Genomic DNA, 115,343 nt, shown 5'->3' with positions numbered 1-115,343 from the left:
GACATTTGCATAGATATGATAAAATTGCGAAAATTATTTTTGCTTGATTAGAGTCAACGCTTTATAGCGTTAAGGTAAACCTACTTTGAACCCACCAAATATGCCAAACCAAATAGACTTCCAAAAAGTTGCATTAGAAACTTTGCGTATAGAAGAACAAGCGCTAGAAATATTAGCGACGCAAATTGATGAACGTTTTAGCCATGCATGTGAAATCATTCTGCAGTGTCGAGGGCGATTAGTCATTACCGGAATGGGCAAGTCAGGTCATATTGGTCGTAAAATGGCGGCAACCTTTGCTTCTACCGGCACACCATCTTTCTTTATGCATCCGGGTGAAGCGGGACATGGCGATTTAGGTATGCTGGTACCGGGTGATGTCCTGATTGCGATTTCAAACTCGGGCAAGAGTGATGAAATTATGATGCTGATGCCCTTGATCAAGCGCTTGGAAATTCCGTTAATCACCATTAGTAGTGATGATAAAGGACCCATGCCACAAAATGCAGACGTGGCTTTAACCTTGGGTAATATTCAGGAAGCTTGTCCTCTAGGTTTAGCACCGACTTCCAGTACTACGGCAACTTTGGTTTTAGGTGATGCTTTAGCAGTTGCTTTGCTTGATGCACGTGGTTTTACTGCGGATGATTTTGCCATGTCACATCCAGCGGGTGCTTTGGGTAAACGTCTATTACTGCATGTCAAACACTTGATGCATACAGGTACAGAATTACCAAAAGTATCTCCAGATACACCAATGAATCAGGTTTTATACGAAATTTCAAACAAACGCCTAGGTTTAACCACAATTGTGGATCAAAATGATGTTCTGCTCGGTATTTTTACCGATGGTGATTTACGTCGTTTAATTGATAAGCAACAAGGTTTTGATGTGAACTTGGTGGTATCGGAAGTGATGACCAAGAATCCTTTAACCATTTCACAAGAAGTGCGTGCAGTTGAAGCTTTAGAACGCATGAACGAAAATAAAATCAATCAATTTGTTGTGGTAAACGATCTAAATAAAGTCATTGGTGTTATTAGCATGCATGACTTGACTCAAGCTGGGGTAAATTAATAAATGGCATCTTATATTTTATTGGAACAGGCACGTCATATTGAAGCTCTGGTTCTGGATGTCGACGGTATTTTAAGTGATGGTTTTGTGACATTGACCAATACAGGCGATGAAATTAAATCATTTGATATTCGTGATGGTTTAGGCATGAAACTTGTACAGCAAGCGGGTGTCAAAGTCATTATCATTACTGGACGTAAAAGCAATATTGTTGAAAAGCGTATGTCTGCTCTGGGGGTAGACCTGGTTTTTCAAGGTCGTGAAGATAAGGGCACCGCATTACGCGAAGCCTGTGCGCAATTGAATGTTGCACCAGAAGACTGTTTATATATGGGCGACGATTGGCCAGATCTTTCTGCATTTGCCATTGCCGGTATGAAAGTCACTGTGCCGAATGGTCATGTGGAAGTGCGACGTCGTGCAGACCTTGTAACTCAGGCAATGGGTGGTCGTGGTGCGGTACGTGAAATCTGCGATATGATTTTGATGGCCAAAGGGGCTTACGAAACGCTTCTTGAAAAATATACGGCTGTCCCACATTAATAGTTAAATAATTCATTGAATTTGAGTTAAGTACCACACTTATGGATACAAAAGTTTTATACGTAACTGCTATAGCAATTGCAGCTATAAGTGGTGGTTACTACTATTACAGCGGTAAGGGCAATAAACTTGAGGTTGATTCAGCAAGGAGTATGACCTATTCCGCTGAAAAAATTAATCTCACCCAAACCGATGATGACGGTAATTTGTATGTCCGTGCTCAAGTCGATCGTCTTGAACAGGACATGCAAAAACAAACCTCAAAACTAACCAATCTCAATGCTTCCATGTATAAAAATGGCGCAGTCGATGCCACTTTCTATGCCAAAGTCGCAAATAGTTATGATGATAATGAGCGCATTGTTTTGTCTGGAGACGTATTGGCGACCAAGTTAATGCAACAGGGCAAAATGCAGTTTCGAACCCAAGAGTTAACGGGATATCCTAAAACTCGTGAAATTGAAACCAATAAACAAGTCATTGTGCAATCTCCGCAAGCTGAATTTGTAAGCCAAGGTTTGAAAGCCAATTTAAATGACGGTCAATACGAATTTTTTAATATTCGAGGAAAATATGAACCAAAATCTTAAGCTTACATTGTCTAAAACCTTGCTTAAGCAAGCAGCTTTAGTCGGTTTGGTTGTATTCTCATCGGCAACGGCATTTGCAATTCCTTCTGACAGAACTCAGCCCATCTCCCTAGTGGCTGACCGTGCAACCTATAATGAAAAAACAGGGGTGACGACCTATACGGGTAATGTCATCATCGAGCAAGGCACCCTGAAATTGCAAGCCAATTCGATTGTGGCCAATTTGAATAGTCAAAAAGAAATCAGCACGATTACCGCGACAGGCGGCCCTGCGCGTTTTCAGCAAAAAGTTGATGTCAATAAAGGTTTAGCGAAAGGACAGGCACAGAAGATTCTTTATAATGCGCAAACCGGCATTGTCACTTTGTCTGGCAGCGCACTGTTAGAGCAAGATGGTGCAAGTATTCGTGGTAATACTTTGAAATATAGTATGAATAAGGGTGATATTGAGGCTACTGGTACGCCAAATAGCACGGGTTCATCTTCAGGTCGTGTTCAAATTGTTATTCCACCTTCTAGCTCAAAATCATTCCCAGGAGCACGTGATTAATGGATCAATCGCTAAATCAACCACAAACGCTTTGTATTAAACATCTTGCAAAAAACTATAGTAAACGATGGGTGGTTAAGGACGTTTCTTTCCAGATGCAAAGTGGACAGATTGTCGGGTTGCTTGGACCAAATGGTGCAGGTAAAACCACAAGTTTCTACATGGTGGTTGGTTTAGTTCGAATGGATAAGGGCGAGATTCATTTAGATGATCTTGATTTATCTGATTTGGCTATGCATGAACGTGCCCGCAAAGGGATTGGTTATTTACCTCAAGAAGCGTCTATTTTTAGAAAATTAACCATTTCTGAAAATATTATGGCGATTCTTGAAACACGTAAAGATTTAAACAAACAGCAACGCCAACAGCGTTTAAATGAATTGCTGGCTGATTTTAAAATCACCCATATTAAAGATTCTTTAGGCATGAGTGTTTCGGGTGGTGAACGTCGCCGTGCGGAAATTGCCCGTGCTTTGGCTGCTGATCCTAAGTTTATGTTACTTGATGAGCCTTTTGCCGGGGTCGATCCTATTTCTGTAGGTGATATTAAAGATATTATTCGGAACTTAAAAGATCGTGGCATTGGGGTGTTAATTACCGATCATAATGTACGAGAAACACTCGCGATTTGTGAGCGAGCATATATTGTCAGTGAAGGTGCAGTAATTGCAGAAGGAACACCACAGGAAGTTCTGGAAAATGAAACGGTGCGTGAAGTTTATTTAGGTGAAGATTTTACGGTTTAAAAATAAGCAAAATAAAAGATGATTTTGTTATAAATAAATGACAAGATCATCTTTGTATGTAATAAGTATTGAAATTAATAATTACATTACAAAAATAGATGTATTCTTTAGGAAATACGTTAAATATTCATAAAATAAAAATTATCATTCGAATGATGCTAAACAATCAAAACAACAAGATAGGTTTGTGTCAAAAGTTATTGCTGAGAAGCATACAGTGTTTGATATGTACTGTACCTTTACACATGAACTATGCCCATGCAGACAGTTCAAAAGAGTTCATGCAGTCGCTCAAGTCTGAGATGAGTCAAATTTTTGTTCCTAAATCAGATGAAAACTACAATAAGGCAGATATTGACGCCCTAAGTAATTATAAACTGGATATCTCCAAAGTTCAGGAATTACCTCTCATACAAGGTTCGGATCGCACGCGCCCTTTTTCTAAAAATCAGCCGGTGTATGAACCTGTTAGCCAATTAAGCTTCAATGAAACCATTCTTCGGGCATTACAACGCAGTCCAGATGTTTCAGCGTAATAGCATTGATTACGCGTCAGGTCGGTATGAGTTGGCGTAAATCTGCATTCAGTACAGATTTAATCAATCCGTGGCGCCTACCTGTTGTGGTGGAATTTCATGATGGTCAGGTCGGTGTTGTTGAAAAGGTCGATGCTGAAGGGAATGCCAATATTCAGCTAAGTGGCGATCAGAGGGCTTGCACAGACATTAACGCTAAATGTGCTGCAGTCCAATATTCGGCATTTTTATATTCTGCGACCAGAAAAATCCGTACCAGATGCACGGGTAGATGAATATATCAAACCTTATGAAAGCAGCTGGTTCTGGTCGATTGTATTACGTGACTGGAAACGTTATATCGATGTGATGTTTGGCTCCATGATTGCCAATATTCTGGCCCTGGCGACTGTGGTTTTTTCCATGAACGTTTATGACCGGGTCATTCCGGCACAATCAATACCAACTTTATGGGCGCTTGCTGGTGGTGTACTGATTGCTGCCATTTTTGAATTTAGTCTACGTGTCGCGCGAATTTATCTGTCTGATATTATTGGTAAGCGTGCGGATCTAAGAATTTCTGACCGGGTTTTTGGCCATGCTTTAAGAATTAAAAACAGTGAACGATCGAAATCTACAGGCACGTTTATTTCCCAGATTCGTGAGCTTGAAGGTGTGCGTGAACTGGTGACATCCACCACCATTTCAGCGATTGCCGATTTACCTTTCTTCTTGCTGTTTTTGGGAATTTTCTGGCTGATTGGCGACAACCTGTTCTGGGTGATGCTGTTGGTTGTGCCTTTAATGATTCTGCCGGGAATTCTGGCACAAAAACCTTTGGCAAAACTCGCCAGTGAAGGCATGCGTGAAGGTGCAATTCGTAATGCCATGCTGGTTGAAGCAGTACAAGGCATTGAAGATATCAAGCTATTGCGTGCTGAAGCAAGATTTCAGAATCAGTGGAACCACATGAATGAATCATCGGCAGATGTTTCAATGCGTCAACGTAAAATCGTCGGTGTCATGAATGCCTGGACCCAAAAAATTCAGGGTTTGACCTTTGCAATTGTGGTGCTGGTGGGTTGCTTTGCGGTGATGAAAGGTGACATGACCACTGGTGCTTTGGTGGCTTGTTCGATGTTGTCTTCACGCATGCTCGGTCCAATTGCGCAAATTACCGGTGTACTTGGTCGCTGGCAGCAAGCCAAAGTGGCTAAAAATGGACTTGATGAATTAATGAAAAAACCGGTGGATCAACCGGATCATGCCCATTTGATTCATCGTCCGACACTAAATGGTCATTATGAATTAACTGGCGTGACCTTTAAGTATGGCGAAGATGATCCAAAACCAAGTTTGATGATTCCAAAACTTGAAATCAGACCGGGTGAAAAGATTGCGATTCTTGGACGCAACGGTGCAGGTAAATCGACATTGCTTCAATTATTGTCAGGCATGCAAACTCCTGTTCAGGGCAAAATTAAACTTGATGGTGTTGAACTGGGTTTAATCGATCCTTCGGACGTGCGCCGTGATATGGGGTTGCTGAATCAGAATGCACATTTGTTCTTTGGTTCTGTGCGTGAAAACTTGACGCTTGGCGCTCCTTTAGCCAGTGATGAAGAAATATTGAATGCCTTGAAAATTACCGGTGCAATTCACTTTGTGCAGGAGAAAAAAGAAGGCCTGGATCACCTGATTCTTGAAGGTGGTGTTGGTTTTTCTGGAGGGCAGAAACAGGCGCTTTTACTGGCACGTTTACTCATTCGTCAGCCGAATATTCTGTTGCTGGATGAACCGACAGCATCGATTGATGATGTATCAGAAAAACAGCTGATTGATCATCTGAAATTATGGCTTGGTCAACGCACCATGATTGTTGCGACGCATCGTCGTGCAGTACTGGAACTGGTGGACAGAATTATTGTGGTGAATGATGGCAAAATCGTGATGGATGGACCTCGTGATCAGATTCTCAATCAAAATCAGCCACAGCAACGTCAGGTTGCAGGAGCTAATTCATGAGCGCTAAATCACAGACTGTAAAAAGTACCATCAAAGTCACTGAACTTGAACCGCCTTTACCCAAAGCCAGTGTGTTTATCTGGATGATCTGTTTGGGGTTACTCACCTTATTGCTATGGGCATGGTTTTTTAAACTTGAAGAAGTTTCTACAGGAACCGGTAAAGTGGTACCTTCCTCAAAAGAGCAGATTATACAGTCTCTTGAAGGCGGTATTTTAACCAAGTTGAATGTTCGTGAAGGTGAAATTGTCAAGCAGGGTCAGATCCTGGCTCAGCTTGATCCGACTCGACTGGAATCTAATGTCGGCGAATCCGCTTCATTGCTGATGTCTTCACGTGCAACTTCAGCGCGTTTAAGAGCTGAAGTGAATGGAACACCAATTTCCTTTTCTCAGGAAGTTTTAAAAGACAGTAAACTGGTGAAGGAAGAAACCGCGCTTTATCATTCACGCCGTGCCAATCTGGATGAATCTATGTCGGGTCTACGTCAGGCTTTAAGTTTGATCGAGCAGGAACTGAGCATGACCGAACCTCTTGTGGCTAAAGGGGCTGCAAGTGAAGTGGAAGTTTTACGTCTAAAACGTGAAGCCAATAATTTGCGTAATCAAATGAATGATATTCGCAATCAGTATGATGTGAAGTCGCGTGAAGAATTATCCAAAGCCAATACGGATGTAGAAACCCAGCAACAAGTGGTGAGAGGAAAGTCAGATACGTTAAGCCGTACGGTTTTCAAAGCGCCCATGCGCGGGATCGTCAAGGAAATTGATGTCATGACCATTGGTGGTGTGATTCCACAAAATGGCAAGCTGATGACCATTGTTCCTTTGGATGAACAGTTATTGATTGAAGCTCGAATTTTACCGCGTGATATTGCATTCATTCATCCTGGTCAGGAAGCGCTGGTTAAAGTCACGGCTTATGACTATTCCATTTATGGTGGTTTGAAAGCTAAGGTTACAGTGATTTCACCGGATACAATTCGCGATGAAGTCAAGCAGGATCAATTCTATTACCGCGTTTATATTCAAACTAATACCGATAAATTAACCAATAAAGCCGGTAAGCAATTCAGTATTACTCCTGGTATGGTGGCAACGGTTGATATTAAAACCGGACAAAAATCAGTACTGGATTACCTGATTAAACCGTTTAATAAAGCGCAAGAAGCCTTGCGTGAACGCTAATTAAAAAATTGAGAAACTCCATTTAAAAGCCTCCTTTGTATAGGAGGTTTTTTATTGTCTGCAGATGCTTTAAAACACGTTATAATTTTACAGTGATTTTTTTATTGTTAGATTTATGCCATTTACGATTGCCTCGCCTGTTACTTTCGAAGAAGACATTAAAAAAAGTCGCTTTCAAGCTATTGCTGTGCCTGTTGAAAATGAACAAGCAGTAAAAGATTTTTTGGAGACCCATAAAGATATCACCACAACACATCAATGTTGGGCATGGAAAATTGGATACAATGTCCGTTTTAATGATGATGGTGAACCATCGGGAACTGCGGGAAGACCTATTCTAGCCACCATTGAAGGCAATGAATTAACCAATATTCTGGTTTTGGTAAATCGCTGGTATGGTGGAATCAAACTCGGAACGGGTGGCTTGGTTCGTGCCTATGGTGGCTGTGCCGGACAATGTTTGTTACTGGCTGAAAAAATTGAACTGATTGAAAAGAAAAAAGTCAGTTTTGCCTGTCAGTTTAATGAATGGTCGATCTTTCAATATGAACTCAATCAACAGCAAATCGAATTTAAAGAAGACTATACCGCGACGGGGGTACAGGTCGAAGCCTTAGTACAAATTCACCAAATTGAACCCTTGTCATTGAAAATTCAGGATGTGACGCGCGGGCGTGAACAACTCAAAATTGTAGAAGAACCACAGAATGACTGAACAAGATCAGCTGTTAAAATATCGTGAACAGCATAAGCATCGCTTGAACTATATGCCGTGGTTATATTGGTCATTAAAACCGAAAAATCGTGGCTGGGCTGAAGCATGGCAAAAAGAATATCAAGCTTATTTAATGCAAATGGAAACGGTTGAGATTGGTGAAAACTGTTTTATTTCACCGCTGGCGCATATTTTTGCCGAGCCGGGCCGAAAAATTGTGATTGGCGATAATACCTTTATTGCGGCAGATTGTACTTTGCATGGACCATTAGAAATTGGCAATGAAGTTGCGATTAATCATCATTGCCTTCTTGATGGTGGACGGATGGGCATCAAGCTACATGATCAGGTCCGTATCGCTGCATATTGTCATTTGTATGCCTTTGACCATGGCATGGAACTCGAACAGCCGATTTACCAGCAACCTGTCCGTTCGAAAGGAATCGAGATTGGTCAGGATGTCTGGCTAGGTGCACATGTAGGTGTAAAGGATGGTATAAACATTGGATCGCATGCCGTGGTTGGCATGAATAGTATGGTCACAAAAGATGTAGAAAAAGCGGCTATCGTTGCAGGTAATCCTGCGAAATTTATTCGTTATCGCGATTAAAAAATCTAATAAAATTAATATGAATTGCCGAGTAAGTTTAATTACATAAAAGCATGCACAGTCTGTAATAGATATGCTAAGTTAAAAATAACAAATAGACTTAAAGCCTTCCAAGGCGAAAAGCGAGGCGAAAATGAAACGTGTAATCGCTTGTATTGATTCTTCTCCATGTGTGAATGCAGTTGCTGAAGCTGCCGCATGGGTTGCAAAGCAGACCCAACGTGAATTGGTGTTATTACAGGTTTTAGATTATTACCCGGCCAGTTATCACTTGGGGGAAATAAGTGGTGTGATTGGTTTTGAAAGTAATGCAATGTTACTGAAAGAACTGGCTGAACTTGAACAAAAACAAAGCGAATTGGCACTAAATTATAGTAATAATTTACTTAATCATATTAGCGAAATGATTCAGCAGAAGTACGGTTTAACTGCCTCGCATCTCCAGGAAAAAGGCGATTTTTTAGAGCAAAGTTTTAATGTGCTTAGAGATGACGACATTGCCATTATTGGTCGAGTCGGGGAACGCTCTGCAGAGCGGAATAAACCGATCGGCAGTAATGTTGAAAACTTTATTCGTGGGGTCAATTGTACCGTAATGACAGTTGGTGAAAAATTCCAGCCACCAACACGATTTATTTTTGCCTATGAATATTCGCCTACCTGCGTCAATTTGATGAAACGAATTGCACAAAGTGATTTGTTAAGACTGCTACAGTGTCATGTGCTCTATGTCGGCGATCATCCAGAAATATTGAATGAACCATCACAATACTTAAAGAATGCCGGCTTAGATGTAATCATGGAATATCGTTATGGCGATGTTGCTGAAAATATACTTGAATATCAGAGTGAACATGAGATACAACTGATTGTACTCGGTGCATTTAGTCACAGTAAAATTCACCAGTTCTTTTTGGGCAGTGTGGCAACCACTATTTTCCGAAATTCAACTGTACCGTTGTTGGTGGTAAAATAAGCAATACTTTTGCTTATAAGCAGTGATTAAATATTAGTCATAGTTATCCGCATAACTTGTGGATAACTATATGGATAGTCTGTGTAAATTGCTAATAAATAAATAAAAAAACAATGCGATTGTTTTTTGATCTTTGTGTCAAATTATTTCACTATGGCTAAAGCAAAGCCATCATGGCCCTTACTGCCTACAGTTTGTAATGCTGTACAGGACAAGATTCGAGGATGGTTTTGTAAAGCGACAAACATCTCTCGGATACCTTCAATACTGGGTTTGTGATTTTCAGGATTGATGATATCACCCGCACGGATGACATTATCGAGCACAATAATGGTTCCTGAATGAGACAAGTCCAAGCTTAATTCTAGATATTCCGGGTAACTCTGTTTATCGGCATCAATAAAGATAAAATCGAAAGGTTCGAAGTCAGCAGGCAAGGCTTTTAATACATCCGCTGCACGTCCAACTTTCAGCTCAATCGTTTGCGGAAGTTTGGCATTGTCGATATTTTCCTGAGCCAATGCTGCGTGTGTATCTCGACCTTCGATCGTTAAAATATAACCATCTTCAGGGAGCGCACGCGCCAGCCACATTGTACTGTAAGCTGCAAAAGTACCCAGTTCCAGTACACGTTTACACTTATTCATCTGAATGAGCATTTGCAGTAGCATGCCTTGATTGGGCGCTACTGCAAGGTGATCTGGAAAGCCTCTTTCTTCAGTATTTTTTAAAGTCTGTAGAAGAATAGGGTCTTCTGGAATTAAATGTGAATCGATGTAAGCATCAATCTCTGTCCACATTTGTTGCATAGTTTAGTCACCTTTGTTGCGATGCAAGCATTTTAAACTTTTCCAATCAGAGTGCAATTTATCGTTTAAATTTATTGAAAATAGGGCAATAAAAAAGAGATCAGCAAGATCTCTTTTTATCTGAATTCGCTTTTAGTAATTACACATCGATGAATGACGGGATAAGTCAGGTCCCCAGGTGCGATAGCCTTGGGTATCAATATGGATTTGGCCTGAAGCATACAGTCCAAGTCCCATATTCAGGCTTTGACCATGTTGCGCCCAGAATTCGCATAATTTAAATTTGGTGTTTTCGATAAAGGCATAGTCTTCAGCATGAGGATATGCAGGTCCAACACGGAAATCGATAGCAGAGTTAAATAAATGACGTGATGAATTTGCACCACCAGCACACTGGTTCAATGGTAAATCACGATAAACTGAAGTGACTTCAAAGTCGGTGAGCACTTTGGCTGCAACCAGATATTTAAATACACGCAAAGTCGAAATTTGATTGTTCCACAACTCACGGTTTGGAATCATGTATTGTGAACGGGAACATTTTTGCCAATCCCGTGCTGTACGCATCAATTCAAAACTTGGAATGATATTGCCGACACCATTTTGTTCAAGGAACACTTCATATTCACGCACGCGTCGTAAGTTATCGCTTGTAGCAACCCAAGCATTGTAAGCGTAGGGAACCGTTTTAGGCGGAACAGGGCGTTCAATGATGATGCGTTCTTGAGGAATGAAGATTCGTTTTCCGTCGGGAGTCGTGGTTGTACGTCCTTGTTTCTGAGGAGATGTAGTACATCCAATCATAACAAGTGGGATTAAACCGAACCCGATTAATCCCTTGAGAAAATGCTTCATTATAGAAATCAAATATTTATAAATACATTCGCTATTTTAATATAATTTAAAGGATAAAATTTGGAAATATTGCAATCAAATGTTTTTTTAAGTATAAAAAAAGATCAGCAGTTGCTGATCTTTTTTGAGGTGAAAACGGGATTATTTTTCCAAGTATTGTAACTTGTCAGCTTTACCATTCCATTCTTCACGATCGGCAGGTTGATCACCAATCTGGGTGATGTTTGGCCACTTTTGTGAAAGTTCAGTATTCAGTTCAATAAAGACTTCTTGACCTTCCGGTAACTCATCTTCAGAGAAAATAGCATTCGCAGGGCATTCAGGTTCGCATAGTGCGCAGTCAATACATTCATCAGGATTGATGACGAGGAAATTTGGACCTTCGTAGAAACAATCCACTGGACAAACTTCTACGCAGTCTTGGTATTTACATTTAATACAATTTTCAGTGACAACAAAGGTCATGGCGACAGCTACCTAAAAAATATGGTTCTAATTACTCTTGCTGTATTTTAGGCAAAAATGCATGTAACTAACAATTGCTTTTATTGATATTTGTTATATATAAGGCTGTTAATTTTGCTAAAAAATGAATATAGCGTTAAATATGGCATCTAAATGAAAAAGACTCCTATTTAGGAGTCTTTGACTTATTCATGATGGTTTCAAATTAAGCTTCTAGGGCATCTTTCAAAGCATAAATTTGTTGTAGTGCTTCACGTGGTGAAAGACTATCGACATCTAAAGCTCTTAATAGATTCAGCGCAGGCACATCTTTTTCCACTTCAACAATACGTTCAATCACTTCAATGGACGCTTCATCTGCCACACTAAATAAGTCATTTTGTACTGCTTTATTGAGTTGCTGATGTTGCTGTTTTTCCAAAATCTTTAAACGATTTTGTGCTTCTTTAATCACGCTGGCAGGAATTCCGGCTAATTTTGCCACTTGCAGACCATGACTTTGGCTTGCTGGACCCTGCTGAACTTTGTGTAACAGAATTAAATTGCCATTTAATTCCTTGGCGGTGACATGGTAATTATCAATACCAGATTCTTTGCCGAGTTCGGTGAGTTCAAAATAGTGGGTCGCAAATAAGCACAGACATTTAATGCGCTTGCTGAGGTCAATCACACATGCCCAAGCCAACGATAAGCCATCATAGGTACTGGTACCGCGACCGACTTCGTCCATCAGTACCAAAGACTGGTTGGTGGCATGATGCAGAATCTGTGAAGTTTCCGTCATTTCCACCATAAAGGTTGATTTGCCAGTCGATAAATCATCTGCTGAACCAATACGGGTAAAGACCCGATCGATTGGACCCAACACTGCAGATTTGGCAGGGACATAGCAGCCACAATAAGCCAATAAACTAATCAGTGCGGTTTGACGCATAAAAGTGGATTTACCACCCATATTTGGCCCCGTCACAATGGCCATACGATGATTGAAATCTAAAGTCGTATCATTTGGGGTAAAGGCAGTTTTACTTAATGCTTCAACCACAGGGTGGCGACCGGCGATAATTTTCACCCCAATTTCAGGGCTAAACTCTGGACGCGACCAGTTGCGTAAGCGTGCTTGATGGGCAAAGTTGGCAAGCAAGTCAATTTGTGCAATCGCGCTGCTCATCATTTGTAAATTACCGATATCTTGGCGTAATTCATCCAGCAGCATTTCAAACAACATTTTTTCACGCGCTAGCGCACGAGATTCACTGGATAACACTTTATCTTCAAAAGACTTGAGTTCTGGCGTGATATAGCGCTCTGCATTCTTTAAAGTCTGGCGACGAATGTAATGATCCGGTGCCTGATCTGCTTGTGCGCGGGTCAGTTCAATGTAGTAGCCACTGACACGATTGTAACCAATTTTAAGGGTTGAAACCCCAGTGTTTTCACGCTCCTGGATTTCCAAATCTATCAGGAACTGACCGGCATGATCGCGAATTTTACGCAGTTCATCCAGTTCACTGTCAAAACCTTCTGCAATGACATTACCATCACGAAGTAATACCGGTGGGTGCTCAACAATGGCTGACAGCAGGCGTTGGTATAGCCCCTTGAAATCACCCAACTCATTATCTAATTGTTGAATTAAGCTTGATTGCTTGGCTTGAGTAATCGGCTGAATGGCATGACGTAATAAAGGGATTTGTGCACAGGCTTGACGCAGTTGAACTAGATCACGTGGACGTGCACTGCCTAAAGCAATACGACTCAGCACACGTTCAATATCACTAATGTCTTTCAGCACCAAGCGAATCGGTGATTCATGATAACCATTCAGCATCGATGCCGTTGCATCAAGGCGGGCATCAAGTAATTTGGTATCACGCAGCGGCTGCATTAAGGTGCGACTAAGTAAACGTCCACCCATCGCCGTTTGACAATCATTGATGAGTTGAAACAGCGACGTGCCATGATCAAACAATGGTTCAACTAATTCTAAATTGCGACGCGTGACTGGATCTAAGGCAATAAAGTCACTGCTTTGTTCCAGTTGAATGGAACGGATATGCGGTAAAGCTGTTTTTTGAGTTTCTTTGGCATAGTGAATCAGTGCGGCTGCAGAGGCTTTTGCCAGCGGCAAATGATCAATACCGAAACCTGACAGTGTCGATACTGCCAACTGATCACATAAAGTTTTTTGAGCATTATTTACATTGAAATCGACATTCGGACGCTTGGTGACAGGGCATTCGAGTTGCTTTTTGATTTGCTCAATAATATTGGGATCAACAATATCTTCATCAACCAGAATTTCGCTTGGCATTAAGCGGGAAAGTTCAATCGCGAGTTGCTCGTGTTGGAAGTCTTGTTGTTGAACCTTGAAAATACCTGCACTTAAATCTAACAATGCAATACCAATTTGATTTTGTTGAATGCAAAGCGCGACCAAATTGGAAGATTGATGACTATTCAGCAGCGCATCATCAGTCAGTGTACCAGGCGTAATAATTCGCACCACGCCGCGTTCCATAGGTGCCTTACCGCGAGTGCCTGCGCTCTCGCCTTCACCCAGCTGTTCACAAATGACAACGGTTTCGCCTTTTTTAACCAGACGTGCCAAATAGCCTTCGGCTGCATGGTAGGGTACGCCCGCCATAGGGATCGGTTCACCATTGGCTTTGCCACGATGGGTTAAAGTAATCCCCAGTAATTTTGCTGCTTTATGCGCATCATCAAAAAATAACTCATAAAAGTCACCCATACGGTAAAACATGAGTGAGTGAGGATGCTGCATTTTTACAGTTAAATATTGCTGCATCATTGGCGTTAAAGTGGAAAAATCAGCCATGATTTCCGGGTAACTCATTGAGGTAAAATCCTTAAATATTTGAATAAATCTAGATCGCTAAAAACTTGGCTGTCTCACCAATTTCAATTTTTTGCATGAAGATAAGTTTATTTACCAGTAAGACATTCAGGTCTTATATTTTTTAATTTTCTGGCAAGTCGTGCCTATCAAAAAACTTAACTTCATTCGAGTGGCTTATCTTATCAAATTTGCATGAGCAGAGAAAAATGCTTTGCAATAAATACGTAAAAATTAGGAAACAGTTTTTTATTTTTCTATGAGGATATTAAGGTGTGGGAATATAGCTGTAATAAAGATCAATAAGCTAAAGTTGAAATATTTTAATCATTTTTGGAAATAATAGCCTAAGAGAATATCTTCACACTAAGTTGAACAGCAGATCAGCCGATCATGTAGATGAAGCATGATCGGCTGAAATTGATAAACCTTAACCCTTAAGGTTTATGTAAACCTAATTGGGTCAAATGGAGACGTAAGATTCGACGTAATTCTAAAACGGCTTCGGGGGTTTCCTGGATGGAATGTCCACCTTTGATGATCTTTTCAGAAACCGCCCCATTTAAGTGGGCGCTCTTATACGGGACGACATCATCGGTAATGATATTCAGATCATCACTGTTGGTGATATTGCCCATAATGGAATGGAAGGCGAGACCTTTACGGGGGTTAATGTCTTTAGTTAGTTCCATAAACTTGGACTGATAACTTAAATCACTCGGACCATTTTGAATAAGACCATTATCAATCTGCTTTAATAGATCTTTAACGTCCAGATCCTGGTTTTGTATGCTGTCACCGATCGCAGAAAGGAATGCACCGGGTATGCGAATAATTTTACGTGCTGCCTTGGTAAACCAGCGATCTGCATAATCGGTTCCTTTATGCGGTGATGCGAGAAAAATTGCACGACTAAAATTAGGAATATCCTTCATGACCAAGCGTTGTGAAACGATTGGTAATTTTTGATATTTATTTAATTTGCGATTGTTCATCATGGCTAAGGCTTTTTTAGTCACATCTGCATCACTGACCAAAAGGCGGGCAATGATGCCTCCCATACTATGTCCAACCAGTACCGCATCTTTTTTGGCTGGTGCTTTGGCATCAACCTGTGCAAAAGCCTGATTGAGCAGGGCATAGATTTGAAAGCGACTTTCAATAATTGGCATATTGGTTGAATAGAACACTTGCCAGACCTGAAAATTCTCACGCAGCACCGTGTCACCCATAATGTCATTGGTCAGTCGGATCCACGCTTCAGGACTACTGGCTAGACCATGCACCAAAACAATGACTTTTTTATTTGGGTTATAGGGTTCGAGCATATATAAATGCGGCATGGTGAGATGATCGTCACGATCAATCAGAGTCAAATAGGCAGCTTTACCCAGATTATTTTGTGCCAGCCATAAACCATAGGGTGTAGAGAAGTTAGCGGCAAGCGGATAGCTTTTGCCTGCCAGATCAACTTTTTCATATTTATAGGGATCAAACGCTTTTAACTCAAACTCTGCCTTATTTAAAATGTCCTCAATATTGGTCGCAGATTTCGGCTGCGCGGTAAGGGTGGCTGCCAAATAACGGGCTTGATGAATATTCGGATTGACGCCATTTTGGTAGCTAAAATTTATCGGGTCGATAATGTATTTATTTTTACCTTCACCAATATCATCCTTAACTTGCGGTAAAACAACAACAAATTCTGAACCAAAACCATCACGGCGGTTAATGGAACGTAACCCTGAAAAATTCAGGTTATAACTTGAGAGCAGCTGCTCAATTTTCTGTTCTTTGAGTTGCGGGTAATGATCAAAGTTAATGCTGTATATACTGTTGCCAACTTTAATCCGGTGTTCGACTTCCGTGGGTTTGTAACGTAGGCCATAAGCGGAAACCAGTTTAGCCAAGGCTAAGTTATAGAAGTCACGAATCTGAACCTGTCTGTTATCAAAAATACGGTCTTGTGGTCCGCGTTTTGTTTTAAACATATAGGCATAACTGTATCGAATACTTTTATCCAGCATATACAGTTGTTGCTCTAAACATTTATCATAAGTTACTTGCTGGAGCTGTTGTTTTTCTTGTGACCTGGTGCTGGTTAAAATACTGGTTTTACAATCACTTGAGTTTTCAAAGGTTAAGGCTTTAGCTAAGTAGACTTCACTTGCTGTAGATAATAATTGTTCATCTTGAATTTGGGGAATTTGTTGCAGTTCCTGCACACATTGTTCAGGTTCATCAGAGCAGATTTTTGCTTCACGACCTGTCATTGAGAGCACGTTTAAACTGGCTTCACTCAATTTGTTGCGGGTGAGTATACTTTCTCGTTCATTGGCGATGGTGACATTGATGGCTTGATTTTTAACACTTACAATTTGACATCCTGTCAGCAGATAACTACTGAATAGCGCGGCAAATAAAACTGTGTATATCTGTTTTGGCATAATAATAGTCTGCAATAAGTATTTGTTCGAATTTTATTCATCATACGATAGTTCTTCTAAATTTCCATTCATGCAAATAAAAATAGACCGTACTTGACGGCCTATTTTTACTTTAGTTTAGCTTTAAATATTAAGGTGCTGGTGTTGCTGGTGTTGCTGGTGTTGCTGGTGTTGCTTGAGCAGGAGCAATGATTTGCCAAACATTCCAGCGACCTTGCTTTTCAATTTCAGCAATTAAACGGTCAGCCACTTCAGCTTCTTGCGGATATTTTACTTTGTAATTTTTCAAAGTTTGAATCGCATTTTTCTTTTGTTCCATGGCAATGTAATTATTTGCCGCAGATAGATACGCTTCCTGAACACCCGCTTGCATCGCTTTATCTAAATAAGGGATCGCTTCACGCTGACCACCACCTTCAGATAAACCAAAACCAAACCAGAAGTTTGCTTCAGCATCTTCTTTGTTGATTTTTAAAATGCGTTGCGCATAAGTTAAAGATTTGGTGGTGTAGACTGAACCCAAGTCCAGGTTACGCGCCATTACACTGGCTTTAAATGCACGAATCAGAACATCAAAAGACGCATTATCTCGAGATGCTAAAGTATCCAGCTGTTGCGTCAATTCTTTTAACTTCGCTTCAAAACCCTTACGTTCTTGACGTTCAGTAAAACGAGGTGGGTAATGGCGTGCTTTACCTTCAACCAATTGTAAAAAGTCATCAATTTCAGTGACATCAATTTCATTTTCGCCCGCAAGTACGGCAAATTTCAAATTACGTGTATTACTGTTCACTGTTGGAATAATGAGCTTATTCACATCTAGCGTCACTTTCTTGGAAGGATCGCTTTGCAGATTCACTTCCATTTTAGTGACAGGCTGTGCTGCAGCTTGTTTTAATGCAATTTCAAATGGAGGTGGAGCATCATAGTTAAATGGATTCAGCGCATAGAACGGTGGAGTCAAATCGGGTTCAGTGAAAATAATTGGAGTAGTCGGCTTTTTGTCTTCTTTCGGTGCCGTACTACATGCAGAAAGTAAAGAAACCGCTATTAATGTGCATGCCAAAGGCTTAAGGGTCATATGGATCATCCATTCATTTAATTTTAAAATTAATTAAGGGCTGTTAATATTTCATAAATGGCTTGCGCTGTAGGCTAAAATTGGGCAGATCAGTCATGAAACGAAGACAATAGCGAGACTATTTTCAAGTTTCATTACGAAATCTGAGATAATTTTAGCCACAATCTTTCAGCATGAGCATATTTTTTTTGCTGTTATATTGTTGCGAAGCAATCATTTAGAATGACTAAATTTCCTGCTTCGCACCTCATATCAACTAAAAAATATGAGTCGTCGCAAACATAGATGAAGTGTCAACAGGCCCAATTTGCATGTTCGTCAGTCTAAAAAAACTGGCACGAACACACAAGTTAGCAATTGTGAAGAATCACATAAGCACTTTAGGCTTTGGATTGAGTGCTTTGTGCTTCGCATTCACGGCGCACATCTTCAATGATTTTAAGCTCTTCAACACTAAATGGCTGTTCGTCTTGCTGCTTTTTAAATGAAGGATCGAGCAACGATAAACGCTGACATAAGGTATTCATGCGTTTTTCATTGAGTTGAATTCGATCCAGCAAAACACGCATCCCATCTAAAATAGGATCTGACTGATCTTGCGTTGCCGCATAGGGTTGGAAACCAATACTCTCCGCATAATCACGGCGACGTGCTTCTTCAGCATCTTTAGGTTTGTCTTTGGTGATAAAGCGGGCTGGATTGCCAACAGCCGTGGTATCAGGCGGAACTTCTTTGGTTACGACAGCATTGGAACCGACTTTAGAGTTTTTACCCACGGTAAAAGGTCCAAGAATTTTTGCACCGGCACCCACCACTACACCATCTTCCAGGGTTGGATGACGTTTGCCTTTATTCCAGGTTGTCCCGCCCAGCGTTACGCCGTGATAAAGCGTGACATCATCACCAATTTCAGCAGTTTCACCAATCACCACACCCATGCCATGATCGATAAAGAAACGACGACCAATTTTTGCACCCGGGTGAATTTCAATACCTGTGGCAAAACGGCTAAAAGAAGACAGCAGGCGAGCAGAGCCTTTACACTCTTTTTGCCAAAGTTCATGGGCAATACGATGCATAATCAGTGCATGAATGCCGGGATAAGTCGTTAGAACTTCTAAGGTGTTTCGAGCTGCAGGATCGCGCGCGAATACAGCCTGTATGTCTTCTCTGAGCTGTTTAAGCATTAGGTTGATCCTCTGAAGAATCTGTTGTCTTGTCTGTAGATTTTTTCCATTTACCACTATTCATCGCTTGTACACGTGTGAATATGCCACGAAGTAAATGATATTCCATACGGTCTAATTGTATACGTCCAAATAGACGACGCAAGCGTAAAGGCAGTAAACGTGGATTTTTTGGATCCATAAATTCAATTTCTGCCAACATTTTTTCAATATGCGGGTAGAACTGTTCCATTTGTTCATGCGTGACCAAAGGTTCATCCCAATGCATCGACTCGGTATCCGTCACTTGCATGGTTGCTTCGGGATCATCTTTCTGTTCGGTCAATGCCATTGCCGCCATACGCATTTCATAGCAAATCACTTGAATGGCTTGGGCAACATTGAGTACACCGTAATCGTCATTGACTGGAATGGTGACGTGATAATTGGCCATCGCCAATTCTTCATTGGTCAAGCCGCGGTCTTCACGTCCAAATACAATCGCAATTTCTTGTTGATCTTTTACTACTGCATTGAGCGATTTTTCCGCAGCAGGACGAGCATCCAGCAAAGGCCACGGAATGGTACGGCTACGTGCACTGGTGCCAAAAACCAGATGACAGTCTTTAATCGCATCTTCTAGTGTAAGTACAATTTCAATCTGTTCGATTAAATCTACAGCACCAGCAGCCAAAGCATTAATGTCTGGATGCGGATAGGTTTTAGGTGCAACCAGTACCAGCTTGGATAAGCCCATGGTTTTCATTGCACGTAAAGCACTACCAATATTCGCAGGTAAGGTGGTATTGACCATGACAATACGCACATGGGAGAGATGTGCTGAAACAACAGCATTGTCAACTTGACTCATAATGTGTCCGATTTTAATTTAAATATTTAAAAACTAAGAATATTGGTTGGCTTCAGCTTGATACATATCCATCGCATCATCCATGCTGACATTGGCAGGTGGCGGTGCAATGTATGCGGGCTTGCCATGATGCGCGGCCTTGGCAGCTTTGGACTTCACTTGATATTCAATGTGAATGACATCCTTGCCAAAATAATCGCGTAATTTCGCCAGCAGTTCATCCTGTGGCGCAACTTTCCAATTTAACCCCAAGTGAACTTCCGCAGAAGCGTAGGGATAATCAATTTTTAATTGCACTGGAATATGATTGCACATATCGACATTACAAAACGGAATCAGAATCTTTTGTAAATCCTGACTCAATGTTTTGGTCAGATGTTCATTATTCAGTTTGATCTGGATGCTATTGGCTCGTTTCTGACGAATATCATTCAGACTGAACGCCTTGGTTAAACGTCCCATTGGCCGGTCATAACCTTCACGTTCATAGATTTCGCCTTCAATCACCACCACACGGTCGGCCTGAATGACATCTTTAAAGCGCTGGAAGCGTTCATGATTGGCAGAAACTTCAATACGTGCCGTACCATCATCCAGAGTCACCATCATACGGTTCGGGAAGTTGGCAACATCCACCACCAAGCCGGCAAATACCGTGGTTACACCGCGACGTGTAGGTGTTAATTCATTAATCCGTACAGGAATAAAGGACTTTAACTCTGGACGATAAACATCAATCGGATGTCCAGTCAAATACAAGCCGAGGGTGTCTTTTTCGCCTTTAAGACGGACTTCATCTGACCACGGTTTTACAGGTTTAGCCGGTTTACGTTGAACTTCCTCAACTTCACCAAATAAATCCATAATGCCCGTTTCACGATTAGAGCGTGCTTGGTCAGCCGCTTGAACCGCTTCTGGCAATTGCGCCATGATGCTGGCACGATCTATGCCTAAACAGTCTAAAGCACCAGAACGAATCAGTGCTTCCAAAGTTCGTTTATTGATTTTTTTCAGATCAATACGATGGCAGAAATCAAATAAATCTTTGTAAGGACCGTCCTGCAAACGTGAGTCAATCACCGATTGCATGGCTGCTTCACCCACGCCTTTAATTGCACCTAGGCCATAAACAATGGTTTTTTCATCACTGGCATGGAACTGGTAAAAAGACATGTTAATGGAAGGAGGAAATACTTCTAAGCCATTAATTCGGCAGTCATCAATCAAAAATACAATACTGTCGGTATTCTGCATTTCCGAAGTGAGTACCGCTGCCATAAATTCAGACGGATAATAGGCTTTTAACCATGCAGTTTGATAAGCAACCAGGGCATAAGCGGCGGCATGCGATTTGTTAAAACCGTAGCCTGCAAACTTTTCCATATAGTCAAAGATATGGTTGGCAGTGGCTTCATCAATATCTTTTTTTGCAGCACCTTCAATAAAGATTTGACGCTGCTTGATCATTTCTTCAGGTTTCTTTTTACCCATGGCACGACGCAGCATGTCCGCGCCACCGAGGGTATAGCCGGCGCAATACTGCGCGGCTTGCATGACCTGTTCCTGGTAAACCATGATCCCGTAAGTTGGCTCAAGTACGCCTTCCAGTAACGGATGCAGATATTCAAACTCGCCCCCATGCATACGGTGGATAAAGTCAGGAATAAGATCCATTGGACCCGGACGATACAAGGATACGAAAGCAATAATTTCTTCGAACTTGCTTGGACGCGCCTCTTTCAGCATTTTTTTCATGCCGACGGATTCAAACTGGAATATCGCAGTGGTGTTGGCATTTGCGAATATCGAATAAGCTTTGGCGTCGTCTAGCGGGATATGCGCAATATCAACCGTTTTTTCAGGTCCAACGCGTTTATTAATATTTTGAATTGCATCTTCAATTACGGTCAGGTTACGTAGACCCAAGAAGTCGAACTTCACCAGACCGGCTGATTCAACATCATCTTTATCGAATTGAGCGACGCGGTTGGTACCATCCGCATCGCACATGACTGCCGAATAGTCGGTAATTTTACCCGGTGCAATCACCACACCACCGGCATGTTTACCGGTATTACGGGTAATGCCTTCAAGTTTGAGGGCCATTTCCCAGATTTCAGCCGCATCATCATTGTCTGGGTTGGATGGATTGGTGACGATATCTTTAAGCTGTGGTTCCATGTCGATGGCAGCACGAAGATCTACACCTAAGGGTTTGGTTGGGATCAACTTCGAGATACGGTCAGCAAGTCCGTAAGATTTACCCAGTACACGCGCTACATCCCGGATGGCACCTTTTGCGGCCATGGTTCCGAAAGTGGCAATCTGTGATACTGCATCACGGCCATAATGACGGGCGACATAATCAATCACCCTGTCACGACCTGCGATACAGAAGTCGATGTCAAAGTCGGGCATTGAGACACGTTCAGGGTTCAAGAAACGTTCGAACAGCAGGTCATAACGCAGTGGGTCAAGATCGGTAATTTTCAGGCTATAGGCCACCAGTGAACCTGCACCTGAACCACGTCCCGGGCCTACCGGTACGCCATTATTTTTAGACCATTGAATGAAGTCCATCACGATCAGGAAGTAGCCCGGAAATCCCATGTTTAGGATCGTACCAATTTCGTAAGCTAGACGTTCATCGTATTTTTTACGAAATTCGGGCCAGTCTTCATCACGTTTTTCAACAGGATAAAGAAAGTTTAAGCGTTCTTCCAAGCCTTCTTTAGAAATATGCTCAAAGAAGGTATCAATGGTATGACCTTCTGGAATGGGAAAGTCGGGAAGGTCATTGAAGCCTAAACGCAAGCTGACATTACAGCGTTTGGCAATGTGGTAAGTGTTTTCAATCGCTGTTGGAATGTCTGAAAATAGTTCAGTCATTTGCTCGGCAGTTTTGAAATATTGTTCAGGCGTGTAAGAACGTGGGCGACGATTATCGCCGAGGACATAACCATCGGCAATGCACACGCGCGCTTCATGCGCTTCGAAATCAGTGGGTGCAATAAAATGCACATCATTATGTGCCACGACACCAATATTGTATTTTTGAGCCAGTTTTACCGCTCCGGCAATGAAACTTTCTTCATCCGGTCGGTCGGTACGGGTCAGGGCTAAATACACCCGATTGCCAAACTTTTCAATCCATTCTTCTAACAGGGCTTCAGCTTTTTGCGGATTGGATGAATTGAGCATTTTGCCGACATCACTATGCATGCCTAAAAGCACGATGATGTCTTGATTCTGTTCAAGCACCCATTCTTTTTTTACGCAAGGAATATCAAGCTGCTGACCTTCAATAAAGCCACGCGAAACAATTTCAGTGAGACTGCGCCAGCCTTTATTGGTCATGGAAAGCAGGGTGGCTTTATGTTCTGCATCATTCAGGCGAATGACACTGCCCAGAATCGGTTTAATGCCATTATCCAGGCACTTTTTATAAAATTTAACTGCGGCATGCAAGTTAGACAGATCTGTTAATGCCAAAGCTGGCATTTCATCATTCACTGCAGCTTTCATAAGATCAGGTATACGTACGATCGATTCCGTGATTGAAAATTCTGTATGTATACCAAGATGAACAAAGTGCATAAATGAGTCCCTGCAAAAACTGACGGCTATTTTAGCATGCTCTGAATGTAGGAATGGCTTAATATTTACCAAATTCGATGCGGATTTTTGATCATATTATTGCTTATAGCTGATGTTTTTATTGATAAAGTTGGAAATCGGATTATTTTTAACCAGAACATTCTTGCCAAATAAAAACCCTCAAGATGAGGGTTTTAAAGATTTGACCTGATCAATATTGATCTTAATTTATCTTAATTTGGCGAGCCATTCACCCGCGGTCTGAACAATTTGCACCAAGAGTAAAAGCACAATCACGGTTAAAATGACCACACTGGTATCAAAACGTTGATAGCCATATGAAATCGCCAAATCACCAATACCACCGGCACCGACTGCACCCGCCATTGCGGTTGCACCAATTAAACTAATCGTCGCGGTGGTTAAATTAAGAATCAGTGAACTGCGCGATTCAGGCAAAATAAACTTGAAAATAATCTGTAATGGAGTAGCACCCATCGCCTGAGCAGATTCCACGATCCCTTCATTCACTTCTAATAATGAAGTTTCAATCAGACGTCCCATATACGGACCAATGTAGATGGTCAGTGGAACAATCGCAGCCCAAGTGCCAATGGAAGTACCGACTAAAAATTTAGTTAAGGGAATTACTGCAATGAGCAGGATGATGAAAGGTAGGGAACGGAGGGCATTCACAATCGGGTTTAAAATATGATAAACCGCACGATTCGGAAGGATCCCTTCAGGTCGAGTGATCAATAACACAATACCCTGAATAAAGCCCCAGATTCCGCCAAACAACATGGCAAAGAACACCATGTGAAAGGTTTCTTGTAAGGCAGTGACAAACTGGTCAATCGACAGGGAACTCTGCCAAAATGGTGCAGTGAGTTCAGTGAGCCATTGTACGATTAAATCTCTCATACCTGATCTCCTGAATGTTCAACTTTCACGCCATTTTGTTCTAGAAATTCAATTGCTTGCTGGATAATTAATGGATCACCCAACAATTGGATAAACATTTGTCCAATCACAGTGCCATTAATTTCAGTCATATTGGCAAACAAGATATTCAAACTGATATCAAATTTCTTAATCACCGCTTGTACTACAGTTTCTTGAGCAGATTTGCCTAAAAATTGTAGGCAATAAATACTGTTATGATTCTGATTTTCCAGGTTCTTTAAAATATTGACTGGTAACTGTTGTTGAAGCACGGTTTGAATAAAGTTTTTAGTGGTTGGATGTTGTGGCTGACTGAAAATTTCAAGGGTAGAGCCGGTTTCAATCACTTTGCCTTGTTCCATCACCGCGACATAATCACACACCGTTTCAATCACATCCATTTCATGGGTCACCATGACAATCGTGATGTTCTGTTCCTTATTGATTTTTTTGAGTAAGGCTAAAACAGATTTGGTGGTTTGCGGATCCAGCGCAGAGGTGGCTTCATCACAGAGTAAAATTTTAGGATGATTGGCAAGCGCGCGGGCAATACCGACACGTTGTTTCTGCCCGCCCGAAAGCTCATCGGGGAAAGCGTCTTTTTTATGTTTGAGGTCAATAAACTCAAGTAATTCATTTAAGCGTTTTTCACGTTCAGCCTTACTTACACCCAAAAGCTTGAGGGGCATTTCAATATTTGCCGCCACAGTTTTGGTTTGTAACAAGTTGAAGTGCTGAAAGATCATACCGATATTTGCACGTTCTTGACGTAATGAGCGTGCATCCAAAGCGGTAAAGTCTTTTTGATTAATAATCACCTGACCTTCATTTGGTCGTTCTAGTAAATTAATCAAACGAATTAATGTACTTTTACCTGCGCCACTATAGCCAATAATGCCAAAAATACTGCCTTCTGGAATCTCCAAATTAATTTGGTCCAGAGCGCGTATGGTTTGACCTTTGAGCTGATAGTGCTTTGAAATGTTTTTAAATTCAATCATATCGTCAAACACTAAGCAGAAAATAAAAAAACAGGCAAAATGACTTTGCCTGTTTGGTTTGGATGATTATATTACTATTTTGTTTCAGTTAAATAACTAATTGGTTTATTTACATCAACCTTAGTACCACCAAAGTGTTCTTGCACATATTTGTTCACAGCTTCGGTGTGATACAACGCGCCGACTTTTTGTAGTAACGGATCATCTTTACGTGATTCAGCAGTTGCTAAAATGTTTACATTTAACTTGGTGCTTTGGTCCACAGGCTCATAGTAAATAGAGTCTTTAAGTACGTTCAAACCACCTTCAAGCGCCAGTGTATTACCTAAAACAATCGCATCCACTTCGTCTTTAACACGAACAGCGGTCGCCATTTGAATTGGTTTGATCACAATTTTTTTAGCATTTTCAGTAATGTCGTTTGGTGTGCCCGTTGCAGGGTTAAAGTCAGCTTTAAGTTTTAACAAGCCTGCAGATTGAAGTAGTAAAAGGGCACGCGCTTCATTGGCTGCATCGTTTGGAATAGCAATGGTTGCACCGTTGGCAAATTCTTCAACTTTTTTTACTTTGCTTGAGTAAATACCCATTGGCTCAAGATAAGTAGTCGAAACCGGTGCAATCTTGTCTTTATTCGATGCATTGAAAGCGACTAAATAAGCATAAGACTGGAATGCATTGATATCGACTTCTTTGTTGGCTACTGCAGTATTCATGGCAACGTAGTCAGTGAAGTTTTTCACTTCAAGTTTGATACCTGCTTTCTTGGTTTCAGGCAATGTCGCGATATAACGCCAGATGTCTGCATCGGAGCCAGTTGATGCCATTACAACGGTTTGTTCTTTTGCTGTATCAGTTTTTGCCGCGTCAGTTGCAGGTGCTTCTGGTTTAGAGCAGCCAGTTAAGCCAACGGTTAAACCTAAAACAAGTCCAAGGAGCTTTTTCATGTATTCATCCCAAGTAAATTTAATTTTGGCTTTAAATTTACGAATCATTTATTAGAGAGAGTAAGTCAAAATCGAAATCAGTATAGAACGAAGGAGTGATTACAGTCATCATGTCCAAACGTTTCTCTGATAGATGTGCAGCACTATAAAATTTACAAATTACGCTATGCAATCAGCAATCTGTCGAATAGTAAATTAAAGCAATGATAAAAAGTTTTAAATCATTGTATTCATTAACGAGATTGAGTTTCTGATCAATCAAAATTTGCCTCATCATAACAATAAATCTATATTCAATATAGTGAATAAAAACTCGACAATTATCTTATTAAGTGCATAGTGATAATGGGATTTTTGAAATTTTAATAGTAAAAACAATATATTGTTTTAAATTATATTAACAATCTGTAAAGTATCGTTTTATATAACGCTTTATAATTTTTTTTAAAGTCTAAAGCTGAAAAATAGATATAAGATTAACAATTATTGGAAGTAATATTTTATGGATATACTCAAAAATAAATTAGTTTTTCAAAAGTTCATAAAGTTATTATTTTAGCTGCAAAATTTTTTATAGTAGGTATTGGGGCTATGCAAATTAAAATTATGTTCCAATTACTAGTTGCATACTTATGTTTACTAGTTTTAATGTCTGTGATTACGTACTATCTAATTTATCCGCTCGCTGTAGATAAAGGAACAGCTATAGCAACGATGTTCGGATGGTCGGCAGGATTATTTGCACCGTTTTCAGCCTTAATTTTGCTAAACTCTTGGAAAGAACAGCACAATATTAATCTAAAAAAAGATTTTATTGTTAAGTCTTTAGGTCATTTGGATGAGGCTATTAGAGCAATAGGGCAAATTTATTGGCTAATATATATTAATGATACAAAAGACTATTTCTATCCTTATAATCAAAAAAGAATTTCACAACAACTTGATGAATTTATAATGTCAGAGCATTCTAAATTTGTCTTAAATTTAGGAAATTTTCACAAGACTGCTAGAAGAATTGTAGGGGAGAATGCGGAATTTAAAAAAATTTATAACCAATTAAATAAATTTCATGCAGAAATTATCAAAATTTTAGATATAAAAAGAAAATGTTTGGAAGTTGATGCTAAAGAATATAATAAACAATTCCCATATTTATATGATTATTATCATGAACTTATTTCACAAAAAGAAAAATTTGAAAAAATTGCGCAAAAATATTTGATTGTTGAATAATTAAAAACCCGCACTTGGCGGGTTTTTAAAACTTAATAAAAATTAAGCTTGTTCGCGAGCAATCGCACGGTAGCCAATATCTTTACGGTATTGAACGCCGTCAAAGGTCACTTTTTCACAAAGCTCTAATGCTTTTGCTTGAGCTTCGCCAATCGTGTTACCGAGTGCAGTTACACATAGAACACGACCGCCAGCAGTCACAACTTCGCCATTGGCATTGGTTGCAGTACCCGCATGGAATACTTTCGCATCTGTCATTTCAGTGTCTAAACCAGAAATTACATCGCCATTGCTAGATGTTTCAGGGTAGCCTTTCGATGCAAGTACAATACCTACAGTTTTGCGCTCATCCCATTCAGCTTCGGCAGGTAAGTTACTTTCAAGGCCTGCTTGAACTAAATCAACTAAAGATGATTTTAAACGCATCATGATGGGTTGAGTTTCAGGGTCACCAAAACGGCAGTTGAATTCGATCACTTTAGGTTGACCTTGTTCGTCAATCATCAAGCCTGCATATAAGAAACCTGTGTATACATGACCATCTGCTTTCATACCATCAACAGTTGGACGCATCACTTCGTTCATTGCTTTTTCAAAGACTTCAGCAGTCACAACCGGAGCAGGAGAGTACGCACCCATGCCGCCAGTGTTCGGACCTTGGTCGCCTTCAAAGATACGTTTGTGATCTTGTGAAGTTGCCATTGGTAAGATGTTGTCGCCATCAATCATGCAAATGAAAGATGCTTCTTCACCGGCAAGGAATTCTTCGATCACAACACGAGAACCTGCATCACCAAATTTGTTGCCTGCAAGCATGTCATCAATTGCATCGAATGCTTCTTGATTGGTCATGGCAACGATTACGCCTTTCCCCGCGGCAAGACCATCTGCCTTGATTACGATTGGCGCACCATTTTTTTCAACAAATGCTTTTGCAGCATCCACTTCTGTGAATACATCATAAAACGCTGTTGGAATATTGTGACGTTTCAAGAAATGTTTCGCAAATGCTTTAGAGCCTTCAAGCTGAGCAGCAAATTGAGTTGGACCCCAAACTTTTACATCGGCTGCACGACAAGCATCCACTACACCATTTACAAGCGGTGCTTCTGGACCAACAATGACTAAATCGACTGCATTTTCTTTTGCAAAAGCAATGATTGCCGCATTGTCTAAAATGTTGAGTGCAACATTTTCGCATTTGTTTTCTGTTGCTGTGCCGGCATTTCCCGGAGCAACAAAGACTTTCGCTACTTTATCGTCTTGCGCGATTTTCCATGCAAGTGCGTGTTCACGACCACCATTACCCAAAACTAAAATATTCATCGGTTCATACTCCATGAATCGAAATAACATAAAGTCCTCAACCCAAAGGGGAAGAGGACTCCATGAAAGATTTAAGAATCTATTTTATGTAGCACGTATGACTGTAAATAAGTCATGATCAATTCGCCAACTTAGTGACGGAAATGACGCATGCCAGTGAAGACCATTGCAATACCAGCTTCATCAGCTGCTGCAATCGTTTCTTCATCACGCATAGAACCACCCGGTTGGATAATGCATTTAATGCCTGCTTGAGCAGCGTTATCAATACCATCACGGAATGGGAAGAATGCGTCAGATGCCATTACAGCACCTTCAACAACTAAACCAGCATGTTCAGCTTTGATTGCAGCAATACGAGCAGAGTTGATGCGGCTCATTTGACCTGCGCCTACACCAATGGTTTGACGACCTTTCGCATAAACAATCGCATTCGATTTAACGTATTTCGCAACTTTCCAGGCAAAAATCATGTCGTCGATTTCAGCTTCAGTTGGTGCGCGTTTAGTCACAACTTTAAGATCATCTTTAGTGATCATGCCCAAGTCTTGGTCTTGAACCAATAAACCGCCATTCACACGCTTGTAATCAAGTTGCGATTGACGTGCATCAATAGCTGGAAGTTCGCCACATACAAGTACGCGTACATTTTTCTTCGCGCCAGTCACTTCAAGCACGCCATCAGCAATACTTGGTGCAATGATCACTTCAACGAATTGACGATCAACAATGGCTTGCGCAGTTGCAACATCTAACTCACGGTTGAATGCAATGATGCCGCCAAAAGCAGATTCAGGATCTGTTGCATAAGCAAGATCGTAAGCCGCTTTAATGCCATCTAACGATACTGCAACGCCACATGGGTTCGCGTGTTTAACAATCACACAAGCAGGTTTCGCGAATGATTTAACACATTCAAGCGCTGCATCTGTATCGGCAATGTTGTTATAAGAAAGTTCTTTACCTTGAAGCTGTTTTGCAGTTGAAACAGAAGCTTCAGTCGCAGTACTTTCAACATAGAACGCAGCAGATTGATGCGGGTTTTCACCGTAACGTAAATCCTGTGCCTTGTTCAATTGAGTGTTGAAAGTACGTGCAAATTTGTCTGCTTGACCTTCTTCCTTACCTACGCGAGCGCCAAGGTAAGAAGCGATCATACCATCGTATTGTGCAGTATGTTCAAATGCTTTAACTGCCAAGTCGAAACGAGTTTCAAGAGATAACGCACCGTTAGCTTTCATTTCAGTAATCACAGTGTCGTAGTCAGAAGCATTAACCACAATACCGACAGATGCATGGTTCTTTGCAGCAGCACGAACCATTGTCGGACCACCGATGTCGATGTTTTCAATCGCATCAGCCAATGAACAGTTTGGTTTAGCAACGGTTGCAGCAAACGGATAAAGGTTAACAACCACTAGATCGATTGCATCGATGTTGTGTTCTTGCATTACCGCTTCGTCTAGACCACGGCGAGCTAAGATACCCCCATGAATTTTTGGATGCAGTGTTTTAACACGACCATCCATCATTTCCGGGAACCCAGTGTGCTCTGAAACTTCTACTACAGCGATATTGTTGTCTTTAAGCAACTTATATGTACCGCCAGTAGATAAAATTTCTACCCCAAGAGCTACAAGGTTTTTAGCAAATTCAACGATCCCTGATTTATCAGATACAGAGATTAAAGCGCGTTTAATAGTCATGATTTTCGTCAACAATATTAAAGGTCTAGATTAAAACAGCAGGCAAAATATAAGATAAAAAAAATGCCCACGGTAACCGTGAGCATTTTATCATTTATTCACTCATTAAACCGTGAGCTTTCAACTTTTTGCGTAAAGTACCACGGTTCAATCCGAGAATCTCAGCAGCGCGTGTCTGGTTACCACGCGTATATTCTAGAACTACAGATAGAAGAGGTTTCTCCATTTCTGCCAGCACCATGTCATATACCTGAGAAGGTTGCTCGCCTTGCAATTGTGCAAAATAATGGCGAACTGCGCGATCTACGTGAATACGAAGAGCGACATCAGATTGTGCAGTAAAAATAGGAGATTTGCTATTCATGCGAATTAATCCGAAAAATCAAATATCACTTGGGTAAAGGGATATATAAAAGTGGTTTAAAATTTAAATTCCGTTTTAGGTCCTAAAACGGAAGTTCTAAAACTTGTACATTTAGCTTGCCACAACTCGACGTTTTTGATCAAAAATTAAGCGTAACAATAGTTTAATATTTGTTACCGATCAAAATCAAAACAAAAAAATCTACTCAATACGCATTATCAGGATAAAGCGCATATAAGCTAAACTATAATTGTTGTGAAAATAGTGAGGAGTTTGCAGCACAAAGCTTTCGTGGCGCGTATGATAGCATTGTCTAAGAAAAAGTGAGCAAGAAAACTGCATTTTTTTTACATTTTTTTGCATTTTTTAATAGTTTTTTTCAATATTAAGGTCGAATTATTTCCAAACTATAGGTATCAAAGCTTTTACGTTCCACACGAAGGCTAAACTTAAATTTAAAAGGACTATTTTGTGGAATTCGTTGTATTCCTGTAAGACTGTCAATCAAATATTCAGAAGGCTGGAAAGAATAAGAGGAAATAATTTCTCCATTATCTTTTAAATTCACCTTGATAATCGGCAGGGCTAAACTTTTAGAATGGTAGTTGATGAGCTCACCGGTAAATTGAGTCTCTTTCTTGGAAATTTGTTTTATTTTAACTTTATTGGTTGAGATGAGGCGATAATTTTGTTCCATAACCGAACAATTAAATGCCTGACATGCCGTATTAAATAAAGCACTAAAGACAGGGCTATTATTTAGAATTTTCGGGTTAAACCAAAAAAACTGAAAAATAAGTAAACTAATCAAACATAAATTTACAACACCCCATAAAACATAGTTCCAGGAGCTTTTTTTATTCTCTTGTTCTGATTTTTCAGACCAATTAAGAGCAGGGTAAGTGCCAATCGGGTCTGTGCTGAAATAATTTAAATTGTTGAGATAGGTTTTTAAATCAATATTGGAGTTTTCTACTTTTTGATCGAAAATATCTAATAAATGTTGTTTTGGGGGTTGACCTACCATTAAGGTCTCAGCGCTCGTCTCGTTGGATTGAGGGTTTTTATCGTCAAAAATTGAAGAGGAAGTCGATGTAGTAGAAGAAGATTGATCTTTTTCTACTACAAGATGCGTTAACGCATTAAAATTTGTCGAACATTTTGCACAACAAACCATGCCTCGAGCAACTGTCAGTTGAGCCACGGAGACTTTATACTTGGTAAAACAGTTAGGGCAGTAGGTTTGTTTTTCGCTCATGGTCTATTCAAAATTTTAATGGGTAGTTTGTCGTTTTCCCGAAATTCGGCACCAATGTTCTTCACGTTTTTCGACTTCGAGTATATCAAAAAACTCAGAATAAACACTAGAAACATCAGCAACTTGCTCTTCTAATATGCCGGCAAGTGCGAACTCTCCCTCAGATTTAATTAAAGTTGCGAATTCAGGCGCAAGTGCCATCAGCGGGCCGGCAAGAATGTTTGCGACAAACACATCTGCTTTTTGATCTTTAAACTCTGCATTGAACTCTTCAGGAAGTCCAACATAAAGATTATCGAGTACACCATTCAATTCCGCATTTTGTTGGGTAGCAAGCACTGCTTGAGGATCAATATCCGTGGCATATACTTTTTTGGCACCTAATAATAGTGCAGCCACACCTAAAATGCCTGAACCACAACCATAATCGATCACGATCTTATCTTTAACATCCGTTTTACCAAGCCATTGTAAGCACAAGAAAGTACTTGCATGGTTACCGGTACCAAATGCCAAACCTGGATCTAGTTTAAGATTCACAGCCTCTGGATCAGGTGATTCCATCCATTCAGGTACGATCCAGAATTTATCCGCGATTTGAATCGGCTCGTACGCATCCATCCAGGTACGTTCCCATTCTTGGTCTTCAATAAATTCATGACGTAATGGCGCTTCAGGCATTTGTGCTGTAATAAATGTCATTAAAGCATCAACATCAATTTCTTCGCCTTCTTCTTGTGCGTAGATGCCAGTCACAATGACTTTATTCCAAAGTGGAGTTTCACCTGGAAGTGGTTCAAGTAAGTCCTGATTTTCAGCATCATCTAAAGTTACGCTAACAGCGCCTAATGAACTGAGTAGGGTTTCAGTAAAATCGACTTGAGCTTGATCAACGGTAATATGAATTTGTAACCACTTCACGGAGATAACCTAAATTTGTGTTTTTAAAAATAGCATTGTAACGGAACTCAGGCTTAAACAACTATATATTGATAAAAACTATCCTGAAAATAAAAGGACGTATAGAACATCCCTATATTTTTGGAAGATCAATCAACTCAATACCGTCGCTGGATGTGGCGCGAATTTATTGAGTAACATGCCAAATACAGCGGCAAAAACATACATAAAAATCGAATACACCGCAGCAGGCATGGCAATGGTAGAACTTGCCATGATGGTAAGAGCAATCGTCATGGCAAGTGTGCTGTTATGAATACCTATTTCAAAAGCACAAGCACGTGCTTGTGCACTATTAATACCCAGCAAGCGCGGTACAAAATAACCAATAATCAAACTACATAGACAGAATAAAACCGTCGCCAAGCCGATTTGTGCTAAATATTCTAAAATTTGATGACGTTCTTTTACTACTGCGCCAACAATAATCAGTACCAGAAAACTCACCGCAAAAATACGCAGTGGTTTATTCAGTTTTGCCGTGAAGTTTGGCGCATAGTGTCGAATCAGCATGCCAATACATACAGGTATGATGATAATGGCAAACACTTGTAATATTTTGCTGAGCTGCATGCTAATTTGCTGCCCGTCATTCATAAAATATTGAATTGAAAAATTGACAATAAAAGGCAGAGTGAAAGCGGCCATGACTGAATTAATCGCGGTTAAAGTAATGTTTAGTGCAATATCACCTTTAAACAGGTAGCTAAACAGGTTGGCTGTGCTTCCTCCGGGTGAGGCTGCAAGTAACATTAAGCCCACAGCAAGAAGAGGTGGAAGGGCTAGAACTTTACAGATGATAAATGCAATGCTGACTAAAACAACCAATTGGCAAAACAGTGCAATGAAAATCACCTTAGGTTGCTGTGTTACGCGGGCAAAATCTTTGAGTGTAAGCTCCAGTCCTAAACCAATCATGATGATGGCAAGTGCTAAAGGTAATAAAATGGTAATGATTCCTGAATCCATTCGAAATCTCCTTTTCTTGGTTAGTTGTTTTTTTGATTTAGGTGAAGTTTCTTGTACTAATTTTTACTAAATTGAATACTGCTAAGTGTATAGCGGATAAGTAAAGAATATGGAATAGCGAGAATTGACCGTTGATCAGTACAACTATAATTGCATCGATTTACTTTAACCTTCCTGAGTGGAATGAAAGCAATTGAACGGTAGAATCATTAATTTACTTAGATCTGATTTATCTTACAAACATGCCATTTAAGATTACCTATTGCAGCTATGAATCAGATGTTTTTTACTCATTGAGTGCTTTTGAATTTTCTTCTTTAAGCAGAACTGGACGTCTTGTTAAAATATAGCCAAATATAAAAGCAAAAACATACATAAAAATAGAATAGATGCCTGCAGGTAGCGCGATGGTGGTACTAGATAATACGGACAGTGCAATCGTCATTGCAACTGAAGTGTTATGAATGCCTATTTCAAAGGTACATGCACGTGCCTGTCTATCAGAAACCCCAGCCAGATGCGGTATTAGATAACCAACAAATAAACTGATAAAACAAAAAAGAGCAGTTGCAAGTCCAATATCGACAAAATATTCAACGATGTTAAACCGTTCTCTATATAATGCATAAAAGAAAATTAAGAATAAAAATAGCACGGAAAAAAATCGCATGGGTCTATTCAGTCTTAATGCAATGTTGGGTGCAATTGAACGAATAAACATTCCCAAACAAACTGGGATGAAAACAATTAAAAATACTTGGGTGATTTTTTCAGTCGGCATCCCAATTTTTGGATGTTCACCTAGAAAATAATGAATCGACAGATTCACGATAAAAGGTAGCGTAAAAGTACAAATGAGAGAGTTGATTGCGGTGAGAGTGAGATTGAGTGCCACATCCCCTTTAAAAAGATAGCTGATTAAATTTGCAGTCGGTCCGCCTGGTGAAGCTGCAAGTAGCATCAAGCCCACGGCTAAAAGCGGCGGAAGTTTTAACAAGATACAGATTAAAAAGGCGATCAAAACCAGAATAATCAATTGTGTAAATAGAGCTAAAAAAATAACTTTAGGATGGCGTTGTACACGAAGAAAATCTTTAACCGTAAGTTCTAGCCCTAATCCAGTCATCATGATGGCAAGCGCCATGGGTAAAAAAAAAGTAAATAGCCCCGAATCCATGGAATATCCTTTTTATATTTTTATCCTTAATATGCTTTGAGTTTAAACCAGTTTTTTAAATTAGCAATATACAAAACGGGTAAAAGTAATCCTTTTACCCGTTAATAATTTGAATAAAATTAGTGTTTTATACTCATTATTGAGACGGAAGTTAAGGTTGGGGCTGCATTTGTGGCTGAGTAGGCATTTGATGTTGCATTCCAGGTGGATGCTGCATTCCGGGTTGGGAGTGCATCGATGGTTGGGATTGCATTGGAGGTTGAGACTGCATTGGAGGTTGAGAAGTAGGTCGAGGTGCCATAAATCCTAAAGCACATTTACCTTTTATTGCCATGCCTTCAATGTTGATAGATGTGGCGTTTGCATCGCTTTGGCAAATTGAATTTAATTCTGCTTCATCTCCAGTTATGGAAGCATTTTTGGAGGAAGGGAAGAATTGCGGTTCACAGGTACCATTCCAGATAATACCGCGATATGCAAAACTGACTGGCGCGCCCTGACTTTTACCTTTACAAACCTGTTGGTATTTTTGCGCATTATAAACCTTTTCGACTTTATCATTTGCGGAAGCTGCAAATGGTGCGAGACATAAACCACAGAGAATGGATGAGAGCAGGAAATTCTTATTCATCTTTTATACCTTTGTTTGTAATGTACCCAGCATCAAGCTTAAAAAATAACCAAAATAAAACAATGCTAATCAGGTAAATTTTTGCCGATTAAGTGTTTTGTTTCTATAGTAACTCTGCAAAGCATGATTACATTTCAAATTTTTATAAATTGATAGCCAGTCATATCTTCATTGATAAAATCGACTCATTTTGTCAACTTATCTTTCTAAGTTTTGATATAATACTCCGTCATTCTTTTTTATCTCTCAAACCATTATGCATTATCCTAAAGTTTACGATGTCATTGTTATCGGTGGCGGTCACGCAGGTACCGAAGCAGCACTTGCTGCAGCGCGTATGGGTCGCCAGACTTTGCTCTTAACTCATAACATTGAGACTTTAGGGCAGATGAGCTGTAATCCTGCCATCGGTGGTATTGGTAAATCACATTTAGTTCGTGAAATTGATGCTTTAGGCGGTGCAATGGCACTTGCTGCCGATAAAGGCGGCATTCAATTCCGTATTTTAAATTCACGTAAAGGTGCAGCAGTACGTGCAACACGTGCACAAGCTGACCGTATTCGCTATAAAGCTGCGATTCGTGAAACATTAGAAAATCAAGCAAACTTAGATATTTTCCAGCAAGCGGCTGATGACCTTATTGTTGAAGGCGATACCGTTAAAGGTGTTGTGACTCAAATGGGTGTTCGCTTTGATGCGAAAACGGTTGTATTGACGACTGGTACATTCTTGGGTGGTGTAATCCATGTCGGACTTGAAAAATCTAGCGGTGGTCGTGCAGGTGATCCACCTTCAATTTCATTGGCTGCGCGTTTACGTGAATTAAACTTACCAGTAGGTCGTTTAAAAACAGGTACACCGCCACGTATTGATGCACGTTCAGTTGATTTCTCGGTAATGACGCCACAGCCAGGTGATTTCCCGTCTCCGACCATGTCATTCATGGGCGATGCATCTATGCATCCGGAACAAGTAAACTGCTATATCACCCATACCAATGAACGCACGCACGAAATCATTCGTGGCGGTCTCGACCGTTCACCGATGTATACAGGTAAAATTGAAGGTGTAGGTCCACGTTACTGCCCATCAATTGAAGATAAAATTCATAAATTTGCCGATAAAAATTCTCACCAGGTATTCCTGGAACCAGAAGGTCTGGATACACACGAACTTTATCCAAATGGTATTTCGACTTCTTTACCATTTGACGTGCAGTTTGAATTGGTTCGTTCAATTCGTGGTATGGAGAATGCACATATCCTTCGTCCGGGTTATGCGATTGAATATGACTATTTCAATCCACAAGCATTGAAATTCTCGCTTGAAACCAAAGCCATTGCTAACTTGTATTTTGCCGGCCAAATTAACGGCACGACTGGTTATGAAGAAGCTGGTGCGCAAGGTCTGCTTGCAGGCTTGAACGCAGCACGCCGTGCTTGGGATCAAGAACAATGGACACCAAAACGTGATGAAGCGTATATGGGTGTTCTTGTAGATGACTTGATTACACTCGGTACAAAAGAACCGTACCGTATGTTTACCTCACGTGCCGAATATCGTCTGATGCTTCGTGAAGACAATGCGGATCAACGTTTAACTGCAATCGGTCGTGAAATGGGCTTGGTTGATGATACGCGTTGGGCAGCTTACTGCGAAAAAATGGAAGCAGTTGAAAAAGAAACAGGTCGTTTACAGCACTTATGGGCTGCGCCAAACAATCCAATGGGTAAAAAATTCGTTGAGATGACAGGTGCGGATTTAAGTAAAGAATGTAGTGCGATTGATTTACTTAAACGTCCAAATATCAGTTTTGCTCAAATTTCAGAATTAACCAATTCTGAAGTGACTCCATTTGTGGGTGAGCAAATTGAAATTGCAGTGAAATATGCGGGTTATATCAGCCGTCAGCATGAAGATGTTGCGCAAATGAAGCGTCTGGAAGAAACACGTATTCCTGCTGAATTCGATTATGATATCGTTTCTGGTCTGTCTCGTGAAATTACCTTGAAACTGAAAGATGTGCGTCCTGAAACTTTGGCACAAGCTAGCCGTATTCCAGGTGTTACACCTGCTGCGGTACAGCTGGTCATGATTACCATTCGTAAGAATGCAGCACAAGCTAAAAAATCAGCATAATTTGCCGATTTGAAAAAACCCGCATTATGCGGGTTTTTTTATCGCCTAATTTTCATGAATAAATTTTGACTATAGTTTAATCATAAATAACTACCGTAAATATAAGTCTTTGAAAACATGTGTTAATAAATAAAACTAAGATTTAAAAAGTCTATTTGTTTAATCTTTTAGGTCTAATTTGATTGGCTTTTATCATTTTTATGCCATCAAATCCGACTATTGTCGTGGTATTTCAATCAATCGATTGGGCAGAGAATAGTGAGATGAATCGTCATTGTAAAAACGATTTGTATACTATTGATGGAGATCAATCATGGCACAAACACACACAGGGAAACTACAAAAAATCTTAACGATATTTTTGTGTTTTTGGGTCGCATTTTTTGAAGGTTTCGATCTTCAAGCACCGGGTATAGCAGCGAAGGGAATTGCAGCAACATTCGGTTTGGATCAGGTTCAGATGGGGTATGTCTTTAGTTTAGGCGTATTTGGAATGCTGTTTGGAGCATTCTTTGGTGGGCGTATTGCTGACTATTTGGGACAAAAGAAAGTCCTGATGTTATCTATTGGTATTTTTGGTGTTTTCATGTCGCTGACTGCAATTGCGCCAAGCGTCGAAGTTTTGTATGCAGCGCGCTTCTTTACGGGACTGGGCTTGGGTGCAGCAATGCCGACCATGATTTCAGTGGTGGGTGATGAAGCGACTGAAGCCAATCGTGGTAAGTTAAACAGTCTGATGTATTGTGGTTTGCCAGTCGGGGCAATTTTCGTTGCCGGTCTTGCAATTTTATTGCCTGAGATTCAATGGCAAACATTGTTCCTGATTGGTGGTTTAACGCCGTTAGTGCTTATTCCATTTATGGCAATGATTCTTAAAGATAAGCCAAAACCTGTAGCTGTAGTGCAAGTGTCTACAGAAGCTGTGCCAGGCATGGCACAAGTATTGTTTAAAAACCAACAATATAAAAATACCTTGCCACTTTGGGTAGGTTTCTTCTTCACGTTGATGATCAATTATATTTTGATTAGCTGGTTGCCAAATTTGCTCATGGAACAGGGTCTGCAAAAACAGCAAGCCTTTATGGTGATGTTGGTATTCCAGGTGGGTGCGGTGATTGGGACTTTAGCTTTGGGTTATTTGCTTGATCGCTTAAAACTTTGGCAGATGGCAGTCATTATCTATAGTGGTTTATTTATTGCCCTGAGTCTGTTATTCACGACAACTTCTATTCCAATGCTGGTTCTGGCAGGCGTGATGGGTGGAATCTTCTCAACCGGCGGTCAATCAATTCTGTATGGTATTTCGCCAATCTTCTATTCGGGTACGGGTAAAGTGACCGGTGTGGGCAGTGCGATTTCTCTAGGGCGTTTGGGTGCAATGACGGGGCCGTTACTTACAGGAAAAATTTTGGCATTAGGATTGGGAACAACAGGTATTTTAATGGCGAGTTTACCGGCAGTTGTAATCTCTGCTGTGGCAGTAACTGCGCTATCGCGTTATAAATCCGCGCATAAGTAAAATCCTGATCTTAGAAAATAGAATTTTTAAAAACATGATTTAAAAAAGGGAATCGGAAGATTCCCTTTTTTATTGCAAATCTTGATTGAAAAAATAATGTCATCTAAATAATTTGCTAAAATGAGCGTATAGCAAACAGACTTATTTTTATATGGCTTATCAACTTATTCCATTATCCATTCAAGCAACGGACAACATTCAGTGTCCACATTGTCAACAAGAAGTCATTAATTGGGCTGAAGAGCAATATGTACAGCCCTGTGAACATACTTTATTTATTGCCATGGATATCGGTTTTGAATATATGACCGATGAATTTGAGCAAACCATGCCACGTTCGGTTGATGATCTGCATGCAAACGATGATCAGGTGAATATGTTTGCAGAAATCACGCAATCAACTTATCCCAATTATTTGATTTTTCAATCTGATTTAGGCATACAAGGATATTCTCGTTATGTGGGTTTTACTGCCTAAAATGAACTGAATAAAAAAAGCTCCCGAAGGAGCTTTTTAGATGAGTAGAAAAAGTTTAGTTTTCGATGACTTCTTCTTCAACATCATCATCTGCCGTGTCCATACCTAGTTCTTTGAGCTTGCGAGTCAGCGTATTACGTCCCCAACCGAGTAATTCAGCGGCATGACGTTTACGACCACGAGTCTGCTGTAAAGCGGCAGTAATTAAGGTACGCTCGAACATTGGTGTGGCAATGTCGAGAATCTTCATTTCGCCGTTTTTAAGCTTTTGGATCGCCCATTGAGCCAATAATTCATCCCAATGATGCAGCGAAACACGATCAAAAGTACCGTGAGGTTGGACTTCATCACCTGAGCGTTGAATTGGAATTTGTTTCAATTCAGACGGTAAATCTTCCGGATAAACCTCACGACCAGTAATCATTACTGTTAGCCAACGACAGGTATTTTCTAACTGACGGACGTTGCCTTGCCAAGGCAGTTGTTGCATATATTCTTGGGTTTCTGGACGCAAGATTTTAGGATTCACTCCTAATTCTTTACCTGCACGTGCCAAGAAGTGCTGTGCCAGCATCGGAATGTCTTCACTACGATGGGCCAGTTTTGGAATGTGAATACGGATCACGTTCAGGCGATGATATAAATCTTCACGGAAGCGACCATCATGAACCAGTTTTTCCAGGTCTTGGTGGGTTGCTGCAACAATACGCACATCCACCTTGACTGGGATATGTCCACCGACACGATAGAATTCACCATCTGCCAAAACACGCAGTAAACGTGTTTGGGTTTCAAATGGCATATCACCAATTTCATCTAAAAACAGGGTGCCGCCATTGGCTTGTTCAAAACGACCTTGACGTTGAGAATTGGCACCAGTAAATGCACCTTTTTCATGACCGAAAAGTTCAGTTTCAATCAGGTCTTTTGGAATAGCAGCCATATTTAAGGCAATAAAAGGCTTGCTGCTACGGGGTGAATGGCGATGCAGGGCATGCGCAACCAGTTCTTTACCTGTTCCAGATTCACCATTAATCAGTACAGTGATATGCGACTGTGACAAACGGCCAATCGCGCGGAAAACTTCCTGCATTGCAGGTGATTCACCAATGATTTCGGTCGTTTGAATAGGCGGTGCTGTTTTTGCAGATTCTTGTTGTTGTAACTTGGCAATATGCAAAATTGCACGATTCACCAATGCCAATGCTTCATCAATATCAAAAGGTTTTGGTAAATATTCAAAAGCACCGGTTTGATAACTTGATACCGCAGATTCCAAGTCCGAATGTGCTGTCATAATAATGACAGGTAGGTCGGGGTGACTGGTTTTGACTTTGCCTAAAAAGGTTAAACCATCAATTCCAGGCATGCGGATATCTGTCAAAATCACATCAGGCGCATCTATGCTGAGTTGATCAAGCGCAGATTGTGCTTCTTCAAAACTGGTAACGTCAAAACCTTCTTCTTTGAATGTTTTTTCCAATACCCAGCGCATGGCGCGATCATCATCAATTACCCATATTTTATTTCGCGACATGGTTAAACTCCCAAGGTAAATATAAGCTAAAGACTGTTTTTCCTGGAACTGATTGGCATTCAATCATTCCGCTATGTTGATGCATAATATTTTGTGCGATGCTCAAACCGAGCCCTGTGCCTTTAGCACGTCCCGTGACCAGTGGATAAAACACCGATTCTAAAATTTCTTCCGGTACGCCCGGGCCATTGTCTTCAATATCAATACGAACAGCAGAACGCTTTAACACACCATTAATGGTGACAAGGCGCTGAATGCGTGTTCGCAAAATAAGTTCAGGTTGGTGGTCAATAAAGAATTCTTTATTTTCCATCATGGCTTGTACGGCATTTACACTAATGTTGAGCATGACCTGAATCAGTTGATCGCGGTCTGCCATGACATCGGGTAAAGACAAATCATAGTCACGGGTGATTTTGATTTTCTTTTTGGTTTGATTGGTAATCAGTGAGCGGACACGTTCGAGTGGCTCATGTACATTGACTAATTCATAACTTGGCAATTGGCGCGACCCGAGCATGGTGTCCGCCAGATTACGCAGACGATCGACTTCACTAATGATAATGTCGGTGAATTCTGAATATTGAGGATCATTTAAACTACGTGCCAATAATTGGGTTGCACCACGAATGCCGCCTAAAGGATTTTTAATTTCGTGTGCCACACCACGAATCAGTTGTCGTGCAACCTGGTGTTGTTGAATCAGGTTTTCTTCTTTAGAGATTTTCAACATCCGATCAATCGGATTTAATTCTATCAGTAGAAGCGGGTGATACGGCTTTTGAGAGTTAATTTGTGAAACCGTATAATCCACATGCATATCTTTAAAGTTGACACTAATGGTTGCTTCGCGACGGGTATAAGGTTGTCCTGTGACAAAGGTATTCAATAACGCTTCTTGGGTATTGAATTCATCATCGGGCATATGCAGTAAATTTAAAACAGGTTGACCTGAAGCACGCAGCAAACTGATGTCAAACAAAGATTCACAAGAAGAATTTAAATAAAAAATATTCAGCTGGCTATCGACCAGTAAAATGGCGGTGGTTAAGTTATCCACTAAAAGGCGATAGTCGATCCCGACGGGTTGATCCATTAGCGAAAGCATCCTGTATTAAAATAGCGCAATGGCATCTGCACTTCTTGTCATTTCTCCCTGTTATGGGACATTCAACGAGTTAAACGTTGTCGAAATAAAGCAAAATGCACGCCAACTTTAAGCACATGTGTAAATAAAAATTCTGACGCTATAAAAGTGTGCTTTTTGTTGTTTGATTACAGAATTTACCTAGCATAGTAAAGGAAATAAAAATATTAGTGAACCAAAATGGTGCATTTAAAATATTTGGTAAAAATATAGGCATATTTTGGTGCGTGATGCAAAGAGTCGGCTTTCTACCTATTTTTATGATCGGAAAAGACATACAATACGCGCATTATACTGGAGCGCAGATTCATGAAGTCCCCCAAAGTCGGTTTCGTTTCTTTAGGTTGTCCTAAGGCATTGGTAGATTCTGAACGAATTTTAACTCAGTTGAAGACTGAAGGTTATGATGTAGCATCTGATTATGAAGGTGCTGATTTAGTTGTTGTTAATACGTGTGGTTTTATTGAATCTGCCGTACAAGAATCGTTAGATGCCATTGGTGAAGCCATGAGCTCAAATGGTCGTGTCATTGTGACAGGCTGCTTGGGTAAAGATGAAGACAAAATTCGTAAAATGCACCCGAATGTCCTTAAAGTGACAGGTGCCGCGGCATATCAAGAAGTGATGGAGGCCGTACACGAGTACGTACCTGAACCACCAAAGCATAACCCATTTATTGACCTTGTTCCTGAACAAGGGATTCGTTTGACCCCTAAACATTATGCCTATTTAAAAATATCGGAAGGCTGCAACCATCGTTGTACCTTCTGTATTATCCCAAGCATGCGTGGCGATCTGGTTTCACGTCCTGTGGGTTCGGTTTTAAGCGAAGCACAAGCGTTGAAGAACGCAGGTGTAAAAGAAGTCTTAGTGATTTCTCAAGATACATCTGCTTATGGTTTAGACACCAAGTACAAACTCGATTTCTGGAACGGTCAGCCGGTTAAAACCAAATTCTTCGACATGTGCGAAGCATTAGGCCAACTCGGTATTTGGGTGCGTTTACATTACGTTTATCCATATCCACATGTGGATGCTGTAATTGACTTAATGGCACAAGGTAAAATCCTGCCATATCTAGACATTCCTTTTCAGCATGCCAGTCCGCGCATCTTAAAATTGATGAAGCGACCAGCGCATAGTGAAAATACACTTGAACGCCTTAAACTTTGGCGTGAAAAATGTCCTGAATTGGTCATCCGTTCAACATTCGTGGTTGGTTTTCCAGGCGAAACTGAAGAAGATTTCCAGATTCTGCTTGAGTGGCTTAAAGAAGCACAGCTTGATCGCGTAGGTTGTTTTACTTATTCACCTGTTGAAGGTGCGACAGCAAATGATCTCCCGGATCATGTGCCTGAAGAAATCAAGCAAGACCGTTATGAGCGCTTCATGCAAGTACAGCAAGCGATTTCGTCTGCGAAATTACAAAAACGCATTGGTCAAACCATGACTGTGTTGGTTGATGACTTGGATGAAGAATTCCCAGTTGCGATCGCACGTTCTTATGCGGATGCACCTGAAATTGACGGTAATGTCTTTGTTGAAGATATTGATAAGAGTCAAATTAAAGCAGGCGATTTGCTTGAAGTCGAAATTACCGATGCGGATGAATATGATTTATATGCGAAGTTAATTCGAGTTAAGTCTGCTTGATCTGTCATAAAAGTATACGAATAAAATTTTAGATATTGGAAGATTCGGAGATTTCCTGATGTTGGATTCAAAAAAGCCGCGTTATGCACGTATTTTGCTCAAACTTTCTGGTGAGGCGCTTGCTGGAAATAAAGACATGGGGATTGATGCACAAGTGCTTGATCAAATGTCTTTAGCCATTGCTCACTTGGTTGGTTTGGGCGTGCAAGTCGGTATCGTGGTTGGCGGTGGTAACCTGTATCGCGGTAGCCAATTACAAAAAGATGGTTTGGTTGGCCGTGTAACAGGTGACCAGATGGGCATGTTGGCAACTGTTATGAATGGTTTGGCATTACGTGATGCTTTGGTGCGTCGCAATATTAAAACCCGTTTAATGTCTGCTTTGCCAATTGGTGCAGTGGTTGAAGCCTATTCAAGCCGTGATGCAATCCGTCATTTAACTCAAGGCGAAGTATGTGTATTCGTTGCGGGTACAGGTAATCCATTCTTTACTACAGATACAGCTGCTTGCTTGCGTGGTATTGAAATTGAAGCCAACTTGATCTTAAAAGCCACTAAAGTTGATGGCGTTTATAATAAAGATCCAAGCAAATATGACGATGCAGTAAAATATGAAACACTTACATTTGACCAAGTGTTAGATGAAAAGTTAGGCATCATGGATTTAACTGCGATCTGCTTGTGCCGTGATCATAATGTGCCACTACAAGTATTCGATATGAATAAGTCGGGTTCATTGCTTTCAGTGGTTATGGGTGAAAAAGAAGGGACTCACGTTACCAATTAATGACGTGAGCCTGAAAGCTCTTTATACTACACGCTATTTAGCAATTACATCTCTTAGAATTAAGTAAGGAAGATCATATGATTAACGATCTTAAAAAAGACAGCGAAGACCGCATGAACAAGACTCTAGAGTCTTTGGAACATGGTTTTGCTAAAGTTCGTACTGGCCGCGCACATCCATCTATCTTGAATGGTGTGATGGTTCCTTACTATGGCTCTGATGTGCCTTTAAACCAAGTGGCAAACGTTGGTCTTGAAGACTCTCGTACCCTTGTTGTGCAGCCATTTGAACGTACAATGGTTTCAGCAATTGATAAGGCGATTCGTGAAGCAGGTTTGGGTTTAAATCCGATTACTGCTGATGCGATTCGCGTGCCGATGCCTGCACTGACTGAAGAAACACGTCGTGATATGCAGAAAGTTGCACGTACTGAAGCTGAAAATGCCAAAGTTGCGATCCGTAACATTCGTCGTGATGTATTGGGCGATATCAAAGCATTGTTGAAAGAAAAAGAAATTTCTGAAGATGATGATCGTCGTGCATCTGATGATATTCAGAAAATCACCGACAAATTTGTTGCTGAAGTGGACAAACGCCTTGCTGCGAAAGAAGCTGAATTGATGAAGGTCTAAGATTTAATGACCGTTTCAGAAGACAGTTTACCTCTTCCAAAACATGTTGCCATCATTATGGATGGCAACAATCGTTTTGCAAAAAAAATGCAAATGCAAAAGGGTGCGGGACACCGTGAAGGGAAAAATGTCCTGGACCCTATTGTTGAGCACTGTAGAAAAAAACAAATTCAGGCGTTAACCGTTTTTGCATTTTCTAGCGAAAACTGGAACCGTCCCCAATTTGAAGTTGATTTACTCATGGCATTGTTGGAAGAAACAATCCAGGAGCAACTGCCTCGAATGGAAAAATTCAATATTGCCTTACGTTTTATTGGTGATCGTTCTCGTTTATCTGCGCATTTACGTGAGTTAATGTTGCATGCTGAACAAAGGACTGCTAAGTTCGACAGCATGACTTTGACCATCGCGGTTAGTTACGGTGGGATGTGGGATATGGCGCAGGCTGCAAAACAAATTGCAGCGGATGTTCTGGCAAAAAAAGTCGCAGTTGAAGATATAAATGTTGAGTTGTTTGGGCAACATGTCAGTATGGCGGATTTACCCGCGGTAGATTTACTGATTCGCACTGGTGGTGATTATCGTTTGTCGAATTTTTTACTTTGGCAAGCCGCTTATGCTGAGTTGTATTTTACCCAAACCTTATGGCCTGAATTTACCGTTGAAGAATTCGATGATGCGTTAGCAGTCTTTGCTGGACGTGAACGTCGTTTTGGTAAAACTTCAGAGCAAATCCAACAAGAGAAAATCGAGAATTAATAAATGTTAGAGCGGATTATAACCGCATTGGTATTGGTAGCAGTCGTACTCAGTTGTATGTTTGCTACACAGTCTCAGTATCCAATGTTTGTGCTGATGATTGTTGCAGCAGGGGTCGCAGGGTATGAGTGGTTTAAACTTATGCCAGGAAAAAATAAAAATCTGGTGAAACCCTTGGCTTGGGGTTATGGATTAGCGACAGCAGCATTAGCAACTTTGGCATTATATTTTAATGATATCGCTCTATTACTTTGGGCAGCTTCCATTTTCTCTTGGATTTTAAGCATCTTTTGGGTTAAATCGTATCCAGGTTATGATGGTTGGTATAATTCAAGCTTAAATGTGATCGGGTTTATTTTAATTTCTGCTGCGGTTACCGCAATTTTTTCAGTCTGGAATAGCTCACCATGGTGGCTCATGTACCTGTTTTTACTGGTATGGGGGGCAGATAGTGGGGCCTATTTTGTCGGGCGTAAATTGGGTAAGAGAAAACTTGCACCAGATGTTAGTCCAAATAAATCGGTTGAGGGTTTATATGGTGGTATCTTTACTGCAATGATTATTGTGGTAGTGGTTGAAGTTGTTTATTTAGATTTAACTTTGGCTCAGCATATTCTGTTTTTAATTTTATCTGTAGTGACTGTATTTAGTTCTGTATTGGGCGATTTGTTCGAGTCGATGATCAAACGTCGTGCAGGAATTAAAGATTCGGGTCGTATTCTGCCAGGACATGGTGGTGTGCTTGACCGTATTGATTCATTGCTTGCTGCTGCTCCGATTTTTGCTGCAGGCATGTATGTTTTAAAACTTATTGGTGTAGATTTATAGATGTCACAATCTGTTTGTATATTAGGTGTAACGGGTTCCATTGGTCAAAGTACCTTAAAAATTCTGCAGCAGCATCCTGAAAAGTATTCTGTATTTGCAGTCACGGCGCATAGTCGAATTTTGGAACTTGTTGAAATATGCAAACAGTATCGACCAAAAATCGCGGTTGTTCCATCAAGTAAAGTTGATGAACTCAACCTACATTTTCAAAATCAAAATCTTAACGATATTGAAATTCTAAGCGATGAAGCCGGTTTGATTGCTGTTGCTGAACATGCAGATGTCGATGTGGTGATGGCGGCAATTGTCGGTGCGGCAGGTTTGTTGCCGACATTGGCTGCGGTTAAAGCAGGTAAACGGGTTCTGCTTGCCAACAAAGAAGCACTGGTAATGTCGGGTGACCTGATGATGCAAGCTGCACATGATTATCAGGCAGAGTTGCTTCCAGTTGATTCTGAACATAATGCAATCTTTCAATGCTTGCCCGCTGGTTATTTCCAGACAGAGCGTAATGGGCAACCGAAACAGGGTGTATCCCGTATTTTGCTTACCGCGTCTGGCGGTCCCTTTCTAAACCATAGCCTTGCACAATTACAAAATGTGACGCCTGCACAAGCGTGCAAGCATCCGAATTGGTCGATGGGGCAAAAAATCTCTGTTGATTCTGCGACTTTAATGAATAAAGGCTTGGAACTCATTGAAGCCTGTCATCTCTTTGCAATTTCAGAACAGTTTGTAACAGTGGTTGTACATCCACAGAGTATTATTCATTCTATGGTTCAATACGTGGATGGTTCGACTTTGGCGCAAATGGGTAATCCGGATATGTGTACCCCAATTGCCCATGCACTTGCGTGGCCAGTGCGTATTCAAACCCATGTGCCTGCACTTGATTTGTTTATGAATCAACAGTTAGATTTTCAAGAACCTGATACAACACGTTTCCCCGCCTTGAAACTAGCTCGACAGGCGATGCAAAGTGGTGGTTTGGCACCCGCAATTTTAAATGCTGCGAATGAGATTGCTGTTGCCGCATTCTTGAAAAATAGCATAGGCTTTACTGAAATTCCTCAAGTGGTTGAGCAAACCTTGAATCAAGTTCAAAGTGGTGCTGCGGAATCGATTGAACTTATTTTACAAGTTGACCGAGTTGCTCGTTCTGTTGCACAGCAAATTGTCATCAATAAAGGAAACTAAATCATGAGTGCCTTGTTTATTGTTGTGGCAGCCATTCTTTTACTTGGACCGCTTATCGCGATTCATGAGTTTGGACATTATATTGTTGCACGTAAACTCGGTGTGAAAGTTTTAGTCTATTCAATTGGTTTTGGACCAACATTACTAAAATGGACATCTAAGAAGTCTGGCATTCAATATCAACTTTCTGCATTGCCCTTAGGTGGCTATGTAAAAATGTTGGACGAACGCGAAGGTAGTGTTGCGGAAGAAGATTTACCCAAAGCCTTTAATCGTCAGCATCCATGGAAGCGAATTGCGATTGTGGCTGCAGGTCCATTGATTAATTTAGCTTTTGCTGTAGTTTTATTCTGGATTTTATTTATCCCATCCCAAGAACAACTGAATACTCGTGTTGGTAAAGTGTTACCGAATACACCTGCTGCAACTGTTCAAATGCAGGTAGGTGACAAAATTACCACAGTGGATGGTGCTGAAACCAAGACATGGGAAAAATTGAATTTTGCTTTGGTCGATCGTGTTGGTGAAACAGGTTCAATTGAAATTCAGGCAGAACGTGATGGGCAAGTTAAAACCTTTCAGTTACCCATTCAAAATTTCTTAAAAAATCAAAATCAATCTGCATTAGACAGTTTAGGCTTTATGCCATATCGCCCACACATTCCTGCCATTGCCACCAAACTCAGTGAAGATGGTGCAGCGATTCGTCAAGGGATGAAAGAAGGCGACAAAATTATCGCGATTGATGGCGTAAAAATGAATGACTGGTTTGATGTGGTTCAAGTGGTTCAGGCTTCACCAGAAAAATTGTTAAAAATAGATATCTTACGTCAAAATCAATTGCTACATTTACAAGTGATGCCACAAGCTAAACGTGACAACATGGGGAATGTTTCAGGTGTGCTTGGTGTGCAGAGTATCCCCGGGAAAATAAACATTCCTGCAGATTATAAACAAATGATTCAATATAGTCCGACTGAAGCATTTGTGATGGCAGTTGATAAAACGGGTCAAATTTCAGGTATGATTTTGAACTCGATCGTCAAAATGTTTCGTGGTTTAATTGGCCTGGATAATTTATCCGGTCCAATCACCATTGCGAAAGTGGCAGGACAAAGCGCGGAAATGGGTTGGCAGACCTTTATCTCTTTTATGGCTTTAATGAGTGTGAGTTTGGGTATTTTAAATTTATTACCGATTCCCATGCTTGATGGTGGACATTTAGTTTACTATTTTATTGAGCTGATTCGTGGTAAACCTGTTTCTGAACAAATACAATTGGTTGGTTTGAAAATTGGTATGGTACTGCTCGGCAGCATGATGCTCCTTGCATTATTCAATGACTTCATGCGTTTATAACAACGTAAATACGAAATAAATTAACATCGGAAAAGACTGGCATGCAGCACACACATTTATTTATGCCTTTGGCGCTCATTAGTGCAATGGCAGCAGTACAACAAGTATATGCAGCAGATGAATTCATTGTCCGCGATATTAAAATTGACGGGCTTGTTCGTTTAACGCCAACAAATGTCTATGGGATGTTGCCTGTCAATGCTGGCGATCGTGTCGATGATACGACTATTGCAAATTCAATTCGTGCTTTGTATGCCACGGGCTTGTTTGATGATATCAAAGCATCAAGAGAAGCGGATACGCTTGTTTTTACCGTAGTTGAACGCCCCCTGATTTCAAAGGTTGAGTTTAAAGGAAATAAGATCATTCCTAAAGAAGCACTTGAAGAAGGGCTTAAAAAAATGGGCATTGCAGAAGGCGAGGTTTTGAAAAAATCTGCACTGCAAACCATTGAAACCGAACTTGAACAACAATATATGCAGCAAGGTCGTTATGACGCTGATGTAAGCGTTAAAACGGTCGCTAAACCAAACAATCGTGTTGATTTAACCATTGAGTTTGTGGAAGGTAAAGCAGCTAAAGTTGTTGATATTAATATTATTGGCAATACTGTTTTTAAAGAAAGTGATATCAAGCAAGCTTTTGCGGTTAAAGAGAGTAGCTGGAGTTCGATTGTTACGCGTAACGATCGTTATGCGCGTGAAAAGATGGCGGCTAGCCTGGAAGCTTTACGTGCATTGTATTTAAACAAAGGTTATATCAACTTTAATATTACTAACTCAAGTTTGAACTTGAGTGAAGATAAAAAGAATATCTTTGTTGAAGTCACTGTGGAAGAAGGTGAGCAATTTAAATTTGGTGAGACCAAGTTCCTGGGTGATGCACTTTATAAACCAGAAGAATTGAAAGCACTACAAATTTATAAAGATGGCGAAATTTACTCTCAAGAAAAAGTAAATGCGGTTAAACAACTTTTACTTCGTAAGTATGGTAATGCAGGTTATTACTATGCCGAAGTGAACATGGTTCCTGAAATTAATGAAGAAACCAAACTGGTAAATTTGAATTATTATATTAATCCAGGTCAACAGGTGACGGTACGTCGTATTAACTTCACTGGTAATACCAAAACTGCGGATGAAGTATTACGTCGTGAAATGCGTCAAATGGAAGGTGCATTAGCAAGCAATGAAAAAATTGACTTGTCTAAAGTTCGTCTGGAACGTACCGGTTTCTTTAAAACAGTAGATATTAAACCAGTGCGTATTCCAAATGTGCCGGATCAGGTTGATTTGAATATCAATGTTGAAGAACAGCATTCTGGTACAAGTACACTTGCCGTTGGTTTCTCGCAAAGTGGTGGTGTGACTTTCCAGGCAGGTTTAAGTCAAACCAACTTCTTGGGTACAGGTAATAGTGTTTCGATTGATTTATCCCGTTCAGAAACGCAAGATTATTATAATTTAAGTGTGACTGACCCGTACTTCACCATTGATGGTGTGCGTCGCGGTTATAACATGTACTACCGTAAAACCAAGCTGGATGACGACTATAACGTCAATAACTATGTGACTGACAGTTTTGGTGGTGGTATTACATTTGGTTACCCAATTGATGAGAACCAAAGCATCAGTGCTGGTCTGAATATTGACCAAACTGAAGTAACCACAGGTCCATATGTTTCAACTTATGTTCGAGATTACTTGTTAGCGAATGGTGGTAAGGCTACAGGCCGAGCTGAAGGTGTGTGTACCGGTACTCAGACAATTATCTATAATGATCCTGCAGATCCAGCAAAAGGTATAAAAGAAGTTGTTTGTGATGTTCCATTAGTAGATTTTGATAATAAATTTAATGGGGATTTTTTAACTTATAATCTTAATTTAGGTTGGTCATACAATACTTTAAACCGTCCTGTATTCCCTACTAATGGTATGTCACATCGTGTGAATGCTGAGATTGCATTACCTGGTAGTGATGTTGAATACCAAAAAATGACTTATGATGCTCAAGCATTCTTGCCACTACCATATGACTTTGTACTTCGTGGCTATGGTAAGTTAGGTTATGGTAATGATCTGCCATTCTATAAAAACTTCTATGCCGGTGGTTTTGGTTCGGTTCGTGGTTATGACAACAGTACTTTGGGTCCGAAATATCCGGGTGTAACGTATAATGAATCGAGAGTTAAAGATAATGACCCCGAGGAAGTGGGTGGTAATGCCTTAGTACAGTTTGGTGCAGAACTCGCATTACCTTTGCCATTTAAAGGGGATTGGACTCGTCAAGTACGTCCTGTGGTATTTGCTGAGGGTGCGCAAGTGTTTGATACACAATGTGATATACCGAAAGGAACATTGTATGTCGATGCAAATAATCCATCTGTAGATGCGAAGCAATATTGTAAAGATAACTTCGGTTTTGATGGAAATAACATGCGTTATAGCATCGGTGCCGGCTTTACCTGGATTACCATGATTGGCCCTCTTTCACTCAGTTATGCTTATCCATTGAACGATAAAGCGGGTGATGACACTAAAAATATCCAGTTTGAAATCGGTCGTACTTTCTAAGATTGCGTAAGAATAATTCAGATTGTGTTAATACATTATCGGGTGTATTGACACAACTGATCTTAAAGAGAAGATGATGAAAAAAATGATGATGGCGATGAGTATCGCCTTGACAAGCGCGACTTCTTTGACGCAGGCTGCCGGTTATGGGGTGATTGATTTAGAGCGTCTTGTGGAAAATAGTAGCTATTTAAAACAGCAAAACACAGCTGTGCAGCAAAAAATTAAGCCACAAACCACTAAAATTGAGCAATTGTCTAAAGAGCTTGAAGCATTACAGCAACGGGCACAATCCAATACCAAATTTACAGATGCAGAAAAGCAAAAGCTTTCGGCACAGTATCAAGCCAAGCTTCAAGAATTGAATCAATTACAGCAATCTGTACAGGACAGCGTACAAGATTCGATTCAACAAATTCGTAATGTTTTTGATGCACGTGTGAAGCAAACTGCGGAACAATTGCGTAAAGAAAATAACTTAGATATTGTTTTAAATAAAAATTCAGCGCTTGCCTATGACCCTAAATATGATTTAACTGATAAAATGATCCAAAAGGTCAATGTTATTAAGTAATCAATGAATCCTAGACAATTTCGCTTAGAAGATCTTGCTCGCCTTGTACAAGGCGAGTATGTCGGTCAATCTGATTTAATGTTACAAGGATTGGCAAGCTTAGATGTCGCTCAAGCCAAACATATTGCATTTGTAAATGCTGAAAAATACTTAGATCATGCACGTGCTTCAGAAGCAGGTGCATTGATTGTCACTGCAGCTTTAAAATCACAGTTAGATACGCATAATAATTTTATTGTGGTTGATAATCCTTATCTTGCTTTCGCAATTCTGACGCATGTTTTTGAGAAAAAACATACGCAACAGGGTATCGAAAGTACAGCTCAAATTCATTCCTCTGCCATTGTTGCTGATAGTGCCTATATTGGACATTATGTGGTGATCGGTGAAAATTGTGTGGTGGGTGATGAAACAGTCGTTCAATCGCACGTTAAAATTGATGATGATGTGGAAATTGGCAAACAATGTTTTATTGATTCACACGTCACTTTAACGGGTGAAACCAAAGTAGGTAATCGAGTCCGTATTCATGCCAACAGTGTGATTGGTGGAGAAGGTTTTGGCTTTGCACCTTATCAAGGTAAATGGCATCGTATTGCACAATTAGGTTCAGTTAAAATTGGGAATGACGTACGAATTGGATCAAATTGTAGTATCGATCGTGGTGCGCTAGACGACACAATTCTAGAAGATGGCGTGATTATTGATAACCTTGTGCAAATTGCCCATAACGTCAAGATTGGTGCCAATACAGCGCTTGCAGCAAAATGTGGTATTGCCGGTAGTACCACAATTGGCAAAAACTGTGTATTTGCGGGTGCGGTCGGGGTGGTAGGTCACATTAATATTGCGGATAATGTCACAATTACCGGCATGTCAATGGTCACAAAAAATATTTCTGAGGCAGGGAGTTATTCTTCTGGCACGCCAATGCTGGAAAGTTTACACTGGAAACGCGCTGCGGTACGCTTTAAACAATTAGCAGATGTGCCATTGACCCAATTAGTGAAACGGCTTGATCATATACAGGCTCAAATAGAGTCCCTTGAATCAACTTTTAAGCGTAAATAGAATATGATGACTGAGTCGAATACTCCTGCATTTACGAAACCTGAATTGCCAATGCACATTCAACAAATTCGTGAATATTTACCTCACCGCTATCCATTTTTATTGGTCGATCGAGTTGTTGACGTGACTGATAATGGTATCGTTGGTTATAAAAATGTTTCGATCAACGAAGAGTTTTTACAGGGACATTTCCCCGGCTATCCAATTATGCCTGGGGTGCTGATTGTTGAGGCATTAGCTCAAGTCTCTGGTATACTTGGTTTTATCATGAATAATGAAAAACCAGGCCCCGGTTCATTGTTTCTTTTTGCGGGCGCTGAAAAGGTTCGTTTTAAAAAACAAGTCGTTGCTGGTGATCAACTCGTATTAAAATCAGAGTTGGTTATGCACAAACGTGGCATTTACAAATATAATTGTATAGCCACTGTTGATGGCATTGTAGCAACTACCGCGGAAATTATAGTTTCGCATCAGAAAATAGAGCAGGCATGAGTAATAACGATTTAATTCACCCAACAGCCATTATTGACTCATCTGCAGTGATTGCTTCAGATGTACAAATTGGTCCTTATTGTATTATTGGACCACAGGTCAGCATTGGTGAAGGCACTAAGCTACATTCACATGTAGTTATAGGTGGCTATACTCGCATTGGGAAAAACAACGAAATATTCCAGTTTGCGAGTGTGGGTGAAGTATGTCAGGATTTAAAATATGCTGGCGAAGAAACCTGGCTTGAAATTGGCGATCACAACTCAATTCGTGAACATTGCAGTTTGCATCGTGGTACGACCCAAGATCAGGGCCTTACAAAAATTGGCAGCCATAATTTATTGATGGTGAACACCCATATTGCACATGACTGTGTGGTGGGCAATCATAATATCTTTGCCAATAATGTCGGTGTTGCTGGGCATGTTCATGTCGGTGACTATGTGGTGGTTGGTGGAAACTCCGGGATCCATCAATTCTGCAAAATCGATTCTTTCAGTATGATTGGCGGTGCTTCGTTAATTCTGAAAGATGTACCTGCTTATGTGATGGTTTCGGGTAATCCAGCACATGCTTTCGCGATGAATGTAGAAGGTATGCGTCGTAAAGGTTGGTCTAAGGATGTCATTCAGGCATTGCGCCAAGCTTTTAAATTGATTTACAAAGAAGGTTTAACCACTGAACAGGCGATTCAACAGATTCGTGCGGAAATTCTTCCTGAAGTTCCTGAAGTTCAGTTACTGGTTGATTCTTTAGAGCAATCCAAGCGTGGTATTGTTCGCTAATTGAATATACTGTTGCATAAAAAAGACACCTTCTGTGGTGTCTTTTTTTTTGTATTTTTATTTCTTGAAATAACCAGCTTCTTCAGACTTTGGATAGTCTTTAACGAGTTTGCTTTTAAGTTGGTTGGCGAGCGTTGTATTGTGATCTACATCTTTGGCGATATTGTGGAGCTGATAAAGCGCTCGAGCTGCTTTAGCTGAATTTGGATATTGATTGATTACAATGTTGTAATTCTTTTTCGCTTCAGTGTAATTGGTCGGTTCAATGGCTAAATTGAATTCTGCTAACCAGAAATAAGCATTACTAATATAAACACTGTTGGGGTTATTTTTAATAAAGTTTTTCATCGGTGCAATGGCTTTCTTGGCACCGCCTTGTTTATAGGCATCTAAAGCGACCGTATAAGCAGCTTTGTCCAGATCAGCCGGAGAGGGTTGTTGAGTGCTTGCTGTGGTCGGTTGAGTACTGACAGCTGCTGGCGGAGTATTGGTTGCCTTTGCTACTGGAGTTGGGGCATTCACGGTGCTGGGAGGTGTATCCTGTTGGTTATCCTCCTCTGAAGTTGCGCTTTCTGGATCTACTTTTTGCTGCAACAGTTCTAGACGCTGATCCAAGTCGGTATAGCGATTGGTGAGTTCATGTTTAAGTTTTTCAATTTCATTGTCTTGTTCTTCAATTTTGCCACGTAACGCACGAACATCATTTTCTAATTGTTGATTTTTCTGCATGATTTGCCAATTCAGATTGGTCGGTACATTGGCAGTGGTGGCACCTGAATCAATTGCGACATTATTTGCACTTGGTTCGATGCTAGTTTGACTTAAACCACGAGATTCAATGGGAATGTTCGCATAAAGTGAAGCTGAGCTAAGTAAGGCGAGTATACATAAAGCATGCTGTTTGAGCATCATAAAAACATCCATTTCGTATTCTTAGGCATATTCAAAATTTGCGACATTTGGAATGTACCTGTTTAAAAGATCTGACCACATTAAAAACGTCCATGCCGTGAAATGCAATATGCATTTACAAACTTGTGGTAGGTTTAAAGTAATTGATAGTCCACATAAAAAATATACAAAAATGCTGTTTTTAATCAAGATTGTTTTTTTAATAATCAAATAAAAGCGATGTGGCCCGAAAAGTCATTTGAAGGCTTGCAAGTTAAATAAAAATCTCTATACTCTGATCTTGCAATGGTAGCCCCGCTGGTGGCTTCGCAATTGTACTCTGTGAACCCCGCCAGGACCGGAAGGTAGCAACGGTAACAGATCTATGATGTGCCGAAGTTTTGCTAGTGGGGTTGCCACCAGTTTCTAAAATAATAATTTTTATTCTATCCTTTTGTTAAAAATCATCTTCTTTTCTTGTAATTGCTTTTATAATCGCATCCATTTCAAAACCCCGATACATTAAAAAGCGAATTTGTTTTGCTTTAAGCTTTGGCTCTTTTTCTACTTTTGCACCATATTTTTTTACTTTCAGTTGATAAGCCTGTTCATTCCAATCGGTTTCTTTTAATTCTTCCTGAATCAAACTGGCATCAATTTTTTTTGATTTTAACGCCAGCTTAATTCGGTTTGGACCTTTGCCTTTACGTTTTTGGCTAGACAGCATGATTTCTGCCACGCGTTGGTCACTTTGATAATTTTCTTTTGCCAGCTCATCAACCAGTCTTAACACCTCATCACGATCCATGGCATAGAGCCCAAGCTTCTCAATAAGGTCAGCTTTAGAGTATTCTCTACGTGTCAATACAGCAAATGCATAAGAGCGCAAACGAGAGCCTGTGAGACCTTTGGGTTTGGGCTGTGGGTCATCTTCAAAGTGTAATGCTTCTGATTCTATGGGAGCGGAGAATGATTCTGATGTTGATTCTGGCGATGAATCATCAAATTGTTGCTTGATAGCTTCGTAGTCAAGCAGTTTGGGAAATTTTGGATTGCTCATATTGTGTATCGATCACATCAAATAAAAAACGCCCCGCAGGGCGTTTTACAGTTTAACTCGAAAAATTCGACTTTAACATCATGCTATTTAAGCATCTAGCAAGTCTGGTTCTTCTTCGTCTTTTTCTTCAATTGGCTTAGTTACAGGTGTTAACAGCTTTTCGCGAATGAGGCGATCAAGTTCCTGGGCAATTTGAGGATTTTCCTCTAAATGGCGGATAACATTGTTTTTACCCTGACCAATTTTATTGCCTTGATATGAATACCAAGCACCCGCTTTTTGTACCAGTTCTTGCGCAACAGCAAGATCAACCAGCTCACCCAGCTGGTTCACACCTTTACCATACAAAATCTGGAATAATGCTTCTCTGAACGGAGGTGCCATTTTGTTCTTCACGACTTTAACACGTGTTTCAGAACCAACAATTTCATCGCCTTCTTTCACTTGACCGATACGACGGATATCCAGACGTATAGAAGCGTAGAATTTAAGTGCATTACCACCCGTTGTGGTTTCAGGACTACCGAACATCACACCAATCTTCATACGAATCTGGTTAATGAAGATGACCATACAGTTAGAGCGTTTTGCATTACCGGTAATTTTACGTAATGCCTGACTCATTAAACGTGCTTGTAAGCCCATGTGTGAGTCGCCCATTTCGCCTTCAATTTCTGCGCGAGGGGTCAATGCAGCCACGGAATCGACAACGATCATGTCAACCGCACCAGAGCGAACCAGCATGTCGGCAATTTCAAGCGCCTGTTCACCATTGTCAGGCTGAGAAACCAACAGGTTGTCGAGGTCCACACCCAGCTTACGTGCATATTGAGGATCAAGCGCATGTTCGGCATCGATGAAGGCACAGGTACCACCAGCTTTTTGACATTGTGCAATTGCTTGCAAAGTCATCGTGGTTTTACCTGAAGATTCAGGCCCATAGATTTCCACGATACGACCTTTCGGTAAGCCACCAATACCCAGTGCGATGTCCAGTGTTAAAGAACCTGTAGATACCGCTTCAACAGCCAGTACGGTGTTATCACCAAGACGCATTACTGTGTTTTTACCAAATTGTTTTTCAATTTGGCTTAGCGCAGCATTGAGCGCCTTACTTTTATTATCATCCATCTCACAACCTCAAAACGATGTCACAAAAATATTAACTTAAGTGGATGAGTTACTTTAAAACGTGTTCCACCCAAGTATAGTGACAGATTCATTCCTTATGTTCTATATCAATTCGGTCGAGCACGACAGAATATGACGCTTAAATTAATCATCACTGTATGACCATTCTTGGTCAAACTGTTGATCATTATCTTGTTTGAATTTACTGATTTGTCGGCGATCTTTTTTACTTGGCCGATGTTCAGGTCGGGCTAGATTATGCAACTTTCTTTGTGTTGTAAGCAACTCTCGTCGTGCCACACTGACTTCTGTTTCTTCATACAGTTGTTGTGCAATCGGTGCCGCACCACGGTTTGCTGACAATCCTTTTATCAGAATGGTTTTTCGCTCAAAACCTTGTTGAATGGTCAGTTCCATACCAACACGAACTTCTTTAGAAACTTTGACACGTTCACCGTTATGGTGGACTTTTCCGCCTTCAATGGCAGCTTTGGATATTGAACGTGTTTTAAAAAAACGTGCCGCCCACAGCCATTTATCCACCCGCATACTTTCAACGGTGTTTTGTTGAGAAGGATTAGGCATATTTTTTCAAATCCTCTGCTTGTTCTAACATGACGATTAAATCAGTCAAGTCTTGTAAAATAGGATAAGGACTTTCAGTCCGTATATTTCCTTTAGATGAGGGCTGTGCAATGGTAATTAAATTCTCAATACCAAATTTTTCTGCACCTTTCAGGACTTTTTCTGTGTCATCGATAAAATAGGCAGATTTTTCTTGGAATGGATGTAAGGCATGCAGCTTTTGCCAAAATTCGATCGATTCTTTAGCATAACCAATGCTTTCACTGCTGATAATCACATCAAAATAATCAGCGATTTGGGTATGTTCAAGTTTAAACTTTAAACCTTCGCAATCTGCATTGGTTGCAATCCAGCAGGCATAGCCATTGGCTTTTAAATAATCGAGAAGTGCTATACAGCCAGAACGTAAAGCAACCTTGTGTTTAAATTCATGTTGCAGTGCAAGAGTATCGACGCCAACTTTTGAACTCCAGAAACGGGTTGAATACCAATTTAGGGTATGATTATGTTCTTGATAAAACTGGAATAGAGCTTGGGTGCTTTGTTCGAGTGTGCAGCCATGCGTAGCTGCATATCGAATGGGAAGTTGATGATTCCAGATGAAATCATCATAAGCAAGGTCAAGGAGCGTGCCATCCATATCAAAAATGATGGTCGGTTTTTCTGAGTAATTCGACATATGAAGGTAATCTATGTTTAAAACAACAACAGCACCACAAGATGCTTTGATTTTACAGCTTGTACCCATTGTGACACAGGCATGTGAAATTTTGCGAGTAGAATATCAGGCATATTGTGCGGGTGGAGCTTTTGATGTCGAGAGAAAAAGTGACAATTCTCCTGTGACCCAAGCAGATCACCGAGTCAATGAGTTTATCACCCTATCATTACAGAATAATTTTCCTCAGATCCCTTTATTGTCAGAAGAAGGTGACAATACTGAACGGAAGCAATGGCAAAATTTTTGGTTGTTGGATCCTTTAGATGGCACCAAAGAATTTCTGCATAAACGACCTGAATTTACCATCAACTTAAGTTTGGTGGAAGGCGCACATACCACTTTTGCGATATTGGCCATTCCGGCTGAGCAGACGATCTATATTTGCCCGAAGCAAGGTTTACCGTTGAAATTTGTGCTTCAAACCGGGCAATGGGGGGAGTATTTCGAAGATAAACCGTCAACTGCAATTCAAGTTGGCTTAAGTCAAAGTAGCCAAGGTAGATCGAAATACGCTGAATACTTGGAAATATTAAAACAACAAGTTGAAGTTGTTGAATTTAAGGCGGGGAGTGCTTATAAATTTTGTATGATGCTTGAGGATAAAGTAGATATTTATCCACGTTTCCATCCAACCAGTGAATGGGATACCAGCGCAGGTCAATGTCTCATTGAGCGTATTGGCGGTGGGTTGGTGGATTTAAAGGGCAGACCCTTTTTATATAATCAACGGGATAGTTTATTGAACGGTGGCTTTATTGCATTTAAGAATATCGAAATGAAAAAATTAGCATTCCAAGCTCTAGGACTTATGGCGAACATCCATTGAGCTGATGTTTTAACATGCTATAGTGTGCCGAACCATGTTTAATTTTTGGCTGCATCATGGCATTAGACCTACTCCCTGCAAGTATGCTCAAGGCAATTGATTTATTGCCCGATGCAAAAACACCTGTGACTTTATTTACCCGTCATTCTATTCGTGAAGTAGTGGCTGGGCAGGGTTTGGCTGGCTATGATTTACAGTTAACCTCACAAGGTCGTGACTTGGCACAGGCGTGGGGCACATATTTAATTGAGAATACAGACCGGAGTATTCAGCACTGTATTTCAAGTCCAATTCAACGCTGTGTCGATACGGCAGCTTTAATGATTCAAGGTGCTGATTCGAGTACGCTTGCGCAAAATACCCATTATATTGAAATCGTCGAGCAAGGCTTGTTGGTTGAACCGGGAAGTTTTGTGCTGGATATCAAACAGGCAGGTCCATATTTTAGCAAACAAGGGGCTTTGGGCTTTATCAATAGTTTTGTCAATAATGCCTTGCCGGGAATGAAACATCCGATTACGGGTGTGGTAGACGTATTAGAGCTTATTTATAATACCCATCCCCAAGATCATTTTGGTTTAAGTTTGGCTGTCAGCCACGATACGATTTTAGCTGCAATCATTGCCGTAATTTCTGGGCGTAATACTATCAGTCGGGAAGACTGGCCACAAATGATGGAAGGTTTGTTTGTCTGGTTTGAAGGAGACGAATTTTTAGAATCGAAACTCAAATGGATTTGGCGTGGTAAAGTACAGGAACTTTCGATTCGAGAGTTTCAAAAGTTAGAAAAATAAAAGAGTTACTTATAAGAATAAAAATTTAAATCACATTAAAAATCTACCAAGATGGTGCTCTATTCAAAAATGATAGATCCATCTTGTCTTCTGTAGTTTTAAATATTTGATCTGGTTTAACACTCATTAAATTAAAATGGGTGTATGGACCGACTTTTTAAAATTTCAGCCATAAATTTAGAAATTTTATATAAATAAATGTTATCACGAGCTCATATTTTATGAGAAAAATGAACCTATATTAAGGGGGTATAAGTATTTAGCATATTGTTTGGCATGAATATTCAAAAGTAAAAGAAGAAAGGAGATTTAAAAAAGCAGTTGAATTAAAGTGTGATGTATTTCTCAAAATATATTGAATTGTGTGATACTTGGCAATATACTCAAAACAAGAAGATATGATTTTAGGACGCTGAAAATGGACGTGATTTTATGGGATGGTGAAAATACGTTTCCTGCAAAAATTGAAAGTTTTAAACAGTTCTTAAAAAAATATTTAACCTCACTTCACTGTGAACATCTTTTGAGTGATACACCTTTTCATTACGATCCTGAAAATGATGAATTCTTAAATCCAGATATTCAAGCCTATTATTATTTATGGTCTATTTCTTAGTACCAAAACTATTTTAACAAAATAAAAAAAGCCCTCAAATGAGGGCTGATTTATATCTATTTAAGATTTTTAAATTTGATAACCACTCTGTTATTGCTATCAAGGAACTTTAATTCCGTCTTGGAAGCCTCATAGCTCACAACTTGACTTAATGCTTGAGAGAACTTTTGCGGTAAATTGGTTGCATTTGAACATGCGTTATTTTCTACTGCTTTTAGATTTGCAAATTTAATCTGAGTTCCCATAACAGCATAACCTCCCATGAATTGGTTACATCCATCGGTGCCGCTTACTTCATTACTATCAAATGTCATAGTGGGAACGGCAGACTGGGTCGGGTCAGCTTTATAAACAACTTGATTAATTTCGGTTAAGACCCAATTTTTATTTTGCAATTGATCTAAATTTCGATCAGTGGAGGGATTTGGCATAGATGTACTACAACCAACCAAAGTTAAGGAAGTTGTTATACTTATAGCGAGAATAATTTTTCTTAACATTGCTTTTCTCCAATTAATTTAATACTTAAAGATAATTGTATTGTGAGGTAGTTAAAACAAATTGCAGTTTATAAAATTTTCTTAGAATTCATTTGATTGTTAACTAATCATCTACAAGAGTTGATCGGAAAATAAACATATATTATTTTGGGTAAACAAGATGTATTAAATGTTACAAGGACCAATAAACTTTAATATAAGGGTATGGTTAGAATTATTTATTAATCATATATTTGTTATATAAGTGGTTTAAACAGCATTCAATCACTAGGCTTTCAATTCATTACAATTTAATCTTAATCAGCTAAAGTATTTGAAGTGCAAAAAATTATATATTTTACTTATAAGTGATGAACTTTCAGGCGTAAAAAAAGCCCTTAACGGGCTTTTTTCAATGCAACAACTTAGTTAGCCAAAGCTTTAACTTGTGCATTCAAACGGCTCTTATGACGAGCAGCTTTGTTTTTATGGATGATGCCTTTATCAGCCATACGATCGATTACAGGTACAGTCGCTTTGTAAGCTTCTGTAGCAACTGCATAATCACCAGCAGCGATAGCAGCTACTGTACGTTTGATATAAGTACGAACCATTGAACGTAAGCTAGCGTTGTGTTTGCGTGCTTTAACGTTTTGACGGGCACGTTTTTTAGCTTGAGCAGAGTTTGCCACTCGTGCACTCCTTGAATTAGATTGGTCTGGGCGGGCTGAAATTGCAACTGAAAACCTTCATCAGAAGAATTGTCACCAGCCCGTAAACAAGTGCCATATTGTGATTAAACTATGACGTTAAGTCAAGTCTTGACTTGCTTTGACAACATTTTAGATGCATAAAAATTCTAAAGAAACCGTTAGATTAGTAATAACCTATAGAGATTGCTTAAAAAATGACTAAATCAATTAAAAGTGCAATTGTGATTGGAGCAACAGGTTTAGTAGGGCGTGAGCTACTGAATCAACTCAATCGTATAGAAAGTTGCGAGAAAATTACCGCGGTGGTCCGTCGTGAAGATTCAGAACTCAAAAGCCTAGAAAAAGTACAACAATTCATTCTCGATGATTTTCTTTTGCTCAATGACGAAGATGTGAATGGATATAGCCATGCATTTAGTTGTTTGGGGACAACGCTGAAGAAAGCCGGATCTAAGCAAAAATTTCATGATATTGATTATGAAATAAATGCACATTTTGCCGATTTATTTGAATCGACCCATACCCATTACTTACTGATCAGCGCAATGGGTGCAAATAGCAACTCAAATTTTTTCTATAATAGAGTGAAAGGTGAACTGGAAAAGCATATCCAGATTTTAAACCTTGAACGTGTATCGATTCTACGTCCTTCATTATTGTTAGGTGACCGTCCAGAACAACGAAGCTTGGAAGATCTGACTCAAAAGCTCTATCGAAAATTCTCGCATTTAGTGCCTGACTCATTTAAATATAAGCCTGTGACAGCAGAGCAAGTGGCTCATACTATGGTCGAGGCAGCGCAAACTCAAACTGAAAAATTTGAAATTTATGATAATTTACGCATACAAAATTCCAAATGAGGGGAAATAAAAAGTGTCTAATGCAGCATTCGTAACTTGCGATTTACTTGACGACAATCCAGAAAAAGTGATTCAAGTGGTGACACCATCCATGGATGGTAAATTCTTTAAAAGCTATGGTGAACGTAAAAGTTTTGGCGGTCAGGTCGTGACGGTTAAATGCTTTGAAGATAATTCGCGGGTAAAAGAACTGCTTTCGACTGATGGTACGGGTAAAGTACTGGTGGTAGATGGCGGTGCATCCATGCGCTGTGCCTTGATGGGCGATATGATTGCAGAGTCAGCGGTCAAGAATCACTGGAATGGCGTAGTCATCTACGGTTGTGTACGTGATGTAGATGCGATTGCTGAATTGGATCTGGGGGTACATGCATTGGCTGCAATTCCGCAAAAAAGTAATCGCAAAGGCATAGGCGAAGTCGATTTAACTTTGTATTTTGGTGGGGTAAGCATCTATTCTGGCGATTATATCTATGCTGATAACAATGGAATTTTGATTGCAAAAGAAAAATTAGTCGATTTATAACGACAATTGCATAAGGATAAAAATGGTGAATCATCAAATTAAAGTTGTACAGGCTTTAGCTTCAGCATTGACTGAAGGTGGACGCGGAGTCAGTGGTACTGCATTTCCGAAACAGCCGGAAAAACCACTCAAACTTTATGAGTTTGAAGGTTCACCATTTTGCCGTCGTGTACGTGAGGTCATGACCTTGTTAAATTTGGATTATGAGGTTTATCCTTGTCCAAAAGGTGGACAGAAGTACCGAAAAATTGTCAAAGAAAAGGGTGGGAAAAAACAATTTCCATTTTTTATTGATGAAAACTCGGGTACCCAGATGTATGAATCTCAAGACATCATCCACTATTTATTTAAACATTATGGCAAAACTGGAAAAACACCGAAAAAATTTGCCCAATATCCCAAAATTCCTGTGGCTGCCTTTGCTGGCACAATCATTAATGGCGCACGTGGGGTTTGGATTAATAGAAAAATTATTGATCGCGAGGCGCCCGCCCAGCTTCTTGAATTGTGGGGTTTTGAAGCGAGTCCATTTACGCGCGTTGTACGTGGTGTATTAACTGAACTAGAACTTCCATTCATATTTAATAATGTGTCCAAAGAACGCTGGCAAGATATGGGACCCGCAGCTTTACGCCTAAAACCAGGGAAATATGAACCTCTAAAAGGCGGTAAGCGTGCAAGAGTGGTTGAACTTATGGGGCGTGATATTCAAGTTCCTTATTTAGTCGACCCGAATACTGGAGTGAAAATGTTTGAGTCAGCTGAAATTGTGAAATATTTAAAAAAACAATATAGCTGAATCATCAAAACTGTAATAAAGAAACAGCTAGATCGGCTGTTTCTTTTTATTTAAATCAATCAATTTTCTTTAAACTCAGATAGTGCTACACACTGAATTTTATTGGGATGATTTAATTTATTGATCATGTATTAATCATTGATTGAATCGTCAGTGTTTTTATTTTATCGTGTTAAATTGAGAGGGTAAGTCTCAAAATATTAAATTAAAATTTAAATTATTAGTATAAAAGTCATCAAATTACTTAGTTTTAGGGATATTTTTTTAATTTTCTTTTCCGTTATATTGAACCAATAAAAAAAGGGGTAGTGTGTGTCGGGATTAGAAACGATTTTACCTGTACCAGTTTTAATTGTTGAAGATGAAGATCTCATTCGAGAACGCTTAAGAAATATATTGGTCGAATTGGGCTATGACAATGATGTGCTCATTTTTGCCAGGAATCTAAAAGAAGCCTTCCTGCAAATAGAACAACAACCTGTTTCCTTGGCATTGGTCGATCTCGGACTTCCTGATGGAAATGGGATAGAGCTGATAGAAAAGCTGCGTAGTCTAGATAGCAGTGCCTTAATCTTAGTGATTTCAGCGTGGAGTACGCAAGAAAGTCTATTTTCAGCGATTAAAGCGGGTGCGACAGGTTATGTCCTGAAAGAACGTGATGATGCGGAAGTGCGGTTGGCTATTCGCAGTATTTTACGCGGTGGAGCACCGATTGATCCTTTTATTGCACAAGAAATTTTAAAGCAGATCTCAGCTTCAGTGATTACAGGATCAAATGATGACAAATCATTAGATTCGGATGGGACACTTTTGACTAATCGGGAAACAGAAATTTTAGACTTGGTTGCGCAGGGGATGAGTAATAAAGAAATAGCAGAACAATTATTTGTCTCTAAATATACGGTGGAAAGTCACATCAAGCATATTTACCGAAAATTGGCGGTGACGAAAAGAACCAAAGCAGTCAGTGCAGCACGATCCTTAGGGATTTTATGAAATATTCCATCCTGTATTTCTTTTGCATATTTTTGCTGAGTTTATTCAGCCGAATCAGTTATGCGGAAATAACAGAAAGTATTAATGAACAATGTTCAGTGCATATCAATTCGATTTCTGTAGTGAAAACGCCTTCTCAGACAGTTTTACCCAAGCAAGGCTGGCAGTTGGTACAATTGCCAGATAAATGGAATAAGCACTGGAAAAATTATAATGGTGCTGCCTGGTATAAGATTGAATGGAACTGGGCATGTCAAAATAATGCGAAGTTAGCAGAGCCGATTGCTTTTTCAATTGATTATATTAATTCTGCAGGGGCAGTTTTTTTAAATGGTGATTTGCTTTGGCGGGATCAGCATTTACAGGAGCCTTTGTCTAAAAGCTGGAATATGCCGCGTTATTGGATCTTACCGATATCGGGATTAAGATCTAATGAAAATGAAATTTTGATTTATGTGAAGGGCTTTGCTTTTCAGTCTCCAGGGCTTGGTACGATTTCCTTTAATAATGTGCAAAGCAATTATGAAATCCATCAAAGTAAAATTTGGAACCGAAGAACATTATTTCAAATAAACATCATGTTATCGATCACTTTTGGGATCATCTGTTTTGTTATCTGGTTATTAAGACCTAAAGAAACCACCTTTGGATGGTTCGCATTAAGTTCATTATTATGGGTATTATTTATTTCCAATGTATTGGTGACAGAAACATTTCCATACCCAACAAGCATAATGGCAACCCAAGCAAATTTGGCTTTCTTTGTCCTGTATGTTGTTAGTTTCTGTATTTATTTACTCAGATTTATCCGAACGCGTTTAGCCAAAATTGAAGCTTCCATTTATTTTGCGACTGGACTTGCCACCGCCTGTATCTTTTTCACCCCACAGCAATTTATTTATTTTGTCTTTCCGCTGATATTTTTAATTTATGTGGGCTTATTTTTCGTAACCTGTGTATATATCAGCTATCAGGCTATTAAATCTCGACGAGCAGATTATATTTTTTTAGCCATTTGCTTAATTGGAATCTGCAGTTTTGCTGTACTTGATATTCTATTGTTATTATCGGAATCTACAGCTGATGCACGACCATTATCACCTTATTCCTCACCGATTATTACCTTTTTTGTGGTGGTTATATTGGGTACGAGACTGACACGTAACGTAAAAAAAATAGAAACATTTAATGCCGCATTAGAAGTCAAAGTTAAGCAAGTTGGAGAAGACCTGAGTTCAAGTCTGAATGAAAAACATCAGTTAGAGCTTGAGAATGTCAGGCTGCAAGAAAGAATACATTTATCCCATGATTTGCATGACGGTTTGGGGGCGTCATTGGTTCGCTCCATGGTTTTAGTGGATCAAAGTACACATAATATTCCGAATCAGCAATTTTTATCGATGCTTAAATTATTGAGAGATGATTTAAGACAGATTATTGATAGTGGTTCATCTGCGGATAATAAAATTCCAGTCAGTCCAGTCATGTGGGTTGCACCCGTCAGGCACCGTTTTAGTCAGCTGATGGAGGAATTAGATATTCATTCTAAATGGGCTTTTCCTCGTGAGTGGCAGGCTGTACCTACAGCGCTCCAGTGTTTGACCTTGATTCGTGTATTAGAGGAAAGTTTGACCAATGTGATTAAACACAGTCAGGCAAAGAATGTAAAAGTGTCGATGACTTATCTTTTAGAAAATCAATTAATTTTGACCATACAAGATGATGGTGTGGGTTTTAATACGGATTGTGTGGCACAACAGGGATTAAGTATTGGTATGCGCAGCATGAAAATGCGCCTAGAACGCATAGGAGCAGAACTTATCTTATCTTCTGAAGAGGGTTGTACGATAATCCAAGCGATTGTTCAGCTTAAATGATTTTATTTATGCCGCTGAAACTAACGTTATTGGAATAAGGCACTATCATGATGAAATGGTGCAAATAAATACGCATATTTATTTAGCTACTTCAGATTATGAAATCGGTAAAAAAATTAAAATTTATAAGTTATTTCGCTTTTGATTTTTCTAAAAAATAAACTTTAATTATTTTAGAGTATAAAAAAGGGGAAATCTAATTTCCCCTTTTTGCTGGGTTTATTCTTGCTCTGTAGCAGGTAATAACATCAAAATCGATTCATTTAACAAGTTTACGATGTCTTCCAGCATATCTGGATCATAAAGATTTTCATCGAGTAATACTGAACCGCCATCAGCCAATTGTTTTAAAATCGGTGCAAACGCATCTGAAATACAAATGCCTTCACCATTGGCCCAGAACAGCAATTCATTTTCGTCTTCAGTATAAAGTAGACGTGATGCTGGCTCAAGAATGAGGGAGTAACCTTGATCCAAGGCTTCTTCTAAATCACCTGTACCAATGGCTTCAGCCTCTGGAATGTTTTCAGGATATTTCGGTTCTGACATTAGGCTCATGAGCGCATCTTCAAGTACGGTTGGATTTTGCAACTGTGCTAAAAGTTCTGCTTTTAAATACTCAAGCTCCGCCTGACTGATTTGACCAATCGGACTGATTTTGTCACGAATAATGTCAGTCAGCGGATTTTTAAGCAATTGATCCGTAGCAAATTTATCACTCACGCGATCCATCATTTCAGCCACATTTGGCATACGGAAACCAAACGAGTAAGTCAGACAGTCATCTTCCGCTACGCCGTAATGAGACAAGCCCGGTGGTACATAGAGCAAGTCGCCCGGTGCTAAAATTTCATCAAAATGAACTTCCATCTCTGGCAGTAATTTTAATGGTTGGCCAGCAACAAACTCACTTTCGGCATCACACATTTGACCTAACTGCCAGCGACGGTGTCCATGCCCCTGTACTAAAAATACATCGTAAAAATCGAAATGTTTACCGACTGAGCCGCCTTTTTGGGCATACGACACCATGATGTCATCACGACGCCACTGAGGAATAAAAGGAAATTTTTTCCAAAGTTCAGCAAGGTCAAAAGAGTAATGATCCACAGCTTGTACGAGTAAAGTCCAAAGCTTTGGCATCTTCTGGAAATCAGCTTTTGTTAAAGGTGATGATTTCACAGACCATTGGTTTGGATCTTTATCTTTTTGCTTGATTAAACGGGCACTGACATTTTCATCCAGTGCAAGTTCCATCACATCGTTAGGTTCTAACAGATTTGCAATTTCTGGAAGCGCATTACGTACCAGTAATGGTTTTTTTTGCCAATATTCGGCAAGAAATTGTTCAGCGGTAATTCCGCCTAATACATCTAAAGGTTGAGACATAAATACAGCCTAAAATTAAGGAACTAAAATATTCAATTGACGCAGGATATGGCAAAGCTGAATCATCGGCATGCCCATCAGCGTGGTTTGGTCTTGCCCATTCATTTGCTCAAACAGGCTAATCCCCAGGCTTTCACATTTAAAACTACCGGCACACATTAAAGGTTGTTCTACTTCAATATAACGCTCAATTTCAACAAGACTGAGTTTGCGAAATTTGACCTTGTAGTGTTCAACCAGCGTTTGTTCAAAGCCAGTTGACTGCTGCTGAACACTTAATGCGGTACTGAAATAGACAATTTTATCGGAGTTGGCTTGTAACTGTTTTATGGCTTTTTCAACAGTCAGCGGTTTGCCAATGAAAATATCCGGTGCACCTTCACGCCAAGCGACTTGGTCTGATCCAATCACAATCGCTTCTGGATATTGTTCTGAAATGGCTTTGGCTTTTTCAAAAGCCAGTCTTTTTGCCAAATGATCCGCATGATTTTCACCACGGGGAGATTCATCAATATCAGGCACGATACTTTGATAATCGATGCGCAGGCGGTTCATTAAGTCTTTACGGGTTTGGCTGCTTGAAGCCAAAATAATTTGGGGAGTAGTCATCACACTGCATATTCCATAAGCACATCAAGCGGAACATAAGAGAGCACAGCTTGATGGCAAGCTTGAATTTTAATGGGAGGGGCGATACCGGCCTGGTATGCTTCAACCCAACGGGTCACACAAATACACCAAAAATCACCGGGCTCTAAGCCTGGGAAATCGACTTCTGGTAATGGTGTGATCAAGTCATTACCTACTTTTTGCGAAAAATTAAGAAACTCAGCGGTCATTTGTGCACACATTGTATGCTGACCTAGATCTGTTGTAGCAGTATGACAAAAGCCGTTACGAAAATATCCGGTAATAGGAGCATAGCAACAGCTAGCCATGGATTCGCCTAAAACGTTTAAACGATTGATATTTGGATCTGGGTGAATAGACATAAGCTCTAAATCATGGAGTGGCTTTTGACTATGATAATCAAAACTTTGCCTTTCGACAGCTTTTAAGCAAAAGAAGCTAACCTTTTTCTACATAATCATTTAAAATCGGGCGGTTTTTATATCTATAAAGAGAGCTATACATGAATTTTCAGCGTATGACTGACCTCGATTTAACAGGTAAACGTGTTCTTATCCGTGAAGATTTAAACGTGCCTGTAAAAAATGGTGAAATTACAAGTGATGCACGTTTACGCGCGGCGCTTCCTACAATTAAAGCAGCGGTAGAAAAAGGCGCTGCGGTAATGGTTTGTTCTCACCTAGGTCGTCCCGTTGAAGGTGAACCTAAACCAGAACAGTCTTTAGCTCCTGTTGCTGCTTATTTGACTCAAGCTTTGGGTCAAGACGTTAAATTATTGACTGACTACTTAGATGGTGTTGAAGTTGCCGCAGGTCAGGTGGTATTGCTTGAAAACGTGCGTTTCAACCCGGGTGAAAAGAAAAATAATCCTGAACTTGCACAAAAATATGCAGCACTTTGCGACGTATTCGTGATGGATGCATTTGGTACGGCACACCGTGCAGAAGCATCAACTGAAGGCGTAGCGCGTTTTGCCGCTGTTGCAGCAGCAGGGCCGTTACTTGCAGCTGAACTTGATGCTCTAGGTCGTGCACTTAAAACCCCTGAAAAACCAATGGTTGCGATTGTTGCCGGTTCTAAAGTTTCAACTAAACTGGATGTGTTAACTTCACTTTCAGATATTTGCGATCAAATCATCGTAGGTGGTGGTATTGCCAATACATTCCTGGCTGCTGCTGGCTACAATGTGGGTAAATCATTGTGTGAAAATGATTTGATCGATACAGCGAAAGCCATTGCTGCAAAAGTATCAGTTCCACTTCCAACAGACGTTGTGGTTGCAGATGCAGCTGAAATCGATTTTGCTGATTTCTTGGGTTCATTGGCTAAAGCAAAAGCAGTGGTTAAAAACGTTGCTGATGTAACCGACAACGACATGATTTTAGACGTTGGTCCAGAAACCGCAAAAGCATTTGCTGAAATTATCAAGACTTCAAAAACGATTCTTTGGAATGGTCCAGTGGGTGTATTTGAAGTCGATCAATTCGGTGAAGGCACGAAAGCATTGTCTTTAGCGATTGCTGAATCTGTTGGTTTCTCTATTGCAGGTGGTGGTGATACTTTAGCTGCAATCGACAAATACGAAGTAGCTGACAAAATTGGTTATATCTCTACCGGTGGTGGTGCTTTCCTTGAATTTGTAGAAGGCAAAACACTTCCTGCAGTTGCTGTATTACTTGAACGTGCTTAATCTTTAGATCAGAATCTTTAAATCAGATTAAGCCATAAAGTAAATATAACAAAAGGTTGACGACTACAGTCAGCCTTTTGTTATTTTGGGATACATATTCCAGTCATCAAAATGAAATATATCTGCAATAAAATTACGTTCATTAAATCTCCTGTCCTAGGAAAATCTGATGAACTTGAAATTAACACTTGCAGCACTCCTTATTGCACCTTTAGCTTTAACTGCTTGTGCCAAGAAAGATGAAGCTCCAAAAAATGACGCAGCTGCAACAGCAGCCGTAGAAGAAAAAATTACACCAGAGCAACAAGCGGCAATCGACTCACTTGACAAACCTGTTCTGGATGAAAAAAATACTGATGTACCTGCGGAAATAGCCAATGCGAATGCAGATGAAGCAACTCCTGCAGCCGAAGCCGCAGCTTCTGAAGCCACTGCACCTTAAGTTTGTCGTGTTTTATTTAAAAGTCCCTGCATAAGCAGGGATTTTTTTTGAAATAGTGTTTTTTATTACTGAATTGAAAGCAATCAGCATGTAGAATATGGGGCATCAACTGGGAGGACATTATGGCACTTATCTCATTGCGCCAGCTCTTGGATCACGCCGGCGAACACAACTACGGCGTACCAGCGTTTAACGTAAACAATTTAGAACAAATGCGCGCAATTATGTTAGCCGCAGACGAAACGAATTCACCTGTTATTGTTCAGGCATCTGCGGGTGCTCGTAAATATGCAGGCGCTCCATTCTTACGTCATTTAATTTTGGCAGCAATTGAAGAGTGGCCACATATTCCAGTGGTTATGCATCAAGATCATGGTACTGACCCTGATGTGTGCCAACGCTCGATCCAGTTGGGCTTTTCATCGGTAATGATGGACGGTTCATTGGGTGCGGACGGTAAAACGCCTACAAGTTACGAATACAATGTAGATGTAACGCGTCGTACAGTTCAAATGGCGCACGCTTGCGGTGTTTCAGTTGAAGGTGAAATTGGTTGCCTGGGTAGCCTTGAAACCGGTATGGCGGGTGAAGAAGATGGCGTAGGCGCTGAAGGCGTACTTGACCATTCTCAGCTTTTAACTTCAGTTGAAGAAGCGACTCAATTTGTAGCAGATACAAATGTAGATGCTTTGGCAATTGCAGTCGGTACTTCACACGGTGCGTACAAATTCACACGTCCACCTACAGGTGATATTTTAGCGATTGACCGCATTAAAGAAATTCATGCGGCATTGCCAAATACCCATCTTGTAATGCACGGTTCAAGCTCTGTGCCACAAGAATGGTTGGCTGTGATCAATGAATTCGGCGGCGACATCAAAGAAACTTATGGTGTACCTGTTGAACAATTGGTTGAAGCAATCAAACACGGTGTTCGTAAAATCAATATCGACACTGACTTGCGTTTGGCTTCTACGGGTGCGATGCGTCGTATGATGGCGGAAAAACCAAGCGAATTCGATCCACGTAAATTCTTCTCTGCGACTGTAGATGCAATGAAACAAATCTGTGTAGATCGTTACACAGCATTTGGTACTGCGGGTCATGCAGACAAGATTCGTCCAATTTCTTTAGAGAAAATGGTGAATCGTTATAAATAATCCCTAGAGATTATCTATAATCGAAAGCCCACATCTATTGTGGGCTTTTTTATATCGAATCCTCAACCATTATAAATCAGGAAAATAAGGCAAAAGATGGAACTTATATTTGCTGCGGCCTGCTGTAGTGTCATCATTTCAATTCTTTTAAAGCTATGCAAAGCCAAAGGTTTTGATGCACTACAAATGATTGTCTGGAACTACGCCTCTGCCAGTCTGTTGTGCTTTCTATGGTTTAAGCCAGATCTGCAGCATATTTCAATGGTCAATACGCCGTGGTGGTTAATTGTTGCCTTAGGTGTTTTGCTGCCGAGTATTTTTTTATGTTTAGCCAAATCATTGCAATATGCCGGCATTATTAAAACTGAGATTGCCCAGCGTTTATCTGTGGTTTTATCGCTATTGTCCGCATTTTTCATTTTTCAGGAACAGTTTAATACCCTAAAAATCATTGGGATTGTTTTAGGGATTTCAGCGGTACTCAGTATTTTATTTTCACATCAAAAAGCCGAAGCAGGGCAGCCATCTTCAAAACAGGCGATGTTATATCTTGCACTGGTATGGTTTGGATACGCCTTAATTGATGTGTTGCTCAAGTACACTACAGGATTAGGTGTTCAGTTCGCTGTTGCGCTGAATTTAATGTTTATCTGTGCCTTTATATTGTCATTGGCTTATATTGCAATTTCAACGAAAACTGCGGGTAGCAAAAAGAACATTCTGGCCGGACTAGGTTTGGGTGTGCTGAATTTTGCCAATATTGCACTGTATGTTAAAGCGCATATTTTATTGAAAGACACACCTGCAATTGTGTTTGCAGGTATGAATATTCTTGTGGTGCTATTTGGTGCATTAAGTGGCTTAATCATCTTTAAAGAAAAATTAAAACCAGCTACCGCTGTAGGTTTGGTTTTAGGTTTGGCTAGTGTGCTTTGCCTAGCTTATGCGATATCTGTTTGATTAGGGTCTTTGCAAAAGTCTTGGGGTGTTTCACGATGTCTATGGTGTCGGCTGTCCCTAGCAGCAAGCCAGCCTGCTCACAGTCTGGACAAGTTGGGTAAAAAGAAATCGCATTGGTAGGATATTGATGCATATAAATTTTATTGCAGTGTGTGCATTCAAATTTCATCGGCATTTTAGTTGTAGCAGGGATCATGATGTGAACCACCTTTTATTTTTGCGCAAATATACCTCAATATTGTTGCAAGAATAAGACCTGAAATGACATGAAAGGGGGATATACCCCCTTTTTATTGTAATGAATCGTTAATTAAAGCTGAGTGAAAATCTGTTCTTTGTCTAGACGAGATTTTGGTAGTTGGGCATTGAAATCATTTTCACTACGATAACCCAGTGTCAATAATACCGAAGGCACTAAACCTTTCTCGGTTAACTGCAATTCATCATTGATAATTTGTTCATCAAATCCACCAATTGGCGTTGCATCAATGCCTTCAATCCCGGCAGCTAATAGAATTTGACCTAAAGCAATAAAGGTTTGATTTTCCGCCCAGCGCTGGATATCACCTTTTTCATTGCGATAATAATTGACATAACCGCTACGGCTATCTTTTTGGCCTTGTTTAGCTTTTTCATCTTTAAAACGACCACTGATGTCATCTTGAGTGAGCAAGTTATCTAAATGCTGTTCGCTGATATCTGCTTTAGTACAGAATAAAATGGTATGTGAAGAATCTAGCACTTTAGGTGCGTTATAGGCATATTTCCCAACCAAGGCTTTGGCGATCCGTTCTTTAGCCGCTTGATTGTCAGCAATAAAAAAATGCCAAGGTTGAATATTGATAGAAGAAGGAGTCAAACGTAAGATTTCTAATAAACGTGCAACCTGTTCCTTGGGAATTTTTCGAATAGGATCATAGGCTTTGGTGGTATAACGGCTTTTCGAGACGTTTAAAAGATCCATGAATGATTACTCCACTTATAAATTATGTCTGTCATTTTACCTGAAGCGCTATCCAAATGGTTTATAACACATCGATCTCGCTTTAGACTTTGGCATGATAAAAAAGTATTCATCGTGAATACCATGCTTCACTCAATTTATTACACTTTATAAGACAGTATTTGTATCCTGTTTAGAGCGCATTTCCAATGTCATCCATGATTTTATAAAATGAAGTATTAGGATCTTTCAATAAATTAAGAGTTTTAGCAGATCAAGAAATACGTTTTCGATATTGGTACTTTTAGAAAAATGGCGTTTAATCACTATTAATTAAAATGTATGACCATTCCGAGAGCAGGCGTATGGACTTTAGCAATCACTTTAAAAGAAAACTAAAAACCCAACAGCAAATTGGGTTGTGGGTCGGTCTGGCAGATGCCTACGCTACTGAAATTGCAGCCAATGCCGGATACGATTGGTTACTCATTGATGGTGAACATGCACCCAGTGATTTAAGAACCACACTTTCTCAATTGCAAAGTATTGCAGCTTATCCTTCACAGGCAGTGGTGCGTCCACCCATTGGCAGTGTTCAGCTGATTAAACAGTTGTTGGATATTGGCGCGCAAACTTTATTGATTCCGATGGTGGAAACAGTAGAACAAGCGGAATTGATGGTCAAAGCAGTGCGTTATCCACCAGAAGGTATCCGTGGTGTTGGTGCGGCTCTGGCACGTGCAACCCGTTGGAACAGTATTCCGAATTACTATGAAACTGCACATGAAAATATTTGTTTGTTGATTCAGATTGAATCAGTCACAGGCTTAGAAAACCTAGATGATATTTTAAAAGTTGATGGCATTGATGGTGTATTTATAGGTGCTGTCGATTTGTCCGCAACCATGGGCTATCAAGGCAATCCAAACCATCCGGAAGTTCAAAAAGCTGTGGTGGATGCCATTACACGTATTCGTGCAGCAGGTAAAGCAGCAGGGATTTTATCGACGCAGCATGAAGCAACTCAGCAATACTTGGAACTCGGTACAGAGTTTGTGGCAGTTGGCGTAGATACCAGTGTGTTGATGCAGTCGCTTCGTGAATTATTGGCCAAATATAAAGATGAGGTAAATGTACCTAAAGTTTCGAATGGATATTAATTTGAAACAGTGTGGAGCAATTATTTAAACTGAAAAAAAGCCCCTACTTTTATCGAGTAGGGGCTTTTTTATTAATAGGCGTATTTTAAATCGGTATATTCGTTCAATGACATTGCAACATGCTTGTTAATGAATTCACGGATATCTTCGCTGCTCATAGGCTGACCTTGCTTGGTAATCACGTTTTCCATAGGTGCTTGATCGGCAGCAGTAATTTTATAAACAAAGTTACAAACCACTTTATAATTAGAATCAGCTTTAACCATGCAAGTCACGTAGCTATAAGCATGTTCAAAATTTAAATCGCTATGAGAGAAGATAAACTGGTCAAATAATTTAAGTGCTTTACCATCTTCTAATGCTTTTAATTCATCCACAATATTACTTTCAAATTGCACACCGTAACGCTCGGAAACAGGTTTTCCATCGATTAAAAGTGAAACTTTGCCGTCATCATGATGGGTCACGGTGATATTGCTAAAATCAGACATGGAGATCTCTAAAATTGAATGAAATGATATACGCTGATTATGTTTGAATTGTTTCACAAATCAAGAAACGATTGGATCACTTGATTATATTCAGTATAAATAAACAACAGTTGTAATGAATAATGTGCTGTAAATGAATTCGCTTTTATTCGGTCAAAATGGCTTGATCACTTAAAATTAATAAGTCCAAGTCTTTAATTCTAATCTTTGATAAACCTGCTCAGGATCAATTTCTAAAATTTGTGCTTCATGTTCACGCCAGTCGCCTAAAACAATACGTGATTTACCATTTTCATCATGGATATTAGGGCGGTGGGTATGTCCATGAATCAGTAAATCCACCGATTGAAGTGATTGTTCAACCGCCTGTTGATTCACATCCATAATCTTATAAGACTTCACTTGCTTGGTTTCGGCACTTTTTTTACGGAAACCATTGGCGAGTTTTTGACGAAAACTTAATGGCATGCTTTTAAGGAAGCGCAAAAGTAGCGGATTACGAATAATTTTACGGAATTTCTGGTAGGACACATCATCGGTGCAAAGCAGGTCACCATGTTCAAGACGTATCTGCATATCACCAATCTTTAAGGTATCCACCTCAGGCAATATAGAACCATTAAACTGCTTTATAAAGCGTTGACCCAGTGCAAAGTCACGGTTGCCGACTTGAAAGTAAACATGATTACCGGCTTGAGTAAAGTCTTGTAGAGCGCTGACAATTCCATCTAGCCATGGGGCAGAGTAGTCATCCCCAACCCAGGCGTTAAACCAGTCACCCAAGATATAGAGCTGGGTATTCTTATTTTTATAGTGTGCCAATAAATCCAAAAACCCCCGAACGAGTCGAGGGTGTTCAGGTGACAAATGTAAATCAGCGATAAACAGATAGGTCACTTATTTTCCTTATTTTTAAATCTCCCTAAATCCCTCTTTGATAAAGAGGGACTTCCTACCATTAAAAAGGTGGGAATTCCTCCCTTTCTTAAAGGGAGGTTAGGAGGGATTCTTACTCAGCAATAATTTTAGCAGATTCGATTACAACGTTTTCTAAAGGAACGTCAGCGTGGTAACCACGGTTACCGGTACGTACGCCTTTGATCGCTTCAACAACATCCAAGCCTTCAACGACTTTACCGAATACTGCATAACCCCAACCTTGCGCTGTTTTACCAGTGTGGTTAAGGAAAGAGTTGTTTTTCACGTTAATGAAGAATTGAGCAGAAGCAGAGTGAGGTGCTTGAGTACGCGCCATAGCGACCGTACCTTCGTCATTGCTTAAACCGTTGTCAGCTTCATTTTCAATAGAATCGCGAGTTGCTTTTTCTTTGAAGTTTTCATCCATGCCGCCGCCCTGGATCATGAAGTTTTCAATTACACGGTGAAAAATCACGCCATCATAAAAACCGTCGCGAACATATTCTAAAAAATTAGCAACAGTCTTAGGTGCTTTTTCAGAGTTTAATTCAAGAACAATACGTCCTTTATTGGTGTTTAATTCGACTTGAGGAAAACTCATTCTATAATCTCCTAATCATGGACAAAAAAGCCATGGGTTTTTGGTTGAGAGAAGCATAAGCAAACTGTAAACTACAAGGCAAGCAAAAACGTTACTTTCTTTGTTAAAAACTGAGAAAAGCGTTTTAATTATCCTATTTTATCTTATAGAAGTGATTTATCAACTATGAAGCCGAATGATGTTGTTTCATCCCTGCCAAATAACCCGACAACTCAAAATCAATCTGTCGATGCTGCGCAGCAAGAACAACAGCCTGGCTTAGACTTTGTACGCCAAGTAATTACTGACGATCTAGCAGCAGGCCGTACACAACAAGTGGTGACACGTTTCCCGCCAGAACCAAATGGTTATTTGCATATTGGTCACGTAAAAGCCATTTGTCTGAATTTTGGGATTGCCCAAGAATTTGATGGCGTATGTAACCTGCGTTTTGACGATACCAATCCAGATGCAGAAGAACAAGAATATGTAGATGGTATTGCCAACGACGTAAAATGGTTAGGTTTTAACTGGGATGGTGAACCTCGCTACGCATCAAGCTATTTTGATCAACTGTACACATGGGCAGTACAATTGATTGAACAAGGCGATGCTTATGTCGATTTGCAAACTCCTGAAGAAATTAAACTCAACCGCGGTAATTTCGTAGAACCAGGTAAAAACTCACCCTATCGTGATGCTTCAGTGGAAGAAAATCTGGCGCGTTTTGAACAAATGCGTAATGGTGAACTTGGCGAAGGACAAGCGGTACTACGTGCCAAAATTGATATGGCATCTCCAAACGTGCATATGCGTGATCCGATTTTGTACCGTGTACTTCATTCTGAACACCATCAAACAGGTGATAAATGGAAAATGTACCCAATGTACGATTACGCACATCCATTATCAGATGCGATTGAAGGCATTACCCACTCACTGTGTACTTTGGAATTTCAGGATCACCGTCCGTTCTATGACTGGGTGGTTGAGAAAGTTAAATCGCCATCTGTTCCGCATCAGTATGAATCTAGCCGTTTAAATGTCGATTACACCATTACCTCTAAACGTAAACTGCGTAAATTGGTTGAAGGTGGTTTTGTCAATGGTTGGGACGATCCACGTATGCCAACCGTAGTCGGTATGCGCCGTCGTGGTTTCACACCTGAAGGTTTGCGCGATTTCTGTAAGCGTGTGGGTGTTTCTAAAGTGGATGGCAGTATTGTTGATGTTGCAATGCTTGAATACTGTATCCGTCAGTCTTTGGAAAATACCGCTGCGCGTGGTATGGCAGTGTTAAATCCACTGAAAGTGACGTTAACCAACTTGCCTGAAGATATGGACTTAACCCATGCACGTCATCCGAACGTAGATATGGGCGAACGTATTATTCCTTTATCTAAAGAAATTTATATCGATCGTAAAGACTTTGAAGAAGTACCGCCGAAGGGCTTTAAACGTTTGATTCCAGAAGGTGAAGTACGTTTACGTCATGCCTACGTGATTAAATGCGACGAAGTGATTAAAGATGCCAATGGTGAAGTGGTTGAACTGAAATGTTCAATTGATCCTGAAACTTTAGGTAAAAACCCTGAAGGTCGTAAAGTCAAAGGCGTGGTTCATTGGGTATCTGCAACCAAAGGTGTACCGGCTGAAGTCCGTGTTTATGATCGTTTGTTTACTGAAGCTGCTCCTGATGCAGATGATGACTTCCTTGCGCACTTAAACCCAGAGTCTTTAACTGTACTTCAAGCAATTATTGAACCTGCTTTGGCACAGGCTCAACCTGAAGATCGTTTCCAGTTTGAACGTGAAGGTTATTTCGTGGCAGATCAATATGATCACACAAGTGATAAACCGGTGTTTAACCGTATTTTGGATTTAAAAGATAGCTTTAAGCCTAAGCAAGGATAAGCAAAGCATCGCCTTTGCCCGAGCGCAAGAGATGAAGCTGTGCTTCATCTGTGATACAGGTGAAAAGTAATCGAAATAAATGTTCCAAAAAAAGCTCAACTTCGGTTGGGCTTTTTTGTTTGACAAAGCCAGTTTTGAGCAAGTCATCTTTATTGTGTGATTTTATTTATATTCATTGATTAGCTACATCTATTAGCATAAAAATAATACTCAATAAGAAAGCAATTATGCTATCACTATAAGAAAAAGCTGAGGGTAATAAAAATGAGCGTCGTTATAGAAACCCAGATGTTAATTCGAAAACCGGTTGCAGAGGTATTTAATGCCTTTATTGATCCTGAAATCACCAGCAAGTTTTGGTTTACTTCCTCGACTGGACCATTAATAGAGAATAAAACCGTAGACTGGTACTGGGAAAAATATGAAATAACCACCAGTATTTATGTAGAGCAGCTGATTAATAATGAACTGATCCAGTTCACTTGGGGGGACCCCAAGAGCACGGTAGATCTCATTTTTGAGAAAATTTCCGACTATGAAACTTATCTAAGAATCCGCAATTATGATATTACGCTAGAAGGATCAGAGCTGATTAAATTTGTGATTGATCATACCCGTGATTTCACTACTGTTCTGAATGGCTGCAAAGCCTATTTGGAATATGGCGCACAGTTAAATTTAGTCAATGATAGGTTGCCGCCATTTGTTTAAATGGCTTATTTGAAAAAAATTATAGGCCTTATTAAGTCAATAAAATAACTGACATTAAAAATTGAAAAGTGGATATTTTATTTAAAAGTCAACTGGTTGCTTGAAAGCCGGTGAGCAGAAAAATCCGAGATTTCTTTTCGAATATCCCCTGAAAGTGGGTTTTTTATCTCATAAAAATTCTAATTTTATAGAACAGCGATCACTGATTTTTTTGATTTTGCTCTTTTAATAACAAATAATGTGACATACGTTTTTTTGCTTTATCACGTAATTTTTTCTTGATGTATAACACTAGAGCAAAACAGGTTGTGGTGATGGTCAGCAACATGCTGTTCATATAACTCATGATGGAACTGACGTAACCAATCGTGGTCAGGCGGTTCATCATGCGCATGACTTGTGGACTACTTTCAACACCGGTAATGGCCCAAGTGCACAGATGTTCACAGTTATTAATAATCAGATGATAGTTGTTTTCGTTCATTCGTGAACGCATACGCCGTATGACTTTACGACCCGTAAATTTAGGATTGTTGTAGTGTTGAACAATAATGGTTTTGCCGAAACTGAATTTTTCTATTGATGTTATCTCAATCGGACGTTTTTTGAATAAATGAGCAAAACCCGAGTAATGAATCACCCGGCCACGCCCTGCATAAATGCCATGATGGGAATAGCCTAAGTGTTTAACGATAAGATGTGTCCCTAAAGGAAATCGGATTTTCTGCTGTCGCATCCCAAACTTAATCAATAAAGTTACACATGTATTTTGTTGACGTAGTTTACTGCTTCTTTATCAAAGAATCGACTATTTCACTAAGCTTAATGACTATTTTATAAAAACTACATCATTGTATAAAATTTTCAGCCTATGCTTAAGTCGTTGGAGGGAAGATAAAAATGAAGAATCAATTTTTCTTAAAATATGCCATCATTTTCGTTTTAAATTTGGCCTCAGTAAGCTATGCAGAAGTTTACTCAGAACATTGGCAAAGGGATGCTTTTAAGGTAGATGTGGTAAAGATCACGAAGCCTCAAAACTTACGTTTATTCTTAAAAGATGCTAAAATAAATCAACCGCTGCATAAATTTGATGCCGTTCAGAAGCAATTAAAGTCCTGTGAAAAGTTATTCATTGCAATGAATGCAGGGATGTATCATTCAGATTATTCTGCAGTCGGTTTATACATAGAATCATCACAACAAAAGCAAAAATTAAACACGGTAAAACAAGGCTTCGGCAATTTTCATATTCAGCCGAATGGTGTGCTGGCTTGGAATCAAAATAAAAGCCTGATTACCACCACAGATGATTACTCTAAGATAAAGTTTAATGCAGATTATGCGACGCAATCAGGGCCAATGCTGGTGATTAATGGGAAAATAAACCCGCAATTTTTAGAGCATTCCGACTCATTTAAAATTCGTAATGGTGTGGGGATTAAAGATCAAACCCTCTATTTTGTAATTAGTCATACTGCTGTGAATTTTTATCAATTTGCACAATTTTTTAAACAAGAATTAAAAGTGCAGAATGCGTTGTATCTGGATGGCTCGATTTCAAGTGCATATATACCGCAATTAAAACGTGCGGATTCAAATTTTAATCTTGGACCTATGATTGCTTATATTGATGAGCAGAACTGTCAAAAAGACTAAGGTGTTGAGTCTTAAAATTATCTGTCTATGTACTTTATTGTTTTAACTTTTTTATCATGATTCATTTATTTGGAATAATTTGAAGCACGTTTTTATTTTGTAAATTTTTTATCTAGAACGAGATATAAATCAATATTCCACTTTTAACTGAATGAGATCATTCATAAGTTAAAAATGATATCCAATTTTTAAACCATAGCCTATGGCATGATTGTCCTCGAATTCACCCACTTTTGAAGCTTCTGAAACGCCTGGAAGGGGTAAATAATACGTTCCATCCTGTGTCGTTACATCTCCCAACCAAAAGTATTTAACGCTGCCTGAAATAAAGTAATTGGGTTCGGGATTGTATTGCATTGCTAAGCCCATTCCCCAATAGCCTTTGGTTGGATTTAGGATTGATGCCGGATCACCTGTACCAGAATCCCAGCCGATATCAAAAGCGCTAGACCATTGTGGCGTCCATTTTTTTGCCACACCTACAGTCGCGCTCCACTGATTTTTTTGATAGTCATCCAGATTGAATCCACCAGTATAAGTTCCACTACTTAGTGTAGTCGTTGCTCGTTCGGATAATGCACCGAATTGGGTTGGACGGATCACAAAATCTTTCCAGTTGACCCAACGTATATTGGAGTAAAGCAAAGTACTGACGGTAATCGCCGTTTGAAAATCGAGATTGACAGACTGTGGTGTGGAAATTTTAGTTTTAGTTTCACCAACCAAAAGCAGAGGTATTCCTAACACATTTTCGGTGACATTGATTTTGTGATCAATTTTGGAGTGATAGGTCAATGCGGCTTTAAATGCAATGTCAGGCAGTTGGTAAGCGAAACCAGCCAGCCAGCCGATAGCAGCATCTTCCTTAAAAATAGCGTTATAGCCATTAAGGTCTGCATAAACCAATCCGCGTAAAGAAACATGACCTTTAATAGTTTGAAAGGCGGGTCCTGCATAGAGATTAAAGTTTTTGAAGGGTTGATAGCCTAAAATTAGACTGAGATTTTGGGTATCCACATTGATTTGTGTACCTTGCCTACTGAGTGCCGGATCAGAGAAACTGCCATTGTCCTTGAGTGGATATTGCAGGTCTGAGCCAAATGGCTGATCGTAAAGGATGCCGAAAGAGAGTTCTGGTTTTAATTGAAGTTTCAGAGCGGCACTATAATATTGGAAATTCTTGCTAATATTATCTGTTGAATAGTCATTAACACCTGAATTGACCAAGTCTGGACGTGTACCTAGAGTGTGCCCTGACACTTCGGGATCAGCAGCGCTAATGGAGGCTTCAAAATAATGCCCGGCTTCGAGAAAAGGCAACAAGGATTGGCCTGATTGATCCATTGCTGCGGCCATGCTATGACTTGATATAAGGCTGCATAATATTGCCAGTCTAGGATAATACCGTTCCATATATTTTCCTTTTAATTAGACTAATTTTTATTCTTAAGCCATGCTTATTTTATTTTTTAAAATATTTCACTTATGAGTAAAGCACTTTTAAATAGAGGGGAACAGAGATTTCTGGATGAATGAACAGAAGTATGTTTCGAAGTATTAAAATCTAAAAATAAACAGTTTTGACAGGTAAATAAAAAAGGCATTTAGTGAACTAAATGCCTTTTTGTCAGACTCTACTATTGGAGTGGTAGATGCTGTAATTCGTTTAACTCTTTACGGCTATAACCTCGTGAAGCTAGAACCTTTTTAATTCCAATGATGACATCTTCATCTGTCGCTTTTGCTAAAGCTTGGATCAGTTGTTCATTCGATTTACAAGAGCAATCATTTTCGACACACGAGATTTGATTCTTGTGTTCGTTTTGCTGTTGATTAGCAGAAAACAGCTTTTGCCAAAAACTCATAGAGCCTTCTTACGCAACTTAACATAGATCGAAATATATCCAATTTCCTGAATAATACAAGCCTATGTCAGTGATAAAAGCAGCATTTGAACTTTAAATTTTCCGATGATAGGTAGCAAGTTTAACGATATTATGAGATTTACTATTCAGAATTGTTTATAAATGATTAATTTTCAATGAAATAAAAATGAAGCTCAACTGAGCTTCATTTAGATAACAACACATACAAACTTAACAATGACATAAATTGTTTAAATCTTTTCCAGTAGTACACCCGATTCTACATGGTGGGTATACGGGAACTGGTCAAACATCGCAAATTTGGTAATTTTATGCGTGGTTGATAAGGTCTTCAAGTTGTCTTCAAGTGTGTCAGGATTACATGAAATATAAATGATACGTTCAAAACGTTGGATCAGTTTTAAAGTTTCATCATCAATACCCGCACGCGGTGGATCAACAAACACAGTGTCGAAATCGTAGCTGGAGATATCAATCTCGGTTTCCTGCAAGCGGCGGAATTCACGTTCACCATTGTAGGCTTGGGTAAAATCTTCAGCCGATAAACGTGCGACTTGAATATTATCAATCTGGTTTTGTTCAATATTCCACTGTGCCGCATAAACAGATGACTTGGCTAATTCTGTCGCAAGCACGCGATTGAACTTGGTGGAAAGCGGTAGGGTGAAGTTACCATTACCACAATACAATTCGAGTAAGTCTTTATCGGACTGTTCAGCCGCATGACATGCCCATTCCAGCATCTTTTTGCAGACTTGCGCATTTGGCTGAGTAAAGCTGCTTTCGACTTGCTTGTATTTGTAAGTACGGTCAAACACTTGCAGTTCTTCAACCACAAATTCATCGCTTAATACCACTTTTTGACCGCGGCTACGACCAATCAATTTGATATTCAGTTTTTCAGCCAGTTGTTTGGCTAAGGCTTCCCATTCGGCATCCAGCGGACAACGATAAATCATTGACACCAGAATTTCGCCTTTTAAAGTCGCCAGAAAGTGAACTTCAAATAAGCGTTTAGACAAGACCGGATTGCTTTTCAGTTCTTGCAGCAAAATGGGCATTAGTTGATTAATGCTTTTATCTGCAATTGGAAATTCGTCAATGCGAATCACTTGTTTCTGGTTATCTTCACTGCGTTCAAACATCGCATAAAACATATCGTCGTCAGTATGCCAAATACGGAATTCTGCGCGCATACGGAAGTTTTGTTCAGGCGACTGAAATACTTCTAAAGAAGGGGGATTAAACTCGGCAAATTGAGCAGAAATACGTGCAATCTTGGCATCAAGTTGTAACTGATAAGCTGAAGTCATATGCAGTAAAAATCACAAACACATTAAAACAGGGATGGTAACAAAGTTTGCATAAGATGACTAAACTTATTGCCCCTTCAGCGCTAGAAATATCGTTTGTACAGAAATTTTAGGTCGATCTTTAGATTGTTTATTTAGAGCAACTCTATTTTGAGTAATCCTAAGCTCGCAGGATAAATGGAATAACGACTCGCTTAATTAGAAAGGGGGATTAAACATAAAAAGAAACCAAGCCAACCTGACCAGGGAGTGGTTGACTTGGTAAAGAGGAAAAACATCGAGCTATAGGATTAAGCGCTGTAGTTAAGTTTTTAAGATGAGCTTTAAGTTAAGGTCATCAGGCTGGCATTACCTCCTGCTGCTGCGGTATTGATACTGATGGCACGCTCAATGACTAATCGCTCTAATGGAATACGGTAATCAAGCGGTTCCAAATGGGTGATGCCGATAATGGCACCTTGGCGCGAGGCAATTAGAGTTTGCAACTTTTGCAGTTGAGCTTTTCTTCCGTGGTGGAGAACTGCATCAAAATCATCTGTTTCAATGCTTTGGATAACTGCAAAACAGTCTGCAATTTCTTTCGGCATTTTTGGCAGATACTTGAGCACAAAAGTATTTTCAGCCAGAACGACAGGCTGACTGCCGACTGCAAAAATTGCGCATAATTGCTGAATTTGATCCTGCTCTTGATCGGCCAAAGATAGCACCCGCTTTCTTGGTAGCACTACATATTGATTACTTTCACCGGTCGGTCCTTGTAACTCATAATGATGACCTGAACAAAAAGCAGGGCATGGAGTTAGTTTATATTGAGGGAAGTTCTTTTCAGCCCAAGTGTAAAATATCTCGTATAAAGGTTGATGTGCTGGCTGTGTTCCTTGAGCTTGAGTTGCAAATGGTTGGGCCAGTTTCTTGGCAGAGCAGTGCTGCATCAAACGATACAGATAAATCGGACCACCCGCTTTAGGCCCGGTACCTGACAAGCCTTCACCACCAAAAGGCTGTACCCCGACTACAGCACCAACAATATTGCGATTAATATATAGGTTGCCGACTTCTGCATGTGCAATCACTGTTTGAATGGTTTCATCGATACGGGTATGTAGTCCCATGGTGAGGCCATAACCTTTGGCATTAATCTGTTCAAGTAACTGTTCCAATTGTCCGTATTTATAACGAATCACATGCAAGACTGGACCAAAAACTTCACGTTGCAAATCATCCAGATTAGGCAACTCAATCAGGGTCGGTGGAATAAAAGTACCTTGTGTTAAAGATTGATCTGGTGCCGCATTCAACATCAGCTGATGAACGGGATGGCCTTTACTGCGCATTTGATCAATATGTTTTTGAATATTGTTTTGCGCCTCAACATCAATTACTGGCCCAATATCAGTTTTCAATAAAAATGGATTACCAACTCGCAGTTGTTGCATCGCACCTTTCAGCATATTGATGACACTATCTGCATTGTCTTCTTGAACGCAGAGTACACGTAAAGCTGAACAGCGTTGACCGGCACTGTCATAAGCTGAGCTTACAACATCTAAAATGACCTGTTCGGTTAATGCGGACGAGTCCACAATCATGGCATTTTGCCCCCCAGTTTCCGCAATTAAAGGAATAGGCTGACCAGAATTACTCAGTCTTTGGGCAAGAGTTTTTTGCAAAATTTTGGCAACTTCAGTTGAACCGGTAAACATGATGCCTTGAATGCGAGCATCCCCACTTAATTGCGCACCGACTGTTTCACCTTGTCCCGGAAGAAGTTGCACCACATCTTGAGGAATACCGGCTTGCCATAAGATTTGAATGGCTTGCGCGGCAATCAGAGGAGTCTGTTCAGCCGGTTTTGCAAGTACAGTATTTCCGGCAACCAACGCTGCTGCAATCTGTCCTGTGAAAATAGCCAAGGGGAAATTCCACGGGCTAATACATAACACCGTACCCAATGGTTGAATAACCGTGTCTTGATCCAGATCGATTATTTGAGCGGCGTAATAACGCAGGAAGTCTACAGCTTCACGTACTTCTGATATCGCATTGGCATAGGTTTTACCACTTTCACGGCACAGTAAAATCATTAATTCTTGCATGCGTGATTGCATGATATCCGCAGCGCGTTGAAGGTAAGCTGCACGTGCATTTTTCGGTGTATTGCTCCATTCAGCTTGGGCATTGACGGCATTTTCAAGTGCTAGCTTCACTTGCTCAAGGGTTGCTTCCTGTACATGACCGACGATATCTAAATGATTGGCAGGATTTAAAATAGCTAGGTTGTGAGAGATTCTATCATTAGTGCTATTTTCAATAGCCAGGTTTTTACCTAAAGCTTGAGCTTGCCATTGCTGCTGACTGAAATTTTGCGCTGTTTGATTCAGTCGCATTAACTCATGATCATTGGCTAAATCTAAACCGGCTGAATTCGGACGAATATCGCCGTATAAATCGGGCGCTAAGGGAATAGCAGGGTGCTTCTGACCCATTTGTGATTCTTTGGCTGCATTTTTTAGAATTTCTGAATGTGGATTTTCAATCAGTTCATCAATCTTTAAAGTTTTATCTGCAATACGATTCACAAAAGAGGTATTGGCACCGTTTTCCAGTAAACGTCGCACCAGATAAGCCAGTAAAGTTTCATGATTTCCGACTGGCGCATAGATACGGCACGGCACACCGAGTTTATTATCTTTTTTATTGCCCACCACCTGTTCATACAGGGGTTCGCCCATGCCATGCAAACACTGGAACTCATATTGACCGGTGTAGTATTGCTCTGGATTAGCCAAATGGTAAATGGTCGCAAGTGTTTGGGCATTATGCGTCGCAAACTGTGGGTAAATCTGTTGTGGTGCTGCTAAGAGTTTTTTTGCACAGGCAATATAAGATAAATCAGTATGCACTTTACGGGTAAATACCGGATAGTCGGTCATGCCATCAATTTGAGCTTTCTTGATTTCGCTATCCCAGTACGCGCCTTTGACCAGACGAATCATCAAGCGTTTTTGACTGCGTTTTGCTAAGTCCACCACATAGTCAACCACGTAGAAACAGCGTTTTTGATAAGCTTGAATTACAAAGCCAATGCCTTTCCAGTCGGCAAGGCTAGGCTCAAAACACAGACGTTCTAGTAATTCTAAAGATATTTCCAGACGTTCAGATTCTTCAGCATCAATATTCAGTCCGATATTGTATTGTTTCGCCAGTTCAGCCAATTGCAGAATTTTTGGATACAGCTCGTCATGCACACGGTCAATCTGCGCACGTTGATAGCGTGGATGCAGGGCAGAAAGCTTAATCGAGATACCCGGGCCGTCATAAACATCTTTGTCTTGTGAAGCTTGACCGATGGCATGGATGGCATTGCTATAATCTTGATAATAACGTTCAGCATCATATTCTGTGAGTGCTGCTTCACCGAGCATGTCGTAAGAGTAACGGAAGCCCTTATCTTCTAAAGGTTCTGCATGTTCTAGCGCTTCTTGAATGGTTTCGCCAGTGACAAACTGTTCTCCCATCATCCGCATTGCCACATCCACGGCTTTACGGATAATACCCCGACCACTACGAGCTAAAAGACCAGTGAGTACGCCAGACAAGCTATTTTGCTTTGGTGTTTCCATCAGTTTGCCGGTCAGCATTAAGCCCCATGCAGCGGCATTGACAAACATCAGGCTGCTTTGCCCGACATGTTCTTTCCAGTTGCCCTGATTAATTTTGTCACGAATCAATAAATCACGTGTCGCACTGTCCGGAATACGAAGCAATGCTTCCGCCAGACACATCAGTGCAATGCCTTCTTGAGAAGACAATGAAAATTCTTGCAATAAACCTTGCACAATTCCAGCTTTACCGGCAGAGCTTTTACGCTCACGCAGGGTATGCGCAAGATTGAAAGCCAAGTCGTAAATACGCTGATTCAGCTGTTCAGAAATTTGGCTATGTTCAAGTAAATGTTTAACACATTCGGGTTCAGCACGACGCCAAGCAGTGTTTATTTCAACTTCATAATCATTCTTTTCTTTGAATTCAGTAATATATTCAAAGTGAGGTTTTGCTTGGTCGAAGTGAGTGTCTGTGTCCATCATATTCATGCCAACGTCCTGTGACTGCCAATATTTTTGTTGAGTGAAATACCTTATATAATTTATGATTACAGAAAGAACGCCGAATAACTCACTATAATTTTTATTCATTTTAGAGAATAATTCAGATGACCAGCCCGATTTTTACATTGGACAGAACAGATATCAAAATTTTAGATATTCTGCAAAATGATGGACGAATTTCAAATATAAAATTGGCGGAAGCTGTGAATTTATCAGCCACTGCAGCTTTGGCCCGTGTACAGAAATTAGTGAAAGATGGTTTTATTTTAGGCTATGAAGCCAAGCTGAATCCTGACATGCTGAATGCCAGTTTTGTGGTGTTTGTGGAAATTTTACTGGATAAAACCACACCTAATGTCTTGGATGAATTTTCAGATGCGGTAATGCAATATCCTGAAATTGTGGAATGTCATATGATTAGTGGCGGTTTTGATTTTGTGGTGAAAATCCGCTGCGCCAACATGGAAGAATTCCGCAAGATTTCAGGGCAAGTGCTGTGGCAACTTCCGGGGGTAAAAGAAACCCGAAGTTATCCGGTGATGGAAGTGATTAAAGAAAGTTCCAAGATTCATCTGAAAACCAAAATGCAAAAATAGAATTAATAAAAGGGGCGTCAGCCCCTGATATCGCATTCAAATTTCGATACACCTCATCCGAACGTTATAATGAATTTTCAGGTTGAGCTGGTATTCCATTTTTTAATTCAGCCATTTCTTTTTTATACAATTCATCTGCCTGTTCAAAACGTTGCATCACTTCTTGAGACGGTGCTTTTTCGAGCAAGCTCACTACGACAATGCTGAAGAATGACAGAATGAAACCGGGAATAATTTCATACAGTCCCGTACTCGCCATAGTGTTCTTCCACAAAATAACCGTCACAGCACCGACGATAATGCCCATGATTGCGCTGTTTAAGGTCATGCGTTTCCAGAACAAGGACAAGATAATCAGCGGGCCAAAAGCAGCACCAAAACCTGCCCAGGCATAGGCAACCAGACCTAAAACTTTACTACTTGGATTGCTGGCAAGGCCAATCGCTAGCACTGCAATGGCTAACACCATGAAGCGTCCAACCCAGACCAATTCCTTTTGCGAGGCATTTTTACGCAGGAAGGATTTATATAAATCTTCAGTTAAGGTGCTTGAACAGACCAAAAGCTGACAGCTAAGGGTACTCATCACAGCAGCTAAAATGGCAGCCAAAATAATCCCTGCAATCCATGGATTAAACAGAATTTTGGTCAGCTCCATAAAAATGGTTTCAGGATTTTGTGATACCACGGTTGCAAGTTCTGGGTGATACTGGAAGTAGGCAATGCCAATGAAACCAGCACCCACAGCACCACCTAAACATAGAATCATCCAGCTCATACCAATACGACGTGCCGCTGGAATGGTTTTAACCGAGTCTGCTGCCATAAAACGAACCAGAATATGTGGCTGACCAAAATAGCCTAAGCCCCATGCAAGGGAAGATAAAATTGCAACCGTACTTAAACCTGAAAGCATATTGGTGGCATGAGGACGAGCAGTTTCAATCACGGTTGCCAAATGTTGACTATGATCACCGAGTGCGAGGTAAGCCATAATTGGAGTAAGAATCAAGGCAAAAATCATCAATCCGGCTTGGAAAGTATCGGTCCAACTAATGGCCAGAAAGCCGCCAATACAGACATAGCTAATGGTTGCAATTGCGCTGATCCAAAGGGCAGTAGTGTAAGACATACCGAAAATACTTTCAAATAATCGGGCGCCCGCAACCATGCCAGAAGCACAATAAATCGAAAAAAACACCAGAATCACTAAAGCTGAAATAATCCGTAGCACACGTTTTCGGTCGCCAAAACGACTGGTGAAATAATCAGGCAGGGTTAATGCATTATTTTGCACTTCGGTATGCACACGCAGTCGCCCTGCGACCAACAGCCAATTCAGCCATGCACCCATAATCAGTCCAATGGCAATCCACGCTTCTGATAAGCCTGACAGATAAATTGCGCCGGGCAGCCCCATCAACAACCATCCACTCATATCCGATGCACCTGCTGAAAGTGCGGTGACCACACTACCTAGACTCCGTCCACCGAGAATATAATCTGAAAAATCGGTCGTTGCCTTATAGGCATATAGTCCTATACCGACCATGGCGAGGATATAAAAAATAAATGTGATTAATGTCGGGTTCAGTTGACTCATGTGCTCATCCTTCTGTCCTTATGGATACATCTGTCCAAGATGAATTTTTATACATATTCAGTAAGGCGGTGATTCAAACATAAAATTGAAATTACGTTCTGTAACATTTCGAAGGGATTTAATAGCATGTTGTGTAGCGGAATGTATTTTTAGATACAATTGATAAAAATATAATAAAATTAATCAGTTATAAATTTGGTGCTTAATGTCATTTATATGGACAGCATACAGGCTTAGTGTGAATTGAAAATCACTCTAAAAAGATTTTTGAATTTAATTTTTTGATCAGAAAAATTGAAAGCAGAAAGGTAGTTACAAGTGCTTACAATAGCTACAAAGCTGCTGTAATTGGTTATAGAGCATTGCCAAATAAATATCTTTTTACAATATTCAAAATAGAGCAAAGGTTTAATATTTTTCAATTGCACAATTCTAGTGCATAAATGTGAGTATATTAAAAGTGTCTACGGTTCAACTCGATAATACAAGAATAGAGCGTGATTTGTTGGGAGCAAAGGAAGTTCCGGCAGCATGTTATTACGGTATTCATACCTTACGAGCTTTAGAGAATTTTCAAATCTCTAATCAGAAAGTCGGAAATCATCATCATTTTATTCGTGCTTTGGCCCAAGTCAAAAAGGCTTCAGCACAGACCAATTTAAAATTTAGCAAAATTTCTGAACAAGTCAGTCAGGTGATTCAGCGGGCGTGTAATGAATTAATCGAATCTCCAGAGAAATGGAGTCATGCTTTTCCTTTGGATGTTTATCAAGGTGGAGCAGGAACATCAATTAATATGAATACCAATGAGGTATTGGCCAATATTGCATTAGAGCATTTAGGTTTTCATAAGGGGCAATATGAACATATTCACCCCAATGATCATGTGAATAAATCCCAATCAACCAATGATGTCTATCCCACGGCTTTGCGTTTAGCGACGTATTATAGTCTGGATGATTTATTACTTCAGATTCAAAAATTAGTTGATACGCTGCATATAAAGGTTGCAGAGTTTCAGTTTGTTTTAAAAATGGGGCGTACCCAATTACAAGATGCGGTTCCGATGACCTTAGGACAAGAGTTTCGTGCTTTTGCAACTTTGTTAAAAGAAGATATACGACTGATTCAACGGACACGTGAACTTTTACTGGAAGTGAATTTGGGTGCAACAGCCATTGGTACAGGGGTTAATACACCTCAAGGCTATGCGCATGAAGCCATTCAATCTTTAAATAAAATTACCGGCCTGAATTTAATTGGTGCGGAAGACTATGTTGAAGCCACCAGCGATTGTGGTGTATTTATTATTTTATCTAGTACGCTTAAACGCCTTGCCGTTAAACTTTCAAAAATCTGTAATGACTTGCGCTTATTGAGTTCAGGTCCACGTACCGGTTTGGGTGAAATTCGCTTACCTGAATTACAAGCCGGCTCATCGATTATGCCTGCCAAAATCAATCCCGTGATTCCTGAAGTGGTTAATCAGATTGCTTATAGAGTGATTGGTAATGATTTAACCGTGACCATGGCCGCAGAAGCTGGACAATTACAGTTAAATGTGATGGAACCTGTCATAGCGATTGCAATTAATGAATCGATTGAATTGTTAACCCAAGCCATTTCGAGTTTGGATAGTAAATGTATTCAAGGCATTCAAGCCAATGAACAAGTGTGCTACGACGCTGTGATGCGAAGTGTTGGCATTGTAACTTTGCTCGATCCAATTTTGGGTCATGCCAAATGTGATGAAATTGGCAAGCAATGTATTGCTGAAAACAAAACCATTCAACAGATTGTCTTGGAACAGGAATTACTGACTCAAGAACAGTTAGATGAAATATTTGCCTTTAGCAATCTGGTTTCAGAAGTGACAGCACAACATGAGCTATTGGCACAAGTGAGTTAACTCGGTTTGTGCAAAACTTTAATTGTCACGGTGTTGAAAGGGTAGCAGTTTAAGCTGCTGCCTTTTTTATGAAAAATAGTGCTGGAGATAAAGCAGCTGAGGGTTAAAATAGTCAGGATTTTTAATAATTGTAATGCTTATGTTAAATAAACTTGCTGGACTATTTACAAGTTCAAGACTGTTTAAAAGTTCCAAGCCATCTCCTGAACAACTTTTTCTTCAAGAAAATAATATCCAATTCCATCAAGAACAGGGCTATATCGTCGATGGTATTGTGCTCAATGAATGGTCTGAACGTTTATCTTATTTCTCCAATCGAAAATTAAACAAATTTGATGATTTAAAAGAATTGTATTTCACTTCTATGATTATCAATGAAAAAATTGATCTGGAAATTGCCAGTCAACGTTTTGTAGCGCGTTTAGGCAACACTGAAGAAAATTTGTTGCAGTTGAAGCAAATCATTAAAAAGCTGAATGACTATTATCGCAATTTCTTACGCGAAAAATAATTGGAAAACAGGCTTTGAAGACATGACATCTAAAAGGATTTAGATGGAAAAATCGGTCGCATATAAAAATAACTCAACCGAGAAAAAACCCATGCTAATATACTGCTCATGTCATTTAGACCAAAAGCTATATACATGTTCCAACAAGAAATTTCCCAATTAAATCTGCAGCAATTAAAAGCAGGCGAAAAACGCTGGGTCGGTAATTTACAAGGCTCATCTGCATCTTTATTGTTCAAAGAAATTGCGACGCAAAATAAGCAGTTATTCATTGTGGTTGCCAGAAATAATCAGCATTTGGGACAGTTGGAAAGTGAATTAGAATTTTACGGGATAAAATCGACCATTTTCCCTGATTGGGAAATTCTTCCTTATGACCGATTATCTCCGCATCAGGATATCGTGTCAGAACGTCTTTCAATTTTATCGAATATGCCGCAGCAAGGCGTGTTACTTTTATCTGCCTCAACGCTAGTGCAGCGTGTCGCACCCACTTCATGGGTGTTGGGTGAACATTTCGATATCAAAGTTGGACAAAAGTTTGAATTAGAACAACAAAAACTGCGTTTGATCCAAGCCGGCTATCATTTGGTTGATACCGTTTATGATCATGGTGAGTTTGCGGTGCGCGGCAGCATTATGGATATTTACGCGTCTGGGCAAAATTCGCCTATACGCATTGATTTGTTTGATGATGAAATTGAGAGCTTAAAATTCTTTGATCCTGAAACGCAAAGAACCACTCAAAATTTACAACAGTTTTCGGTATTGCCGGCCAAAGAATTTCCACTCAAAGAAGGGCGTACGACTTTTCGTGACCGTTATGCAGAAAGTTTTCCGAGTGCTAATCCCAAGAAAAATCCAGTTTATCAAGATGTTTTAGAGGGTATTGCTTCTCCGGGGCTGGAGTTTTATTTCCCGTTATTCTTTAGCAAAGAAGCAATGGAAACACAAAGTACTTTGATGGCGTACTTACCACGGAATGGCATTGTCATTACAGATAAGCATCTAGATGAAGACTTAACCAGTTTTTGGAAAGATGTGGTTCGACGCTATGAAGACCGTCGCCATAATGTTGATCATCCCATTTTGTCGCCAGAAGAAATATTCCTGCAACCGAATCAGGTTTTGGAACAACTGAATCACTTTGCCAGAATCATTGCCTCACCAGAAGAATTTGTAGAAAAGACAGGTGTCCTTAATCTCAATACGGAATTGCCACCCCGTTTACCCGTTGATCCCAAACAAGAAAAGCCTTTTTCGGCTGTTAAAAAGTATATTGATGCTGCAAATCATCAGGTACTGTTAGTCGCTGAAAGTGCAGGTCGCCGTGAAACCTTAAAGGATGCTTTGCGTCCTACCTTGGGTGATATTCCCAGTGTTGAAAATTTTGCAGAATTTAGAAAATCATTACATGCGATAGCGATTACCAGTGCGCCACTTGATCGTGGTTTGGTGATTCCGAATCACCTTACCGTGATTTCTGAAAATCAGCTCTATGAACATCGCGTAGTGCAGCGCCGTCGTAAACGCCAGCAAGAAGTTTCAGAAGAATTCCTGATCCGGAGTTTAACCGAGCTGAGTATTGGCGCGCCTGTGGTGCATATTGATTATGGCGTGGGGCGTTATGCCGGTTTGGTCACTTTAAGTATTGATGATCAGGATCATGAATTTTTACAGCTGGATTATGCCGATGCTGCCAAAGTTTATGTTCCTGTCACCAACCTACATTTAATCAGCCGCTATAGTGGTGGCGATCCTGATTTAGCACCATTACATAAATTAGGCACTGATGCCTGGAGCAAGGCAAAACGTAAAGCCTTGGAGCAGATTCATGATGTAGCCGCTGAACTGTTGCATATTCAGGCACGTCGTCAGGCAAAACCCGGGTTTAGTTTTGAACTGGAGCAAAGTCCCTATATGCAATTTGCCAGTGGCTTTGCCTATGAAGAAACCTTAGATCAGGCCAATGCGATTGAAGCGACCTTGCATGATATGCAACTTGCAAAACCGATGGATCGACTTGTTTGTGGTGATGTTGGTTTTGGTAAGACCGAAGTCGCGATGCGTGCAGCATTTTTAGCAGTACAAAACAATAAGCAAGTCGCGGTTTTAGTGCCGACGACCTTGCTTGCACAACAGCATTATGAATCCTTTAAAGACCGTTTTGCTGACTGGCCGATTCGGATTGAAGTGCTTTCTCGTTTTGGTTCAAATAAAACCCATCTGAAAATTACCGAAGATTTAGCCAACGGTAAAGTCGATATTGTGATTGGAACACATAAAATTCTGCAGGAAAGTATCCAGTTTAAAAACCTGGGTTTGATGATTGTCGATGAAGAGCATCGCTTTGGGGTGCGAGATAAAGAACGTATCAAAGCTATGCGTGCCGATGTCGATATGCTGACCCTGACGGCAACGCCTATTCCGCGTACCTTAAATATGGCTTTTAGCGGGATGCGTGACTTATCGATTATTGCCACACCTCCAGCACGTCGTTTGGCAGTCAAAACCTTTGTGCAAGAACACACCAGTGAATCCATTAAAGAAGCCATTCTGCGTGAATTACTTCGTGGTGGGCAGGTTTACTTTTTACATAATGAAGTCGATAGTATTGAACGTGCCGCAGCCAGTATTCGCGAGTTGGTTCCGGAAGCACGGGTAGCGGTTGCACACGGTCAAATGCGCGAGCGTGAACTGGAGCAGGTGATGCAGCAGTTCTATCATAAAGAATACAATGTCTTGGTGTGTTCAACCATTATTGAAACTGGGATTGATGTTCCAAATGCCAACACCATTTTGATTGAACGTGCCGACAAACTGGGTCTTGCACAGTTACATCAATTACGCGGTCGTGTCGGACGTTCACACCATCAAGCCTATGCCTATTTGCTTGTGCCTTCAATTAAGGGCTTAAAAGGCGATGCTGAAAAACGTCTGGATGCGATTCAGCGTGCATCGAATTTAGGGGCCGGTTTTATGCTTGCAACTGAGGATTTGGAAATTCGTGGTGCAGGTGAGCTCTTAGGTGAGCAACAAAGTGGTTCTATGCACGCGATCGGTTATAGCCTGTATATGGAAATGCTTGAAAAAGCGACTAAAGCCATTCAAAAAGGCAAAACACCGAATTTCGATGCGCCATTGTCGTTAACAGCTGAAATTAACCTGCATATGCCGGCTTTGATTCCGGATGACTATTTAGGTGATGTACACCAACGTCTGATGTTCTATAAACGGATCAGTAACACCGACAGTCAAGAAAAACTCGATAATATCCGTATGGAATTGATTGACCGTTTTGGTGTGCCACCACAACCGGTGAAGCAATTATTTGCCGTGCATCAACTGCGCTTAAAAGCAGAGCAGTTGGGGATTACCAAGGTTGATATTAGTGCAAATGGCGGTCATATTGAATTTTCACCAGATACCCCGGTTCAAGCCATGAGCATTATTCAAATGATGCAAAAACATCCGACTTTTTTCCGTATGGATGGTGGTCAACGTTTAAAAATCATGGTGATGCTGGAAGATTATCAAAAAAGAATTCAGTTTATTTCCGATTTGCTGGCGAGTTTGCTAAAAGAAATTCACTGATCAGAAAGTGGGTGCATAAATAATATGCACTCACTGCTTAATCTGCTCATAATTTAAGATTTACTGAAAAGAAATACTTGAATTTTTAAGGGAATTTATTAAATTTATCTGCGCTTGAGTGTTCAATGCAAATAGTGGTTTATTTGTAATGAAACACATTGCATAGAATATTCACGTCTCATTGGATGTGATAGTATTAGCCATCATTCTAATTTTGCATAATTTATAAAGATATGTTTAGTTTGCATCCACAACTTGCTCAAGATACTTTTTTTGTAGGCGACTTTCCACTGTCAACATGTCGTTTAATGAATGATATGCAATTTCCGTGGCTCATATTAATTCCGCGTGTACCGGGTATTAGCGAATTATATGAATTAAGTCAGGCTGACCAAGAACAATTCCTCCGTGAATCTAGCTGGTTATCAAGCCAATTGGCGCGTGTATTCCGTGCAGACAAAATGAATGTTGCTGCTTTAGGAAATATGGTTCCACAATTGCATTTTCATCATGTCGTGCGTTACCAAAATGACGTCGCTTGGCCAAAACCAGTTTGGGGAACGCCAGCTGTTCCTTATACCAATGAAGTCCTTGCACATATGCGTCAAACTTTAATGCTTGCGCTACGTGGTCAAGGTGATATGCCATTTGATTGGCGTATGGACTAATTCAAAGCGATTTAAAAAGCCAAACAGGGAATGTATGGTTTGAATACTGGGACCAGGAGCGATTGAGTGCCATTAGACGACTGGATTAGAAAAGAGCCGAGACAATTTGAATATTTTCATCGTTTGATGGGATATATCATGTTGTCTTTACTCATCATCGTCTATCATTACACTTCTTCTGATACGCAATATCAGATCTATGTCCCTTTATTCTTGTTGTTTGTCTTGCTGATTACCCCAAAGTTATCGAATGGGTTGCTGTACCGTTATAATTCAAAAACAAAACGCAGTCTGTTATTTCTTATTGATGTTGTTGCCATTTCAGTTATTTTATCCGCCATTCATTTAAACCTTGTGCTGACTTTTATTTCACTTTTTGCACTTCTGTATACTGCAATCAGTAATAAAATTTCATTTCTCATGGTGTCACTGGCGAGTTTGATTGGAATCGCAATTTTCTATCTGTGTAATATCTTTATTTTTGGATTTGGCGAATATTTTGAACAAACTACAGGCGAATTAACCGTCCTGGGCTTTATTTGTCTCATCACTTATTTTGGTGTGGGAAGTTTTTACCAGCGTAGTCAAATCCAGCATATTACCGATCGTAAAGCTTATTATTATGAGCAAATGAATCGTTATATGGAGTTTGCCAACCAGCTCAGCCGTTATGCACCGGTACAATTGTGGCAATCGATCATGAAAGGTGAGTCGGAAGCCAAAATTGAATACAAACGTAAGAAAATGACCATTTTCTTTTCAGATATTCAAGGTTTTACCGAGCTCTCCGAAACCCTTATTCCCGATGACTTGGCATTCTTACTCAATGACTATTTAAGCCATATGACAGAAATTGCGAAACAGTATGAAGCGACTGTCGATAAGTTTATGGGGGATGCAATTTTAATTTTCTTTGGTGATCCCATTTCTCAAGGTGTTGAACAAGATGCAAAAACTTGTTTAGACATGGCGATTGATATGCGTCAGCAAATGAAATTATTAAGAGAGCGATGGATTAAAATGGGCTATCCCGCTTTACATATTCGTATGGGGATCAGTACCGGATATTGTCACGTTGGGAATTATGGTGCGGCTCATCGTATGGCCTATACCATTGTTGGACGTGATGCAAATTTGGCAGCGCGTTTACAAAGTGCAGCAGAAGTTGATGAAATTTTAATCTCAGATGATACCTATAATTTAATTAAAAATGATTATTTGTGTGCACCTAAAGCACCGATTAAGCTTAAAGGTATTCAAGGTCCGGTGAATACATGGCAAGTGATGGAAAAATATACTTCACGTAAATCGGATTATCAGCGTTGGTTTGATTATGAGTATAAAGGCTTCCATTTATTGCTGAATCTGGATGAAGTTCAAAACTATGAATATCCAGAGCTGATCAATGTTTTGGAAAAAATGATTAAGCGCATACAAAAACAGCAAAAAATGACCAATTCTCAAGGTGTAGTAAAATTGAATCTAGCAGATGAAGTGATAGAAGATCAGAAAGATGAACAATATCATTAATATAAACAGTATCACTAAGCATCATTGCGATTAAATGAAATATAAAAAAACCACGCTTAGCGTGGTTTTTTTAATCCTGAATCAATTAATGATTTTCAGAAGCATGGTTAATGGTGTATTTCGGAATTTCAACTTCTAAATCTTCATCCACAATTTTAACCTGGCACGAAAGACGTGAGTCCGGTTCAAGACCCCAAGCACGATCGAGTAAATCGGCTTCGACGTCATTCATTTCTTCTAGGCTGTCAAAACCTTTGCGAACCACAACATGGCAAGTGGTGCATGCACAAGACATGTCACATGCATGCTCGATCTTGATACCATTTTTCAATAAGCTTTCACAAAGATTAGCATTCTGTTCAACTTCAAACTCAGCACCGTTCGGGCAAATTTGCGCATGTGGAAGAACTTTAATACGTGGCATAATTTTTACCTATTTATTCGGGTGAGTTTGACCAGTCATCAAGTTTAGTGCCTTTTAGGGCAGCATCAATATGTTGATTCATACGCGCAGCAGCAAAAGCGTCACTGTGTATTTTAAGCTGTTCTACAGCCTGTTCAATAGCTTTGATATCAGTCGTTTTAAGTTGAGCTTCAAGTTGAGCTTTAGCTTGATTTAAAGACTCTAACTGTTCGGCAGTTAATAGCTGAGCATCCACTTTAAGTGCCTGTTCTAGCGCTTCAAGTTCACGTTGTGCTTCAACTTTGGTTTCTTGCAAATGACGAAGATTTTTATCTTCTTCAGCAAATTTAAAACCTTCAATCAATAAGCGTTCAGTATCAGAATCGGATAAACCATAAGACGGTTTAATATCAATTTGAGCATGTACGCCCGAGGTGGTCTCTTTTGCTGAAACGGTCAGTAAGCTATCTGCATCGACCTGGAAGGTTACTTCAATGCGTGCCTGGCCAGCAGTCATGGGTGGAATGCCATGTAAAACAAAACGACCTAAACTACGACAGTGCTCAACCAGATCACGTTCACCTTGTACCACATGAATCAACATCGCAGTTTGACCATCTTGATAGGTGGTAAACTCTTGGCGGCGTGCTACAGGAATAGCGGTATTGCGTGAAATAAGACGCTCAACCAAGCCACCCATGGTCTCTAAACCTAAAGAGAGTGGAGTAACATCCAGCAGCAATGAGCCATCTGTATTGTTACCAATCAACTGATCTGCAGTAATGGCTGCACCAATCGCAACCACTTCATCTGGGTTAATTGTGCATAAAGGTTCTTGATTGAACACATCGCGAACAGCTTTTTGTACTGCATATGAACGGGTTGATCCACCGACAAGAACGACATTCTGTATATCATCAAGTTCAAGTTTGGCATCACGCATCACACGTTTACATACGCTAATGGTTTTATCTAAAGCAATTTTAATGATGTCTTCAAAGGTTGCACGATCTAAAGTTAAAACTTGATCTAGAGCTTGAAGTTCAACAGATTCTAAATCTGTTAATGTTTCTTTGGCGTTACGTGCAGCAACCATCAGATGTGCATGTTCTGCATCATCCAGGGTTTCAATATTAAGCTGTTTCTTCGCCCATTTCACAATCAAGCGGTCTAAGTCGTCACCACCGAGTGCAGTATGACCACCAGTCGCTAAAACTTCGAATACACCTTGGGTAAAACGCAAAATAGAAACGTCAAAAGTACCACCGCCTAAATCATAAATTACATAGTTACGGTCAGAAGCTAAATTGCTTTCTTGATCTAGACCGTAAGCGACCGCAGCAGCAGTCGGTTCATTTAGCAAGCGCAGAATATTTAAACCGGCCAATTGTGCTGCATCACGGGTTGCTTGACGTTGAGCTTCATCAAAATAGGCTGGCACAGTAATTACCGCGCCATTAATTGGATTTTTTAAACTTGCTTCAGCACGTTCTTTCAATTGTTTTAAAATTTCAGCAGAAATTTCAACAGGGGTTTTACGACCTTGACTGGTTTCAAAAGCTGGCATTTGGTGATCTTCACCCGCCAGTGTATACGGATGCTGGAATTTAATATCCGCTTTTGAACGACCCATAAAGCGCTTAACAGAAACAATGGTGTTTTTAGGATCGCTGGTCATGAAGGCTTTTGCTTCATCACCATATTGAGTTGCCTGATCAGCATAATGCACAATCGACGGGAGTAACACGCGACCTTGTTCATCGTTAAGAACTTTGGCTTTGCCTGATAAAACCGTAGCCACTAAAGAGTGTGTTGTACCTAAATCGATACCAATAGCAATACGGTGTTCGTGGGGCGCACTTGATTGACCAGGTTCTGCAATTTGCAAGAGAGCCATTGTGTTACATCCTTTGAACGTCTAAAAGTAAAAATAAATTAAAAATCATCGTCAAGATCGAAAGAATCATCATCTAAAAAGCGATCTTCAGCTTTGTCGATATCGGCCATGACTTTTTGGAAGAAGCGTAACTTACGCACTGTATCGCGCGCTTCAGCCCAATCTTCTTCAGTATAGTCAATTTTAAATTCACGAACCAAGCTGTCAATCCATTGCTGAACTTCTTGTTTAAGTGAAATCAAATCGTCGGCAGCATGGGCTTCATCCAGCTGTTCACGAATTTCTAGCGCAGATTGTAAAAATTCAAAATCACTGATGGATTGATCTAGAAGGTGATCTTGTTTTTTTAACGAAAGCAAATATCCCGCACGACTATCAACTTGAGATAAAACTTTAAACGCCTGATTGATTTCACTTGACTTGATCAGTGCCTGATCTTTGTCTTCAGCTTTATCGGGATGATATTGTTGCTGCAATTTTAAAAATTCATTTTTTAAAGCTGCTAAATCAATATCGAGTGCTGCAGGAAGATTGAACAACTCAAAATGATTCATGGGAGATTTGATCCGCGAAAGTTCTATAAAAATAACTGCAAATATAAATGTAATTAAAACAGTGTATTGTACACTGTTTTAATTTTTAAAAGAGGATGAAGGGGATTGATTAAACAGTGAAAGATTCACCGCAACCACATTCACCTTTTTTATTCGGGTTGTTAAATTCGAAGCCTTCGTTTAAGCCATTTTTCACATAGTCCATTTCTAAACCTTCTAGATAGACACTGCTTTTAGGATCAACGAAAACCTTAACACCAAACTGTTCAAAAATTTGATCATGGGTATCAATTTCATCAACGAATTCGAGTACATATGCCAAACCAGAACAGCCTGAAGTTTTCACGCCAACGCGAATGCCTTCACCCTTACCGCGATTTTTTAAGTAATTGCTGATATGAGTTGCAGCATTTTCAGTTAAATGAATCATGAAAACTCCGTTATTCCTTATTCAAAACTTAAAGCCATTAAGCTTTAGCTTTTTTGCTGCGGTAGTCTTCAACAGCAGCTTTAATTGCATCTTCAGCAAGTACAGAACAGTGTACTTTCACTGGAGGAAGCGCGAGTTCAGTTGCAATATCAATGTTTTTGATTGCTTGTGCTTGGTCTAAAGTTTTACCTTTAAGCCATTCAGTGACAAGCGAGCTTGAAGCAATAGCAGATCCACAACCATAAGTTTTGAAACGTGCCTGTTCAATCACACCGTTGTCATCCACTTGAATCTGAAGACGCATAACGTCACCACAAGCGGGTGCACCAACCATACCTGTACCAACATTTTCAGCGTTTTTATCTAAAACACCAACATTACGGGGGTTTTCGTAATGATCAATTACTTTTTCACTATAAGCCATGATGCGTCTCCAAACCTCGGGGTCAGCCTTGATAAGATTTAATATGGGGGCATCTTACTGAAATTCTATAAGATGCCAAGAATAAATTAGTGTTCAGCCCATTCGACTGTAGACAGATCAACACCATCTTTGTACATATCCCAAAGAGGAGAAAGATCACGTAATTTCTGTACAGCAGCTTTGGTTATTTCAAGTACATGGTCGATATCTTCTTCAGTGGTATATTTACCGAAGCTGAAACGAATCGAACTGTGCGCAAGCTCATCAGACAAACCTAATGCACGAAGTACATAAGAAGGCTCAAGTGTTGCAGAAGTACATGCAGAACCAGAAGATACAGCGGCATCTTTTAATGCCATCATCAATGATTCGCCTTCAACAAAGTTGAAGCTTACATTGAGGTAGTTTGCAACATTGTATTCAGGGTGGCCATTTAAGAACACTTGTTCTAAACCTTGTAAGCCATTCCAAAGTTTGTCACGTAATACACGAATGCGTTTTTGTTCAGATTCGAGGTTTTTACCGGCAAGTTCAAATGCTTCACCCATACCCACGATTTGGTGAGTTGCAAGTGTACCAGAGCGCATACCGCGTTCATGACCGCCACCATGCATTTGAGCTTTAAGACGAACACGTGGGCTACGACGTACGAACAGTGCGCCAATACCTTTAGGACCATAAATTTTATGAGCAGAGAAACTCATTAAATCAATTTTCATGGTTGAAAGGTCAATTTCAACTTTACCTGCAGCTTGAGCAGCATCGACGTGGAAATAGGTTTTATTTGCGCGTGTGATTTCACCAATTGCAGCAACATCTGTCACGGTACCAATTTCGTTGTTCACCATCATCAGTGAAACAAGAATGGTATCTGGACGAATCGCAGCTTTAACCATTTCAGGCGTAATTAAACCTGTTTTTGGCTCTGGCTCAAGATAGGTAATTTCAAAACCTTCTTCTTCGAGTTCACGGCAAGAATCTAAAATTGCTTTATGTTCAATTTTACTTGTAATGATGTGTTTGCCTTTAGAGGCATAGAATTGTGCAATACCTTTTAGTGCAAGGTTATCTGATTCAGTCGCGCCAGATGTCCACACGATTTCACGTGGATCTGCTTTAATTAAATTGGCAACTTGTTCACGTGCATATTCTACTTTTTCTTCTGCCTGCCACCCGTAAGCATGAGAACGAGATGCAGCATTACCGAAGGTACCATCGAATGTTAAGCATTCCATCATACGTTCTGCAACTTGAGGATCTACCGGAGTGGTTGCTGCATAATCAAGATAAATCGGACGTTTCATGTCAAATACCTGTAACCGATAAAAGGGCTGAATCAAAACTTGGTGAATTTTGGCGAATTGCAACGGTTTGTACGTTGTCACGTGCTACCAGATCAGCAAGCGTAATTTTTGCTAAATAATCGGCAATGTGGTGGGAGAGTTCTTGCCATAAATCATGAGTCAAGCACATTGCACCATTTTGGCAGTTGCCTTTATGGTCACAACGCGTTGCGTCAACTGTTTCGTTTACAGCTTCAATAATTTCTAGCACAGTGATTTCTTCAGCGCGACGAGCAAGATGATAGCCACCGTTGGCACCACGTACACTAGAAACTAAGCCGTGACGCTTTAATTTCGCAAATAACTGCTCCAGATAAGCAACAGAAATAGTTTGACGAGCTGCAATTTCAGCAAGCGTGATCGTTTTTTCAGTTGGCTGCAAAGCTAAATCAAGTAGAGCAGTCACTGCGTAGCGACCGCGAGTAGTAAGACGCATGATTCGATACACATGTTAAGACTAGATGTGTCGATTTTAAGAATCCTGACTAAAATAGTCAAGTTTTTTATGAGGCTTTAAATTGTTTTGTTTTATAAGAAAAATCGTATATTTATCCAAGCCATAAATTATACACTAATAACGCAATCAAAAGCACGGTGGTTACAATAAACACGATATTCATTCTTTTTTGCTTTTGTTGAATGCGACGAATACGATTTTGGTATTGCTTCACTTCAACTTCCAGGCTATTTATTTTTGAGCGTTGCAAGTCAATTTTTTCTAAAAGCGGGGCAATACGTTTTTTAGAGGCAATAATATCTTGCTCATCAGTCGGTTCAGTTAACCACTGTTTCCAGTCTGATAAAACTTTTGGAAAGCTAAAAAGTAAAGCTAAATCGCGAAATTCATCTTTTAGTGTCAGGTCGCCATCGATACGCATTTTTTTGATACTGCGACGATTGGCAAACACAAAGACTTTAATTAAATCCATAAGAGTGGTGCGGATATCCAGATCAACCGCTTGCTCTGGTGCTTTGCTGTCAAATAAAACACCATGTTCAGTAAATTGAACGTAAAAATCAAAATAAGGCAAATAGCTATTAATTTTAATCGCAACTTTTTGATCTATAAATTTTTTAGCCTGTAAACCAATGACGCGATCATGCTTCAAAATGAGTGTAAAAATTGTTTCAAGAACAATCATAGCCATTGTGAGCAACAAATGCGGTTGATTTTGACTTTGCTGCGATTCACTCATAAAACTTAATCCTTACCTGAAATAGAGCATCCTAGCTCGTAAAATATGCTTCAGGACTTTAAACCAAATACATAATAATCTTGCTTTGTAGAACAGTTTAGCAAATCTATCAAGTATTTAATTTGCTATTATCAGTGTATTTTATGAATAAATATGTTTGGTAGTACATAAAACCATCAGGAGAAAGCATCAATGGATAAGCAGATAAAAGATCAGGACGATGCACAGAAGACAGCGGAAAATACTGATAAAAAAAAGAATAAATCGCGTGACGGGCGAAAATCAGGGCTAGATTTCCGAAAATATACCCAACAAATCTGGCTTGCCGGTTTAGGTGCTTTTTCACGTGCAGAAGAAGAGGGAAATAAGTTATTTGATTCTTTAGTTAAAGTGGGGGAAGAACTGGAATCTAAAACCACGGAAATCGCTGACCAAACCGTGGAAAAGGTGTCAGAGAAAGCCAGAGAGTCAGTGACAGATACCAAAGATAAAGTTGAGAAACTAATCGACCATAGTGTGAACCATTCTTTAAACCGAATTGGTTTGGTCACGGTAAAAGATATTCAGCATTTAGAAAGTCTCATATTACAACTACATAGCAAGGTTGATTTTTTGCTTGAAGAAAATAAGCTTTTAAAAGATCAAATTGTAAAAAAATGAAACAATTTTGCTTTTTCTGCATTTTTCAACAATTTTTTTCGCATTTATTTTGCAGAAATCGATATCCAGAGTATTGCGTTTTGCCCTGAACCATTGCTATAAAGGTGTTATGGAATCCTTAGACCTTAAATAAACGATATTAAGAGGACGTAATCTTCATGAATAAATCAGAATTAATCGATGCAATTGCAGAGAAAGGGGGATTGTCTAAGACTGATGCAGGTAAAGCTTTAGATGCGACAATTGCTTCAATTACTGAAGCACTTAAATCTGGTGATACTGTAACACTTGTTGGTTTTGGTACATTCAACGTAAAAGAACGTGCAGCACGTACTGGTCGTAATCCACAGACTGGTGCAGCTTTAGAAATTAAAGCAAGCAAAGTTCCTAGCTTTAAAGCTGGTAAAGGTTTAAAAGATTCTGTTGCTTAATCTTTTTTAAAGCCAATAAACGCGCCGCTTAGGCGCGTTTTTTTATTAATATGCCGATTTCCGGTTTGAACTCATTCATTCATTGTGGGTTTTCGGGTAAAATCCCTCACAAATAAAATATTGGAATACTTATGGAATCTTTTCGTAAAGTTATTAAGGGTTGGTTGGGCAAAGCACTGCTCATTTTGTTTTTGACCCCTTTAGCGCTTGTAGGTATTGAAGGATATTTTAGTGGCGGGAAGTCAGAAGACACAGCAAAATTAGTCAATGGCCAAGAAATTTCTAAAAAAGAACTAGAAACACTGACAAAATCATTTAAAGAACAGTATTTAGCTTATGCCAATGGTGATGAAACTTTATTGAATCAATCTTTTATTCAAAATAAAGCGATGGATACTCTGGTTGCACGTACATTGTTATTGCAGCAAGCTGAAAATCTGGGTATTTCATTAAGTGATGCACAGATTGAGCAAATGGTTGCACAACAACCTAACTTTCAAGAAAACGGTAAATTTTCTGAAAGCTTGTATGCAAACTATTTGCGTTCAGTGGGGATGACCAGTCAAGCTTTAATTACGAATTTGCGTCAAGACCATGCCTTAAAAATGTTGACTTCAACATTTATGGATTATGCTTTGGTCAGCAAACTGGATATTGAACAGATTGCAAACTTGCAAACTGAACAACGTACCTTGCATCTTGCAAGCATTAAACTTGATGACTACAAGAAAAATGTAAAAGTAACGGCTCAAGACATCGCTGCTTATTACAACAAGCATCAAAATGCCTTTAAGCAGGTTGCAAGTGTGGATGTGGATTATGTTGTGTTGACACCAGCGAATGTTGCACCAGCGAATACGCAAGTGACAGAAGCAGAATTGCAGCAAGCCTATGCAGCATTTGTAGAGGCGCAAAAGAAAGATGCTAAACCATTAGTGAAGCATATTTTAATTGCAGCAGATACTCGTTCAGATGCAGAAGCGAAGAAATTAGCCAATGATGTGGCTGCGAAAATTAAAGCAGGCATGACGTTTTCTCAAGCTGCTGCGCAATATTCAGATGATACCGAATCTAAAGCTAAAGGCGGTGTAGTAGACGCATATGTTAAAGGTGTATTTGGTGATGCATTTGACCAAGCTGTGGATTCTTTAAAATCAGCGCAAGTCTCCGCTCCGATTAAAACCCAATATGGTTATCATTTAATTGAAACAGAAGCGGCTGCCGTGAAGCTTCCATCATTTGAAACTGAAAAACCACGTTTGCTGGCTGAATTGCAAAAGAACAAATCTGCAAATGCTTTTTCAGATACAGTAAATGCGCTGAATGAAATGGTCATCGGAAGTGATGCACTTGATGTCGTTGCACAAGAAGTTAAAGGTGTAAGCGTTCAATCGGTCAAGAGCATGACTTTAGCGACTCAACATCCTGTACTTAGCGATGCGAATGTAAAAGTTAAGCTGTTTAATGATGATGTGAAAAATGGTGATCGTAATGCGTCAAGCAGTATCCAGTTAGCAAATGGTGATACAGTTTGGGTGAAAGTGCGTAATTACCATGCTGCCGGTGTGCAAACTTTGGCAGAGGCAACGCCTCGTGTAAAAGCTAAACTGATTGAGCAAAAAGCAATTGATGCTGCCAAAGCGAAAATTCAAACTGCATTAAATAGCTTTAAATCACAACCTGCTGCAACTGTTTTGGCGCAAAGCAACATCGCATTTGAAAGTGCAGGTGTATTTACGCGTTCACAAGGTTTGAAGCGTGAGATTGAACGTGCAGCATTTAGTGTTCCAGCACCGAAAGCAGGCATGTGGTCAGTAACAACAGCTTCATTGCCAAATGAGTTGGTTGTTGTAGCAGTGTCGAATGTAAATAAGACTACAGCTAATGCTTTAACTGATGAGCAGTTGAATGAATTGTCTAAGTTGTACCAACAGCTACGTGGTCAACAAGAATTGGATGATTACACTCAATATCTTAAGTCACATGCGAAAATCAAATAATTCTCGATGAAATAAAAAAACCTGCATTAATGCAGGTTTTTTTATCGGCTAAGTAAAGTTTTATTCAGCGCGTAGCTTAAGTTCATAGCCTGAGTATTTACGGATATTAATCACCCCGGTATCCAGGATCAGGTATTGACCTTTAATACCGAGTAGTTTTCCGCGAATCACTGGTGTCTTGTCCAGATTGTGCGATTTGATTTTCTCAGGATATTCATCTACTGGATAAACAAACTCACGTGGCAATTCGCTTTCCATGATTTCAACCGTTTCATTGAATTCCAGGTTTTGGCTGAATTCATCACGAATGGTTTGAATTTTCGGGGCAAATTCTTCAATCAGTTGCTCACGAACTTCAATCAAATCTAATGGCTCAGCTTCACCTTTCAGTAGTTTTCGCCAATCGGTCTTGTCTGCGACCTGTGTCCCAAACATGATTTCCAGTTGACCCGATAGACGGCGTGAACCCACTTTCATAATGGGTAGCGCTTGGGTTGCGCCTTGGTCGAGCCAACGTGTTGGCATTTGTCCCTGACGGGTGATGCCCACTTTTAAAGCGCTGGAATTGGCAAGGTACACAATATGCGGCTGGAAACAGACTTCATGCGCAAAACTATCTTCACGACACGTACCTAGGTGATAGTGACAAGTTTCTGGCTTCATGATGCACATGTCACATGAAGCTTTGGTTTTGAAGCATTTGTAGCAGTGACCTTGTGAGTATGATTTTGGAGTTTTACTTCCACAAGAAACACAATAAATATTGCCGGTCCACTCAATTTCGACTTCTTGTCCTAAACTAAATGGAAGATCAATTTTAGCGCGATCTAGCACAAATTTATATTCTACATTTGCCTTACGGGTCTGTTGATCAGTTACAATAGGGTCCTTTAGACCTGCATGCATTTTATGGCAAATGCCTTGTAGTTCCATGAAGAATACTCTCTCAAATAATAAGGATGCAGTTATGGCTGAACAAAATGTCATTGCTTCAATGCTAGACGATTTATCCAAAGAACAGCCTATTCAAACTGCATTATGTATTGGCCAAAATCTTGCACAATACGACAACAATCAATCAATTCAATGGCACTATTTTAACGTAATTGAGTTTTTAAATCTGCCTTTTACACAGCGATATGACTTGGGGTTGGTATTGCTTGATTCATCAGAGTTACTCGACATTTCTGATAATCAAAAATCACTATTGTTGGTCAAACTACGTGATTTGATGGCGAAGCGTATTGTGGTGGTGAGTCAGTTACACGATGAGAAATTATTACGTTCTTTAGGCTTTACCCAATTGATTGATAAAACCCAGCATGATAGCAATTTTGCTTTATGGCAATTTAATATCCTGACCTATAAGCATGTGCCGGACTGGTTTAATTCCAAGTTTTGGGCAAACCCAGAAAACTGGAATAAATTCCGCTGGTAAGATTCAAGCATTTATTGCTTTTCCAAATCTTGCAAAACTTAACAATTTGTCCTCATTCCTGGTTTTGAAAGCATCGTATGCTTTTCCTAAGCGAATAAAAGGATAATACGATGACAAACCTTAGCAATATTGTGGAAATGCTGGCGAAACAGGCTTTGGGTGGCAACCAGCAAAATCAGTCACAACCTCAATCACAACAAGGCGGTTTAGGTGGGATTTTGGGTTCCATCCTGGGACAGATGAGCGGAAACAATACGCAGCAACAATCTCAACTCAACCAGCAATCCCAACCGTCACAACAAGGTGGATTAGGTGAGATTTTGGGTTCGGTCCTGAGCCATCTAGGGGGTGGAAACCAACAAACTCAAAGCACACAACAAACAGGTAATGTTGGTGGTGGTGGTGCAAAAACATTATTGATTGCAGTGTTGCCTTTGGTTTTGGCATGGATTCAAAAGCAAGGGGGGATACAAGGTGCTTTGGATAAATTAAAAGGTCAGGGCTTAACCAGCCAAGTGGATGATTGGGTTTCGACTGGTCCGGGTGAAAATGCAAGTGTGGATCAACAACAGGTTCAAAGCTTATTTGATGAGCAGGACGTAGAAAAAGTGGCGGAAGAAGCGCATGTGCCTAAACAAGATATTTACAGTGCGATTTCAACGGTTTTACCACAAATTATTGATTCATTGACCCCACAAGGTGAACAGACCAATAAACAGGAAGCCAATGCGGATATTCAACAAGTCATGAACTTGGTTTCTGGCTTTCTTAAACGTTAAGATTTTGCTTTTTAAGACCAGTTGGGTTGCTGACTTGACTGGTTTTTTTATATCTAAAATTAATTTTAATGACTATTTACGTAAATGTTACTGATGGTTTTCCATGCTAAAGAGGGTGTTGGATTTTGATATTTTTTTAGCAATATAATGTGATTTTTTTAAGCGAATTAGAATAATCTGAGATTGAAATTCGAGTTCACCAAATTCAGGTTCAACCTGAACATAATGCAGTTGACCAAAGCTATCTCTAACCCGTGCCTGAGCAGAAAAGCCTGGGCGGGCATTGCCACTTGATATCGTAGCTAGACGTCCTAATAAACTGACTTGTTGTCTGGTGAACGTAGGTTTGATGACTTGATCAAGACAATGAATCATAAATACAGTGAAGAAAATTGCAATGATAAGTGCTGGGATCACTAAGTAAAAAGCGGGCAGAAATTCTTGTTGCTGGGTATAAACACACAGTTGAAGAAAATAGCCAGCAAAGCTGAAGTTCATCAGTAAAAACACCACAATCAGTGTTTTGGAAAATTTAACATTCAGCAGTGGGGATTCAGAGAGTTTCTTTGGAGACAATCTCTTTAGATATTGCGTAGGGCGAATATTAAAGTAATAGCCGATGGTTTCTGCCATGCTGAGTAAAACTAAAGCCAATAAACTTAAATGAAACGGGATTAAGTCATAGTTCTGTAAAAACTCAAGCATGGCAAGATTCCATTAAATTATGTTCTATTTATTCTTCGTTAAGGTAAATTCCACCATCAGAATGCACGTTGATCGCTACTTTTTCAAGTGATTGTCCTTGGCAAGGCCCAGAAATACATTCACCTGTCTCAACCAAAAACAGTGCTCCATGGGTAGAGCATTCGATGTATTCCTGATCACGATCCAGGAACTGGTTTTCTAAAAACTCCAGTTCCACCTGCAAGTGCGGACAGAGATTCTGATAGGCATAAAATGCACCATCACGCTGGGTAATAAAAATGGTATCACCATTCGGCGTTTCGTATGAACGCGCTTCACGTTCAGGAATTTCTTCCATCATCGCAATTTTAATCATTATGCACATTCCTTTTGGAAGTTGTTTAATAATTCCGCGTAATTTTCTACACTCAAACGTGGGCCGAATTGTGAAACGACTTCACTTGAAATCAAAATCGCCAATTCAGCAGCAGCTTTAAGGCTTAAACCTGCATTTAATGCGTAAAGGAAAGCACCCGCAAAAGCATCACCCGCACCATTGGCATCGACCGCTGTTACCTTGCGACCTGGAACTTTAAGGGTTTGCTCTGAATCAGAAATTAAAGCGCCTTCTGCAGATAATGTAATGACAGTGTATTTACTTTTCAATTGCAATTTAGCCAATGCAGCTTCAATTGAATCGGTTTCTGTATACATTAACGCTTCATGCTGATTGCAAAGTAATACATCTACGCCATCATCAAGCAATTCATCCAAACCTTGACGGGCATATTGCACCATTGCCGGATCAGATAAAGTTAATGCAATTTTTACACCATTAGCTTTGGCAATTTCACGTGCCTGTTTAACCGCTTGGCGTGCAGTGTCGCTGGTCGATAAATAACCTTCAATATAGAGCCATTTTGCTGTTTTTAACGGTTCAAAATTTATTTGCGCTTCACTGAGTTCTGCAGTAATACCGAGGAAAGTTTGCATAGTGCGTTCAGAATCAGGACTGACAAGAACCATACAGGTACCAGTCACACCATCACTGACTGATTTTTCAGTGGTTTGAATACCGGCTTCATTTAAGCCTTTTAAGTAAATACGACCTAACTCATCATTACCGACACGGCATCCATAAAATGCTTTACTGCCTAAAGCACTAAAAGCAACGGTGGTATTTGCAGCAGATCCGCCTGATGCTTGACCTTTGTATACTTGCGTTTCTTTTAAATTATTATATAAATTTGCTTGTGTTTCACCATCAGTCAACTGCATAGTGCCTTTTTGCAAATTTTGCTGAATAAGGAAATCGTCAGAGACTTTAAATTCTTGGTCGATTAATGCATTACCAATTGCAAAAAGATCAACAGTTGCCATGTCTTTCATTCACATTCAAAATAAAACGCTAAGTTTACACCAATGCTCATGATTGCTGTAGATTGATGAATAAAATTCAATATATGGCGGATTTATTCGTACAAAATGCATTATAGGAAAGGATTAGGAAGGTTAGATGAATATCACGATTGCTAAAGCTGAACAATTACCTGCACAAATCACAGAATTAGCCAAGCAAGCTCAGAAAGAAGGATTCCAGCTTATTGATCAGTTGATTGAAGAATATGAAAGTGGCAAAAACAGGTTTGATCAACCGGGGGAATTTCTTTTTTTTGTTTATGATGATGAGAAACTGATCGCCTGTGGTGGCTTAAATCAGCAATGGAATGAAAATGAAATTGATGCCCGTATTGGTCGTGTACGTCGTTTTTATGTATTGCCGAAATACCGTAAGCATGGTGTGGGTAAACAGCTTTTACAACATTTGGAAAAAAATGCCCGTGCAAATTTTTCCGCACTTTGTCTGAATACAGACACAAAATCTGCAGCAAATTTTTATCAGAAACAAAATTACGTCTTTGTTGAAAATCATCCAAATTATAGTTATTTCAAATATCTACTCTAGTTTAATCACATTTGGTCATGATGCTGTGGGGGTGCTATAGACTCATCAGCATTATGAACTATGTTCACTTCTAATTCCACGGATGAGTTTTTAATGGCTCCTGTGGATTTTATAAAATCAAAAAACAGCTTTAAATTCACTTTAAAACAGGTTTTAAAGACATAAAAATA

General features: G+C 39.9%; 107 protein-coding genes, 1 other RNA gene and 2 pseudogenes. 56 read left to right on the top strand and 54 right to left on the bottom strand.

Annotated elements, in window-relative coordinates:
- The first annotated feature begins 100 nt into the window (after positions 1–100).
- The 11 genes and pseudogenes from B9T23_RS06500 (at position 101) to B9T23_RS06450 (ending at position 9,535) form a co-directional block, all read left to right on the top strand.
- Positions 101–1,078, top strand: a complete 978-nt coding sequence (locus tag B9T23_RS06500; RefSeq protein WP_086193484.1) for a KpsF/GutQ family sugar-phosphate isomerase — start codon at positions 101–103, stop codon at positions 1,076–1,078.
- Between the two features lie 3 nt (positions 1,079–1,081).
- Positions 1,082–1,621 carry a KdsC family phosphatase gene (locus tag B9T23_RS06495; protein ID WP_067724472.1) on the top strand — a complete coding sequence of 180 codons (540 nt, stop codon included), beginning with the start codon at positions 1,082–1,084 and terminating at the stop codon, positions 1,619–1,621.
- A gap of 41 nt (positions 1,622–1,662) precedes the next feature.
- A complete protein-coding gene (gene lptC / locus B9T23_RS06490; protein ID WP_067724474.1) occupies positions 1,663–2,211 on the top strand; it encodes an LPS export ABC transporter periplasmic protein LptC in 549 nt (182 codons plus the stop codon).
- A complete protein-coding gene (lptA, locus tag B9T23_RS06485) occupies positions 2,195–2,761 on the top strand; it encodes a lipopolysaccharide transport periplasmic protein LptA (RefSeq protein ID WP_086193483.1) in 567 nt (188 codons plus the stop codon). The genes lptC and lptA overlap by 17 nt, the downstream gene beginning before the upstream one ends.
- Positions 2,761–3,507, top strand: coding sequence for an LPS export ABC transporter ATP-binding protein (gene lptB, locus B9T23_RS06480; RefSeq protein ID WP_067724478.1), 747 nt, complete (start codon positions 2,761–2,763; stop codon positions 3,505–3,507). The genes lptA and lptB overlap by 1 nt, the downstream gene beginning before the upstream one ends.
- A gap of 281 nt (positions 3,508–3,788) precedes the next feature.
- Entirely contained in the window at positions 3,789–4,043 is a 255-nt protein-coding gene (locus B9T23_RS06475; protein WP_143222505.1) for a hypothetical protein, read from the top strand.
- Positions 4,040–6,047: pseudogene (locus B9T23_RS06470) on the top strand (type I secretion system permease/ATPase); the annotation flags it as partial. The gene B9T23_RS06475 and the pseudogene B9T23_RS06470, both read left to right, overlap by 4 nt.
- Positions 6,044–7,234, top strand: a complete 1,191-nt coding sequence (locus tag B9T23_RS06465) for an HlyD family efflux transporter periplasmic adaptor subunit (protein WP_086193482.1) — start codon at positions 6,044–6,046, stop codon at positions 7,232–7,234. The pseudogene B9T23_RS06470 and the gene B9T23_RS06465, both read left to right, overlap by 4 nt.
- A 115-nt stretch (positions 7,235–7,349) precedes the next feature.
- Entirely contained in the window at positions 7,350–7,949 is a 600-nt protein-coding gene (locus B9T23_RS06460; RefSeq protein ID WP_086193481.1) for an IMPACT family protein, read from the top strand.
- Entirely contained in the window at positions 7,942–8,559 is a 618-nt protein-coding gene (locus tag B9T23_RS06455; protein ID WP_086193480.1) for an acyltransferase, read from the top strand. Before B9T23_RS06460 ends, B9T23_RS06455 begins: the two co-directional genes overlap by 8 nt.
- A 133-nt stretch (positions 8,560–8,692) precedes the next feature.
- Entirely contained in the window at positions 8,693–9,535 is an 843-nt protein-coding gene (locus B9T23_RS06450) for a universal stress protein (protein ID WP_086193479.1), read from the top strand.
- A 143-nt stretch (positions 9,536–9,678) separates the two neighbouring features.
- On the opposite strand, the gene B9T23_RS06445 is transcribed toward B9T23_RS06450, so the two are convergent.
- The 12 genes from B9T23_RS06445 to B9T23_RS06390 form a co-directional block, all read right to left on the bottom strand.
- Entirely contained in the window at positions 9,679–10,344 is a 666-nt protein-coding gene (locus tag B9T23_RS06445; RefSeq protein WP_086193478.1) for an O-methyltransferase, read from the bottom strand.
- Between the two features lie 132 nt (positions 10,345–10,476).
- Positions 10,477–11,199, bottom strand: coding sequence for a D-Ala-D-Ala carboxypeptidase family metallohydrolase (locus B9T23_RS06440; protein ID WP_086193477.1), 723 nt, complete (start codon positions 11,197–11,199; stop codon positions 10,477–10,479).
- 141 nt (positions 11,200–11,340) lie between these two features.
- Positions 11,341–11,664: a ferredoxin FdxA gene (gene fdxA, locus B9T23_RS06435; protein WP_004651686.1), complete on the bottom strand. Its 324-nt coding sequence runs from the start codon at positions 11,662–11,664 to the stop codon at positions 11,341–11,343.
- Positions 11,665–11,869: 205 nt separating this feature from the next.
- Positions 11,870–14,521 carry a DNA mismatch repair protein MutS gene (mutS, locus tag B9T23_RS06430; RefSeq protein WP_086193476.1) on the bottom strand — a complete coding sequence of 884 codons (2,652 nt, stop codon included), beginning with the start codon at positions 14,519–14,521 and terminating at the stop codon, positions 11,870–11,872.
- 437 nt (positions 14,522–14,958) lie between these two features.
- The gene (locus B9T23_RS06425) at positions 14,959–16,968 is read right to left on the bottom strand and encodes a lipase family alpha/beta hydrolase (protein WP_086193475.1); all 2,010 of its coding nucleotides are present in this window, start codon (positions 16,966–16,968) and stop codon (positions 14,959–14,961) included.
- Positions 16,969–17,098: 130 nt separating this feature from the next.
- Positions 17,099–18,049, bottom strand: coding sequence for an ABUW_2363 family tetratricopeptide repeat lipoprotein (locus tag B9T23_RS06420; protein ID WP_067724498.1), 951 nt, complete (start codon positions 18,047–18,049; stop codon positions 17,099–17,101).
- Between the two features lie 380 nt (positions 18,050–18,429).
- Complete coding sequence (cysE, locus tag B9T23_RS06415) at positions 18,430–19,236, bottom strand: serine O-acetyltransferase (protein ID WP_067724500.1); 807 nt, start codon at positions 19,234–19,236, stop codon at positions 18,430–18,432.
- Positions 19,229–20,086: an RNA methyltransferase gene (locus tag B9T23_RS06410; RefSeq protein ID WP_086193474.1), complete on the bottom strand. Its 858-nt coding sequence runs from the start codon at positions 20,084–20,086 to the stop codon at positions 19,229–19,231. Before B9T23_RS06410 ends, cysE begins: the two co-directional genes overlap by 8 nt.
- 33 nt (positions 20,087–20,119) lie before the next feature.
- Positions 20,120–23,683 carry a DNA polymerase III subunit alpha gene (gene dnaE / locus B9T23_RS06405; RefSeq protein ID WP_086193473.1) on the bottom strand — a complete coding sequence of 1,188 codons (3,564 nt, stop codon included), beginning with the start codon at positions 23,681–23,683 and terminating at the stop codon, positions 20,120–20,122.
- Positions 23,684–23,911: 228 nt separating this feature from the next.
- Positions 23,912–24,607, bottom strand: a complete 696-nt coding sequence (locus tag B9T23_RS06400) for a methionine ABC transporter permease (RefSeq protein ID WP_086193472.1) — start codon at positions 24,605–24,607, stop codon at positions 23,912–23,914.
- Positions 24,604–25,629 (bottom strand): methionine ABC transporter ATP-binding protein, encoded by a 1,026-nt coding sequence (locus B9T23_RS06395; RefSeq protein ID WP_086193471.1) that lies wholly within the window; start codon positions 25,627–25,629, stop codon positions 24,604–24,606. The genes B9T23_RS06400 and B9T23_RS06395 overlap by 4 nt, the downstream gene beginning before the upstream one ends.
- Positions 25,630–25,703: 74 nt before the next feature.
- Entirely contained in the window at positions 25,704–26,573 is an 870-nt protein-coding gene (locus B9T23_RS06390; protein ID WP_067724790.1) for a MetQ/NlpA family ABC transporter substrate-binding protein, read from the bottom strand.
- Positions 26,574–27,164: 591 nt separating this feature from the next.
- Between B9T23_RS06390 and B9T23_RS06385 the strand changes: the two genes are divergently transcribed.
- Positions 27,165–27,806 (top strand): hypothetical protein, encoded by a 642-nt coding sequence (locus B9T23_RS06385; RefSeq protein WP_086193470.1) that lies wholly within the window; start codon positions 27,165–27,167, stop codon positions 27,804–27,806.
- 42 nt (positions 27,807–27,848) lie between these two features.
- Here B9T23_RS06385 and purD read toward each other — a convergent pair whose 3' ends face one another.
- From purD to B9T23_RS06345, 8 genes and pseudogenes are all read right to left on the bottom strand, one after another.
- Positions 27,849–29,132, bottom strand: coding sequence for a phosphoribosylamine--glycine ligase (gene purD, locus B9T23_RS06380; protein WP_067724513.1), 1,284 nt, complete (start codon positions 29,130–29,132; stop codon positions 27,849–27,851).
- A 131-nt stretch (positions 29,133–29,263) separates the two neighbouring features.
- Positions 29,264–30,838 carry a bifunctional phosphoribosylaminoimidazolecarboxamide formyltransferase/IMP cyclohydrolase gene (purH, locus tag B9T23_RS06375; protein ID WP_086193469.1) on the bottom strand — a complete coding sequence of 525 codons (1,575 nt, stop codon included), beginning with the start codon at positions 30,836–30,838 and terminating at the stop codon, positions 29,264–29,266.
- Between the two features lie 94 nt (positions 30,839–30,932).
- A complete protein-coding gene (fis, locus tag B9T23_RS06370; protein ID WP_001086304.1) occupies positions 30,933–31,202 on the bottom strand; it encodes a DNA-binding transcriptional regulator Fis in 270 nt (89 codons plus the stop codon).
- Positions 31,203–31,587: 385 nt separating this feature from the next.
- The gene (locus B9T23_RS06365) at positions 31,588–32,460 is read right to left on the bottom strand and encodes a DUF3426 domain-containing protein (protein ID WP_086193468.1); all 873 of its coding nucleotides are present in this window, start codon (positions 32,458–32,460) and stop codon (positions 31,588–31,590) included.
- Positions 32,461–32,475: 15 nt separating this feature from the next.
- Positions 32,476–33,381, bottom strand: a complete 906-nt coding sequence (prmA, locus tag B9T23_RS06360; protein WP_067724519.1) for a 50S ribosomal protein L11 methyltransferase — start codon at positions 33,379–33,381, stop codon at positions 32,476–32,478.
- Positions 33,382–33,513: 132 nt separating this feature from the next.
- Entirely contained in the window at positions 33,514–34,389 is an 876-nt protein-coding gene (locus tag B9T23_RS06355) for a bile acid:sodium symporter family protein (protein WP_086193467.1), read from the bottom strand.
- A gap of 286 nt (positions 34,390–34,675) precedes the next feature.
- Positions 34,676–35,566 (bottom strand): bile acid:sodium symporter family protein, encoded by an 891-nt coding sequence (locus B9T23_RS06350; protein ID WP_086193466.1) that lies wholly within the window; start codon positions 35,564–35,566, stop codon positions 34,676–34,678.
- 286 nt (positions 35,567–35,852) lie between these two features.
- Positions 35,853–36,197 (bottom strand): annotated as a pseudogene (locus B9T23_RS06345) (hypothetical protein); the annotation flags it as partial.
- A gap of 256 nt (positions 36,198–36,453) precedes the next feature.
- On the opposite strand from B9T23_RS06345, the gene mnmG reads away from it, so the two are divergent.
- The 3 genes from mnmG (at position 36,454) to B9T23_RS06330 (ending at position 40,334) form a co-directional block, all read left to right on the top strand.
- On the top strand, positions 36,454–38,337 hold the full coding sequence (mnmG, locus tag B9T23_RS06340) for a tRNA uridine-5-carboxymethylaminomethyl(34) synthesis enzyme MnmG (protein WP_067724527.1): 1,884 nt from the start codon (positions 36,454–36,456) through the stop codon (positions 38,335–38,337).
- Between the two features lie 313 nt (positions 38,338–38,650).
- Positions 38,651–39,856 (top strand): 3-(3-hydroxy-phenyl)propionate transporter MhpT, encoded by a 1,206-nt coding sequence (mhpT, locus tag B9T23_RS06335; RefSeq protein ID WP_086193464.1) that lies wholly within the window; start codon positions 38,651–38,653, stop codon positions 39,854–39,856.
- A gap of 151 nt (positions 39,857–40,007) precedes the next feature.
- Entirely contained in the window at positions 40,008–40,334 is a 327-nt protein-coding gene (locus tag B9T23_RS06330; RefSeq protein WP_067724532.1) for a hypothetical protein, read from the top strand.
- Positions 40,335–40,389: 55 nt separating this feature from the next.
- On the opposite strand, the gene glnG is transcribed toward B9T23_RS06330, so the two are convergent.
- Positions 40,390–41,871 (bottom strand): nitrogen regulation protein NR(I), encoded by a 1,482-nt coding sequence (glnG, locus tag B9T23_RS06325; RefSeq protein WP_067724534.1) that lies wholly within the window; start codon positions 41,869–41,871, stop codon positions 40,390–40,392.
- The gene (gene glnL, locus B9T23_RS06320; RefSeq protein WP_086193463.1) at positions 41,858–42,967 is read right to left on the bottom strand and encodes a nitrogen regulation protein NR(II); all 1,110 of its coding nucleotides are present in this window, start codon (positions 42,965–42,967) and stop codon (positions 41,858–41,860) included. The genes glnG and glnL overlap by 14 nt, the downstream gene beginning before the upstream one ends.
- A 360-nt stretch (positions 42,968–43,327) precedes the next feature.
- On the opposite strand from glnL, the gene rimO reads away from it, so the two are divergent.
- The 12 genes from rimO to lpxA all read left to right on the top strand — a co-directional run bounded on the left by rimO (position 43,328) and on the right by lpxA (position 55,728).
- Complete coding sequence (gene rimO, locus B9T23_RS06315; RefSeq protein ID WP_086193462.1) at positions 43,328–44,671, top strand: 30S ribosomal protein S12 methylthiotransferase RimO; 1,344 nt, start codon at positions 43,328–43,330, stop codon at positions 44,669–44,671.
- Positions 44,672–44,729: 58 nt separating this feature from the next.
- Positions 44,730–45,458, top strand: a complete 729-nt coding sequence (pyrH, locus tag B9T23_RS06310; protein ID WP_067724540.1) for a UMP kinase — start codon at positions 44,730–44,732, stop codon at positions 45,456–45,458.
- Between the two features lie 77 nt (positions 45,459–45,535).
- Positions 45,536–46,090: a ribosome recycling factor gene (gene frr / locus B9T23_RS06305; RefSeq protein WP_067724542.1), complete on the top strand. Its 555-nt coding sequence runs from the start codon at positions 45,536–45,538 to the stop codon at positions 46,088–46,090.
- A 6-nt stretch (positions 46,091–46,096) separates the two neighbouring features.
- Positions 46,097–46,849 (top strand): polyprenyl diphosphate synthase, encoded by a 753-nt coding sequence (uppS, locus tag B9T23_RS06300; RefSeq protein WP_067724544.1) that lies wholly within the window; start codon positions 46,097–46,099, stop codon positions 46,847–46,849.
- A 3-nt stretch (positions 46,850–46,852) separates the two neighbouring features.
- A complete protein-coding gene (locus B9T23_RS06295) occupies positions 46,853–47,677 on the top strand; it encodes a phosphatidate cytidylyltransferase (protein ID WP_067724546.1) in 825 nt (274 codons plus the stop codon).
- Entirely contained in the window at positions 47,678–48,874 is a 1,197-nt protein-coding gene (gene ispC, locus B9T23_RS06290; RefSeq protein ID WP_086193461.1) for a 1-deoxy-D-xylulose-5-phosphate reductoisomerase, read from the top strand.
- Between the two features lie 3 nt (positions 48,875–48,877).
- Entirely contained in the window at positions 48,878–50,233 is a 1,356-nt protein-coding gene (rseP, locus tag B9T23_RS06285) for an RIP metalloprotease RseP (RefSeq protein WP_067724551.1), read from the top strand.
- Between the two features lie 41 nt (positions 50,234–50,274).
- Positions 50,275–52,806 (top strand): outer membrane protein assembly factor BamA, encoded by a 2,532-nt coding sequence (gene bamA / locus B9T23_RS06280; RefSeq protein ID WP_086193460.1) that lies wholly within the window; start codon positions 50,275–50,277, stop codon positions 52,804–52,806.
- 76 nt (positions 52,807–52,882) lie between these two features.
- Entirely contained in the window at positions 52,883–53,380 is a 498-nt protein-coding gene (locus tag B9T23_RS06275; RefSeq protein WP_086193459.1) for an OmpH family outer membrane protein, read from the top strand.
- 3 nt (positions 53,381–53,383) lie between these two features.
- On the top strand, positions 53,384–54,451 hold the full coding sequence (gene lpxD / locus B9T23_RS06270) for a UDP-3-O-(3-hydroxymyristoyl)glucosamine N-acyltransferase (protein ID WP_086193458.1): 1,068 nt from the start codon (positions 53,384–53,386) through the stop codon (positions 54,449–54,451).
- A gap of 6 nt (positions 54,452–54,457) precedes the next feature.
- Positions 54,458–54,943 carry a 3-hydroxyacyl-ACP dehydratase FabZ gene (gene fabZ / locus B9T23_RS06265; protein ID WP_171263062.1) on the top strand — a complete coding sequence of 162 codons (486 nt, stop codon included), beginning with the start codon at positions 54,458–54,460 and terminating at the stop codon, positions 54,941–54,943.
- A complete protein-coding gene (gene lpxA, locus B9T23_RS06260) occupies positions 54,940–55,728 on the top strand; it encodes an acyl-ACP--UDP-N-acetylglucosamine O-acyltransferase (RefSeq protein ID WP_086193456.1) in 789 nt (262 codons plus the stop codon). Before fabZ ends, lpxA begins: the two co-directional genes overlap by 4 nt.
- Before the next feature lie 57 nt (positions 55,729–55,785).
- On the opposite strand, the gene B9T23_RS06255 is transcribed toward lpxA, so the two are convergent.
- Complete coding sequence (locus B9T23_RS06255) at positions 55,786–56,640, bottom strand: YbgF trimerization domain-containing protein (RefSeq protein ID WP_086193577.1); 855 nt, start codon at positions 56,638–56,640, stop codon at positions 55,786–55,788.
- A gap of 295 nt (positions 56,641–56,935) precedes the next feature.
- On the opposite strand from B9T23_RS06255, the gene ffs reads away from it, so the two are divergent.
- Positions 56,936–57,032: signal recognition particle sRNA small type (ffs, locus tag B9T23_RS06250), an RNA gene on the top strand.
- Between the two features lie 44 nt (positions 57,033–57,076).
- On the opposite strand, the gene B9T23_RS06245 is transcribed toward ffs, so the two are convergent.
- From B9T23_RS06245 to B9T23_RS06230, 4 genes are all read right to left on the bottom strand, one after another.
- On the bottom strand, positions 57,077–57,679 hold the full coding sequence (locus B9T23_RS06245; RefSeq protein ID WP_086193455.1) for a regulatory protein RecX: 603 nt from the start codon (positions 57,677–57,679) through the stop codon (positions 57,077–57,079).
- Between the two features lie 87 nt (positions 57,680–57,766).
- A complete protein-coding gene (gene recA / locus B9T23_RS06240) occupies positions 57,767–58,810 on the bottom strand; it encodes a recombinase RecA (RefSeq protein WP_067724567.1) in 1,044 nt (347 codons plus the stop codon).
- Positions 58,811–58,954: 144 nt separating this feature from the next.
- The gene (locus B9T23_RS06235; protein WP_086193454.1) at positions 58,955–59,395 is read right to left on the bottom strand and encodes an RNA-binding S4 domain-containing protein; all 441 of its coding nucleotides are present in this window, start codon (positions 59,393–59,395) and stop codon (positions 58,955–58,957) included.
- Entirely contained in the window at positions 59,388–60,074 is a 687-nt protein-coding gene (locus B9T23_RS06230; RefSeq protein ID WP_086193453.1) for an HAD-IA family hydrolase, read from the bottom strand. The genes B9T23_RS06235 and B9T23_RS06230 overlap by 8 nt, the downstream gene beginning before the upstream one ends.
- A 13-nt stretch (positions 60,075–60,087) precedes the next feature.
- Here B9T23_RS06230 and B9T23_RS06225 point away from each other — a divergent pair, with 13 nt between their 5' ends.
- The 3 genes from B9T23_RS06225 to B9T23_RS06215 all read left to right on the top strand — a co-directional run bounded on the left by B9T23_RS06225 (position 60,088) and on the right by B9T23_RS06215 (position 62,352).
- A complete protein-coding gene (locus B9T23_RS06225; RefSeq protein WP_086193452.1) occupies positions 60,088–60,942 on the top strand; it encodes a 3'(2'),5'-bisphosphate nucleotidase CysQ family protein in 855 nt (284 codons plus the stop codon).
- Between the two features lie 56 nt (positions 60,943–60,998).
- Positions 60,999–61,736: a histidine phosphatase family protein gene (locus B9T23_RS06220; protein ID WP_067724576.1), complete on the top strand. Its 738-nt coding sequence runs from the start codon at positions 60,999–61,001 to the stop codon at positions 61,734–61,736.
- A 418-nt stretch (positions 61,737–62,154) separates the two neighbouring features.
- Positions 62,155–62,352: a hypothetical protein gene (locus B9T23_RS06215; protein WP_214648534.1), complete on the top strand. Its 198-nt coding sequence runs from the start codon at positions 62,155–62,157 to the stop codon at positions 62,350–62,352.
- Positions 62,353–62,408: 56 nt separating this feature from the next.
- Here B9T23_RS06215 and B9T23_RS06210 read toward each other — a convergent pair whose 3' ends face one another.
- Both B9T23_RS06210 and rpsT read right to left on the bottom strand, forming a co-directional pair.
- Entirely contained in the window at positions 62,409–62,852 is a 444-nt protein-coding gene (locus tag B9T23_RS06210; RefSeq protein WP_086193451.1) for an META domain-containing protein, read from the bottom strand.
- A gap of 404 nt (positions 62,853–63,256) precedes the next feature.
- Positions 63,257–63,523, bottom strand: a complete 267-nt coding sequence (gene rpsT, locus B9T23_RS06205) for a 30S ribosomal protein S20 (RefSeq protein WP_067724582.1) — start codon at positions 63,521–63,523, stop codon at positions 63,257–63,259.
- A gap of 215 nt (positions 63,524–63,738) precedes the next feature.
- On the opposite strand from rpsT, the gene B9T23_RS06200 reads away from it, so the two are divergent.
- The 5 genes from B9T23_RS06200 (at position 63,739) to B9T23_RS06180 (ending at position 68,602) form a co-directional block, all read left to right on the top strand.
- Entirely contained in the window at positions 63,739–64,404 is a 666-nt protein-coding gene (locus B9T23_RS06200; RefSeq protein ID WP_086193450.1) for a Rossmann-fold NAD(P)-binding domain-containing protein, read from the top strand.
- Positions 64,405–64,417: 13 nt separating this feature from the next.
- Positions 64,418–64,930, top strand: a complete 513-nt coding sequence (gene rraA / locus B9T23_RS06195) for a ribonuclease E activity regulator RraA (RefSeq protein WP_086193449.1) — start codon at positions 64,418–64,420, stop codon at positions 64,928–64,930.
- Between the two features lie 22 nt (positions 64,931–64,952).
- Positions 64,953–65,729, top strand: a complete 777-nt coding sequence (locus B9T23_RS06190; RefSeq protein WP_086193448.1) for a glutathione S-transferase N-terminal domain-containing protein — start codon at positions 64,953–64,955, stop codon at positions 65,727–65,729.
- Positions 65,730–66,041: 312 nt separating this feature from the next.
- Positions 66,042–66,725, top strand: coding sequence for a response regulator (locus B9T23_RS06185; RefSeq protein ID WP_086193447.1), 684 nt, complete (start codon positions 66,042–66,044; stop codon positions 66,723–66,725).
- Entirely contained in the window at positions 66,722–68,602 is a 1,881-nt protein-coding gene (locus B9T23_RS06180; protein ID WP_086193446.1) for a sensor histidine kinase, read from the top strand. Before B9T23_RS06185 ends, B9T23_RS06180 begins: the two co-directional genes overlap by 4 nt.
- Before the next feature lie 219 nt (positions 68,603–68,821).
- On the opposite strand, the gene B9T23_RS06175 is transcribed toward B9T23_RS06180, so the two are convergent.
- Genes B9T23_RS06175 through B9T23_RS06165 form a run of 3 tightly spaced genes read right to left on the bottom strand, consistent with a single transcriptional unit; the run spans position 68,822 to position 70,983 of the window.
- The gene (locus tag B9T23_RS06175; protein WP_086193445.1) at positions 68,822–69,991 is read right to left on the bottom strand and encodes a ribosomal protein uL16 3-hydroxylase; all 1,170 of its coding nucleotides are present in this window, start codon (positions 69,989–69,991) and stop codon (positions 68,822–68,824) included.
- Positions 69,992–70,006: 15 nt separating this feature from the next.
- Complete coding sequence (locus B9T23_RS06170) at positions 70,007–70,600, bottom strand: Maf family protein (protein WP_086193444.1); 594 nt, start codon at positions 70,598–70,600, stop codon at positions 70,007–70,009.
- Entirely contained in the window at positions 70,600–70,983 is a 384-nt protein-coding gene (locus B9T23_RS06165) for a DUF2237 family protein (protein WP_086193443.1), read from the bottom strand. Before B9T23_RS06165 ends, B9T23_RS06170 begins: the two co-directional genes overlap by 1 nt.
- A 140-nt stretch (positions 70,984–71,123) precedes the next feature.
- Here B9T23_RS06165 and B9T23_RS06160 point away from each other — a divergent pair, with 140 nt between their 5' ends.
- The 4 genes from B9T23_RS06160 (at position 71,124) to B9T23_RS06145 (ending at position 74,873) form a co-directional block, all read left to right on the top strand.
- Entirely contained in the window at positions 71,124–72,311 is a 1,188-nt protein-coding gene (locus B9T23_RS06160; protein ID WP_086193442.1) for a phosphoglycerate kinase, read from the top strand.
- A gap of 169 nt (positions 72,312–72,480) precedes the next feature.
- Positions 72,481–72,753 (top strand): hypothetical protein, encoded by a 273-nt coding sequence (locus B9T23_RS06155; RefSeq protein WP_086193441.1) that lies wholly within the window; start codon positions 72,481–72,483, stop codon positions 72,751–72,753.
- A 122-nt stretch (positions 72,754–72,875) separates the two neighbouring features.
- Positions 72,876–73,913: a class II fructose-bisphosphate aldolase gene (gene fba / locus B9T23_RS06150; RefSeq protein ID WP_067724604.1), complete on the top strand. Its 1,038-nt coding sequence runs from the start codon at positions 72,876–72,878 to the stop codon at positions 73,911–73,913.
- Between the two features lie 96 nt (positions 73,914–74,009).
- On the top strand, positions 74,010–74,873 hold the full coding sequence (locus tag B9T23_RS06145; protein WP_086193440.1) for a DMT family transporter: 864 nt from the start codon (positions 74,010–74,012) through the stop codon (positions 74,871–74,873).
- Between the two features lie 310 nt (positions 74,874–75,183).
- Here B9T23_RS06145 and nfsB read toward each other — a convergent pair whose 3' ends face one another.
- The gene (gene nfsB, locus B9T23_RS06135) at positions 75,184–75,837 is read right to left on the bottom strand and encodes an oxygen-insensitive NAD(P)H nitroreductase (RefSeq protein ID WP_086193438.1); all 654 of its coding nucleotides are present in this window, start codon (positions 75,835–75,837) and stop codon (positions 75,184–75,186) included.
- Between the two features lie 344 nt (positions 75,838–76,181).
- On the opposite strand from nfsB, the gene hpaI reads away from it, so the two are divergent.
- Positions 76,182–76,976: a 4-hydroxy-2-oxoheptanedioate aldolase gene (gene hpaI, locus B9T23_RS06130; RefSeq protein ID WP_086193437.1), complete on the top strand. Its 795-nt coding sequence runs from the start codon at positions 76,182–76,184 to the stop codon at positions 76,974–76,976.
- A gap of 71 nt (positions 76,977–77,047) precedes the next feature.
- Here the strand turns inward: hpaI and B9T23_RS06125 are convergent, their stop codons facing one another.
- The 3 genes from B9T23_RS06125 to B9T23_RS06115 all read right to left on the bottom strand — a co-directional run bounded on the left by B9T23_RS06125 (position 77,048) and on the right by B9T23_RS06115 (position 78,986).
- Positions 77,048–77,467: a hypothetical protein gene (locus B9T23_RS06125; RefSeq protein WP_067724612.1), complete on the bottom strand. Its 420-nt coding sequence runs from the start codon at positions 77,465–77,467 to the stop codon at positions 77,048–77,050.
- Positions 77,468–77,644: 177 nt separating this feature from the next.
- Complete coding sequence (locus B9T23_RS06120) at positions 77,645–78,364, bottom strand: UDP-2,3-diacylglucosamine diphosphatase (RefSeq protein ID WP_086193436.1); 720 nt, start codon at positions 78,362–78,364, stop codon at positions 77,645–77,647.
- A 112-nt stretch (positions 78,365–78,476) separates the two neighbouring features.
- Positions 78,477–78,986: a peptidylprolyl isomerase gene (locus tag B9T23_RS06115; RefSeq protein ID WP_086193435.1), complete on the bottom strand. Its 510-nt coding sequence runs from the start codon at positions 78,984–78,986 to the stop codon at positions 78,477–78,479.
- Positions 78,987–79,151: 165 nt separating this feature from the next.
- On the opposite strand from B9T23_RS06115, the gene B9T23_RS06110 reads away from it, so the two are divergent.
- Positions 79,152–80,879, top strand: coding sequence for a glutamine--tRNA ligase/YqeY domain fusion protein (locus B9T23_RS06110; RefSeq protein ID WP_086193434.1), 1,728 nt, complete (start codon positions 79,152–79,154; stop codon positions 80,877–80,879).
- Between the two features lie 264 nt (positions 80,880–81,143).
- Positions 81,144–81,590 (top strand): SRPBCC domain-containing protein, encoded by a 447-nt coding sequence (locus B9T23_RS06105; protein ID WP_067724620.1) that lies wholly within the window; start codon positions 81,144–81,146, stop codon positions 81,588–81,590.
- A 199-nt stretch (positions 81,591–81,789) separates the two neighbouring features.
- Here the strand turns inward: B9T23_RS06105 and B9T23_RS06100 are convergent, their stop codons facing one another.
- Entirely contained in the window at positions 81,790–82,326 is a 537-nt protein-coding gene (locus tag B9T23_RS06100) for a lecithin retinol acyltransferase family protein (protein ID WP_086193433.1), read from the bottom strand.
- Positions 82,327–82,490: 164 nt separating this feature from the next.
- Here B9T23_RS06100 and B9T23_RS06095 point away from each other — a divergent pair, with 164 nt between their 5' ends.
- The gene (locus tag B9T23_RS06095; RefSeq protein ID WP_086193432.1) at positions 82,491–83,249 is read left to right on the top strand and encodes a phosphodiester glycosidase family protein; all 759 of its coding nucleotides are present in this window, start codon (positions 82,491–82,493) and stop codon (positions 83,247–83,249) included.
- 168 nt (positions 83,250–83,417) lie between these two features.
- Here the strand turns inward: B9T23_RS06095 and B9T23_RS06090 are convergent, their stop codons facing one another.
- The 4 genes from B9T23_RS06090 to putA form a co-directional block, all read right to left on the bottom strand.
- Positions 83,418–84,605: an outer membrane protein transport protein gene (locus B9T23_RS06090; RefSeq protein ID WP_407640418.1), complete on the bottom strand. Its 1,188-nt coding sequence runs from the start codon at positions 84,603–84,605 to the stop codon at positions 83,418–83,420.
- A gap of 281 nt (positions 84,606–84,886) precedes the next feature.
- Entirely contained in the window at positions 84,887–85,114 is a 228-nt protein-coding gene (locus B9T23_RS06085) for a hypothetical protein (protein ID WP_067724629.1), read from the bottom strand.
- Positions 85,115–85,365: 251 nt separating this feature from the next.
- The gene (gene trmA, locus B9T23_RS06080) at positions 85,366–86,448 is read right to left on the bottom strand and encodes a tRNA (uridine(54)-C5)-methyltransferase TrmA (RefSeq protein ID WP_086193430.1); all 1,083 of its coding nucleotides are present in this window, start codon (positions 86,446–86,448) and stop codon (positions 85,366–85,368) included.
- A 323-nt stretch (positions 86,449–86,771) separates the two neighbouring features.
- On the bottom strand, positions 86,772–90,542 hold the full coding sequence (gene putA, locus B9T23_RS06075) for a trifunctional transcriptional regulator/proline dehydrogenase/L-glutamate gamma-semialdehyde dehydrogenase (RefSeq protein WP_086193429.1): 3,771 nt from the start codon (positions 90,540–90,542) through the stop codon (positions 86,772–86,774).
- Positions 90,543–90,661: 119 nt separating this feature from the next.
- Here putA and B9T23_RS06070 point away from each other — a divergent pair, with 119 nt between their 5' ends.
- Positions 90,662–91,153: an Lrp/AsnC ligand binding domain-containing protein gene (locus tag B9T23_RS06070; RefSeq protein ID WP_086193428.1), complete on the top strand. Its 492-nt coding sequence runs from the start codon at positions 90,662–90,664 to the stop codon at positions 91,151–91,153.
- A 64-nt stretch (positions 91,154–91,217) separates the two neighbouring features.
- On the opposite strand, the gene putP is transcribed toward B9T23_RS06070, so the two are convergent.
- Positions 91,218–92,756: a sodium/proline symporter PutP gene (gene putP / locus B9T23_RS06065; RefSeq protein ID WP_086193427.1), complete on the bottom strand. Its 1,539-nt coding sequence runs from the start codon at positions 92,754–92,756 to the stop codon at positions 91,218–91,220.
- Between the two features lie 460 nt (positions 92,757–93,216).
- Between putP and aspA the strand changes: the two genes are divergently transcribed.
- From aspA to B9T23_RS06040, 5 genes are all read left to right on the top strand, one after another.
- Positions 93,217–94,665, top strand: a complete 1,449-nt coding sequence (gene aspA / locus B9T23_RS06060) for an aspartate ammonia-lyase (protein WP_086193426.1) — start codon at positions 93,217–93,219, stop codon at positions 94,663–94,665.
- Between the two features lie 139 nt (positions 94,666–94,804).
- Positions 94,805–95,176, top strand: coding sequence for a hypothetical protein (locus tag B9T23_RS06055; RefSeq protein ID WP_086193425.1), 372 nt, complete (start codon positions 94,805–94,807; stop codon positions 95,174–95,176).
- A 135-nt stretch (positions 95,177–95,311) separates the two neighbouring features.
- The gene (mfd, locus tag B9T23_RS06050; RefSeq protein WP_086193424.1) at positions 95,312–98,770 is read left to right on the top strand and encodes a transcription-repair coupling factor; all 3,459 of its coding nucleotides are present in this window, start codon (positions 95,312–95,314) and stop codon (positions 98,768–98,770) included.
- Between the two features lie 233 nt (positions 98,771–99,003).
- Positions 99,004–99,438 carry an HIT domain-containing protein gene (locus B9T23_RS06045; protein WP_067724645.1) on the top strand — a complete coding sequence of 145 codons (435 nt, stop codon included), beginning with the start codon at positions 99,004–99,006 and terminating at the stop codon, positions 99,436–99,438.
- Positions 99,439–99,504: 66 nt separating this feature from the next.
- A complete protein-coding gene (locus B9T23_RS06040) occupies positions 99,505–100,968 on the top strand; it encodes an adenylate/guanylate cyclase domain-containing protein (protein ID WP_086193423.1) in 1,464 nt (487 codons plus the stop codon).
- An 85-nt stretch (positions 100,969–101,053) separates the two neighbouring features.
- Here B9T23_RS06040 and fdx read toward each other — a convergent pair whose 3' ends face one another.
- The 8 genes from fdx to B9T23_RS06000 form a co-directional block, all read right to left on the bottom strand.
- Positions 101,054–101,392 (bottom strand): ISC system 2Fe-2S type ferredoxin, encoded by a 339-nt coding sequence (fdx, locus tag B9T23_RS06035; RefSeq protein WP_067724649.1) that lies wholly within the window; start codon positions 101,390–101,392, stop codon positions 101,054–101,056.
- Between the two features lie 13 nt (positions 101,393–101,405).
- Entirely contained in the window at positions 101,406–103,268 is a 1,863-nt protein-coding gene (gene hscA, locus B9T23_RS06030) for a Fe-S protein assembly chaperone HscA (RefSeq protein WP_086193422.1), read from the bottom strand.
- A 38-nt stretch (positions 103,269–103,306) separates the two neighbouring features.
- The gene (hscB, locus tag B9T23_RS06025) at positions 103,307–103,822 is read right to left on the bottom strand and encodes a Fe-S protein assembly co-chaperone HscB (RefSeq protein ID WP_086193421.1); all 516 of its coding nucleotides are present in this window, start codon (positions 103,820–103,822) and stop codon (positions 103,307–103,309) included.
- A 109-nt stretch (positions 103,823–103,931) separates the two neighbouring features.
- The gene (gene iscA, locus B9T23_RS06020; RefSeq protein ID WP_067724655.1) at positions 103,932–104,252 is read right to left on the bottom strand and encodes an iron-sulfur cluster assembly protein IscA; all 321 of its coding nucleotides are present in this window, start codon (positions 104,250–104,252) and stop codon (positions 103,932–103,934) included.
- A 37-nt stretch (positions 104,253–104,289) separates the two neighbouring features.
- Entirely contained in the window at positions 104,290–104,676 is a 387-nt protein-coding gene (gene iscU, locus B9T23_RS06015) for a Fe-S cluster assembly scaffold IscU (RefSeq protein ID WP_004651785.1), read from the bottom strand.
- Between the two features lie 86 nt (positions 104,677–104,762).
- On the bottom strand, positions 104,763–105,980 hold the full coding sequence (locus tag B9T23_RS06010) for an IscS subfamily cysteine desulfurase (protein WP_086193420.1): 1,218 nt from the start codon (positions 105,978–105,980) through the stop codon (positions 104,763–104,765).
- Position 105,981: 1 nt separating this feature from the next.
- Positions 105,982–106,455 (bottom strand): Rrf2 family transcriptional regulator, encoded by a 474-nt coding sequence (locus B9T23_RS06005; protein WP_067724659.1) that lies wholly within the window; start codon positions 106,453–106,455, stop codon positions 105,982–105,984.
- A 112-nt stretch (positions 106,456–106,567) separates the two neighbouring features.
- Positions 106,568–107,215, bottom strand: coding sequence for a hypothetical protein (locus B9T23_RS06000; protein ID WP_086193419.1), 648 nt, complete (start codon positions 107,213–107,215; stop codon positions 106,568–106,570).
- Between the two features lie 192 nt (positions 107,216–107,407).
- Between B9T23_RS06000 and B9T23_RS05995 the strand changes: the two genes are divergently transcribed.
- From B9T23_RS05995 to B9T23_RS05985, 3 genes are all read left to right on the top strand, one after another.
- Positions 107,408–107,875: a phasin family protein gene (locus B9T23_RS05995; protein WP_086193418.1), complete on the top strand. Its 468-nt coding sequence runs from the start codon at positions 107,408–107,410 to the stop codon at positions 107,873–107,875.
- Positions 107,876–108,033: 158 nt separating this feature from the next.
- Entirely contained in the window at positions 108,034–108,306 is a 273-nt protein-coding gene (locus B9T23_RS05990; protein ID WP_004651791.1) for an HU family DNA-binding protein, read from the top strand.
- Positions 108,307–108,437: 131 nt separating this feature from the next.
- On the top strand, positions 108,438–110,306 hold the full coding sequence (locus tag B9T23_RS05985) for a SurA N-terminal domain-containing protein (protein ID WP_086193417.1): 1,869 nt from the start codon (positions 108,438–108,440) through the stop codon (positions 110,304–110,306).
- 60 nt (positions 110,307–110,366) lie between these two features.
- Here B9T23_RS05985 and B9T23_RS05980 read toward each other — a convergent pair whose 3' ends face one another.
- Positions 110,367–111,239 (bottom strand): DUF2797 domain-containing protein, encoded by an 873-nt coding sequence (locus B9T23_RS05980; RefSeq protein WP_086193416.1) that lies wholly within the window; start codon positions 111,237–111,239, stop codon positions 110,367–110,369.
- A 34-nt stretch (positions 111,240–111,273) separates the two neighbouring features.
- On the opposite strand from B9T23_RS05980, the gene B9T23_RS05975 reads away from it, so the two are divergent.
- Together B9T23_RS05975 and B9T23_RS05970 are read left to right on the top strand one after the other, a co-directional pair.
- Positions 111,274–111,744 carry a DUF6231 family protein gene (locus tag B9T23_RS05975; protein ID WP_086193415.1) on the top strand — a complete coding sequence of 157 codons (471 nt, stop codon included), beginning with the start codon at positions 111,274–111,276 and terminating at the stop codon, positions 111,742–111,744.
- Between the two features lie 110 nt (positions 111,745–111,854).
- On the top strand, positions 111,855–112,523 hold the full coding sequence (locus B9T23_RS05970; protein ID WP_086193414.1) for a YidB family protein: 669 nt from the start codon (positions 111,855–111,857) through the stop codon (positions 112,521–112,523).
- 87 nt (positions 112,524–112,610) lie between these two features.
- Here B9T23_RS05970 and B9T23_RS05965 read toward each other — a convergent pair whose 3' ends face one another.
- From B9T23_RS05965 to B9T23_RS05955, 3 genes are read right to left on the bottom strand one after another with little or no spacing between them, the layout of a single operon-like run.
- The gene (locus B9T23_RS05965) at positions 112,611–113,228 is read right to left on the bottom strand and encodes an OB-fold-containig protein (protein WP_086193413.1); all 618 of its coding nucleotides are present in this window, start codon (positions 113,226–113,228) and stop codon (positions 112,611–112,613) included.
- Between the two features lie 28 nt (positions 113,229–113,256).
- A complete protein-coding gene (locus B9T23_RS05960) occupies positions 113,257–113,568 on the bottom strand; it encodes a Rieske (2Fe-2S) protein (RefSeq protein ID WP_171255200.1) in 312 nt (103 codons plus the stop codon).
- Positions 113,569–113,582: 14 nt separating this feature from the next.
- On the bottom strand, positions 113,583–114,587 hold the full coding sequence (locus tag B9T23_RS05955) for an adenosine kinase (protein WP_086193575.1): 1,005 nt from the start codon (positions 114,585–114,587) through the stop codon (positions 113,583–113,585).
- 136 nt (positions 114,588–114,723) lie between these two features.
- Between B9T23_RS05955 and B9T23_RS05950 the strand changes: the two genes are divergently transcribed.
- The gene (locus B9T23_RS05950; RefSeq protein ID WP_086193412.1) at positions 114,724–115,173 is read left to right on the top strand and encodes a GNAT family N-acetyltransferase; all 450 of its coding nucleotides are present in this window, start codon (positions 114,724–114,726) and stop codon (positions 115,171–115,173) included.
- The last annotated feature ends 170 nt before the right edge of the window (positions 115,174–115,343 follow it).

Source organism: Acinetobacter terrae, from assembly GCF_002135195.1.
In the GTDB taxonomy this organism is placed as follows: Bacteria; Pseudomonadota; Gammaproteobacteria; order Pseudomonadales; family Moraxellaceae; genus Acinetobacter; species Acinetobacter terrae.
This window is presented reverse-complemented; position numbering and strand designations above follow the sequence as displayed.

What these genes read in the sequence shown, in the direction of transcription:
- B9T23_RS06500 (WP_086193484.1), top strand. Translation starts at nt 101, where the DNA reads ATGCCAAACCAAATAGACTTCCAAAAAGTTGCATTAGAAACTTTGCGT.
- B9T23_RS06495 (WP_067724472.1), top strand. Translation starts at nt 1,082, where the DNA reads ATGGCATCTTATATTTTATTGGAACAGGCACGTCATATTGAAGCTCTG.
- lptC (WP_067724474.1), top strand. Translation starts at nt 1,663, where the DNA reads ATGGATACAAAAGTTTTATACGTAACTGCTATAGCAATTGCAGCTATA.
- lptA (WP_086193483.1), top strand. Translation starts at nt 2,195, where the DNA reads ATGAACCAAAATCTTAAGCTTACATTGTCTAAAACCTTGCTTAAGCAA.
- lptB (WP_067724478.1), top strand. Translation starts at nt 2,761, where the DNA reads ATGGATCAATCGCTAAATCAACCACAAACGCTTTGTATTAAACATCTT.
- B9T23_RS06475 (WP_143222505.1), top strand. Translation starts at nt 3,789, where the DNA reads ATGCAGTCGCTCAAGTCTGAGATGAGTCAAATTTTTGTTCCTAAATCA.
- B9T23_RS06465 (WP_086193482.1), top strand. Translation starts at nt 6,044, where the DNA reads ATGAGCGCTAAATCACAGACTGTAAAAAGTACCATCAAAGTCACTGAA.
- B9T23_RS06460 (WP_086193481.1), top strand. Translation starts at nt 7,350, where the DNA reads ATGCCATTTACGATTGCCTCGCCTGTTACTTTCGAAGAAGACATTAAA.
- B9T23_RS06455 (WP_086193480.1), top strand. Translation starts at nt 7,942, where the DNA reads ATGACTGAACAAGATCAGCTGTTAAAATATCGTGAACAGCATAAGCAT.
- B9T23_RS06450 (WP_086193479.1), top strand. Translation starts at nt 8,693, where the DNA reads ATGAAACGTGTAATCGCTTGTATTGATTCTTCTCCATGTGTGAATGCA.
- B9T23_RS06445 (WP_086193478.1), bottom strand. Translation starts at nt 10,344, where the DNA reads ATGCAACAAATGTGGACAGAGATTGATGCTTACATCGATTCACATTTA.
- B9T23_RS06440 (WP_086193477.1), bottom strand. Translation starts at nt 11,199, where the DNA reads ATGAAGCATTTTCTCAAGGGATTAATCGGGTTCGGTTTAATCCCACTT.
- fdxA (WP_004651686.1), bottom strand. Translation starts at nt 11,664, where the DNA reads ATGACCTTTGTTGTCACTGAAAATTGTATTAAATGTAAATACCAAGAC.
- mutS (WP_086193476.1), bottom strand. Translation starts at nt 14,521, where the DNA reads ATGAGTTACCCGGAAATCATGGCTGATTTTTCCACTTTAACGCCAATG.
- B9T23_RS06425 (WP_086193475.1), bottom strand. Translation starts at nt 16,968, where the DNA reads ATGCCAAAACAGATATACACAGTTTTATTTGCCGCGCTATTCAGTAGT.
- B9T23_RS06420 (WP_067724498.1), bottom strand. Translation starts at nt 18,049, where the DNA reads ATGACCCTTAAGCCTTTGGCATGCACATTAATAGCGGTTTCTTTACTT.
- cysE (WP_067724500.1), bottom strand. Translation starts at nt 19,236, where the DNA reads ATGCTTAAACAGCTCAGAGAAGACATACAGGCTGTATTCGCGCGCGAT.
- B9T23_RS06410 (WP_086193474.1), bottom strand. Translation starts at nt 20,086, where the DNA reads ATGAGTCAAGTTGACAATGCTGTTGTTTCAGCACATCTCTCCCATGTG.
- dnaE (WP_086193473.1), bottom strand. Translation starts at nt 23,683, where the DNA reads ATGCACTTTGTTCATCTTGGTATACATACAGAATTTTCAATCACGGAA.
- B9T23_RS06400 (WP_086193472.1), bottom strand. Translation starts at nt 24,607, where the DNA reads ATGAGAGATTTAATCGTACAATGGCTCACTGAACTCACTGCACCATTT.
- B9T23_RS06395 (WP_086193471.1), bottom strand. Translation starts at nt 25,629, where the DNA reads ATGATTGAATTTAAAAACATTTCAAAGCACTATCAGCTCAAAGGTCAA.
- B9T23_RS06390 (WP_067724790.1), bottom strand. Translation starts at nt 26,573, where the DNA reads ATGAAAAAGCTCCTTGGACTTGTTTTAGGTTTAACCGTTGGCTTAACT.
- B9T23_RS06385 (WP_086193470.1), top strand. Translation starts at nt 27,165, where the DNA reads ATGCAAATTAAAATTATGTTCCAATTACTAGTTGCATACTTATGTTTA.
- purD (WP_067724513.1), bottom strand. Translation starts at nt 29,132, where the DNA reads ATGAATATTTTAGTTTTGGGTAATGGTGGTCGTGAACACGCACTTGCA.
- purH (WP_086193469.1), bottom strand. Translation starts at nt 30,838, where the DNA reads ATGACTATTAAACGCGCTTTAATCTCTGTATCTGATAAATCAGGGATC.
- fis (WP_001086304.1), bottom strand. Translation starts at nt 31,202, where the DNA reads ATGAATAGCAAATCTCCTATTTTTACTGCACAATCTGATGTCGCTCTT.
- B9T23_RS06365 (WP_086193468.1), bottom strand. Translation starts at nt 32,460, where the DNA reads ATGAGCGAAAAACAAACCTACTGCCCTAACTGTTTTACCAAGTATAAA.
- B9T23_RS06355 (WP_086193467.1), bottom strand. Translation starts at nt 34,389, where the DNA reads ATGGATTCAGGAATCATTACCATTTTATTACCTTTAGCACTTGCCATC.
- B9T23_RS06350 (WP_086193466.1), bottom strand. Translation starts at nt 35,566, where the DNA reads ATGGATTCGGGGCTATTTACTTTTTTTTTACCCATGGCGCTTGCCATC.
- mnmG (WP_067724527.1), top strand. Translation starts at nt 36,454, where the DNA reads ATGCATTATCCTAAAGTTTACGATGTCATTGTTATCGGTGGCGGTCAC.
- mhpT (WP_086193464.1), top strand. Translation starts at nt 38,651, where the DNA reads ATGGCACAAACACACACAGGGAAACTACAAAAAATCTTAACGATATTT.
- B9T23_RS06330 (WP_067724532.1), top strand. Translation starts at nt 40,008, where the DNA reads ATGGCTTATCAACTTATTCCATTATCCATTCAAGCAACGGACAACATT.
- glnG (WP_067724534.1), bottom strand. Translation starts at nt 41,871, where the DNA reads ATGTCGCGAAATAAAATATGGGTAATTGATGATGATCGCGCCATGCGC.
- glnL (WP_086193463.1), bottom strand. Translation starts at nt 42,967, where the DNA reads ATGGATCAACCCGTCGGGATCGACTATCGCCTTTTAGTGGATAACTTA.
- rimO (WP_086193462.1), top strand. Translation starts at nt 43,328, where the DNA reads ATGAAGTCCCCCAAAGTCGGTTTCGTTTCTTTAGGTTGTCCTAAGGCA.
- pyrH (WP_067724540.1), top strand. Translation starts at nt 44,730, where the DNA reads ATGTTGGATTCAAAAAAGCCGCGTTATGCACGTATTTTGCTCAAACTT.
- frr (WP_067724542.1), top strand. Translation starts at nt 45,536, where the DNA reads ATGATTAACGATCTTAAAAAAGACAGCGAAGACCGCATGAACAAGACT.
- uppS (WP_067724544.1), top strand. Translation starts at nt 46,097, where the DNA reads ATGACCGTTTCAGAAGACAGTTTACCTCTTCCAAAACATGTTGCCATC.
- B9T23_RS06295 (WP_067724546.1), top strand. Translation starts at nt 46,853, where the DNA reads ATGTTAGAGCGGATTATAACCGCATTGGTATTGGTAGCAGTCGTACTC.
- ispC (WP_086193461.1), top strand. Translation starts at nt 47,678, where the DNA reads ATGTCACAATCTGTTTGTATATTAGGTGTAACGGGTTCCATTGGTCAA.
- rseP (WP_067724551.1), top strand. Translation starts at nt 48,878, where the DNA reads ATGAGTGCCTTGTTTATTGTTGTGGCAGCCATTCTTTTACTTGGACCG.
- bamA (WP_086193460.1), top strand. Translation starts at nt 50,275, where the DNA reads ATGCAGCACACACATTTATTTATGCCTTTGGCGCTCATTAGTGCAATG.
- B9T23_RS06275 (WP_086193459.1), top strand. Translation starts at nt 52,883, where the DNA reads ATGAAAAAAATGATGATGGCGATGAGTATCGCCTTGACAAGCGCGACT.
- lpxD (WP_086193458.1), top strand. Translation starts at nt 53,384, where the DNA reads ATGAATCCTAGACAATTTCGCTTAGAAGATCTTGCTCGCCTTGTACAA.
- fabZ (WP_171263062.1), top strand. Translation starts at nt 54,458, where the DNA reads ATGACTGAGTCGAATACTCCTGCATTTACGAAACCTGAATTGCCAATG.
- lpxA (WP_086193456.1), top strand. Translation starts at nt 54,940, where the DNA reads ATGAGTAATAACGATTTAATTCACCCAACAGCCATTATTGACTCATCT.
- B9T23_RS06255 (WP_086193577.1), bottom strand. Translation starts at nt 56,640, where the DNA reads ATGATGCTCAAACAGCATGCTTTATGTATACTCGCCTTACTTAGCTCA.
- B9T23_RS06245 (WP_086193455.1), bottom strand. Translation starts at nt 57,679, where the DNA reads ATGAGCAATCCAAAATTTCCCAAACTGCTTGACTACGAAGCTATCAAG.
- recA (WP_067724567.1), bottom strand. Translation starts at nt 58,810, where the DNA reads ATGGATGATAATAAAAGTAAGGCGCTCAATGCTGCGCTAAGCCAAATT.
- B9T23_RS06235 (WP_086193454.1), bottom strand. Translation starts at nt 59,395, where the DNA reads ATGCCTAATCCTTCTCAACAAAACACCGTTGAAAGTATGCGGGTGGAT.
- B9T23_RS06230 (WP_086193453.1), bottom strand. Translation starts at nt 60,074, where the DNA reads ATGTCGAATTACTCAGAAAAACCGACCATCATTTTTGATATGGATGGC.
- B9T23_RS06225 (WP_086193452.1), top strand. Translation starts at nt 60,088, where the DNA reads ATGTTTAAAACAACAACAGCACCACAAGATGCTTTGATTTTACAGCTT.
- B9T23_RS06220 (WP_067724576.1), top strand. Translation starts at nt 60,999, where the DNA reads ATGGCATTAGACCTACTCCCTGCAAGTATGCTCAAGGCAATTGATTTA.
- B9T23_RS06215 (WP_214648534.1), top strand. Translation starts at nt 62,155, where the DNA reads ATGGACGTGATTTTATGGGATGGTGAAAATACGTTTCCTGCAAAAATT.
- B9T23_RS06210 (WP_086193451.1), bottom strand. Translation starts at nt 62,852, where the DNA reads ATGTTAAGAAAAATTATTCTCGCTATAAGTATAACAACTTCCTTAACT.
- B9T23_RS06200 (WP_086193450.1), top strand. Translation starts at nt 63,739, where the DNA reads ATGACTAAATCAATTAAAAGTGCAATTGTGATTGGAGCAACAGGTTTA.
- B9T23_RS06190 (WP_086193448.1), top strand. Translation starts at nt 64,953, where the DNA reads ATGGTGAATCATCAAATTAAAGTTGTACAGGCTTTAGCTTCAGCATTG.
- B9T23_RS06180 (WP_086193446.1), top strand. Translation starts at nt 66,722, where the DNA reads ATGAAATATTCCATCCTGTATTTCTTTTGCATATTTTTGCTGAGTTTA.
- B9T23_RS06175 (WP_086193445.1), bottom strand. Translation starts at nt 69,991, where the DNA reads ATGTCTCAACCTTTAGATGTATTAGGCGGAATTACCGCTGAACAATTT.
- B9T23_RS06170 (WP_086193444.1), bottom strand. Translation starts at nt 70,600, where the DNA reads ATGACTACTCCCCAAATTATTTTGGCTTCAAGCAGCCAAACCCGTAAA.
- B9T23_RS06165 (WP_086193443.1), bottom strand. Translation starts at nt 70,983, where the DNA reads ATGTCTATTCACCCAGATCCAAATATCAATCGTTTAAACGTTTTAGGC.
- B9T23_RS06160 (WP_086193442.1), top strand. Translation starts at nt 71,124, where the DNA reads ATGAATTTTCAGCGTATGACTGACCTCGATTTAACAGGTAAACGTGTT.
- B9T23_RS06155 (WP_086193441.1), top strand. Translation starts at nt 72,481, where the DNA reads ATGAACTTGAAATTAACACTTGCAGCACTCCTTATTGCACCTTTAGCT.
- fba (WP_067724604.1), top strand. Translation starts at nt 72,876, where the DNA reads ATGGCACTTATCTCATTGCGCCAGCTCTTGGATCACGCCGGCGAACAC.
- B9T23_RS06145 (WP_086193440.1), top strand. Translation starts at nt 74,010, where the DNA reads ATGGAACTTATATTTGCTGCGGCCTGCTGTAGTGTCATCATTTCAATT.
- nfsB (WP_086193438.1), bottom strand. Translation starts at nt 75,837, where the DNA reads ATGGATCTTTTAAACGTCTCGAAAAGCCGTTATACCACCAAAGCCTAT.
- hpaI (WP_086193437.1), top strand. Translation starts at nt 76,182, where the DNA reads ATGGACTTTAGCAATCACTTTAAAAGAAAACTAAAAACCCAACAGCAA.
- B9T23_RS06125 (WP_067724612.1), bottom strand. Translation starts at nt 77,467, where the DNA reads ATGTCTGATTTTAGCAATATCACCGTGACCCATCATGATGACGGCAAA.
- B9T23_RS06115 (WP_086193435.1), bottom strand. Translation starts at nt 78,986, where the DNA reads ATGAGTTTTCCTCAAGTCGAATTAAACACCAATAAAGGACGTATTGTT.
- B9T23_RS06110 (WP_086193434.1), top strand. Translation starts at nt 79,152, where the DNA reads ATGAAGCCGAATGATGTTGTTTCATCCCTGCCAAATAACCCGACAACT.
- B9T23_RS06105 (WP_067724620.1), top strand. Translation starts at nt 81,144, where the DNA reads ATGAGCGTCGTTATAGAAACCCAGATGTTAATTCGAAAACCGGTTGCA.
- B9T23_RS06100 (WP_086193433.1), bottom strand. Translation starts at nt 82,326, where the DNA reads ATGCGACAGCAGAAAATCCGATTTCCTTTAGGGACACATCTTATCGTT.
- B9T23_RS06095 (WP_086193432.1), top strand. Translation starts at nt 82,491, where the DNA reads ATGAAGAATCAATTTTTCTTAAAATATGCCATCATTTTCGTTTTAAAT.
- B9T23_RS06090 (WP_407640418.1), bottom strand. Translation starts at nt 84,605, where the DNA reads ATGGCCGCAGCAATGGATCAATCAGGCCAATCCTTGTTGCCTTTTCTC.
- B9T23_RS06085 (WP_067724629.1), bottom strand. Translation starts at nt 85,114, where the DNA reads ATGAGTTTTTGGCAAAAGCTGTTTTCTGCTAATCAACAGCAAAACGAA.
- trmA (WP_086193430.1), bottom strand. Translation starts at nt 86,448, where the DNA reads ATGACTTCAGCTTATCAGTTACAACTTGATGCCAAGATTGCACGTATT.
- putA (WP_086193429.1), bottom strand. Translation starts at nt 90,542, where the DNA reads ATGAATATGATGGACACAGACACTCACTTCGACCAAGCAAAACCTCAC.
- B9T23_RS06070 (WP_086193428.1), top strand. Translation starts at nt 90,662, where the DNA reads ATGACCAGCCCGATTTTTACATTGGACAGAACAGATATCAAAATTTTA.
- putP (WP_086193427.1), bottom strand. Translation starts at nt 92,756, where the DNA reads ATGAGTCAACTGAACCCGACATTAATCACATTTATTTTTTATATCCTC.
- B9T23_RS06055 (WP_086193425.1), top strand. Translation starts at nt 94,805, where the DNA reads ATGTTAAATAAACTTGCTGGACTATTTACAAGTTCAAGACTGTTTAAA.
- mfd (WP_086193424.1), top strand. Translation starts at nt 95,312, where the DNA reads ATGTTCCAACAAGAAATTTCCCAATTAAATCTGCAGCAATTAAAAGCA.
- B9T23_RS06045 (WP_067724645.1), top strand. Translation starts at nt 99,004, where the DNA reads ATGTTTAGTTTGCATCCACAACTTGCTCAAGATACTTTTTTTGTAGGC.
- fdx (WP_067724649.1), bottom strand. Translation starts at nt 101,392, where the DNA reads ATGCCACGTATTAAAGTTCTTCCACATGCGCAAATTTGCCCGAACGGT.
- hscA (WP_086193422.1), bottom strand. Translation starts at nt 103,268, where the DNA reads ATGGCTCTCTTGCAAATTGCAGAACCTGGTCAATCAAGTGCGCCCCAC.
- hscB (WP_086193421.1), bottom strand. Translation starts at nt 103,822, where the DNA reads ATGAATCATTTTGAGTTGTTCAATCTTCCTGCAGCACTCGATATTGAT.
- iscA (WP_067724655.1), bottom strand. Translation starts at nt 104,252, where the DNA reads ATGATTCATTTAACTGAAAATGCTGCAACTCATATCAGCAATTACTTA.
- iscU (WP_004651785.1), bottom strand. Translation starts at nt 104,676, where the DNA reads ATGGCTTATAGTGAAAAAGTAATTGATCATTACGAAAACCCCCGTAAT.
- B9T23_RS06010 (WP_086193420.1), bottom strand. Translation starts at nt 105,980, where the DNA reads ATGAAACGTCCGATTTATCTTGATTATGCAGCAACCACTCCGGTAGAT.
- B9T23_RS06005 (WP_067724659.1), bottom strand. Translation starts at nt 106,455, where the DNA reads ATGCGTCTTACTACTCGCGGTCGCTACGCAGTGACTGCTCTACTTGAT.
- B9T23_RS06000 (WP_086193419.1), bottom strand. Translation starts at nt 107,215, where the DNA reads ATGAGTGAATCGCAGCAAAGTCAAAATCAACCGCATTTGTTGCTCACA.
- B9T23_RS05995 (WP_086193418.1), top strand. Translation starts at nt 107,408, where the DNA reads ATGGATAAGCAGATAAAAGATCAGGACGATGCACAGAAGACAGCGGAA.
- B9T23_RS05990 (WP_004651791.1), top strand. Translation starts at nt 108,034, where the DNA reads ATGAATAAATCAGAATTAATCGATGCAATTGCAGAGAAAGGGGGATTG.
- B9T23_RS05985 (WP_086193417.1), top strand. Translation starts at nt 108,438, where the DNA reads ATGGAATCTTTTCGTAAAGTTATTAAGGGTTGGTTGGGCAAAGCACTG.
- B9T23_RS05980 (WP_086193416.1), bottom strand. Translation starts at nt 111,239, where the DNA reads ATGGAACTACAAGGCATTTGCCATAAAATGCATGCAGGTCTAAAGGAC.
- B9T23_RS05975 (WP_086193415.1), top strand. Translation starts at nt 111,274, where the DNA reads ATGGCTGAACAAAATGTCATTGCTTCAATGCTAGACGATTTATCCAAA.
- B9T23_RS05970 (WP_086193414.1), top strand. Translation starts at nt 111,855, where the DNA reads ATGACAAACCTTAGCAATATTGTGGAAATGCTGGCGAAACAGGCTTTG.
- B9T23_RS05965 (WP_086193413.1), bottom strand. Translation starts at nt 113,228, where the DNA reads ATGCTTGAGTTTTTACAGAACTATGACTTAATCCCGTTTCATTTAAGT.
- B9T23_RS05960 (WP_171255200.1), bottom strand. Translation starts at nt 113,568, where the DNA reads ATGATGGAAGAAATTCCTGAACGTGAAGCGCGTTCATACGAAACGCCG.
- B9T23_RS05955 (WP_086193575.1), bottom strand. Translation starts at nt 114,587, where the DNA reads ATGGCAACTGTTGATCTTTTTGCAATTGGTAATGCATTAATCGACCAA.
- B9T23_RS05950 (WP_086193412.1), top strand. Translation starts at nt 114,724, where the DNA reads ATGAATATCACGATTGCTAAAGCTGAACAATTACCTGCACAAATCACA.